The organism is Nocardia aegles, assembly GCF_052545135.1.
This window is the reverse complement of sequence record NZ_JBQWRI010000005.1, coordinates 57672-172351: the sequence shown is the minus strand read 5'-3', so window position 1 is coordinate 172351 and position 114680 is coordinate 57672. Positions and strand designations below refer to the sequence as shown.

The window sequence follows — 114680 nt, the reverse complement described above, 5'->3', positions numbered from 1 at the left end:
GCTGGTTCGCGATGGCCTGCGCGGCTTCCTTGTCACCGGATGAATCGCCGTAGTACACCGTGGTTTTGGCGATGTTCGCGCCCGGGTAGTTGCCCGTTTCCGCGATCGTCCACCCACCGGCCTCGAGCTGGCTCGCCGTTTTCGCGGCGAGTCCGGCCACCATGCTGTTGTTGAGCACGCGCACCGGGACCGAACGCGCCGCCGTGGTGGTGGTCGCCGCGGCGGTGGTGGTCGGCGCCGCGGTGGCCGAGGACACGCCCGAGGTCGGCGCCTTGGGCGCGATCGTGCTCGCCGGGACCTGGGGCGCGGCGCTCGCGCTGGAGGTCGGCGGCGTGCTGGTTCCCGAGGCGTCGGTGCCGGCATCGGAACGCGACAGCGACATTGCGCCGAGACCGGCGAAGACGATGGCCAACGCGATCAGCACCATCGCCAGGGCACGCAACGGTGGCCCACCGGAGGTGGGATTCGGGTAGCTCACGTTCGCGAGCCTAGTCGCACGAGACGGGTCCGGGTCCGCATCGCCGGGTCAGACCTGGAAACCCAGCCGCCGCGCCGCGCGCGCCTTCTGCCTGCTCGCTCGCAGCCTGCGCAGCCGCTTGACCAGCATCGGGTCGGCCGCCAGCGCCTCCGGCCGATCGACCACCGCGTTCAGCACCTGGTAGTACCTGGTCGGCGACATGGCGAACAGCTCACGGATCGCCTCTTCCTTGGCCCCGGCATACTTCCACCACTGCCGCTCGAAGGCCAGGATGTCGAGTTCGCGGCGGCCGAGTCCGGCGCCGTCGGCCCGGGCGTGCTCCGCCGTGCCGTCTTCGCTCGCGGAAGGGCCGTTGTGGGTCGCGGAAAGATTCCGTGCCGCTGCGCCGTCCATCTCGCTCCCTCGCCGAGTGACCACCAGACGAAAATGGTGCTTGTACGTCGCGGAACATTCAACCACGCGCGCGCGGAATCGCCCGGCGCGCGCCGCGGCGTGTTCCCTACCAGCGGGTAGTTCCGGTCCCCGCTGCGGCACCCGAGGAGTTGTGACGTGGCGCCCACGGCAATAATCGGGCCATGGCAATCCTCCCGATCGTGATCGTCGGCGACCCGGTTCTGCACAACCCGACCGAGCGGGTCGACCGATCGCCGGAGGAATTGGCTCCGCTCATCACGGACATGTACGAGACGCTCGACGCGGCGCACGGCGTCGGGCTCGCGGCCAACCAGGTCGGCGTTCCGCTGCGGCTGTTCGTCTACGACTGCCCCGACCTCGGCGCGGACGGAACCGCGACCCGCCGCCGCGGCGTCGTGGTCAATCCGGTGCTGGAGACCTCGGAGATCCCGGACACCATGCCCGATCCGGACGACGACGAGGAGGGCTGCCTGTCGGTGCCCGGCGAGCAGTTCCCCACCGGACGCGCCGAATGGGCGAAGGTGACCGGCACCGACGAGCACGGCGAGCCGGTGGAGCTGGAGGGCAAGGGCTTCTTCGCCCGCATGCTCCAGCACGAGGTCGGGCATCTCGACGGGTTCCTCTACGTGGACGTGCTGATCGGCCGCAACGCACGGGCCGCCAAGAAGGCGATCAAACGCAACGGCTGGGGCACACCGGGTCTGAGCTGGCTGCCCGGCACCGACCCCGACCCGTTCGGGCATGACGACTGACCCCGCCGCCGGCCTGCCCGATATTCCGCTCGGCCGCCGCGTGGTGCTGCGCTATCGACTGCCCGCGGGTTATCCCCAACCGCTGACCGACGTGATCGGCGAACTCGTCTCCCTCGACCCGCCGACCGTGCGCGGCGCGGGCGGGGAGATCGTCTCGGTGACGCCGGAGCGCGTGGTCGCGCTGAAAGCCATCGGTCCGAGGCCGATCCGCGTCCGGGAGATCCGCGCGCTGGAGGCCGCGGCCGCCTACGCCTGGCCGGGCGTCGAGCACGCGTGGATCGACGGCTGGCTGGCGCGCGCGGGCCACGGATACACTGGCCGCGCGAATTCCGCTGTGCCGCTGGGTAATTCCGATGGGCCGGCCATCGTGTCCGCGGAGACGCTGCACCGGATCGGCGCGTGGTACACCGCGCACGGCCTGCCCGTGCAGCTCGCGCTGCCCGATCGGCTGGCCCCGGTGCCGCCCGGCTGGCACAGCTGGCGCGAGACCCTCATGCTGGCTATCGATATCGACAATTTCATACTGCCCCAAGGTCCTTCGATGGTGCGGATCGCACCCGCCCCGGACACCGCCTGGCTGGAGATGCACCGCTACAGCGGCGAAGAGCCGGGCGCGCTGTCGTTTCCCGCACCCGATCCCGAGGTGCTCACCGCGGTCCTCGGCGGCGAACTCGGCTTCGCCTCGCTCGGCCTGCCGCGTCCCATCGCGATCGGCCGCGGCGCGCTCACCACCGCCCCGGACGGACGACGCTGGATCGGCCTGTCCTGCGTGGCCGTCGCCGCCGCGCACCGCAGGCACGGACTCGGCTCGCTGGTCTGCGCCGAACTGATCCGCTGGGGCCGCGACCGCGGCGCGACGCACGCCTGTCTCCAGGTGGAAGCCACCAACGAGCCGGCCCGCGCGATGTACCGCGAACTGGGCTTCATCGAACACCACACCTATCGCTACGCCGCGCCGCGACCGCTCACCGCGCCCGGCGGCCTGCGGTAGAACAGATCTGTCCCCCGCGAAGGAAGGCCGCAGTGCGTCTCGCCACCTGGAACGTCAACTCCATCCGCTCCCGGCTCGACCGGGTCGCGGACTGGCTCGATCGCCAAGACATCGACGTGCTGGCCATCCAGGAGACCAAGTGCCGCGACGACCAGTTCCCGTTCGAGCGCTTCGACGAGTTGGGCTACGAAGTCGCCCACCTGGGGATCAACCAGTGGAACGGGGTGGCGATCGTCTCCCGTGTCGGCCTCCGCGACGTCGAGTTCGCCTTTCCCGGCCAGCCCGGCTTCGACAAGGACGCGGGCGAGTCGCTGATCAGCGCGCCGGTCGTCGAGTCGAGGGCGATCGGCGCCACCTGCGGCGGCGTTCGGGTGTGGAGCCTGTATGTGCCCAACGGCCGCACGCTGGGCGATCCGCACTACGCCTACAAGCTGGAATGGCTCGCCGCGTTGCGCGACAACGGCGTGCGCTGGCTGGCCGAGGACCCGCAGGCCAAGATCGCGCTGGTGGGTGACTGGAACATCGCGCCGACCGACGACGATGTGTGGTCGGTGGAGTACTTCGCCGAGAAGACGCACACCTCGCAGCCGGAGCGCGATGCCTTCCAGGCCGTGGTGGACGCGGGGTTCACGGACGTCATGCGTCCGTTCGCGCCCGGCCCGGGCGTCTACACCTACTGGGATTACACCCAGCTGCGCTTCCCGCGGAAAGAGGGAATGCGCATCGACTTCATCCTCGCCTCCCCCGCGCTCACCGCCACCGCGACCGACGCGATGGTCGATCGCGAGGCGCGAAAAGGCAAGGGTGCCAGCGACCACGCCCCGGTGATCGCCGAGTTCGCCGACGAACCCCGGCCCTCCTGACCCGCCCGGCGCGGCCCCTCCCCGCCGCGGCAGCGGTGACCGGCCCCCGCGAAACGCCTGACGGACGATCGGGCCGCACTACGATGGTGATCAAGTATCCGACCACCGGCTGGCGGAGGAACGGTCATGGCGTTCTATCGGCAAGTGGGTGCGGTACCGCCGAAGCGGCACACCCAGCATCGTGACGAGCAAGGCCGGCTCTACTACGAGGAGCTGATGGGCGAGGAGGGCTTCTCCGGCGACTCCTCCCTGCTCTATCACCGCGGCCTGCCGCCGGCCCTGGTCGATTCGACGGTGTGGGAGCTGCCCGATCAGCGGACCACGCCCAACCATCCGCTGCGTCACCGCCATCTGCGCCTGCACACGCTGTTCCCCGGCGACACCCCGGCGGAGACCGATCCGGTGACCGGCCGCCGCCTGCTGCTCGGCAACGCGGACGTGCGCATCTCCTACGTCGTCGCGAAGGGCGGATCGCCGCTGTACCGCAACGCGATCGGCGACGAACTGGTGTATGTGGAGTCCGGCGCGGCGGTGGTGGAGACCGTGTTCGGCGCACTGTCCGCGCGGCAGGGCGATCAGGTGCTCATTCCGCGTGCCACGACGCACCGTTGGCGGCCCACCGGCCCGGAACCGTTGCGGGCTTATGTGATCGAGGCGACCGGTCACATCACGCCGCCGAAGCGCTATCTGTCGAAGTTCGGCCAGTTGCTCGAGCATGCCCCGTATTGCGAGCGCGACCTGCACGGACCCACCGAGACGATCACCTCGACCGGCACCGAGGTGGAAGTGCTGGTCAAGCACCGCCCCGGCGGTCAGGTCGTCGGGACCCGGATGGTTTACGCCGCCCACCCGTTCGACGTGGTCGGCTGGGACGGCTGCCTGTATCCGTGGACCTTCAATATCAGCGACTTCGAACCGATCACCGGTCGCGTCCATCAACCGCCGCCCGTCCATCAGGCGTTCGAGGGCGGCAACTTCGTGGTCTGCAATTTCGTTCCGCGCAAGGTGGACTACCACCCGCTGTCGATTCCCGTGCCGTACTACCACTCCAACGTCGATTCCGACGAGGTCATGTTCTATTGCGGCGGCAACTACGAAGCGCGTAAGGGCTCCGGGATCACCCAGGGCTCGGTGTCGGTGCACCCCGGCGGCTATGCCCACGGACCACAGCCCGGCGCCTACGAGAACAGCATCGGCATCGAGTACTTCGACGAGCTGGCCGTCATGGTGGACACCTTTCGCCCGCTCGAACTCGGCGAAGGCGCGCTGGCCTGCGACGACCCGGCCTACGCGTGGACCTGGTCGGGGCGGGGCCCCGCGTGAGGACCAGGGTCGAGGTAGCGCCGGAGTCCTTGTTCGGGCCAGACAACCTGCCCTATGGGGTATTCGCGCCGACCGGACAAGACCCTCGCGTGGGGGTGCGGCTCGGCGAGCATGTCATCGATGTGGCGGTGTTGCTCGATGATTCGGTGTTCGCCCAGCCGAGTCTGAACGCCTTCCTGGCGCAGGGACCCGCACGCTGGCGCGCGGTGCGCGAGCGGATTCGTGCGGCGGTCGACGGCGAACTCGACGGCACCGCGGTGCACCGCCTGTCCGAGGTGCAGCTGCGGCTTCCCGTGCACATCGGCGATTATGTGGACTTCTACGCGAGCATCGACCACGCGACGAACCTCGGTCGCCTGTTCCGGCCGGACGGTGAGCCGCTGCTGCCGAACTGGCGCCATCTGCCGGTCGGCTATCACGGGCGGGCGGGCACCGTGGTGGTGTCGGGCACCGCTGTCGCCCGACCGTGCGGGCAGCGCAGAACCGACTCCGGCGCACCGGATTTCGGTCCGTCGCGACGGCTGGACATCGAGGCCGAGCTCGGCTTCGTGATCGGCGTCGGCTCGCCGCTCGGCGTACCGGTCGGGATCGACGAGTTCGCCGACCGCGTCTTCGGCGTCGCGCTGGTCAACGACTGGTCCGCCCGCGATATCCAGGCCTGGGAGTACCAGCCGCTGGGCCCGTTCCTCGGCAAGTCGTTCGCGACGTCGATGTCACCGTGGATCACCCCGCTGGCCGCCTTGGAGTCCGCGCGCATACCGCTGCCCGCGCAGTCGCCCACGCCGCTGCCCTACCTGCTCGGCGCGCAGCACTGGGGCCTGGACATCGAGCTCACCGTGACCTGGAACGGTCAACCGGTCACCTACCCGCCCTACTCCCGGATGTACTGGTCACCGGCGCAGATGCTGGCTCATCTCACCGCGAACGGCGCGTCGACGCGCACGGGAGATCTCTACGCCTCCGGCACCATCTCCGGCCCCGAACCGGACCAGCGCGGTTCGTTCATCGAGCTGTCCTGGGGCGGCAGCCGCCCGGTCTCGGTCGGCGATAGGCAACGCACCTTCCTTGAGGACGGCGACGAAGTGACCATCACGGCATCGGCTCCGGGCCCGGCTACCGTCAGGATCGGATTGGGCGAGGTCACCGGCCGTATCATTCCGGCGCACCCGCGCTGAACACGTTCCCGGTTGCGTCGCACCGGAGGATGCGATTCGGCTTGCTCGTCCAATTCCTTGTCGTACTCGACACCGACCGCCGGCCGCGCGGCGGAGGTGCTGCGAGTCATGGCGTCGGCGACACCCAGGAATGCGGGCTGCTTGAGAACGGCGTTCCCCGGGTACGCCGCCGCTACCGAGCGCCTCGATCTCCGCTGCCCGGCCGGACCGCGCGGAGTTCACGGCCGCACCCATCGTCCGGACAAGGAGCGAGGTCATGACCGATCGCCCGGCCGCTCGTCACCGCCGCCCCGATGGAGTCGACGACGTCACCGTGGCCGCCACCGGCAAACTCTCGGAAGCGCTGGAGATCGTCGAACGCGCCCGCGGCCACCTGTACGCCTTCCACCAGCTGACCGGCGGGGCCGATCTGGCGCTCGACATAGCGGTGGAGCTGTTCCGCGCGGCGGGTCACGCGCACATCGCCGACCGGATCTCAGCGGAATTGATCGGCCACAACGTGTTGGCCGGACGCTGGACATTCCAGATCGTCGAGGAATACGACGACGGCTACTACGACCTGTTCCGCGACATCGAGCGTGCCGCCCGCGACGAACTGCTCGACGGCCGCCGCCACGTCTACGAGGCCGAGATGAAAGAAGCTCGCCGCACCCACGGCGCGCCGGGACATTCGGCCACGCCGGGGACAACGGAAGACGCCTGATCGCGGCCGGCCTTTCCGGCGGGTCGCGGCCCGGTGATCATCTGACGCTGCCCGCGCTGGGCGAGGTCGACACCTTCCAGCGCTGACGCCGCTGCCTGCGAGTTCACTCGATCCCACCGAATCGCCGCACAGGCGTCCGGGCGGTCCGGGTATGGTCGGGCGGGAAAATTCCACAAACCAACGGGGGCTCGCACCAGCGGGCTGAGAGGACGGCTAGCCGCGAGGCGTCAGGGCCGTCGACCGTATGAACCTGACCGGGTAATGCCGGCGTAGGGAGGAAAGATGGCACGCGCCGCTGCGTCCGACGGCCGATCCGCACCCGTCGACAGCGTCACCACCGGCCCGATCGAGGGCAGTGTCAAGCACTATCTCGAGGTCGATGACCTGCGTATTCCGGTGCGCCGGATCAATCTGACCAATGGCGAGCACTTCGACGTCTACGACACCTCGGGCCCGTATACCGACGAGTCGGCGACGATCGATCTCGACGGCGGTCTACCGAAACTGCGCGACACCTGGGCCAAACCCGAGGGGAAGGGCCCGCGCACCCAGCTAGCGTGGGCCCGCGAGGGCATCGTCACGCCGGAGATGCGCTTCATCGCCGCGCGGGAAGGCGTCGCACCGGAGCTGGTGCGCGAGGAGGTCGCCGCGGGCCGCGCGGTGATCCCGGCCAACCACAGGCATCCGGAGCTCGAGCCGACCATCATCGGCAAGAAGTTCCTGGTGAAGATCAACGCGAACATCGGTAACTCGGCGGTGTCGTCCTCGATCGCCGAGGAGGTGGAGAAGATGGTGTGGGCCACCCGCTGGGGCGCGGACACCATCATGGACCTGTCCACCGGCAAGAACATCCACGAGACCCGCGAGTGGATTCTGCGTAACTCCCCCGTGCCGGTCGGCACCGTGCCGATCTACCAGGCGCTGGAGAAGGTGAACGGCGACCCGACCGCGCTGACCTGGGAAATCTATCGCGACACCGTGATCGAGCAGTGCGAGCAGGGCGTGGACTACATGACCGTGCACGCGGGCGTGCTGCTGCGCTACATTCCGCTGACCGCCAAGCGGGTGACCGGCATCGTCTCGCGCGGCGGGTCGATCATGGCGGCCTGGTGTCTGGCGCATCACCGGGAATCGTTCCTGTACACGCACTTCGAGGAACTCTGCGAGATCCTCGCCCGCTACGACGTCACCTTCTCCCTCGGTGACGGCCTGCGGCCCGGTTCCATCGCCGACGCCAACGACGAGGCCCAGTTCGCCGAACTGCGCACCTTGGGCGAACTGACCACGATCGCGAAATCCCACGGCGTGCAGGTGATGATCGAGGGCCCGGGGCACGTGCCGATGCACAAGATCGTGGAGAACGTGCGGCTCGAGGAGGAGCTGTGCGAGGAGGCGCCGTTCTACACCCTCGGCCCGCTCGCCACCGACATCGCCCCCGCCTACGACCACATCACCTCCGCCATCGGCGCCGCCATCATCGCGCAGGCCGGCACCGCGATGCTCTGCTACGTCACGCCGAAAGAACACCTCGGCCTGCCCAACCGCGACGACGTGAAGGTCGGCGTGATCAGCTACAAGATCGCCGCCCACGCCGCCGACCTCGCCAAAGGCCACCCACACGCCCAGCAACGCGACGACGCGCTGTCGCGGGCCCGCTTCGAATTCCGCTGGCGCGACCAGTTCGCGCTGTCCCTCGACCCGGATACCGCCCGCGAATACCACGACGAGACACTGCCCGCCGAACCCGCCAAAACCGCCCACTTCTGCTCCATGTGCGGGCCCAAGTTCTGCTCCATGCGGATCTCGGCAGACGTGCGGGAGTACGCCGAACGTCAGGGTTTGAACGAGGCCGAGGCGCTGGAGGCGGGCATGGCGGAGAAATCCGCCGAGTTCGCCAGCCGGGGCAACGCGGTCTATCTGCCCGTCGTCTCGTAATCACCGCCCGCTGCCCGCCGCGTCCTAAAGATGCGGCGGGCAGCGATTATCCAGCACCGTGTTCGGGAGCCTTCTATGTGTGCCTGCGCCACAACGGCCGGAGACTATTGGCATAACATGCCCGGTGACACCACAGCGATCTGCCGAAACCCTAGGTCATGAACGTTCTCGAGTCAGAAGCGTTGTCCGAATCTCGTTTGCGAGAGCGAGATTTCCGGCGGCGATGAATTTTTGACATCGGTTCATCGCCTCCTTGATGGCGGACAAGGAGCTCAAATCGTAGTCCAGCGGTATCGAAGCGCCGTGCAGATCGATCACGGCGCCTCCGGCGGCGTGGAGTATGTAATGACCAGGCGAAAGATCCCAGACAGCAAAACCTCGGCGGATCGATATGGCGGGCCTGTCATTGAATCTACTCTGCCAGCAGTACTCGGATACCGATCTCGTGAAGCTGCTCGAATCGGGCACCACTCTGCGGTGCCTCTTCCTAGACCCGAGCGGCACGCACATCCGGGCACGGGAGGCCGAGGAGGGTCACGCACCCGGCGTGCTGTCGAGCCTTACCGAACTCAATATGAAGTGCTTGATTCGAGCGCAGAAGAATTACGCTACACAGCACGAAAACATTATCCAGATCCGCACCTACGATGAGACGGTGCGTTTCAATATCACCCTGATCGATTCGGCGGTGTGCGTCATTCAGCCATACCTGCCTCGAGCCCGGGGAGTCGAATCGCCGACGCTCGTCGCTCGAAAGTCGGAGCGAGTGGGGGTTTTCGACACGTTCTCCGAAGTCTTCGAGACGATGTGGTCCAGCGCCAGGGAGGTGTCGCCGTTATGACAGCGAGTCGGGACAAGTTGCTCGAAATCGCCCGTTCCGCTGTAGAGCAGGGGGCCGAACTTCTTCACACCGCCGATCGAGGAACGATCCGCACCAAGGGCGATCGCGACTACGTGACCGGCTTGGATCATCGAATCCAAGACGACATCAGACGGTATCTGGCCGCCGCGACACCCGAGTGCGGGTTTCTCGGTGAAGAACTCGATGGCGGGGCGCTCGATCACGACGCGCGGTACATGTGGGTTCTGGATCCGATCGACGGAACGTCCAACTTCATTCACGGGCTGCCGCTCTGCGCCGTATCGCTGGCTCTGGTGCACAACGGCGAACCGGTGATCGGAGTCATCGGCGCGCCGTTCCTCGGCCTGGAGTACTACGCCGCCGCCGAGGGCGGCGCGTGGAGCAATGACAAGCCGATCCGAGCCAGCGACACGAAAACCCTCAGCCGAGCAGTTGTTTCCATCGGCGACTACGCGGTCGGGCAGGAGGCGGAGCCGAAGAACGAGCGTCGCATCGCTCTCACCGCCGCGCTGGCGGCAACCGTGGAGCGGGTCCGAATGTTCGGATCCGCCGCCCTCGATCTGGTGTGGGTTGCCGAGGGGCGGACCGACGCCTGCGTCATGCTGTCCAACAAGCCTTGGGATACGGCGGCCGGTGTGCTCATCGCCCGCGAGGCGGGTGCTGTCGTCCTCGACTCGAGTTCCCGCCGCCATAGCCTCGATTCCTCCGACACAATTGCCGTCTCACCCGCCATTGCCGACGAACTCATGAGCTTGGTCAACGAATCGATCGGCTGACCCTGTGCCGAGACAGCGAACGATCCCGGCTACCGCCCGGCACAACATGGCGGGCCGCCCAGTCGAACGCGAGCGCGCCGCCACAATCGTGGCCGACCAGCACCACCCGGTCCAACTCCATCGCGTCGAACCAGGCATCCAGGTATCGCGCGTGGTCGGCGAACGCGTAGTCGATCGGGGGCTTGCCCGAGTGCCCCATGCCGAGCAGGTCCGGGGCGAGCAGCCGGCCGGGGCCGGGTGCGGATGCGGTCGAGTGCGGGGTGCCGTCCGAGCGGATCGTGGTGCGCGATCCGCGGCTCGGCCCGGAACGCCTGAACCATCACCGGAAGGCGGCGGCGGAGCGGATGGCCCAGTCGGCGAAGGTGCGCGGGGCACGACCGAGGACATGCGCCACGTCGGGGCTGATGCGTTGTTCGGCGGGCAGCGGGTCGCCGAGGATGGCGAGGGTACCGTCGACGACCGGTTCGGGCATGAATGCGAGCATCTGGGCTCGCGCCTCGTCGCGGGTCTGTTCGACGTAGCGCACCGGGGCACCCAGTGCGGCGCCGATAGCTGCGGCCCGGTCACGCGGGGTTACCAACTCCGGGCCGGTCAGCTCGTACGTCCGGCCGATGTGGCCGTCCTCGCGCAGCGTCACCGCGGCGACCGCCGCGACATCGGCCGGGTCGACGTTCGGCAGCCCGACGTTGCCGAACGGTGCGGCGGCAGTGCGGTCGGCGCGAATGGACTCGGCCCACGCCAACGCGTTGGAGTCGAGACCGCCGGAGCGCAGGATCGTCCAGGCCAACCCGCTGTCGCGCACCGCGGCCTCGAACATCGCCGCGTGCCCGTACGCCGCCGGTCGTGTGCCGACGCCCTGTGACGACATCAGCACAACCCGCCGGACTCCCTTCTCCTTGGCGATGCCGAGAATCGCGTCCGGATCGTCGCCGGCGACGAGCAGGAACAACCCGTCGGCTCCGTCGAACGCGTCCCGCAGGCCGTCCGGATCACCGAGGTCGGCGGCCCGGTGCGCCACGCCGTCCGGCAGTGGCCCGGATCGGCGCGACACCGCGGCCACCTCCTCGCCATCAGCCGTGAGAATTCGGACCAGCTCGCCGCCGACGTTTCCGGTCGCGCCAGTTACCACGATCACTGTTACTCCTCAGAGTCAGTTGGTAGTTAGTTAGTTAGTTAACTGACTTACTAGACGCTAGGCGGCGCGTGCCGACTTGTCTAGACTTAGTCAGGTGACTCACTCAACTGCGCGCGAACCGGGCAAGCGGGAACGTCTCACCGCCGCCGCGGCCACCGTCCTGCACGAGCAGGGGGTCGAGAAGACGACGCTCGCCGACATCGCGCGCGCCGCCGATGTACCCGTCGGGAACGTCTACTACTACTTCAAGACCAAGGACGAGCTGGTCGAGGCCGCCATCGGCGCGCACGGCGACGCGCTGCGCGCGTTGCTCGCCGAGCTCGACGCGCTGCCCACACCACGCCGGCGACTCGACGCCCTCATCCGAGGCTGGGTCGATCAGCGCGATCTCGCCGCGCGGTACGGGTGCCCCACCGGCACATTGGCCTCCGAACTGGACAAGCGCGCCGACGGCCTGGACCAGAAGCTCGCCGAGCACATGCGCAGCCTGGTCGACTGGGCCGAACGGCAGTTCCGCGAGCTGGGACACCAGCGCGACGCACGCGAGTTGGCCGTCGCGCTGATCGCGGCGTACCAGGGGATCTCGGTGCTGACCAACACCTTCCGCGAGCCTGAACTGATGGCGACCGAGGGCCGCCGCCTGCAACGCTGGATCGACTCCCTCTAGCCCGCACGGGCGGGCGGCGGTATCCGGCCTCCGAACGGGTGGGTCCCGGTCGCCCGCCGCGGAGGGACGACCTCGCCGTAGGGTTTGTGTCGTGAAAATGCTGCCGCTGCCCGCCGAGGGGCAGACCCCCGTCCGGGCGCTCACCATTGCCGGTACCGATTCCGGCGGAGGCGCCGGAATCCAAGCCGACACCCGCACCATGGCGCTGTGCGGGGTGCACGCCCTGGTCGCGGTCGCGGCGGTGACCGTGCAGAACACTGTGGGCGTCAGCGGTTTTCATGAGATTCCCGCGCAGGTGGTAGCCGATCAGGTGCGCTCGGTCGCCGGGGATATCGGCGTCGGCGCCGCGAAGACCGGCATGCTGGCCTCCACTGCGATCATCGAGGCGGTCGCGGCGGTGTGCCAGGAGGTCGGCATCGGCCGCGACGGCGAGATTCCGCTGGTCGTCGATCCGGTGGCGGCCTCGATGCACGGCGACGCGTTGCTGCACGCCGAGGCGCTCGACGCGCTGCGCGGCACCCTGATTCCGCTCGCGACCGTGGTGACGCCGAACCTGGACGAGGTCCGCCTGCTCACGGGCATCGACGTCAAGGACGACGATTCGGCGCGGCGCGCGGCGGAGGCGCTGCACAAGCTGGGGCCGCGCTGGGCCATCGTCAAGGGCGGGCATCTGCGTTCCTCCGAGTACAGCGTCGACCTGCTGTTCGACGGCGAGCAATTCCTGGAGTTCACCGCGCCGCGCATCGCGACCGGCAACGACCACGGCGGCGGCGACACGCTGGCCGCCGCGATCACCTGCGCGCTGGCCCACGGCTATCCGGTGCCCGAAGCGGTCGAGTTCGCCAAGGAGTGGACCTATCGCTGCCTGGCCGCGTCCTACGATCTCGGCGCGGGCCACGGGCCGGTGTCCCCGCTGTGGCGGTTGCACCGGAGCTGATCGGCGCCATTTCTTGTCGGTGGGCGCTGCGATACTGAGAACGTCGCGGACACGGATGGCTTCAACGGCGAGGCGATCGGAACAACGACGTTCGGCGTGGACGCGGCACGACCTCGGCGCCCGGCCCGGGGGGCGCTCCGGTCACAACGTGGAAAGAGCGAGGTGCGGCCGCATGGCGACACCGTGCAACCGAGCGCTCGCCGCCACCAGCGCGAAGATGATCTCACTCGGATAGGCCCCGAGGACAGACCGCTGGCGAACTGCTCGATGCCACCTGCATCGAGTGATTTCGATAGCCGGGCCTCCGCCAAGCTTTCCCCATTGGTTCCGAGCTACCAGGAACCTCACAGCTGAGCCCCAGCCCGGTGGCAGTGTGGCCGTCGAGTCTGGTCCGCATGACCGAGACTTCGACCGTCGCGGCGACGGAACGGACCGAGACCACGGGCGCGCCCGTGCTGGACGTGGTGATACCCGTCTACAACGAAGAGACCGACCTCGGCGTGTGCGTTCGCAGGCTGCACGCCTACCTGCGCGACGGGTTCCCTTTCCGGGCGCGCATCACGGTCGCCGACAACGCGAGCACCGACGCCACACTTCAGGTCGCGCGACTGCTCGCCGAGGAACTGGACAACGTGCGCGTCGTGCATCTGTCCGCCAAGGGGCGCGGGCGCGCGCTGCGCGCAGTGTGGGAACACTCGGACGCGCAGGTGGTCGCCTATATGGACGTCGACCTGTCCACCGACCTGAACGCTTTGCTGCCACTGGTCGCCCCGCTGATCACCGGGCATTCCGACCTGGCTATCGGCACCCGGCTCGACGCCGCGTCCCGGGTGGTGCGCGGACCCAAGCGCGAGATCATCTCCCGCTGCTACAACCTGCTGCTGAAGGCCTCGCTGCGCGCGCGCTTCTCCGACGCGCAGTGCGGCTTCAAAGCGATGCGCACCGAGGTGGCGCGCCGCCTGCTGCCGCTGGTGCGCGACGGGGAATGGTTCTTCGACACCGAACTGCTGGTGCTCGCCGAGCGGGCGGGCCTGCGGATCCACGAGGTTCCGGTGGACTGGATCGACGATCCGGACAGCCGCGTCGACATCATCGACACCGCGCGCAAAGACCTGCTCGGCATCTGGCGGCTGGGTCGGGCGCTGGCGACCGGCGCGCTGCCGCTGGAGGAACTGCGCCGCGCGGTGGGCCGGGAACCGCTGGTGCCGGGAGTGCCACTGGGCATGGTGGGGCAGCTGATGCGGTTCGCGATCGTCGGTGTGCTCAGCACACTGGCCTACCTCCTGCTCTACGTGGCACTGCAACCATTGACCGGCGCGCAGGTGGCGAACTTCGCCGCCCTGCTGATTACGGCCGTGGGCAACACGGCGGCCAACCGCGCCTTCACGTTCGGCGTGCGCGGCTCGAACGGGGCCGTCTCGCACCAGTTCCAGGGTCTGGTGATCTTCGGCATCGGGCTGGCGCTCACCAGCGGTTCGTTGTTCGCGCTGCATCGGTGGGCGCCGGACGCCTCGGTGCATCTGGAACTGTTCGTCCTCGTGGTGGCCAACCTCGTGGCGACGCTGTTGCGGTTCGTCGGGCTGCGCTGGGTGTTCCGCGACAGCGGAGGCGATCGGGAGTCGAGCGCATCGGCTTCCGCCGTGGGGGTTCGCCGATGACGGCGACTCTGACCGCGCTACCGGTCGCGGCTGAACCACGACCACGAGCCGAACGGAACTGGGAGTATCCGGCGCTGGCTGCGCTGCTGCTCGGCACGGCGGTGGCCTATCTGTGCAACCTGAGCTCGAACGGATGGGCCAATTCGTTCTACTCGGCCGCGGTACAAGCGGGCTCGGTCTCGTGGAAGGCGTTCTTCTTCGGATCGTCCGACGCGGCGAACTCGATCACCGTGGACAAGCCGCCCGCCTCGCTGTGGTTGATGGAGCTGTCGGTGCGGGCCTTCGGACTCAGCAGCTGGAGCATCCTGGTGCCGGAGGTGCTGCTCGGGGTGGCCGGCGTGGCGTTGCTGTGGGCGACGGTGCGCAGGCCGTTCGGGCCGGCGGCCGGATTGCTCGCCGGATCGGCGCTGGCGGTGACGCCCGTCGCGGCGTTGATGTTCCGGTTCAACAATCCTGACGCGCTGTTGGTGTTCCTGATGATCGCCGCCGCCTGGGCGATGACCCGGGCGGTGGAGGACGGCCGCCTGCGGTGGCTGGTGCTGACCGGAGCGCTGATCGGCTTCGGATTCCTCACCAAGCAATTGCAGGTGCTGCTGGTGGTTCCGGCGCTCGCGCTGACCTACCTGCTCGCGGGCCCGCCGAAGCTCGGCAAGCGCATCCTGCACCTGCTCGCGGCCGCGGCCGCGATGGTGGTGGCCGCGGGCTGGTGGCTGCTGGCAGTGGAGTTGTGGCCCGCCTCGTCGCGTCCGTGGATCGGCGGCTCGCAGGAGAACTCGATCCTGGAACTCACCCTCGGCTACAACGGGCTCGGCCGGCTCAACGGCAACGAGCGCGGCAGCGTCGGACCGCGCGGGGATCTCCCGCCCGGCGGCAACGGCATGTGGGGGCAACCCGGCATCACGCGGATGTTCGAACCGGCGCAGGGCGGTCAGATCGCGTGGTTGATCCCCGCCGCGCTGGTCGCGCTCGTCGTCGGAATCATCTTGTGCGGCAAGGCTTCCCGCACTGATCGGCAGCGCGCTGCGCTCGTCCTCTGGGGCGGCTGGCTGCTGGTGACCGGGCTGGTGTTCAGCTTCATGGCCGGGATCTTCCACCAGTACTACACCGTGGCCCTGGCTCCGGCCATCGCCGCGCTGGTCGGCGCGGGCGCGATACTCGCGTGGCGGGGACGGCATCGGCTGTGGGTGCGACTGGCGACGTCGCTTGCGGTGGGCGTCACCACGGCGACCGCGTGGATGTTGTTGTCCCGCAGCCCGGAATGGCAGCCGTGGCTGCGCTGGACGGTGCTGATCGTCGGCGTGCTCGCGACGCTCGCCGTGCTCTTCCCCGCACCGCGCAAGCTCGCGGTGGCGTCGGCGCTGGCCGTCGCGTTCACTTTCCTGGCCGGACCGGTCGCCTATACCGTCGACACCATCGCGACGTCGCACGCCGGTTCGATCCCCTCCGCCGGACCGAACGTCGCGATGCGCGGCCGGCCACCGTGGGGCGAGGGCATGCCCGAAATGGGCCGCCGCATGTGGGGCGGAGCGGGAACCACGGGCCTCGACGGCGCCGGGCAAACACCGGGCGGTACGCCACCGGGTGGACGTTCGCCGGGGACCGGTCCGCAGGGCACGACAGCGAACGGTCGAATTCCGCAGCCGGGCAACCGACTTCCCGGCACCGCTGCGCAGGGCGACGCACCCGGCGGGCAGGCACCGAATGACGCGATGGTCCCGCAGGGGCAGGGTATGCCCGGCGGCGGCGGTCCCGGCCCCAATGGCGGCGGTGGCATGGGCGGACTGCTCGGGGCGCGCGAACCGAGCGCACAGATCGTCGCCCTGCTCGAGCACAACGGCGGCGACTACACCTGGGTTGCCGCGACCATCGGCTCGAACAGCGCCGCGGGGCTGCAATTGGCCACCGAACTTCCGGTGATGCCGATCGGCGGCTTCAACGGCAGTGACCCCTCACCCACCCTCGAGCAGTTCGAACAGTATGTCGCCGGAAGGAAGATCCACTACTTCGTCGGCGGCGGCCATGGCGGACCGGGTTCGTCCAGTTCCTCCCCCAGTGCGCAGATCTCGCAGTGGGTCGAGGAGAACTTCACCGCCATCCAGGTGGACGGGGTGACCGTGTACGACCTGACCGCCACCCACTGACCACGCGGTGCGGTCCGTCGCCCTGCACTCCCTCGGGACCGTACCGCCTTCGGAGTGTTCAGCGCGTCTCCCCTGCGTCCGCTGAACACCGCATCCGCACCGGCGTCATACCTCGGCGCCGGTGCGGATCGCGTTCGCGCACCGGCGCGGCCGATTCGGCTCCCGCTCTTGGCATCCCGCACAAGTCCAGCGATGATGGTCGGACCTACGACGGCTTCCGGCCGGGAGCCGGACCATCAGGTCCCGTGTCCACCGCGAACATGCAGGAAAACAGTTGAACGCTCGCACGAAGCTGGCCGTGACGGTGGTCAGCGCACTGATCGCAACCGCGCTCACCGTCGGATTCGCCGCCACCGCGTCGGCCGTGCCCGCCGACCGCACCGAACCGATCGCCGCGGCGACCAGCGAACTCCCGCAGGTGACCTACATCAAGGCGTGCCTGCCGCCCGGCGACACGATCGAACTGCGTACGGGCGTCGGCGCGGCGATCGGCGCCGCCATCGGCGCGCTGGTCGGCCTGCCCGTCTTCTTCATCGGCGCGATCCCCGGAGCGATCATCGTCGGCCTCATCGGCGCCGCCGTCGGAGCCTCCTCCTACGCCATCGATTCCGGCCGCCTCGAGCAGCAAGGACTGTGCTGATCGGTCGCGGGTACCAGCACGCCGAGATCCGAAGGCCCGCTCGGTCACCGAACCACGACCGACACTCACCGCGCACGCCCCGGCGGCGGACTCCCGCAGCGCCTTGCGCAGCTGCGTGCCAACCTGGCGCAGCTCGGTGTCAGCGACGACATCGGCGAGCGGATCACCCGCATGGCCACCCGCCGCGAACATCTGCACGTCGCCGCCGTCGACGGCCTGGGCCTGACCTCCATGGAACGCCATCAGCTCGCAGCCGTCCTCGACGACATCGACACCTGCCTCATCCGCAACGACAAGCAGTTGCCCGAGCTGATGTGGGTGGATGAGCGCAGCAAGGCCGAGATCGACCAGACACGCAGCGACCGGCCCGCCGCCACGCTGTCGGCCGCGACCAGGAAGCAGGCGCGGCAGCTGATCGAGGCCAGCGGCAGCGTCGAGCCGAAAAGCCGCGAGGCGCGGGTACTCGACTCCGCGGTGTCCACAATCGGCGACACCCTCTACAGCGTGGCCGGCGGCGCGGTCGACGGTGTCGATTCCGAACGCCAGCAGTTCATCGACAACCGCGCCGCCCTCGGCAAGGCCCTCACGCAGGCCGGTGGCCACCGCTACACCAAAACCGCGGTCCGCGAACTGATCGACGACCGGGCGCGAGAAGCCGGGCAGTACGGCCGAGCCGCCGCCGAGCGCCGCACCCGCTGGAGTGCCCGCGTCGACCAGATCATCGCTCGCCGCGACGACGCGATCGCCCAAACGCCAGGCTGCCGCCGCCGGCCGCAGCCCTCGCCCGGGCCGCAATTGCGCGACCAGGTTCGACCGGACAGCGCAAACCGCTTCACCTGCCCCGGCACGGCGGCGGAACCTGCATACCCCGGAGGTCGGGCGGTGACCGAAATCGTTGATCTGCATGTGATCGCCCGCCTCGACGACCCCGCCGGTGGTGCGGTCGCCGACCTGTACGGGTGCGAACTGTTCTACACGACGACGGCAGCATCCACGGCCGCACCGTCAGCTGCCGCTGGGAATCCATCCCCACCGACCCCGGCAGCCCGGCCAGCCTCGACGCACTCGACCAAGCGCTGGCAGCCGCCGGATACACCCGCACCAGCGAATGGCGGCGCAGGACCACCAGCTCCGGCGCGGTGCGGTACTTCACCGTCGCCACCATCGGAATCGAGGACATCTGACCAACCCAGTACGTAGGGCAGCCCCGGAACACCCAACGTTCCGGGGCTGCCCTACGTACTGGGGGCTACTTCTTCCCGCCACTCTTCCCTCTACCGGACTTCGCCGCGCTCGACTGAGCACGGGAAGCGAAGCCGGACTTCGCCGAACTGCTACCCGGGTTCCTCGCCGCCGCGGACTGGACTCGGGACGCGGCCGCAGCGGTCATCGTGCCGCCGCGGTGGCCCTTCCCACCAGACTTCGACATGAACGCACTCCTTCCGCACTTCGTGCCCCTCCTCCGGGATACGCCTGCCGGGCCCGCCCCGCCCACAATGTTTCGGATGGTCCCCGAGCAAGTTATGGACTTGGACGGTCTAAGTGAGGGACACCCGCGTCGGTGCGCCAAGACCGGAGGCACGCTCTCCCGCTGAGGGAGAGCGCGGCAGCACCTCGAGACCCAACCACCAGGCCCTCATTTTCGTGCGCGAAACCGGACTCTGCCCTGCTCAGGTCGTGCGGTACTTCGCTGTAGCGGGCCTCCGGATCGAAGACATCCAGTCACCACCCCGACACAGCAGAAAGGCCCCGCCATCGGCGGGGCCCGTCGTCGTGTCGGTGGTCAGGCTGAGCGTCGGCGGTCAGGCTGAGCGTCGGCGGTCAGGCTGAGCGTCGGTGCCGGCGGGCGAGCAACGCCAGGATCTCGTCTCGGCTGATGGTGTCGTCGGCGGCGGCCTCGGCGGTCACCCATTCGGAGACCAGCTCGTCGACGCTGGCGTCGGCGGCCTCTGCGCGGGCGGTGAGCCGCTGCTCGATCGACAACGGGATATGCAGTTCCACGGTGCGGGTGACGATCAGCTCGCCGGGCTGCTCCGGACGCTCCGCCTCTACCGGCGCCGCATCCGGGTCGGGCCGGAAGTCGTCGATGCTCCAGTCCTCGCCGAAGGCGTCGACGAGCTCGCGGTACACAGCGTCGCTGGCGCGCTGTTCATCCGTCGTATGGTTCTTCACTGCGCACCTCCCATTCCTCGAACGCGGTCAGGTCGTCGCCGGTCAGTTCGCCCGCCGCGATGACGACCGAGTGGAACCGGGCCACCTCACGGACCGCGACCACCAGAGGCCTTCCCGCGTTGGTGCGGCCTGCTATCAGTGTGACCGGTACCGGGCCTCCAGTCGATAGACGGGGCCAGCGTCGGCGTGCCGTGAGCACCTGGTCCACCTCTTCAGCGGTCACACCCCGCAGCTTCGATTCCGCCCACGGGGGCAGCTCGTACGGCATGGTCGGCCACCCTACGCCCAGCCGCCGACAACAGCGACAGTCTTCTGAACAAGGCACCAAACGCGAAGGCGCGATGGATGTGGCGGAACGCTAACGGGTTTGGAAGCCACAGACGGCCGCCAACGATGCTTGTCCGTGCGAAGTTCGCGCGAATAGGCAACCTCGTTTGGCAACCGCGCACCGTCAATTTGTGAACTTCAAAAGAGCGTTTGTCACCTTACACATAGCTGATGTGCATAACTCTTCAGCTGCAAGGTTCGTGAGACAGCTCACCAACCTGCATATTTTCCATTTTTGAGTTCCAAATTGGATAGCGTTGCTGTGATCTATGTCACAGACAGATAGGACGCGTGTGCGGGGGCGGTGGTGGTGCAGGTGCACCGGGGGAGTTAGTTTGGTACCGCGACAAGCGCGTTAGAAACCAGAGAACCCGGGCGGGATCGCACCCCACACCCCGGCTTCTGGCCACACCGGCGCGGGCGGTTAGGAGAAGAGAGACCAGACCGCACGCACCACCGCAGGCGTCGACTGGGTGACGATCGTTGCCCAGTTGGCGTCGGCTTCCTCCGTGAGGAATCTGCCGAAGTCCAGCCCAAACGTCCCGACCACACTTACCTCGACGACCACGGCCCAGAGACGGACCCACCAGGGTGGCGGCTCGTTCTCCGGATGATCCGACTCGCGGTTTTCCACGCGTGTCCTCCTGTGTACGCATCACCCGAAGGTGATCCAGGCTCGGGGCCTTCCCGATCCTCGAGGTACCGCGGAGGTTCGAGCGCGTACTGGATTCGATTGGCAGAGCCGTCGAATCGGACTTCCGAGAAGCTTAGTGCAGTCTCGCGACACCCCTCCGACCGCACACCTGCGAACCAGCATGATCGCCCACCCACGCGGAACGCGATCATGCAGCCGCGCAACCGAAGTCCCAAGGTCGAGACGCCGAATCGGTTGCACCGTCGGAAATGACGCCCGTGCCTGCGAACAGGTCAACAATCGGATAAATGCTGAGAAGTTCCGCGAGGTTGTCCACTTTCACCACCCTGACGAACCCCAGAACCGCAGCTCAGCTGAGATACAACTCCACCAGGGGCCGTCCGAACGGCCCTGGTGGGGGCACGGACGCGGCATGCAGTTTGTTCGCAAGGTCGTGTATCGACGCCGTTGTCGTAGATGGGGCTCCGAACTGGCAGGGACCCTACTGAGCGACCTCAGCGAGTCCGGCCGTACCTGCGGACCGGTCCCGGCGCCGTTGCCGGTACGCCCGTTGTCGGCAGGCGTTGGTGCAATGCCGCCGCGGACGGCCTATCCGGTCGAGACTGTAAACGCGCCCAGTCCACATCTCGCAAGGGCATGCTGCACAGACCTTGAAGCCCAGCGGCTCGGTGTAGCCGTGCCAGTCGCACCAGGTCAAGTTGATCGACTTCTGTTTGGCGCCAACGCCAAGTCGGATCTGCGCCAGCTTCCGCGCGAGTTCCACTCGCGCGGGCCCTACAGCGCCAGCGTGCTCCACGCGGGCAAACAAGGCCTTGATCCAATCGAGCGCTACCGGCCCCTCAACGAGACCGGTGTGGGCCAGCGCGTCGATTAGGCAGCTCACCTCTTCGACGCTCGGCGGTTCGCGGCCGTCATCCCATTTGATCTCGCGCAACGCCACCGTGATCGTGGCGTGGAACTCGATGAGGTCGATGTTGCCGACAGCCCTTTCCTCGATTCGGTCGCGGCGGACAGGTCGACGAGTCACAGTGCCTCCTCGGGCCGTTCCGTCTCCTGGGCGGGTGCAGTCGTCCGGTCACCGCCACCGTGAAGCTCCGGGCCGCTGGAGGTGCGACGGAACCCGAAAGCTTGGGCGAATGAGGCGAACACCTCAGGGATATCCTGCTTCTCCGCTCGAAGCAGAGCAACAGCGGTTACCCCGACCACGGCGAGGACAAGGATCAGCAACGGTCCTAGCCCCGCCGACAAGAGCGACGAGACGACCGAGACGTGGGTGGACAAAGCGCGCCTCCGCATACGAGAAAAGCCCCCGGCGCGACGCCGAGGGCTTGGTGGGGTGATCTTGATGTGCTGAAACGACAGAAGCCCCGATCAGGTGATCGGGGCTCCGGGGCACAACTGTGCCCAGCGGGACCAATATAGCGCACTGCACGCGCACGCTCCGACAGCGGCCGCAGGAGCGAAACATACTGCGCAACCGGCGTTCGTGCGGGCGCAGAGCTCGTTCAGGGACTTTCGTAACGCCCCTGGTGGCGGGTGACGGGCCACAGCCCTCGGTTCTATGCCGCTCGCCGCGATGACGCGCACCAATTGGGCCGAGTTCGCGTCCACCGGGTGCGGGGACGCCACCCCAGATACGGAAACCCCGGGGAAGACATACCTGGCCTCCCCCGGGGGTCCGCGAACGCTTTGTGCGCCAACTCCAGAGCGCTCTGGAGGGGCGGTCGACGGTGCCATCTCCCGAGGAGATGTTTCAGATGCGGTGTCGACGACGTTGCGGCTTCGACGTTAGAGCAGCAGCAGCGCCCCGCGCAAGAATCGGAACCGAACCTTGAACGCTAGCGTGATGTCTTACCCCCCTGTATCGTGAGGCCGAATGTTATTACTAATCAGAGCGGCGGTCCGTCGAGTTCGGAAGGGGAGCAGGTCATCGTGGGGAAGCCGGTCCGATTGACCGCGGCCAGCGAGGTGGCGTCGCGTCTGCGGGGGCACTACGGTGCGCCTGTGCGCCGGGAGTTCCTGGTCCGTCCGGAGAGCGGCGAGCCGACGCCACTCAACCAGCTCATGAGCAGCCGGACGGCAGCTGGTGGCGGGCGCGGAGGACGGCAGCGCTTGGCGTTGCTGCTGACCGCGCTGTGGGTGTGTTCGCGGGAACCCCACAGCACGAAGCACTCGGCGAGCTGGTGGGCTGAGATGATCGGGCTGCCGGATCCTCGGGGCCAGGCGGCCGGCCGTTCTGTGGTCGCGAATCTTCGAGAACTCGACCGCAGAGGATTCATCGCTCTCGAGGCCGGTCGCGACGGCCTCCTACCGGAGGTGAGCCTGCGCAGCGAGCTCGGCACCGGCGCGCCGTACGTGCGGCCGTATCTGGATCCGTACCCGAGTTTCATCAGAGTTCCCGAAACCTTGTGGACCAGAGGCCTCGTCGGCAAGCTCGACGCGCGGGCGCTGGCGATGTACCTGGTCCTGATCTACTACACCAACCTGGACGCCAGAAACGAGATCTGGTTCTCCAACACCGCGTTCCGCCAGCGCCATGGAATGGCCGAGGCGACCCGTCTCAACGGGCTGAACACGCTGGTGAACCTGGGGGTCGCCACCATGCGCGAGGACTACGTCGACGCAGCGCACGACGTCGGCTACCGCACCACCAAGCGCCGGTTCTACAAGCTGGATCCGCTGTACGTCCCACCAGCAACATCCAAGCCCGACGCCGCACCGGAAACATCCAAGCTCGACACCGACGCCGAGCCGAGGCCTGCGAATCGGCCCGGGGCCGTGAACAACAGCGACCCGTGGGCATCGTCACCGGCGTCTAACCGGCGCAGCGTGACGAAGCACGGCGACGACGAATCGCCCTTCTTCTAGCGCTCGCTCAGTACCAGGGACACCGCACGACTAGTGTCGATCCGCCGCCGAACTCGTCGGCGGGGGTGTTGAGAAACGATCGGTTTCCGAACACTCGGCGATCGGGACGGAAGTCGCAAGACGCTAACCGGTTCGATGTGTCCAAGAAGGGTGCCGGACAGCCGTGCGGGCCGATTACTGAGCGGGTATGGGGACGCGGCCCTCCGACTGTTCGGCGATCATGAGGTTGATGAAGGCCGAGCAGCTGATGAGTACGTACCGTGCGAGGGCTTGGGTGATGAACTCGGCAGGCACGGTTTCGCCTCCGTGTCGGATTCCGTCCTCATCGCTGGTCCATCCGTAGAGCTTCGACCACGCGTTCAGCAGCGCTGGGTGGGCGAAGTTGCTGATCCGCTTCAGTTCCGTCAGCGCCTGTCCGAGAGTGTCTTTGCCAGTGATCGGTGCCAGGAACGCCTCGACAGCGCTGATCGACTCCTTGATCGAGTTCGGGTAGTCCGGCTTTTCGCGGTCCGCCAGCAGGCCCAGTGCGGTCTGCAGATGGTGCTTGACCGCGTCGCTTTCGGTCGCCAGTGCGCCTTCGACCTCGGAGAGCTCGTGGCTGTCCGCGATCGGCACTACCTTGCCGGCCACCAGCCGGTACCCCGCCATGTACTTCTCCAGGACACCGTTGAAGAAGTCGACCACACTTTCGTTGATCGCGACGAGTTCCTCGAGCAAGTCGTATACCTCGTACCAGTCGCGATGTTTGATCCAGTTCTTGATCACATCATGGATCACGCGGCCGGGAAACTGGTCCAGGTCCTGCTCCATCAGATCCATCCAGATCCCGTAGAACTCGGTGAATCCTTCGCCGATCAGGTTCATTTTCCTCTCGAAGTAGAACGCGAAGGTCACGTTCCACAGCTGGGTGCGGAGAGGATCGTCCATGCTCTCGATCTGGACGACGGACCTGACAGGAACAAGTCCACGGCGCTCGGAGAATCGCATCATCAGATGATGCCGGAACGGAGCGACCAGCAACCTCATTCGGCCCCGAGTGACTAACGAGAGATGTTGCCTGATAACTACGGTTATCGAGCAACACTGCCTACGATCAGGCTGCCCGAACTGCCGGAACGCCGGTCGGCGCTACCGGTCCGATTTCCGGTTATCGGGCAACTTCGAGTGCGGGTTGGTGGCTGAGGTGAGTGTGAAGTCGACGCGGTCGGGGCCTACCCACCAGTTGACGCTGTAGCCACCGCAACGCGCAATCTGTTACGCTCAGCGCAGCGATCTTTCGCGCCCAAAATCCGGCCAACGAGCCGGATTTCTTCGTCTCGGCCAGCTTGCAGGTCCTGTCGGCCATGTTGTCACGGCTTCGAGGTGTACCTCAGGTATCGTGCTTGGCACTCCATCTGCAGGTAGCACAACTGTGCCCAGATCCGGGCCTGTGAGCAAGTTTTCCCATGTCAGAGGAGTTCCTCGCCGACACGCCGTCGGCCGTACCGAACTTTGTAGAACCTTCCGGCAAGCTGTTCGTGCAGTAGCACAACTCTGCCCATAGCCCGATCCGCGACGCCGGGTCGGGTTTTTCCATGCCCGCGCACGGGCTCACGAACTCCGTAGCGGAAACCCGTTGCGGTCCACCGGCCTGCCTCATCGGGGTCGGGCCCTACCACCCCCAGAGTGGAGGTGGCGTCTTGGAGAATCTGCTCCCTGCCGCTGTCTCTCTGGCTGAAAACCATGGCACCACCGGCGCCATTCTCCTGACGGTCTACATGGTGATCCCGCGGATCACTGCTGCCGTCGTGGAGATTCTGCCGCTGGTTTCGGAGCGCGCGAACAAACGCGCCATCCGGCTCGCCAAGGTGAACAGCCAGAAGAAGTAGCGCGCGGAAAAAATGCCCACTTCTCTGGGGAGCGGAGCCCCCAATAATATATGCCTAAGTGCGCATATGTATATAAATTCCGTAGTGCCGCAGCTGCTTCCTCTCAAGGCACCAGTAAGAATCGCGCCAGAGGCGCTGAGTACGCGGTTGCCTTCTACCCGGCGTCGGCCCGCAAGTACGCGTAGACGGTTTCGCGGCTGACGCCGAACTCCTTGGCCAGCGCGGCTTTGGATTCACCGCCGGCCGCGCGGTCGCGCAGTTGGGCGGCTTGCTCGGTGGTGAGGGCGGGTTTGCGGCCGGTGTAGGCGCCGCGGGCCTTCGCCGCGGCGATGCCCTCGCGCTGGCGTTCGAGGATGAGGGCGCGTTCGAACTCGGCGAAGGCACCCATCACGCTCAGCAGCAGGTTGGCCATCGGGGAGTCCTCCCCCGTGAAGGTCAGCGACTCCTTCACGAACTCCACCCGCACACCCTTGCCGGTCAGGGTGCGCACCAGCCGCCGCAGGTCGTCGAGGTTGCGGGCGAGGCGGTCCATGGAGTGCACGATCACGGTGTCGCCGTCGCGGACGAATGCGATCAGTTCGTCCAGCTGTGGGCGTGCGGTGTCCTTGCCGGAGGCCTTGTCGGTGAAGGTGCGCTCGACGTCGATCCCGTCGAGCTGCCGGACGGTGTTCTGGTCGACCGTGCTCACCCTGATATAGCCGACGCGCATAACTGACCTCTCCACGACTTGAAATGTCAAGTTGAAGTCTAAGAATCCAGCGGATGAGTGTCAAGAAATATAGAAGTTGACTCTATTTTGACGCTTTTCAGTCCGGTCAAGGCTGTGGTGTTGGGGTGTACCCCAAAACGACAACCCGCTCGACGACCTCATCCAGACAGCACTATCGTCCGCGGTCGCGTTGCAGCGTTTCGATCGCCTTGGCGATCAATGTCGCCCGGTCGGCGGCGGGGTAGCGTCGGCGTTCGTATTCGATCAGGCGCTGGGCGGTGGCGGTATCGCCCCCCACCATGGACAGCAGCAACCGGAAGTTGTCCGGAGGAGGTGCCGCGGCCGGTACCGGTACCGGCCGCGGCGGCTGTGGTGGTGACAGGGACAGACGCAGGGCCAAGGTGGGGTGTAGCAGTGTGGTGGTCAGTCCCACCCCGGGCTCCAGCAATGCGTCGAGCCACCCGCCGAGAAGTATCCCAACCAGGCCTGCGCCGACCACCGAGGCGCCTATCGTGATCAGATGGATGCCGGTCTCGTGGGACTGCTCCTTGACCGCTTCGTCATAGGTGGTTCTGCGGCCGGTCCTCACACCGTTCTCGTATTCCACGCATTCGGTGTCGGGGCTCATCGGCTTTCGGTCGCACATCGGAGCAGCGGCCGGGTCCTTGGACAAGTTGATGACTCCGATCGCGATCGGGACCAAGCCCACCAACAAGCACAGAAGCGCGCCGGCAGTGAGCAAACTGGCCAGAGCCTTGCCGAACCCTCGCACTTGCGCCGCCCTCCCACCCAGGGAGGTTCCCCACCTGCCCCGACCGTCGATACACGACCAGCCCCCACGATGCTGGACTGCCCGGCCGGTATCCGTAGATCAGCCAGGTAGTCCAGAATAGCTGGTGACTGGCACGCTAACCCGAATTCCCCTGTCGCTCGGTTCATTCGGGTGCCGATGACAGCGGATCCACCGCTTCGCGCTGCCGTGTGTGGTCTGCCGCAGCATCCGCCGAAAGACCACCGGATTTGCTGGTCAAACGGCACATTTCGACCTCAGCCAGGGTTGCTGGGCAGGTGACTTTGTTGCGGTTGACGCTCCCCGGGCACCTCACCGACGAGGACGAGAGCGCCCCCGCGGACATCGCCGGCCTCAGTGCTCATCGCGTCCACTCTCGTCGCCCGTCTCCTGGTTGTCGACGGGGTGTAGAACGATCCTCAGCGAGGTGCGTGCAAGGCGGCGTGTAGCGTGGCCGCCCACTGCTCGACTATCCGCTTGCGGCGGGCCGAGTCGTCGGTGAGGACGTCGGCCAAGCCCAGGCCACGGGCCATGTCCAGGGTCGCTTGGACCAGGTGGTGGGTGACGGGATCGGAATCGTCGACGCCGAGGGCCTCGATCGCGCGGCGGTGCGACGCGCGGCCGAAGCGGGCTTCCAGCGGAACGATCCGTTCGCGCAGCACCGGGTCGGCGGCCGCGTGCGTCCACACCTGCAACGCTGCTTTGAACAGCGGACTGGTGTACGACTCGACCAGCCCCGCCACCACCGCTTCGGTGCGGGCGACGCCGTCGCCGAGCTGCGTCAGCGTCGAGGCCTCCTGCACCGCCTGTCCGCTGCGGGTGTCGAACATGTACTCCAGGGCGGCGGTGATCAGATCCTCTCTGGTGGGAAAGTGATGCTGCGCCGCGCCACGCGACACCCCGGCCCGTTCGGCGACGACCGCGACCGTCGCGGCCGCCCAGCCCATTTCGGCCAGACAGTCGATGGTCGCCTCGAGCAGGCGCTGCCGAGTGGCTCGGCTGCGGTCCTGCTTCGGTTCGTGGGGTGTCGCCATGGTCGTCATTCTGCCCAGCTCGGCGGACGACGCTGCACAAAGGCCAGTATGCCCTCGTGCACTTCAGGGGTGCCGAAGAAGCTCGCCGAGCGCCGCGCGAGCTCCTCAGCGGAGGCATCGAACTCGGCGAGGATGCTCGCGTTGACCAACCGCTTGGCCTCGGCCAGCCCCCGCGGGGAGCCCTTGCGCAGCTCCCCGCACAGCCGCGCCACCTCGGCGGCCGGATCCTCGGCGGTCACCGTGACCAGGCCGATCGCCGCGGCGACGGCGGCGTCGAACTTCTCGCCGGTGAGGTAGTACCGTCCGGCCGCCCGCGGGTCGATCCTGGGCAGCAAGGTCAGCGAGATCATGAACGGCGCCAGCCCGATCCGCACTTCGGTGAGCGCGAAACTGCTGCCCGGCCCGGCCACCACGATGTCGCAACCGGCCACGATGCCCATGCCGCCGGCCCGCACGTTGCCGTCGACCCGCGCGATCACCGGCTTCGGGATCTCCACCAGCCTGCGCAGCACGCCGATCATGACCCGGGTGCGCTCGTCGGCGGCCACGGCCGGATCGGCATCGCCCGCCTCGCTCAGATCGGCGCCCGCGCAGAAGGTGTTACCGGTGTGCGCGAGCACGATGACGCGCACCTTCTCGTCGGCAGCCGCGTCGTCGAGTCCGCGCACCAGTTCGGCGACCAGCTTGGACGACAGCGCGTTGCGGTTGTGCGGCGAGTCGAAGGTGAGCGTCGCGACGCCCGCGCTCACCTCGTAGCGGACGAACGGAGCCGTCTCGGTCATACGCGTCCTCTCAGTACGACTTCGGCAGGCCCAGCGAGTACTGGGCGACGAAGTTCAGGACCATTTCCCGGCTCACCGGCGCGATGCGTCCGATGCGAGCGGCCGCGAGCATGGCCGCCAGGCCGACGTCCTTGGTCAGGCCGGAGCCGCCATGGGTCTGGACAGCCTGGTCGAGCGCCTTGATGCCGGCTTCCGCGGCGGCGTATTTCGCCATGTTGGCCGCCTCGGCGGCGCCCATCTCGTCGCCGGCGTCGTACAGGATCGCGGCCTTCTGCATCATCAGCTTCGCCAGCTCCACTTCGATCTTCACCTGCGCCAGCGGATGCGCGATGCCCTGGTGCGCACCGATCGGCGTCTTCCAGACCGTGCGCTGCTTGGCGTACTCCACGGCGCGGTCGATGGCGTAGCGGCCCATGCCGATCGCCATGGCCGCGCCCATGATCCGCTCCGGGTTCAGGCCCGCGAACAGCTGCATCAGCGCCGCGTCCGCCCTGCCGACCAGCGCGGTGGACGGCAGCCGGATGTCGTCGAGGAACAGGGTGTACTGGTGATCGGGCTCGATGATGTCCATCTCCTGCGCCGTCTTGGTGAAGCCTTCGGCGTCGGTCGGCACGATGAACAGCGCGGGCGCGAGTTTGCCGGTCTTGCGGTCAGAGGTCCTGGCCACGATCAGTACGGCCTCGGCCTGGTCGACGCCGGAGATGAAGATCTTGCGGCCGTTGAGGATCCAGTCGTCGCCGTCGCGGCGCGCGGTGGTGGTGATCTGGTGGGTGTTGGAGCCCGCGTCCGGCTCGGTGATGCCGAAGACCATCTTGCCGGAGCCGTCGGCGAGCTTGGGCAACCATTCCCGCTTCTGCTCGTCGGTGCCGTACTTGGCGATGATGGTGCCGCAGATGGCCGGGGACACCACCATCAGCAGCAGGCCCGCGCCCTGCGCGGACAGCTCCTCCAGCACCAGCGACAGCTCGTACATGCCCGCGCCGCCGCCACCGTATTCCTCCGGCAGGTTCACGCCGAGGAAGCCGAGTTCGCCCGCCTCTTGCCACAATTCGTCCAGCGGTTCGTTCTTGCGGGCCTTCGGCAGCACGTAGTCGCGGTAGTTGTACTTCGCGGCCAGCGCGGCGACGGCGGCCCGCAGCGCCTTCTGCTCCTCGGTTTCGATGAACGGGCCACCCGGCACGCCGCTCACCGAATCGCCGCGCGATGCTGTAGTCATAACGTCTCCTGGTTTGCTACGGGTTCGATGACCGCGAGCACGGCGCCGACGTCGACCTGCTGGCCGACGGTGACGTTGACGGCGCTGAGCACGCCCGCGGCGGGCGCGGCGATGGTGTGCTCCATCTTCATCGCCTCCAGCCATAGGATCGGCTGACCCGGTTCGACGTGGCTGCCGACCTCGGCGCCGAGCCGGAGCACACTGCCCGGCATGGGCGCCAGCAGAGAGCCGGTGGCCACCTGGTCGGCCGGGTCGCTGAAGCGCGGCAGCCTGCGCAGCGCCACCGGGCCCAGCGGTGAGTCGACGTAGACCTGGTCGCCGTAGCGGGCGACCTCGAACTGCCTGCGCACCGGGCCGCGTTCGCCCGGGACCGACAGCACGACGCGATCGGCAGCCGACTCGACGAGAGCGAGACCCTCATGACCGTCCACGGTGACGCCGGTCCGGCCGAACCGGTAACCCACCTCATGCGTCCCGGTGGCCCGGCTTTCGTAGGACTTGCGCTGCGACTGCGCGGGCAGGTTGCGCCACCCGCTGGGCAGCCCGCCGCCCACCCGGGCGCTGCGGCGGTTGGCGGCGGCCTCGGCGAGCGCGGCGGCCACGATGGACAGCGCCTCGTCGGACTCCGGCACCAGCGGCGCGGCCAAGGCCTCCAGTCCGTGTGTGGCGAAGAACGCGGTGTCGGTGTCGCCGGCCAGGAAGGCGGGATGACGCAGTACGCGCACCAGCAGGTCCCGGTTGGTCACCAGGCCATGGATCTTCGCGCGGTGCAGTGCCGAAGCCAGCAATCGCGCTGCCTCGGCCCGCGTTTCGGCGTACGCGATGACCTTGGCCAGCATCGGGTCGTAATGCACGCCGACCACCGAGCCGTCCACCACGCCCGTGTCCAGCCGCACGCCCGGGCGGTCCAGCACGTCGAACTCGGTGCGTACCGACGGGATAGCGATCCGGTGCAGGGTTCCGCTCTGCGGCTGCCAGTCGTGCGCCGGGTCCTCGGCGTAGAGCCGGACCTCGATCGCATGTCCGCGCATCGCCGGCGGTTGCGCGGGCAGCGCGCCACCCGCGGCGACGTCCAGTTGCAGCCGGACCAGATCCAGCCCGGTAGTGCATTCGGTGACCGGATGCTCTACTTGCAGACGGGTGTTCATCTCCAGGAAGAAGAACTCGCCCTGCTCGTCGGCGAGGAACTCGACGGTGCCCGCACCGGTGTAGCCGATCGCGCCCGCCGCCAGCCGCGCCGCCTCGAACAGCCGCGCCCGCATGCCCTCGGTGCGCTCCACCAGCGGCGACGGAGCCTCCTCGATCACCTTCTGATGCCGACGCTGGATCGAGCACTCGCGCTCGCCGACGGCCCAGATCGTGCCGTGCGCGTCGGCCATCACCTGGACTTCGATGTGCCTGCCGGTCTCCAGGTAGCGTTCGCAGAAGACCGTCGGATCGCCGAAGGCGGATTCCGCCTCGCGCCGGGCGGCCTCGATCTGCGCGGCCAGATCGGCCGGCTCGCGGACCACGCGCATGCCGCGCCCGCCGCCGCCCGCGGACGCCTTGATCAGCACCGGCAGGTGCGCGGCGGTGACCTCGGCCGGGTCCAGTTCGGCGAGCACCGGCACGCCCGCGGCGTCCATCATCTTCTTCGCGGCGACCTTCGAGCCCATCTGCTCGATCGCCTCGACGGGCGGGCCGATCCAGATCAACCCGGCGTCGAGCACGGCCTTGGCGAATTCGGCGTTCTCCGAGAGGAACCCGTATCCGGGGTGGATGGCGTCGGCGCCTGCGGCGAGCGCGGCCTCGATGATCAGCTCACCGCGCAGGTAGGTCTCCGCAGGTGTGTCGCCGGGCAGGCGCACCGCTGCGTCCGCCTCGGTGACGTGCGGCGCGGCGGCATCCGCGTCGGAGTACACCGCGACGGTGCCCAGACCCGTCCGGCGGCAGGTCGCGAAGACCCGGCGGGCGATTTCGCCACGGTTGGCGACGAGAACGTTCGTGATCAGCGCACCTGTCATGTTCGGCCTCACATTCGGAAGACGCCGAAGCCGTCGGCGCCGTTGATCGGGGCGTTGTGAACGGCCGACAGGGACATTCCCAACACGGTGCGGGTGTCGCGCGGGTCGATGACGCCGTCGTCGTAGAGCCGCCCGGACATGAACATCGCCAGCGATTCGGCCTCGATCTGCGCCTCCACCATGGCGCGCATCCCGGCGTCGGCCTCCTCGTCGAACGGCACGCCCTTGGCCTCGGCGGCGGCCCGGCCCACGATCGAGATGACGCCCGCCAGCTGCGCGCCGCCCATGACGGCGGATTTCGCGCTGGGCCAGGCGAAGAGGAAGCGCGGGTCGTAGGCCCGGCCGCACATGCCGTAGTGACCCGCGCCGTAGGACGCGCCCATCAGCACCGAGATGTGCGGCACCTTCGAGTTGGAGACCGCGTTGATCATCATCGCACCGTGCTTGATGATGCCCTTCTGCTCGTACTCCTTGCCGACCATGTAGCCGGTGGTGTTGTGCAGGAACAGCAGCGGGGTGTTCGTCTTGTTGGCCAGCTGGATGAACTGGGTGGCCTTCTGCGATTCCTCGGAGAACAGCACACCGCGCGCGTTGGCCAGGATGCCGACCGGATATCCGTGCAGCTCAGCCCATCCGGTGACCAGGCTGCTGCCGTAGAGCGGCTTGAACTCGTCGAAGTCCGACCCGTCCACGATGCGCGCGATCACCTCGCGCGGGTCGAACGGAGTCTTCAGATCCGGCGGCACGATGCCGAGCAGATCCTCCGCGTCGTAGAGCGGCTCGAGCACCTGGGCGCGCGGGGCGGGGCCCTGCTTGCGCCAGTTCAGCCGCTTGACAATGGAGCGGCCGATGCGGATGGCGTCCTGCTCGTCCACCGCGAAGTAGTCCGCGAGGCCGGAGACCCGCGCGTGCATGTCCGCGCCGCCGAGCGATTCGTCGTCGGACTCCTCACCGGTGGCCATCTTGACCAGCGGCGGGCCGCCGAGGAACACCTTGGAGCGCTCTTTGACCATCACCACGTGATCGGACATGCCGGGGATGTAGGCGCCGCCCGCGGTGGAGTTGCCGAATACCAGCGCGATGGTCGGGATGCCCGCCGCCGAGGCCTGGGTGAGGTCGCGGAACATCCGGCCGCCCGGGACGAAGACCTCCTTCTGCGTGGGCAGGTCCGCGCCGCCGGACTCCACCAGCGAGATCACCGGCAGCCGGTTCTCCCGCACGATGTCGTTGACGCGCAACGTCTTGCGCAGCGTCCACGGATTCGAGGTGCCGCCGCGCACGGTTGGATCGGGCGCGACGATCATGCACTCGACGCCCTCCACGATGCCGATACCCGCGACTGTGCTGCCGCCGACGTGGAATTCGCTGCCCCAGCCCGCCAGCGGGCACAGCTCCAGGAACGGCGAGTCCTCGTCGACGAGCAGTTCGATGCGTTCGCGGGCGGTCAGCTTGCCGCGTTTGCGATGCCGCGCCAGCTTGTCCGGCCCGCCGCCCGCGATGGCCTTGGCGAACTCCGCCTCGACCTCGGCGACTTTGGCGGTCATGGCCTCCGCCGCCGCCGCGTACTCGGGGGCGGTGGTGTCCAAGGTGCTGCGCAGAATGGTCATGCCTGGTATCCCAATCGTTTCGCCGCCAGTCCGGTCAGTATTTCCGTGGTGCCGCCGCCGATGCCGAGGATGCGCATGTCCCGGTACTGACGCTCGATCTCGGATTCGCGCATGTAACCGAGACCGCCGAACAACTGGACGGCCTGGTTGGCCACCCACTCGCCCGCCGCCACCGCGGTGTTCTTCGCGAAGCACACCTCGGCGATGAGGTCGGTCTCGCCTTCGGCGCTGCGCTGCACCACATTCCGGGTGTAGACGCGGGCGACATCGATGCGCCGCGCCATCTCGGTGACCGTGTTCTGCACCGCCTGCCTGCTGATCAGTGGACGACCGAAGGTTTCGCGGTGGCGCACCCACTCCAAGGTCAGATCCAGGCAGCGCTGCGCGCTGGAATACGCCTGCACCGCGAGGCCGACCCGCTCGCTGACGAACGCGCCCACGATCTGGGAGAATCCGGAATTCTCCGGGCCGACCAGGTTCTGCGTCGGCACCCGGACGTCGACGTAGGACAGCTCGGCGGTGTCGGAGGCCAGCCAGCCCATCTTGTCCAGCTTGCGGCCGACCGTGCAGCCGGGCGTGTCCTTGTCGACGATGAGCAACGAGATGCCGCCGGAGCCGGGTCCGCCGGTGCGCACGGCAGTGACCACGAAGTCGGCGCGGACGCCCGAGGTGATGTAGGTCTTGGCGCCGTTGACGATGTAGTGGTCGCCGTCGCGGCGGGCGGTGGTGGTGAGGTGCCCGACGTCGGAGCCGCCGCCGGGCTCGGTGATCGCGAGCGAACCGATCTTCGCGCCGGCGAGCGTCGGCTTCACCCAGCGCTCGATCTGCTCGGCGTTGCCCGAGGCGATGATGTGCGGCACGGCGATGCCGCAGGTGAACAGCGAGGCGAACAACCCCCCGGACGCACCGGCCTGGTGCATCTCCTCGCAGACAATCATGGCGTCCACGCCGTCGCCGCCGCAACCGCCGGCGGATTCCGGGAACTGCACGCCGAGCAGGCCCAGCTCACCCGCCTTCTGGTGCAGCTCGCGCGGGATCTCGCCGGCGCGCTCCCAGCCGTCCAAGTACGGCAGGATCTCGCGCTGCACGAACCCCCGCACCGTGGAACGCAATTCGCGGCGTTCCGGCGTTTCCCAGAGTTTCGTCATGCGGTGTCCTCTCTCGCATGGCCGGGGCCCCTGCGTGGTGACGCGAGCTGCCGCCTCCGGGCCTGACCGGTCATGCGAAAAGCTCCACTGGAATGTCGAGGTGACGAGACCGCAGCCATTCGCCGAGTCCCTTGGCCTGCGGGTCGAAGCGGGCCTGATACGCCACGCCGAGTCCGAGTAAGCCTTCGATGACGAAGTTCAGCGCCCGCAGATTGGGCAGGACGTGCCGGGTGACGGTCAGCGAAGCCGCCTCGGGGAGTAGTTCTTTGACCCGCTCCACGGTGAGCGTGTGCACCAGCCAGCGCCATTGCTCGTCGGTGCGCACCCACACGCCGACATTCGCGTCACCGCCTTTGTCGCCGCTGCGGGCCAGCGCGATGGTTCCCAGCGGCAGGCGGCGGGTTTCCCCGGCGGGCAGCGGCTCCGGGGCGGGGGGCTCGGCGACGGCGGCGAGTTCGGCGGTCTCCGCCGGCGGTGCGATCTCGACGCGGGCGCCGTCCGGCAGCACCGCCGTGTGCGGCACTTCGGCGGCGTCGACGAAACCGGGGGTGAACACGCCGTAGGGAGAACCGTTGCCCGGCAAGGTGGTGAAACTGCATCCCGGGTAGCTGGCCAGCGCGAGCTCCACCGCGACGTTGGAGAACGAGCGTCCGACCTTGCCGGGGTCCGGGTCGCGCACCACGCAGCGCAGCAGCGCGCTGGCCTGCTCCTCGGTTTCGGCGTCCGGGCGGTCCAGGCGGGCGAGGGTCCAGGTCAGCTCGGCGGGGCGGGTCGGCAGCCAGGACTCCAGCTGACGTCGCGCCAGTTCCGCTTTCGCCTCGATATCCAGACCGGTGAGCACGAATTCCATCTCGTTGCGGAAGCCGCCGAGGGTGTTCAGCGAGACCTTGAGCCGGGGCGGCGGGGCCGCACCGGTGACGCCGCTGATCCGCACCCGGTCCGGGCCGTCCTGGTCGAGCCGGATGGTGTCCAGCCGGGAGGTGACATCCGGCCCGGCGTAGCGCACTCCCTGGACCTCGTACATGAGCTGGGCCTCGACCGTGTCGACGGTGACCGCGCCTCCGGTGCCCGCGTGCTTGGTGATGACGCTGCTGCCGTCGGCGTGGAGCTCCGCGATCGGGAAGCCCGGCCTGCCCAGATCGGCGAGTTCGGTGAAGAAGGCGTAGTTGCCGCCGGTTGCCTGGGTGCCGCACTCGATGACGTGCCCGGCCACCACCGCGCCGGCCAGGCGGTCGTAATCGGTTCGGCCCCAACCGAAGTGCGCGGCAGCCGGGCCGACGACCACGGACGCGTCGGTGACCCGGCCGGTGACCACGATGTCCGCGCCCGCGTTCAGGCATTCGACGATGCCCCATGCGCCGAGGTAGGCGTTGGCGGTCAGCGGCGCGCCGAAGCCGAGGGCGGCGGCGCGCGCGAGCAGGTCGTCGCCCTCGACGTGCGCGACCTTGGCGTCCAGCCCGAGGTCGGCGGCGACCTTGCGCACACGTTCGGCCAGGCCGGCCGGGTTGAGGCCGCCCGCGTTCGCCACGATCCGCACGTTGCGTTCGAGCGCCAGCCCGAGGCAGTCCTCGATCTGCGCGACGAAGGTCTTGGCGTAGCCGAGGTCCGGGTCCTTCAGCCGGTCCCGGCCGAGGATCAGCATGGTGAGTTCGGCGAGATAGTCGCCGGTGAGGACGTCGAGTTGCCCGCCTTCCAGCATCTCGCGCATGGCACCGAGCCGATCACCGTAGAAGCCGGAACAGTTGCCGATCCGGAGCACGTCCGGGTCGGCGGCCAGCATACTCATCAGCGGGAATGCCTCCTGTGCGGCGAACTGTCAGGATGAGCCGCCTGCCGCACCCGTGAAGTCCGCGTTCCGTGACCAGCATCACACCGCGCCCCGAAAAAAGCAAGCATGAGTGATTGTTAATTGCCGCCCCGCCACCCCGGCCGCTGCCCGGCCGAGCAGCCTGGAGCAAGATGTGCAGCGTGTCCAGCGACGTCACCGTGATCGTTCTGTTCGCCCTGTCGGGCTTCCTGCTCGGCGGCGTCTACACCACCTGGAAGACGGCCCGGCCGCTGTCGATCGCACTGGCCGCCTGCGCCGTCCTCGCCGCGGGCGGCGCGCTGGCCTGGTGGCTCGGATGAGCCGAGCGACGGCGAGGCGGCTCAGCCCTTCGACAGCCGGAAGATCCGCAGGTCGTCGGGGACTCCATTGAGCGCAGCGGCGAAGAAGCCGCGCTGATACTGCTTGACCGCCAAACCCAGTTCCGCCGGCGTCTCTCGCCGCAACGCCTGGAGCGTGGCCTCCGACAGCATGGTGTTGCCGTTGCCGCCCGCCTCCATGACCCGGGCCGCGATGGTGACGTCCACCCCGAGCCAATCGCCCCCGATCTCGCGCGGGGAGCCGGTGTGCAAACCGATTCGCATCCGCGGGGTATAGCCGTGCACCCGCACGTCGGACAGGTTGCGTTTGGCGGCCACGGCTGCGCGCACCGCCCGGTCGGCCGTGGGGAACACCGCCATCAAGCCGTCGCCCATGCGCTTGACCACGTGTCCGCCGCGATCGGCGATCGGCGGCTCGATGGCCGTGGCCACCATGCGCAGCAGTTCGAGGGTGGCCTCATCACCGGCCGAGAGCGACCAGCGCGAGAAGGCCACCAGGTCGGTAAACATTACAGTTACTTCTTGGCTACCTTTGCCGCGTCCCATCCGCTCCAGGGCGGCCTGCCAGACCTGCAAAGCGCCGAAGCCGATCTCTCGCGCGGCGCTCGGGGCGTCGCCGACCAGCTTGTCCGCTGCCCGCGCGACCGCTCGCGCGCCACCGGGCCCGGAAACCGACAACGGGTCGCCGAAAGCCGGGTCACCCGGCAACTGCTCCCGCGCCTTGCGCAGCGCGCCGATCAGGCCCATCCGCTGATTCGCCGCGCTCACCAGCGCAGATAGCTGACCACGGCAGGATCCGCCAGAACGGCGGTGAGCATCGGACGGCTCCAATGGAATGACCGCCTCGGGCGGTACGCCGCCATCGGCCTCCGGCCCCGGCTCGGCGCCGCCGGACGGTGCGCCACGCACGCCTAGAGGGTGTCTCAGCCGATCCGTCGTCGACAGGTCACCGATCAACACCATATGCACCTCCGCTGCGAACCTCAGCGAGCACATCTTCGGGCCCGGCAATAGATAACGAGCTGGTTGCTGAACCGAGGCTACTCGGGTGAGAAGGGGTCTCGGAAGCGGCCAGCGGCATAGTTTCCTCGATGTTCATACGTACGATCGGCCCGGCGCGAGCATTCGCACCGGGCCGATCAGAGCACCGTCCGCCGGGCAGTGACGGACGGTGCCGGGAGCGCCGGACCTCCCGACAAGGTCGGCGCCCTGTCAACCCGAGTGGCGAGGGAAGGCGACTCGGGTCGTCAGGTGAACTCGCCTCAAGCGTCGCGCTGGTTCACCACGACCAGGGATGCGCCGAAGACGATCGCGACGAAGACGGTGAAGTACAGCAGGCTGCCCCAGGGTCCCCAGTGCCAGTTGGCCGTGGACGGGGAGGCGCTCATGAAACGGTTCGCGTTCGCGAAAGGCAGGAACGGGGTGACGTTGCGCCCGAAGCTGCCGAACGCGCCGAGCAGCCCCTCGATCACCAGCGGCCACAAAACGATCAGCGAGATCGCCGCCGCGGACTGCCGTACCAGCACGCCGACACCGACCGCGAGCAGCACGCACAGGAATGCGTAGATCGGGATGGCGTAGACCTCGCGCCAGTCGGCCGCGCTGGACAGGGTGAGGGCCGCGCCCGCTTCCGGTCCGCTGATGGCCTTGGCCACCACGTAGGCGAGGAACGACAGGACAATGGTCAGCAGCGCGCCGTACACACTTACCAGGCCGGCCTTGGTGACGATGACTTTGGCCCGATGCGGCGTCGCCTGGAACGTCGTCCGGATGATGCCGAAGCGATATTCGCTGGTCACGGACAAGGTGGCCATGATCATCAGGACCATCACGCCGATGCCGCTGACCCCGACCGCCGCGGTGGCGACGGTCAGGTCGATCGCGCCTTCCGTGCCGTAGGACGCACGCGCCACCGAGGCGAGCAGCGCGGCCATGCCCAGCGCTAGGGCGATGACGATCGCCGAGCACCACCAGGGCGACCTGGTGGAGGTGAGCTTGATTCGTTCCGCTGCCAGCACGCCCATCAGAGCGCACCTCCCATCGCTGTGTAGGAGCCGCCGTCGGTGGGGACCGGCGAATCGAAGCCTTCGCCGTGGTACTGCACCACACCGCCGGTCATCCGCATGAACGCCTCTTCCAGCGACGCGCGCCGCGGGGCCAGTTCGAACAGGGTGATGTTGTTCTCGCCGGCCAGCTTGCCCACCGCGTCACTGGTGACGCCCGCCACCATGAGCGCCGGTCCGTCGGTGCTCGCGCCGTCCTCGCGGACGGTCATGCCATTGGAAGTGAGCACGCTGCGCAGCTGATCGAGCTGCGGGCTGCGCACCCGGACCGACTGCTCGGAGGCGCGTTCGATGAATTCGTGGGTGGTGGAGTCGGAGATGAGCTTGCCGCGTCCGATCACCACCAGGTGCTCGGCGGTCTGTGCCATCTCCGACAGCAGATGACTGGAGACCAGCACCGTGCGGCCCTCGACGGCCAGTCGCTGCATGAACCGGCGGATCCACAGGATGCCCTCCGGATCGAGGCCGTTCACCGGCTCGTCGAACAGCAGCACCTCCGGGTCGCCGAGCAGCGCGCCGGCCAGGCCGAGCCGCTGCGACATGCCGAGCGAGAAACCGCCCGCGGATTTGCCCGCCACCTCCGACAGGCCGACCAGCCGCAGCACCTCCTCCACCCGGGACCTGGCGATGTCGTTGGAGGCCGCCATCCACTCCAGATGGGCCCGCGCCGACCGGTTCGGATGCACCCACTTGGCATCCAGCAACGCCCCGACGGTGCGCAGTGGATGGTCCAGCTCGTGGTAGGGCCTGCCCTTGATCAGGGCCGTGCCCGCGGTGGGTCTGTCCAATCCGAGGATCATGCGCATGGTGGTCGATTTGCCCGCGCCGTTCGGTCCGAGGAACCCCGTCACCTGCCCGGGCCGAACCGTGAAGGTCAGATCCTGCACCGCTACGGTCTGCCCGTAGTGCTTGGTGAGGCCTTTCAGCTCGATCATGCCGCCCAGCATTCCGCACATCGCGGGCGCGCGCGTCGGTAATTGGTGCCGAGTCGCATCATCCTCGAGGATGAGGGATGGCATAGGGCACCCCTAAGGGTCGAGGTCGACGGCTCACCGGCTCTGCAGTTCGGCGACGCCGGGATTCACACCGCGAGCGCGATCACGGCGGCGAGCTCGGCCGCCGCGTCGAGTAGCGCGCGGGAGCGAGCCGTGATGCTCGCGTCCCGGGCCGCCAATGCCGTCTCGACGTCATCGGATCGGTGGCCGCGCGGCAGGTCGGGCATCAAGGTCTTCAGCGTGTCGACGCGGTATCCGGCCCTGCGGAGCTGATGGACGATCCGGGCATCCCGGACCTGGGCGGGAGAGTACCGCCGCGCGCCCTGTACGGTCGCGCGATCCGGGACGACGAGCCCCTCCGCGTCCCAATGCCGCAGTGTCGACGGGCGCACGCCCAGTGCGTCGGCGAGTTCGGCGACGCTCATCGCGTCCGACGGGAGCACGTCGGCGATCGGCTCGGCGGCGATCACCTCAGCCGCCTGCTTGGCGAGTGCCAGATCGGTGCGCTCCCGGTCGAGCCGGGCGTGTGCCGCATCGAGCCGGGCCAGCACCTCGGGAAACGGTTCCTCGTGGACGGCGCGAACGATGCGCTTGGCCTCGACGGGGCCGACGCCCGCCGCCAGCGCCCGATAGGCGAGTGCGGAACGCACATGCACCTCGCCGTATCTGCGATAGCCGGTCGCAGTGCGTACAGCGGTCGGAAGGACGCCGTCGCGTTCGAGGTTGCGGATCTGCTGTACGGAGTACCCGACTTGCCGCGCCACGTCGGCCGTGCGCAACGTGGAGTTGCGACTGATCACGCCATTTGACCTGCATCTCTCACTCAAAGTCGCCACAAGCACCTTAATGAAACGCTGGAACACATGACCATCGACGAGATCATCGGCTTCGTCTGCGCCCTCGACGGAGTTCGCGCACTTCGCCCCGGCCCCGGTGACGGCTCACCGGAGATCAGCTGGGGCGACACGTTCTTCTACTACTCGCCGGACGGCGCCGTACCGAAGGCGACCCAGCCCTTCGCGACGATCGTCACGAAGAACTACCCCGGCGACGAAAGTTCGGGACTGGACCGCCCCGATGCATTTCGCGTCAACATCGCCGCCGGAAAAGAGGCTTTCACCCACTGGACCGGCCACACCCCCCGCGAACCATTCACTCCCGACGATCCGAGCGCGGTGGACACTGTGATCCCCCACCCGGTCTACGCATCGGCCGGTTGGCTGGCAGTGATCAACCCCGGCGCCCGAACCGACGAACCCACCCGCGTCCTCCTCCGCACCGCCTACGAACTCGCCCGCTCCCGCCGCGCAGCTCGGACATAACGGACCGCGAGTGGCACATGGTCGCGGCGAAGCCCGAGAAGACTTTCCACCAGGTGCCACTCGCGGGGACGGTTACGGGTGTTCGATTTCGTCGGGAACCGGGGTGAAGTAGCCGACCGCGGCGCCCAGGAGGGCGCCGAAGATGGCGCCCGGGATGATGCCGATCAGGAGCGGGAGGCCCAGCAGCGCGCCGATGAGGGCGCCGATGCCTGCCGCTTGGCCCGCTCGCTGCAGGCGGTACTGGTCTCCGGCGTAGCTGATGTCCGTGCCGGTCGGCACGGCGGTGTTGGTCAGCTCCAGACGGTGGCCGTCGTCGGCGACGACGGGCACGAGCGTGATCTTCTGTTCCCCGATCTGGTGGGCCAGCGGAATCGTGGCCACCGGCGCGCCGTGCTGGTCGGCGAGGGTGACGGTGTCGCTGGTGAGGGAGAACCGGCCGTCCGCGACCGTGGTCACCAGGCGGGCGTCGCTGCCCAGCACCGACCGGTACTCGATCCCGTGATCAATTCCCTGATCCGTCAGCACCGCCGCGGTGTCCGCGGCGGGGGCCGGCGCGGGCGACCCGTAGGCCGTTCCCGCCGTAACAGCCATGGCACCGATCGCCAGAACGGCCGTCGCGACGTACTTCTTCATATTCACTTCTCATCCCCTAGCTATCCGGTCACTCGACCGGAACAGGACAACATAACCGATCTTGTCCCGACGCCTCACAGCGCCGGGGACGACGCCTGGGCCCAGAACCGTTTGGGGATGCGTCCGGCCAGGCGAGCGGTGTATCCGGCGCGGACCGCGTCCGCCATCGCCGCGGCCATCAGCTCGGGGTGCTTCGCCCTGGTGACGGCCGTGGCCAGCAAGACCGCCGAGCAGCCGAGTTCCATCGCGAGGGCGGCATCGCTCGCGGTGCCGATGCCCGCGTCCAGGATGACCGGGACCTTCGCTTCGGCGACGATCATCTCGATGTTGTGCGGATTGCCGATGCCGAGGCCGGTGCCGATGGGCGCGCCCAGCGGCATCACCGCCACGCAGCCCGCCTCCTCCAGGCGGCGGGCCAGGATCGGGTCGTCGCTGGTGTAGGGCAGCACCACGAACCCGTCGTCGACGAGTTGTTCGGCGGCGGTAAGCAGTTCGACCGGGTCCGGTAGCAGAGTGCGCTCGTCGGCGACCACCTCGAGCTTCACCCAGTTGGTGTCCAGCGCCTCCCGGGCCAGTTGCGCGGTGAGCACGGCCTCGGCCGCGGTGCGGCAACCGGCCGTGTTCGGCAGCGGCGCGATGTCCAGCCGCTTCAGCAGGTCGAGCACGCCGGTACCGCCCGCGGCATCGACGCGCCGCATGGCCACGGTGGTCAACTCGGTGCCAGAGGCGATCAGCGCCTGCTCCAGGACGGCGAGATTCTCCGCGCCGCCGGTGCCCATGATCAGGCGGGAACCGAACTCCCGGTCGGCGATCCGCAGCGGGGCGTCGGACCCGGCGGATGCCGTCGCCGCCTCAGCCACCTTGAACCGCCGTCAGCACCTCGATCTGCCAGCCGCGCCCGACCGGTTCGTCCCAGCGCGATTTGGGGAATACGGCTCCGTCCACCGCGAGCGCGACACCCCGACTTGGTAATTCGAGGCGTTCCAGCAGCTCACGCACGGTGAGCGGCTCGGCGAACTCGTGCTCGTCGCCGTTCACCGTGACACCGATGGGGACGGATGACAGCGTCATCGAATTCCTCCTACAGTCGTCGGAAACCGTTGCGGGTCGGCTACTTCCGCTTCGGGCAGCATCGCCCCGCCGAGCAGGCTCGCCACCGCGTCCACCGTGAGCGGCAGTGTCAGCATGCCGTTGCGGCCGTGCCCGGTGGCCGCGACGATCCGGTCGGTGAGCCGGCCGATCAGCGGGAGGTTGTCCGGGGTGCCCGGCCGGGAACCCGCGCTCGCTTCGGCGAGTTCGTATTCGCCGATGCCGGGGAACACCGCCTCCGCGTCGGCGATCAGGTCACGTACGCCCGCGACGGTGACCGCGGTGTCGAAACCCGCCTCGTACTGCGTTGCGCCCACGACGATCCCGTCGGCGCGCGGCACCAGATACACCGCGCGCCCGTGCACTCTGGCCCGGATCACCCGGCGCGGCGCGGGGGCGACACCGGGCCGGTGGCGCAGGCGCAGGATCTCGCCCTTGACCGGGCGGACCGGCAGCTCCGGCCACAATGCCGCCGACGCGGCTCCCGCCGCGAGCACGACTTGGTCGTGCGGAAGTTCCGTCAGCGCGGCTACCGACTCGGCGCACACCACGACGCCCGCCGCCGCGGCGGCCTGCCGCAGCGCGGCGACCAACTTGCGATTGTCGATGGCGGGTTCGGCCGGTGCGAGCAGCGCGGCCCGCACCGTCCTGGCCAGGCCGGGTTCCCGCTCGCGCACACCCGGGCGGTCGAGCATGCGCAGCTCGTGCCCGCGCGCGCCGACCCAGTCGGCCACGGTCCGCAGGTCGGCCGCGTCGGCCGCGTCCAGCGCGACGGTCATGGTCTCGTCGGCCACGAAGACCGCGACACCGGTCGCGGCATCGAGCCGGGCAGCGAATTCCGGCCAGCGGGCCAGCGACGCGGCGCCGAATTCGAGCACCCGCTCCTCGCCGGGCCAGCCCTCCGACAACGGTGCCAGCATGCCCCCGGCCACCCAGGAGGCCCCGGTGGCGATCGCCGGATCGAACAGGGTCACCGACCAACCGGCCTCCGCGGCCCGCCAGGCCACGGCGAGCCCGACAGCGCCGCCACCGACGACGGCCAGAGTCCGCATCCGATCCACCTGCCTCCTGTTTCGCATCCCCACGGTAGCGCGGCTACGGTCGAGAGCGTGCAACCCTCCCACCCCAATCGACCCGCCTCGCCGCGGGAGCGTCTGGCGAACGCGCGCCTGTACCTGTGCACCGACGCCCGTCGGGAGAAGGGCGATCTGGCCAACTTCGCCGAGGCCGCGTTCGCAGGCGGAGTCGACATCATCCAGCTCAGGGACAAAGGATCAGCGGGCGAGGCCGAATTCGGCCCGCTGGAGGCCAGGGCCGAACTCGGCGCGCTGGCCGAACTGAAGGCCGCCGCGCGCAGGCACGGCGGCCTGGTCGCGGTGAACGATCGCGCCGACATCGCCCTCGCCGCGACCGCCGACGTGCTGCACCTCGGCCAGGGCGACCTGCCGCCCTGGTACGCGCGCCGGATCCTCGGGCCCGACGTGGTGATCGGACGATCCACGCACAATCGCGCGCAGGCCGGGCTCGCCGCGATCGATGAGCACATCGATTACTTCTGCACCGGGCCCATCTGGGCGACCCCGACCAAACCCGGCAGGCAGGCGGCGGGCCCGGAATTGATCCGCTCCACCGCGGACGCCCATCCCACCCGGCCCTGGTTCGCGATCGGCGGGATCAACGCCGAGAACCTCGCGCAAGTGCTGGAAGCCGGAGCCGAGCGAGTCGTCGTGGTGCGTGCGATCACCGAGGCGCGCGATCCGGAAGCCGCGGCGCGCGAGCTGAAAACGGCCCTGCTGGCGAACGCGTGAGCGCCGCGGTCAGGAAAGCACCTGCCCGCGGGTGAACGACAGCGCGGTCTCCACCGCCGTGTTCCCGTTCGACGCGGGTTCCGCGGCCGCCGCGTCCGGCTCGTCGACGATCCTGGCGTAGTCGCCCGGCCCAGCCGGATCCGAATGCAGCCACACGAAACCGAAGTCGGCGAGGTCGAGCGTGCGCGGCAGCGCCGCGGCGACGGCTCGGTCGTCGCCGAGGTCGGCGAGCAGCACCCGCGCCGGTGCGGCACGCAGGACGGGCCAGGAGACGGCGAAGCCGGGGTGCAGTGGACGGGCGTCGACCTCGTCCTCGGGAACCCAGGCCAGCTCGGTGCTCTCGCGATTGCCGGTGGTCGGCAGGGTCATCGCCGCGTCGGCGACGACCGTGGTGTAGGTCCAGCCGCTCAGGGCCGACGCCGTCACCCGCTCGCCACGCACCCGGACGGCGGCGGGATCGATGCCCGCCTCTTCCCACGCCTCGCGGACCGCCGCGCGCACGGGCGTCTCGTGACTGTCCCGCGCACCGCCGGGCAACGCCCAGGTCCCGCCTTGATGACTCCACGGCGCGCGGTGTTGCAGCAGCACCGCGGAACCACCATCGGCCAGCGGAGCGCGCAGGAGAAGCCCGGCGGCGCCGAAGCGCCCCCAGTGCCGCAGCCCGTCCGGGCTATGCGACCAACCATCACCGTCACCACGCATGTCCTACCCATCCTCGTCCAGCCGCGGCAGCGCCCACCCGCCGTCTCCTCCCAATCGAGGGTGTTTCACACGCCGCGGCGCCCGTATGACCACAATAAACTCCGCACCAACACGCACGGATCGATCGGATATCCGATCGATCCGTCGAGAAATCCGCGTACGCGGCCCAAACTGGGGAGGTGGACATGGCCGGCTCCGAACCGACGACGGCCGAACTCCGGCCGTCGTCCGCGCCCGAGCCCGCCGGCCGGGACGACCCGGGCGGCCTGAGCGTCGCGGTGGTGCGCGAACGTCTCGACCTGGCCGATCTGCGGTCGTTCGCCAATTCCTCACCGGGACGGCTGATCGCGCTAGGGCTGCTGCTCATCGGATTGTGCCTGGCCGCGGGCTCGATGACCGCGGCGACGGTCGGTGAACGACAGCAGAGCCTGGATGTGTTGCTGCTGGACACCGAACCGAACGCGCACTCCGCGCTTCGGCTCTACACCTCGTTGTCGATCGCCGACGCCGCGGCGAGCACCGCGTTCATCGCGGGTGGCCTGGAGCCGCGGGCGGTGCGGGACCGCTACACCCAGGCTCTCGGCGAAGCGGCCGCGGAATTGGTGACCCAATCCGACGCGGCGAGCGATCCGGACGCGCGGCTGCGCACCGGCATAGTCACCGGCCTGCCGGTGTACTCCGGTCTGGTGGAAACCGCACGGACGAACAATCGCAGCGGATATCCGGTCGGCGCCGCGTATTTGAGCGAGGCGTCCAACCAGATGCAGACGACGCTGCTACCGATGGCCGAGGAACTGCACAATCATCGCTCGGCGGCGGTGACCGACGCGCAGCGCGACCACGTGCGCCCGCCGTGGTCCGCGATCGGGCTGCTGCTGCTCACCCTCGGCGTGCTCGTCTGGGTCCAGCGTGATCTCGCGCGCCGTTGGCGGCGGGTATTCAATCCGGGCTTGGTGCTCGCGTCGGCGGCCATGCTGATCCTGCTGGCGTGGACGGTGATCGCGGGTTCGGTGTCAGCGGCGGCGATGATCAGCGCCCGCGACGACGGCGCGGTGCCCTCCTCCCGGGTGACCGAGAGCCGAATCCTGGTGCAGCAGGCCCGCGCCGCGGAGACCTTGAAATTGGTGCGCCGCGACGCGACCGGCGACTACGACCGCACTTACGACGCGGACGTCGAACGGCTGGCCGATCTGATCGGCAAGTACCCCGGTTCCGCACCGGCGGCGAACGAAATGCGCAATGCCTTACCGGCGCTGGCGCGCTGGCGGGCGGCGCATCAGCGCATGAACGACGCGCTGGCGAAGGGCGATTTCAACAACGCGGCCGTAGTGGCGACCGGTCCCGGATCAGCGGACGCCACCGTGCAGGTGGAGGCGCTGGACCGTTCGCTCGAGCAAGCGGTCGCCGCGACCAGGGACACGTTGCGCGGCAAGATCTCCCAGGCGGCGCGTATCCTGGACTTCCTGGGCGCGGGCGCGATGGTGCTCGGCATTCTGGCGGCAGGCTTGGTGGGACTGGGCATCTGGCCCCGGCTTCGGGAGTACCGATGAGATCCGCGCGCGGCATTCTGGTGACCGCCCTCGCCGTGCTGACGCTGGCGAGCGGCTGTGCGAGCGATTCCGGCGCGCCGGTGTCGAGCAAGACGCCGAAGTACACCGATCCCCCGTTGCCGGCCAAGGCCGTTGCCGTGCTCACCGATTCCCCCGTCCCACCCGCGGCGGGCGCGTCGCGGTGCGGGGACCCGACCGCAGGCCTGCGTCCGACCGGAGCGGGCGCGGCGGCGCGCGGCGCGGCGATCGACGCGATCCGGGCGCGGGGCAGGCTGCTCGTCGGATTGGACACCGGCAGCAATCTGTTCAGCTACCGCGACCCGATCTCCGGCGCCATCGTCGGTTTCGACGCCGACATCGCCAGGGAGGTGGCCCGCGATCTGCTCGGCAGCCCGGATCTGATCGAATTCCGCAGCCTCGGCTCCGCCGAGCGGGAGACGGCGTTGCAGAACCGCACCGTCGACCTGGTCGCCAAGACCATGACGATCACCTGCGAGCGGCGCGAGAAGGTCACATTCTCCACCGTCTATCTGCGCGCCAACCAACGGGTGCTCGCGGTGAAGAACTCCGGGATCCGCAGCCTCGCCGATCTGGCGGGCCGACGGGTGTGCATCGTGTCCGGCACCACGTCGCTGGAGCACATGCGCCGCGACCAGCCCGCCGCGACCATCCTCACCGTGCCCAGTTGGGCCGACTGCCTGGTGGTGCTGCAACAGCGCCAGGTCGACGCGGTGAGTACCGACGACGCCGTGCTCGCCGGTCTGGCCGCGCAGGACCCGTACACCGAATTGGTCGGCGGCAGCATCAGCGAGGAGCCGTACGGCATCGGCATCACCAAGGGCAATGACGACCTGGTCCGATTCGTCAACGGCACGCTGGAACGCATCCGCAACGACGGCACTTGGGAGGGGCTGTACCAGAAATATCTCACCGCCCTCGGCCCCGTACCCGCTCCGCCCGCACCCACTTATCAGGACTGACGGGTCGATGAGCACACGGCCCGCCCCCGAGCCCGACCCGGACGAGAACGCCACGGGAGGACCCGGCCGGGCCGACGTATTCGAGGCCGGCCCCACCGCGGCGGCCGGGCCGCACCGGAACACGGCGGCGACACCGCCGCGCGCCGGCCATGCGGACCCGCGACAACTGGGGGCTCACGCTGGAGCGGGGCGGCGCGCACGCGCGGATCGGGAAGCGACATCGAGCACGGCGGCATGGACACACGACCCCACCGAACGGCAGGAGACAGCGGGAGCGCACGAAACCCAGGGCATGGCGGCGTACGAGCCGGCGACCGCGGACGAGACCCGGCGCACGGATTCCACGCCCGCGTCGGGTCCGCAGCGCACCTCCGGACGCAGTGTGCGCACCGCGCGGACCCGGCCCGCGGTGCGGCGGCTGGGTGCGGGGCTGGTGCCGATCCCGACGGTGACGCCCGCGGACCCGCGTGACGCCGTCCTCACCGGCGCGGTGGTCTCCGAGGGCAAGCGATTCTGCTGGCGCTGCGGCAAACCGGTGGGCCGGGCGACGGCGACCCGGCCCGCGACCACCGCGGGCACCTGTGCGACCTGCGACGCGCCCTTCGACTTCCGCCCCACGCTGTACCCGGGCGACATGGTGGCGGGGCAGTACGAGATCCAGGGCTGCATCGCGCACGGCGGACTCGGCTGGATCTATCTGGCGATCGACCGCAATGTCAGCGACCGCTGGGTCGTGCTCAAGGGGCTGCTGCACGCCGGTGACGCCGAAGCGCAGGCGGTCGCCGTGGCCGAACGCCAATTCCTCGCCGAGATGGCACATCCCAGCATCGTCAAGATCTACAACTTCGTCGAGCACACCGGCGCGGACGGCGTACCCGTCGGCTACATCGTCATGGAGTACGTGGGCGGCCGGTCGCTGCGCGACATCCTCGACTCCTACGAACGCCCGAAACGCATGCCGGTCACCGAGGCGATCGCCTACCTGCTGGAGATCTTGCCCGCACTGGACTACCTGCACTCGACCGGGCTGACCTACAACGACCTCAAACCCGACAACGTGATGGTCACCGAGGACCAGGTGAAACTGATCGACCTCGGGGCGGTCGCCACCATCGAAGCGTACGGAAACCTCTACGGCACCAGAGGGTTCCAGGCGCCGGAGATCGCGCGTACCGGACCGACCGTGGCCTCCGACATCTACACCGTCGGACGCACGCTCGCGGTGCTCACCCTGAACCTGCCCGCGCAGCACGGACGCTACCTCGACGGCATACCCGACCCCGCCGACGAGCCGGTGCTGGCGCGCTACCGGTGCTTCCACCGCCTGCTGCTGTGCGCGACCGACCCGGACCCGCGACGCCGCTTCCCCTCCGCCCGTGCGATGTCCGCTCAGCTGGCAGGTGTGTTGCGGGAGATCCTCGCGCTGGAGACCGACACCGAGCACCCGCAACTGTCCACCGTCTTCACGCCGCCGCGGGCCGGTTTCGGCACCGAGGAATTGATCAGCCAGATCGACGCCTACACCGACGGCCGCCCGCGCAGCAGCATGCTGGACGCCCTGGATGTGGTGGCCGCGTTGCCTATTCCGCTGCTCGATCCGGCCGACCCGTCGGCGCCCCTGCTCGCGGCCGCCGTGCATCCTGACCCCGTCCACGCGTTGGAGGCGCTGCGGCAGGTCCGGGAACGAGCCGAGGCCGATCCCGGCAACGTCCCGGAGACGCTGGATCTGGAACTCACCCTCGCCGAGGCGAGGATGCGGCTCGACCTGCGCGAGTCCGCCACGGTGCTGGACCTGCTCACCCGGCTGCCCGAACGAGAGTGGCGGGTGAGCTGGTATCGCGGCATGGCCGAATTGCTCGACCGGGAATACGAGCGCGCCTTCACGAACTTCGACGAGGTCTTCCGCGTGCTTCCCGGCGAACTCGCCCCCCAGCTGGCGCTCGCCGCGACCGCCGAACTCGTGCTCCAGCATTGGGATTCGCCGGATCCCGAGCAATGGCGCGGCTACGCCGAGCAGGCTTACGAGACCGTCTGGCGCACCGATCGCACCGTGGTGAGCGCCGCCTTCGGGCTGGCCAGACAACTGGCGGCGGACAAGCGGGTGGACCGGGCGGTACAGGCGCTCGACGCCGTGCCCGCCGCGTCGCGGCATTTCACCACCGCGCGGATGACGGCCGTGCTGCTCATGCTCACGGCCGTGCCGGTGGCCGATCTCGACGAGGCCGCCCTGCACATCTCGGCGTCCCGGGTGCTGAGCCTGCCCGCGGGCGAGAGTCGGGCGGCGCAGATGCGGGTACTGGTGCTCGGCGCGGCTCTGGCGTGGCTGCAGGCGGGCAACACGCCGAAACGCCCCGATGCCACGCTCTTCGGCGCGCCGTTCACCGAACGCGAACTGCGGGCGGGCGCCGAGGCGAGCCTGCGCTCGCTGGCTCGCGCAGCGCCCAACCGCAGGCACCGCTACGCGCTCGTCGACCTGGCCAACTCCATTCGCGCGAAGACCTGGATCTAGCCGTCGACCAGGTGCCGCGCGGCGCGGGCGATGGCCAATTCCTCGTTGGTCGGCACCACGAGCACGGCGACCGGTGCGCCGGGCGGGGAGATACGCCGCGCGGCACGATCGTGCGCGGTGTTGGCCGCCGGATCGACCTCGATGCCGAAGCCGCTGAGACCGGCCAGGGCGTCGGCGCGCACCTGCGGGCTGTTCTCGCCCACTCCGGCGGTGAAGGTGATCGCGTCGACCCCGCCGAGTTCGATCAAGTACGCGCCCAGGTAGCGCCGCAGCCGATGGATGTACACGTCGTAGGCCAGCCGCGCGGCCTCGTCCCCGCTCTCGATGAGGCGGCGCAATTCGCGGAAATCGTTGACGCCGGACAGGCCCTTGAGCCCGGAATCCCGGTTGAGCAGCGTGTCGATCGCATCGATGTCGAGGTGCGCGGACCGCGCCAGGTGCGCCATGATGCCGGGATCGAGATCACCGGACCTGGTGCCCATCACCAGACCTTCCAGCGGCGTGAGGCCCATGCTGGTGTCGATCGGATGCCCCCCGCGGATGGCCGACGCCGACGCTCCGTTGCCGAGGTGGAAGACGATCTGATTCAGCTCACCGGGGTCGCGCCCGAGCAGCTCGGCCACGCGGCCGGACACGTACTCGTGCGAGGTGCCGTGAAAGCCGTATTTCCGGATACCGTGCGCGGCCGCCACTTTAGCGTCGATGGCGTAGGTCTTGGCGGCGGCGGGCAAGCCGTGGAAGAACGCCGTGTCGAACACCGCGACCTGCGCCACCCCGGGCAACAGTGCCCGCGCGCTCTCGATCCCGGCGACGTTGGCCGGATTGTGCAGCGGCGCCAGCGCGGCGAGCTCGGTGATCGCGGCCACCACGTCGTCGTCGATCAGGGTGGGGCGGTAGAACACCTCGCCGCCGTGCACCACCCGGTGCCCGACCGCCCGCACGCCTTCACGTACCAGGTCGTGGCCCGTCGCGGCGAACATGTCGAAGATCAGTCGCAGCCCGGCGGCGTGGTCGGCGATCCGCTCGCGGCGCTCGATGCTCGCGCCGTCGGCGCGATGCTCGATCCCGCCTTCGTCCTCGCCGATCCGCTCGACCGTGCCCGACGCCGCGACCACCCCCGAATCCGGGTCCACCAGCTGGTATTTGATGGACGAGGACCCGGAGTTGATCACCAGCACCATGTCATCGGCCGTCTCGCTCATCATGCCTCCTGTGTCCCGTGCGACCGGCACACTCGCTCGGCGACCACGATGACGACGCGCTCGTTCCTGCACGCGGCGGCGACCGCCCGCATCAGTTGTCCTGCGCCTGGATGGCGGTGATCGCCACGGTGTTGACGATGTCGGCCACCAGCGCGCCGCGGGACAGGTCGTTGACCGGCTTGCGCAGACCTTGCAGCACCGGCCCGATCGCGATCGCACCCGCGCTGCGCTGCACCGCCTTGTAGGTGTTGTTGCCGGTATTGAGGTCGGGAAACACGAACACCGTCGCGCGCCCGGCCACTTCCGAATCGGGCAGCTTGGCGTCGGCGACGGTCGGTTCGATCGCGGCGTCGTATTGGATCGGCCCCTCCACCGGCAATTTCGGTGCGCGCTCACGCGCCAGCTCGGTCGCGACGCGCACCTTGTCCACGTCCGCCCCACTACCCGATTCGCCGGTGGAATACGACAGCATCGCGACCCGGGGCTCGATGCCGAAGCGGTCGGCGGTCGCCGCGGACGAGATCGCGATATCGGCCAGTTGCCGTGCCGTCGGATCCGGCACGACCGCGCAGTCGCCGTACGCGAGCACCCGGTCGGCCAGGCACATGAGGAACACGCTGGAGACGGTGGAGACACCTTCCACCGTTTTGATGATCTCCAGCGCCGGGCGGATGGTGTGCGCCGTGGTGTGCGCCGCGCCGGAGACCATACCGTCGGCGATCCCCTGGTACACCATCATGGTGCCGAAATAGGAGATGTCGGCGACGGTTTCACGTGCCCGCTCCAGCGTCATGCCCTTGTGTTCGCGCAGTGCGGCGTATTCGGCGGCGAACTCCTCCAGGTAGCCGGAGGTGCGTGGGTCGAGCACCTGCGCGGCGGAGATGTCCACCCCGAGTTCGGCGGCGCGGGCGCGCACCGTCGTCTCCTCGCCGAGGATGACCAGATCGGCGATCTTGCGCTGTAGCACCCGTCCGGCCGCGCGCAGGATACGGTCGTCGTCGCCTTCCGGCAGCACGATGCGCTTGCGATCGGCTCGCGCGCGTTCGATGAGCTGGTACTCGAACATCTGGGGCGTGACCACCGCACTGTGCGGAACATCGATGCGCCGCAACAGTTCCGCGGCATCCACGTGTTCCTCCATCAGAGCCAGAGCGGTGTTCACCTTCCGCGGGTTGCCCACGGACATGCGGCCGCGGGTGCGGTAGGCGGCGCCCGCCGTGTCGTAGGTGCCGAGCTCGGTGGTGAGGATCGGCAGCTTGGGCTTCAGGCCGTCCATGAGCCGCGCCACCGCCGGATGCGGCAGCAGGCCGCCGTTCATGACGATGCCGGACAGCGACGGAAAACCCTCCGCCTCATGCGCGTTCACGACGCTGAGCAGCACGTCGGACCGATCGCCCGGCGCGATCACCACCACACCCTCCGACAGCCGCTCCAGGATGTGCTCCGCGGTCATGCCACCGACCATGACCTTCAGCGCCTCGCGGTGCAGCAATTCCGGATCGCCGCTGTACATCTCGCCGTCGATGGCGGCGCACAGCTCGGCCATGGTGGGGGCGATCAGCAGCGGCACCTCGGGCAGGGTCCAGGACGGGACATCGAACCCGGTCAGCGCCGCGGCCACCTCCGCCAACCGCTGTGGGTCACAGCGGTTGGCGATAATGGCGACCAGCCGCGCGTGCTCGTGGGCCAGTTCGGCCGCGCACAGTTCGGCCAGCTGCCGCACCTCGTCCCGGGTGCGCCCCGCACCGCGGAGCACCAGTAACACGGGTGCGCCCAGATTGACCGCGATCCTGGCGTTGAAGCGCAGTTCGCTGGGGCCGGCCACGTCGGTGTAGTCGCTGCCGACCACGACCACCGCGTCGCACAGCTCGGCCACCTGGTGGAAGCGCAGGACGATCTCGCTGATCGCCGCGTCCGGGTCGGCGTGCACCTGCTCGTAGGTGGTGCCGATCGCCTGCGCGTAGTCGATGTCGGCCGTGCTGTGCTCGAGCAGCAGTTCGAGGATGTAGTCGGGCTCGGTGGTCGAGCGTGTGATCGGCCGGAAAACCCCGACTCGCGCGGTCGTCGCGCACAGCGCCTGCAGCACCCCGAGAGCCACCGTCGACTTGCCGGTATCGCCTTCGGGCGAGGCGATGTACACGACGGATGGAGCGTTGTCGGCCATGTCCGAGAGCTTAGTGAACCAGCGGCGACCGGACCCGATCACACCACGGTGGCCTCGGCCGAAAAGACCTCGCCGTGGTGTGCCGATCGCGGACGTCAGACCAGAGCGCGCAGGCGGGGGGCCAGGTCGCGTCGGAAGAGGTCGAGGAAGCGGCGCTGATCGTGGCCGGGGGCGTGGAAGACCAGATGGTTGAAGCCCGCGTCGAGGTACGGCTTGATCTGGGCGACCGCTTCGTCCGGGTCGCCGGCGACGATCCAGCGCTTAGCGATCTGTTCGATCGGCAGCGCGTCGGCGGCGGCCTCCATCTCGATCGGGTCGGTGATGCTGTGCTTCTGCTCCGCGGTGAGCGACAGCGGAGCCCAGAACCGGGTGTTCTCCCTGGCCAGCTCCGGATCGGTGTCGTAGGACAGCTTGATCTCGATCATCCGGTCGATGTCGTCGACGCTGCGCCCGGCCTTCCCCGCACCCTCGGCGACGGCGGGCATCAACTTCTCGGTGTAGAGGTCCATACCCTTGCCCGAGGTGCAGATGAAGCCGTCGCCCGCGCGTCCGGCGTAGCGCGCGACCAGCGGACCGCCCGCGGCGATGTAGATCGGGACACCGCCCTTGGGCACGTCGTAGATGGAGGCGCCGACGGTCTTGTAGTATTCGCCGTCGAAGTCGACGCGGTCACCGGTCCACAGGGCGCGCATCAGGTCGACCGCCTCGCGCAGGCGCGCGAAACGCTCCTTGAATTCGGGCCATTCGCCGGTGTACCCGGTGGCGATCTCGTTGAGCGCCTCACCGGTGCCGACCCCGAGCATGACGCGATCCGGGTACAGGCAACTCATGGTGGCGAACGCCTGCGCGATCACCGCGGGGTTGTAGCGGAACGTCGGAGTGAGCACCGACGTGCCGAGCTGAATGCGCTGGGTGCGCTCGCCGACCGCGGCCAGCCAGGCCAGCGAGAAGGGCGCGTGTCCGCCCTTGTGCCGCCAGGGCTGGAAGTGGTCGCTCACGGTGGCGCTGTCCATGCCGTGTTCTTCGGCCGACACCGCGATCTCGACGAGTTCCCGGGGACCGAACTGCTCCGCCGATGCTTTGTATCCGAGCTTGAGTCCGCTCATCTGCCACGCTCCTCGCGTTTCGTTTCGCCACCATCGCGATCCGTCATCGACAGTAGTCAACACTGCCGCCCGTCGCGCCGACGGGCCGACGCGGATGATCTTCACGGCGGAGAACGCCCGCCGGGGGCGAATCGCTTCCCCGGTGGCCGCCGCGGGTGATAACGGATAATGGCCGCGTGACCGCAGACGACGAGCCGATCCTGTCCTACTTGACCGATATGGACGGCGTGCTGGTGCACGAGGACCACCTCATCCCGGGCGCCGACAAGTTCCTCGCCGAACTGCGCGCCAACGACACGCCCTTCCTGGTGCTGACCAACAATTCGATCCGCACGCCGCGCGATCTGCAGGCTCGGCTGCGGCACACCGGGCTCGACATCCCGGAAGCAGCGATCTGGACCTCCGCGCTGGCCACCGCTACTTTCCTGGACGAACAGCGTCCCAACGGCACCGCTTACGTAGTGGGCGAATCCGGCCTCACCACCGCGTTGCACGAGATCGGCTATGTGCTGACCGACAGCGACCCGGATTACGTCGTCCTCGGCGAGACCCGCACGTACTCCTTCGAGGCGATCACCACCGCGATCCGGCTGGTCGAGCGAGGCGCCCGCTTCATCGCGACCAACCCGGATCCGACCGGCCCGTCCCGTGAGGGCTCGCTGCCCGCCACCGGCTCGGTGGCCGCGCTGATCACCCGCGCCACCGGACGCGACCCGTACTACGTCGGCAAGCCGAACCCGCTGATGATGCGCTCCGCGCTGCGTCGGATCGGCGCCCATTCCCAGTCGACGGTGATGATCGGCGACCGGATGGACACCGACATCATCTCCGGCCTGGAAGCGGGCATGCGCACCATCCTGGTCACCTCGGGTATCTCCACCCGCGCGTCCTACGAGGCCTATCCCTACCGCCCCACGATGGTGGTGGACTCCGTCGCCGATCTGATCGGGAAGACCAAAGCCCCGTTCACGGACTGATCGCCGCGCCCCCGTGGCAGCAGACCCCCTGCCGATCCGCCGCGAACATTACGGTGGACGCATGCGAATCTCGGTGGCGGCGGACGAGCGGGTCGGTGTGGCCGCGGAACTGGTCGACGAACTGGTCGAGCGCGGCCACGAGATCGTGCCGCACGGCGCGCTGTCCGAGGAGGAACGCGACGACTGGGCCTGGGCCAGCGAAGCGGCCGCCCGCGACGTCGCCTCCGGCCGCGCCGACCAGGCCGTCGTCTGCTGCTGGACCGGTACCGGCGCCTCGATCGCGGCCAATAAGGTCGCCGGGGTGCGCGCCGCACTCTGCGCGGACGCCTCGACCGCGGCGGGCGCCCGCACCTGGAACGACGCCAATGTCCTTGCCCTGAGCCTGCGTTCGACCTCCAGCGCCGAACTCCGGGAGATCCTCGACGCCTGGTTCACCACCGAGCCGAGCTCCGCTCCGGACGACCGGGCGAACATCGCCCATCTCGCCGACATCGAACGCGCCGGCGATACCTGAGGAAAGTACGGCCGCCTCGACCTGCGGCGGGGCGTCGACAGCGCCTGAGGCGCGGCTCCCGCTTTCGATATCGACGACTCCCGGCGATACGGTCGAGCCATGTCCGTTCACAGGCCCGGTGGCACGTTCGGGAACTATCGCCTCGAACGCTTGCTGGGCCGTGGCGGCATGGGCGAGGTGTGGCTGGCACATGATCAGCACGGCCGCGCCGTGGCACTCAAGGTGCTGTCGGCGGCGTATACCGCCGATTCGCTCTATCGGCAGCGGTTCGAGCGGGAAGCTCGGTTGGGCGCCACGGCGCGCAGCCCGCACATCGTGCCCGTCCACGCGTTCGGCGAAGTAGACGGCCATCTGTTCTTGGAGATGACCTACATCGACGGTGTCGACCTCGGTACCCGGCTGAAGTCCGGCCCACTGCCGTCGGATCGGGCCGTCGACGTCATCGCCCAGGCCGCCGCGGCGCTGGATGCCGCGCACGCGTCCGGACTGGTGCACCGCGATGTTAAGCCGGGCAACATCCTCCTGCACACCAGCGGTTTCGTGTATCTGATCGACTTCGGTATCGCTCGCGCCGCCGACGGCACCGCCCTCACCGCCACCGGGCTGGTGGTGGGCACGCTGGGGTACATGGCGCCGGAGCGCTTCACCGGAACGGTGGACGCCAGGTCCGATGTCTATTCGCTGGCCTGCGTCCTCTACGAAACCCTCACCGGGCAACCGCCCTTCGGCACGGGCGATCCGGCCCAGCAGATGCGCGCCCACCTGATGGCCGAACCGCCCCGCGCCGCACGGTCCGCCCCCGGCGTCCCGGCCGCGCTCGACGATGTCATCGCCAAGGGGATGGCCAAGGAGCCCGACGCACGCTACGGCAGCGCGGGTGAATTCGCCGCGGCGGCGTCGGCAGTCCTGAACCGTTCCACGCCCGCACGACCGAGCCCGCCGGTCGCTGGTTCCACGGCACCTCGCGGCCGCACGCCGACCCGGGTCATGCATGCCCCCACCTCGGCGCAGCCGACGCCCGAGGTCCGGCCACCCGCCGCGCCCGGGCAGCACGGTCCTCGGCTGAAGCCGCGATGGTTGATCGCCGCCGCGGCGGCGCTCGTCGCCACTCCGGCGCTGTTTCTTCTGGTCGACGGCATCGACATGGGGTCCGCGCCGGTCGCGGGAACGACGACTCGCGCAGCTGCCCCATCGAGCGATTCGCTGCCACCGGCCGGCGGGCAACCCGCGAGTTCCGTACCCGCCGTGCGTGACGGGAACTTCGCTTTCACCGTGACCGACGTGGTTTACGACGCGGCAGCCGCGAGTGGTGCCCGCACGATCGTGACGCTGACCGTCACCAACCTGTCCGACCACGAACAAACCCTCGCCATCGCCGACCAACGGTTGGTCACCACCGGCGGCCACTCGCTGCCGCCCGACCCGGCCGGCACCGCCGAACTGAACCCGCCCGGCGACGACTTCGCGCGCCTGGCTCCCGGCCGCGGCGGCACGATACGGCTGGCCTTCGACCTGCCCGGCAAGAACAAGAACGGCAAGAAGAACGACAAGAAAGACGAGGTCGCGACCCACGTGGTTCTGCACGGCGCGCCGTCGTCACCCGGCGTCACCGTGCCGATCCGCTGACCGCCGCTACACCGTCGCGATCAAGCGAGGGCTTGGTCGAGGTCGCCGAGCAGGTCTTCCACGTCTTCCAGGCCCACCGAGATGCGCACGACGCCATCGGACAGGCCGATGGTGGCCCGGCCTTCGGGGCCCATGGCGCGGTGTGTCGTTGTCGCCGGATGGGTGATCAGGGTCTTGGCATCACCGAGGTTGTTGGAGATGTCGACGATCCGCAACCGGTTGAGCACTTCGAACGCACGCTTCTTCGCCTCGTGCTCGGACGCGTTCAGCTCGAAGGTGACCACGGTGCCGCCGCCGCTCATCTGGCCGGTGGCCAGCGCGTGCTGCGGATGCGATTCCAGGAACGGGTATCGGACCCAGCTGACGGCCGGGTTGCTCTCCAGGAAGCGGGCGATGCGCAAGGCGGACTCCGCCGAATGACGTACCCGCAGCGGCATCGTCTCCAAGCCCTTGAGCAGCGTCCACGCGTTGAACGGGCTCAGCGCCGGACCGGTATGGCGCATCAGCGTTTTCACCGGGCCGTCGATGTAGTCCTCGGCGCCGAGGATCGCGCCGCCGAGCACGCGGCCCTGGCCATCGATGTGCTTGGTGCCCGAATAGACCACCACGTCGGCGCCGAGCTCGAAGCCGCGCTGCAACAGCGGGGTGGCGAACACGTTGTCCAGGACGACTTTCGCGCCCGCCGCGTGCGCCAGCTCGCTCACCCGCCGCACGTCGACCAACGTCTGCATCGGGTTGGCCGGCGTCTCGAAGAAGACCGCCTGGGTGGGCACCGACAACGCCCGTTCCCACTGGTCGAGATCCTCGCCGTCGACGAAGACCGTCTCCACGCCCCAGCGCGGCAGGATCTCGTTGCACACCACGAAACACGAGCCGAACAGGCTACGTGCCGCGACGAGCCGGTCGCCCGCGCCGAGCAGGGCGCCGAGCGCGGTGAACACCGCGGACATGCCGCTGGCGGTCGCGAAGCACGCCTCGGCGCCGTCGAGCAGCCGCATCCGCTCCTCGAACATGGCCACCGTCGGGTTGCCGTAGCGGGAGTAGACGAAGTGTTCGACCTCGCCGGTGAACGCGGCCTCGGCGGCCTCGGCGCTCTCGTAGACGAAGCCGGAGGTGAGGTAGAGCGCCTCCGCGGTCTCCTCGAAACCGGAACGCCGCAGCCCGCCGCGCACGCCGAGCGTCGCGGGGCCGACGCCGTCGGGCAGCGGCTTGTCGAACGCGCCGCCGGTGATCACGACTGCCGCCAGGGCAGTCCGAGGGCGCGCCAGCCGGAGCCGCCGCGATGCCCGAATTCGTCGAGCGGGCCTTCGAAGCCCTCGAGCACGTTGTAGGAGGTGTGGTAGCCGGCCGAGGTGGCGGCGATCGCCGCGCCCACCGAACGCTGACCGGAACGACAGATGAAGACGACGGGCGCCCCCGGGTCGTGACCGTCGAGCGCCTGCTTCAACTGCTCGACGAACGCCTCGTTGCGCGCGCCCGTGGAATCGACCCACTCGACCAGCACGGTCGGCCGTTCGATCGAGCTCGTGTCCGGTACACCGACGAACTTCCATTCCGCTTCCGTCCGCACGTCCACGAGGACGGCTTCGGGATGGTCCCGCAGCAGCTCCCAAGCCTGCTGCGGGGTGATATCACCGGCATAACTCATGTGCACCTCCTGCGAATCCGCACTTGCCGCGCCCGGGACCGAGGCGCCGCCAGGTCGTCACCCGGAGCACCCCACCGCGGAGGAGGGTTGCCGACCAGCAATGCCGGGGCTTGACGCTGGTTCTCATGACCTCCGACTGAGATTGCACTGACCGGGGTCGCCGTGTCAAACGGGGGCGCACCCTACGCGAACGCTCAGGTGCACACCAGCCACTTGTCGCCAGACCTGGTGAGATTCCAGGTCGTCGTCTTCTCCTGCCCGCCCACCTTCGTGGTGACGGTCGCCTTGCCCCGGTCGCCGTCGACCATGGGCTGGTCGATTTTCGTGATTTCGACGGGCTTTCCGGCACCGTCCTGGCCCGCGAGCGGTGAGCGACTCGCGTCGAAGCCCTGGCATGCGGTGCCGGGCGGCGGCACGGCGGCACTGCGATTGGAGCCGTCGACGAAGTCGCGCACGGCCGCTGTGAGGCGATCGGCGTCTGTGACATTTTTCTCAGCGGGCGACAGCACACCGCCGAGCACGACCGCGATCAGCACGATCACCGCGACCACCGCGGCCGCGACGAACGGGACCGCCGAGCGTCTGTCGGTCTGATCGACCCGAATGATCTCGTCCTCGCCCGCGGCGGGCTGCTGTTCGGTCATGGCTCGATGATCCCTGGTCGGCGCCGGTATCGAGCGCTCGACCCCCGGCTGTGAATCGGCACACGGCTGCCCCCTGGCGAGTGGCGACCGTAGACCGCGCGCGAGCGGGTAACCGATGATCGTGACTGTCGATGGCACGCATCGAGTTCACGCACCGACGTGGGGCGGCATCCGCCATCCCGATAGAATCGCTGGACGGCGGCCTGCTGCCACAGCGAACCGGCAGCTCCACGCCGCGGCGGACGGAGCACCGCGCAGCCATGAGCCGGCCACACCGGCGTCCGCGCCGGACGGGTGCGACCGAGCCGGTGCGTCAAGTCAGCCTAAGCTAAGCCATACGTAATTGATTTCGACCATAAAGGTGCGCGTAAAGAGATGACCGAACAGAGTGCAGTAGAGGATGGCGGTGTCCGCGAGCCCTCCGTGGTGACGCAGGCTTCCTCCTCCGGGCCTGACGCGCACACCGCGAAGCCCCGCCCGCTCCGCATCGCGATCGTGGGCGCCGGACCGGCCGGGATCTACGCCGCCGACGCCTTGATGAAGTCCGATGCCGAGGTGTCGATCGACCTCTACGAGCGCATGCCCGCGCCGTTCGGCCTGATCCGCTACGGCGTCGCGCCCGATCATCCCCGGATCAAGGGCATCATCACCGCCCTGCACAAGGTCCTCGACAAGCCGCAGGTGCGCCTGCTCGGCAACATCGACTACGGCACCGACATCACCCTCGACGATCTGCGCGTCTTCTACGACGCGGTGATCTTCTCCACCGGAGCCAACGCCGACCGGGCGCTGCCCATCCCCGGCATCGACCTCGACGGCTCCTACGGCGCCGCCGACTTCGTCTCCTGGTACGACGGCCACCCCGACGTCCCCCGCACCTGGCCGCTGGACGCGGAGAAGGTCGCCGTCCTCGGCGTCGGCAACGTCGCGCTCGACGTCGCCCGGGTGCTGGCCAAGACCGGCGACGAGCTGCTGCCGACGGAGATCCCGCCGAACGTCTACAACGGCCTCAAGGCCAACAAGGCCGTCGAGGTGCACGTCTTCGGCCGCCGTGGTCCCGCGCAGGCCAAGTTCACCCCGCTGGAACTGCGCGAACTCGACCACTCGCCCACCATCGAAGTCATCGTCGATCCCGAGGACATCGACTACGACGAAGGCTCCGAAGCCGCGCGGCGGCACTCCAAGCAGGTCGACATGGTGGCCAACACCCTCGAGCAGTGGGCCATCCGCGATGCGGGCGACCGGCCACACAAGTTGTTCCTGCACTTCTTCGAATCCCCCGCCGAAGTGCTCGGCGAGAACGGCAAGGTCGTCGGCCTGCGCACCGAACGCACCCAGCTCGACGGCACCGGCAACGTCAAGGGCACCGGGGTGTTCAAGGACTGGGACGTGCAGGCGGTGTATCGCGCGGTCGGCTACCTGTCGCAGAACCTGACCAACCTGCCGTTCGACGACCAGGCCGGCACCGTGCCGAACGAAGCGGGCCGGGTGCTCGTCGACGAGAACGCCGACGGCGCGGCGCGCTACCTGCCCGCCACCTACGTCACCGGCTGGATCAAGCGCGGCCCGGTCGGCCTGATCGGCCACACCAAGGGCGACGCCAACGAGACCATCGCCTGCCTGCTGGACGACGCGCCCGGCTTCACCCCGGCCGAGCGGCCCGACCCGGAGGCCGTCATCGAATTCCTCGAAGGCAAGGGCATCCCGTTCACCACCTGGGCCGGGTGGTACCGACTCGACGCGCACGAACGCTCCCTCGGCGAGCCGGAGGGCCGCGAGCGCGTCAAAGTCGTCGAGCGCGAGGACATGCTGCGCGCCAGCGAACCGCACAAGGTCTGAACGCCGCAGTGACCGACTCCGCCGCCGACGCGACGTCCCAGGTGTGGCAGCGGAAAATCCGACCCTGAGGCATTCTGTACAAGTGTTCGATGCCCACCTGCACATTTTCGACCCGCGGTTTCCGCTGGCCGAGAACGAGGGCTACCTGCCCGACCCGTTCACCATCGCCGATTATCGCAAGCGCATGGCGCGATACGACATCAGCGGCGGCGCTGTGGTCAGCGGGTCGTTCCAGGGCACGGACCAGACCTACCTGAAGGCCGCCCTCGCCGAACTCGGCGAGGGCTGGGTCGGTGTCACCCGGCTCGACTTGGATGCCACCGACGAGGAGATCCTCGAACTGGACCGGATCGGCGTGCGCGCACTGCGTTTCAACCTCAAGCGCGCGGCCACCGACATCACCGGGATGACGTTGCAGGCACTGCGTGCCTACGAACTGGCAGGCTGGCACGTCGAGGTCTATATCGACGGCACGATGCTGGCCTCGCTGCAACCGGTCATCTCCAAACTGCCCGCGCTGTCGGTCGACCATCTGGGGATGTCCGCCGAAGGGTTGCCCTTCCTGCTGGACCTGGTCGATCGCGGAGCGAAGGTCAAGGCGACCGGGTTCGGCCGGGTCGCGATGAACGTCGCCGACGCGCTGCGCCGCGTGCACGCGGTGAATCCGGAAGCCCTCATGTTCGGCACCGATCTGCCCGGCACCCGAGCCGGACGCCCGTTCCGGGACTCGGACGTGGATCTGCTCTGCGACGTGGTGGGCACCGACATGTACGCGGTGCTGGAGGACAACGCCCGCGCGTTCTACCGGCTCCCGGCCCGCGAGCGCGTCGTCGACGACGACCCGGCCCCCACCCTGCCGCTGCACCGGCCGGAACCGCCGACCCTCCGGCTGCGCCGCGACGAACTCCCGGGAAGCCGCGCGGGCGACACGATTCCGTTTCCCGCGATCGATCGCTGACGCTCAGATCGCTAAGACACCGGCGAGCCAGACACCGGTGGCCAGCAACGCGCCGAAGAGTTCGATCAGAATGGACAGCCCGACGCCCTTCAACGCGTGCACCGTCGCCTGCCACGCCTGCCGGTTGACGCGCAGCCGCTGGAGTTCCCACAGGTAAACGCCGAGAACGAAACCCACGAACAGGCCGATCACCGGGATCACGAAGAAGCCGACAACGCCGAGTATCGCGCCGAGCAGCACCGCGCGGTTGGACACTCCCGCGTCTTTCATCCTGCGCCCCGGCCAGGTGTATTTGACCACGCCGGAAAGCACCAGCAGCACCGTGCTGACCGCGAAAACCGTCCAGGCCGTGGCGCCCCCGGTGAGGAAGGCCCAGACGGCGATGGCCGCGAAGATCAGGATCACCCCGGGCAGGATCGGCACGACGATCCCCAGCAGACCGACCAGAATCGCGAGACCGGCGAGAAGGTTGTACCACCCCTGATCCGACAGCGTTTCCACACGTGCAGCCTAGAGCCGGGCGTGGGGGCGGGCGAGCCGTAGCCGCAGACCGGCCGCCGTACTCACACACGGGCGCAACGTCCGCGACCGCGGGCCTCGACGATGCGCCATCTTGTGGCGGCGGCCTATTGTCATACTGTCAATACATCCTTCCCGGTCGCCTCCGGGAGGACGCACCGGTCACCGGTGCGCTGCATCGAACGACGAACCGAGGTAGGGCGTGAGCACTCCATCCACCGCCGAGCAGGGCCCGCTCGCGGGCGTCAAGGTCATCGAGCTGGCCGGGATCGGCCCCGGACCGCACGCCGCGCTGCTGCTGGCCGATCTGGGCGCCGACGTGGTGCGGGTGCAGCGCGCAGGCCAGCTACCGGGCGGGTTCGACCGTCCGCAGCTGCGCGGCCGGACCATCGTCGAAGCCGACCTCAAGGACCCCGCCGACCTCGAGAAAGTGCTCGGTCTCGTCGAGAAGGCGGACGTGCTGATCGAGGGCTTCCGCCCCGGCGTCACCGAGCGGCTCGGCATCGGCCCGGACGACGCGCTCGCCCGCAACCCGCGCCTGGTCTACGGGCGGATGACCGGCTGGGGACAGCACGGTCCGCTGGCCGATCGCGCGGGACACGACATCAACTACATCTCCATCACCGGCGTGCTGCACGCCATCGGCCGCAAGGGCGAACGCCCGGTCCCGCCGTTGAACATGGTGGGCGATTTCGGCGGCGGCTCGATGTTCCTGGTGGTCGGCGTCCTCGCCGCGCTGGTCGAGCGGCAGCGGTCCGGTAAGGGACAGGTGATCGACGCGGCCATGGTCGATGGCGCCCTTGCCCTTTCGCACATGATCTGGGGCATGCGCGGCGCGGGCGCCTGGTCCGATGAGCGTGGCGTGAACCTGCTCGACACCGGAATGTCGTTCTACGACACCTACGAAACCTCCGACGGCAAGTACATGGCGGTCGGCGCGATCGAACCGCAGTTCTACGCCCAGCTGCTGGCCGGGCTGGAGATCGAGGCGGACGGCCTGCCTTTCCAGCTCGACCCCGCCGGACAGGAAACGCTGAAAAAGCTCTTCGCCGAACGCTTCCGGACCAAGACCCGGGACGAGTGGACCGAAATCTTCATCGGCGCCGACGCCTGTGTCTCTCCGGTGCTCACCTTCGAGGAGGCGACGCGCAACGAGCACATCGCGGCCCGCGGCTCGTTGCTGGAACTGGAAAACATCACCCAGCACGCTCCCGCGCCGCGATTCTCCCGCACTCCGAACGGGATTCCCACCCCGCCGCCGACCACCGCCACCCCGATCGAGGCGGTCTGGGTCGGCGACCGATAATCGAAACTTTCACATACCAACCGGTTCGACAGTTCCCTGCCGAGCCTGCCATACTGTCCGCGAGCAGGCGGCTTTCGAGAATCGCGAACCTCGTCCGGTCCGCCCCTTGACCGCCGCTCGAGCTGGAGGCCGCCGCGCCGTGCGAGCTTCTGTACACCGCCCGAGCACGACGAGGGCCGGCCCCGAGGGGTGGCCGACCGATCGTGCTCGGCGGTGCTCGCGGAGACATACCGCCCGCGGAGGTCCTCCCCAGCGGCGAAATCGCCTCAGTAGCAGGTCAACGGCGTCAACGGGTCCGCGGCGCGCGGCGTGAGCGCCGCATAGGCGGACGCGATGGACTTGACCGCCAAACGCAATTCGGGTTCCCGGTGCGTGAACGGCAACCGCAGGAACCGTTCGAACGCGCCTTGCACGCCGAATCGAGGCCCGGCCGCGAGCAATACGCCGTGGTTGGGGGCCGTGGCGGCCAGCGCCGTGGAGACCGAGGTCGGCAGCTGCGCCCACACCGACATGCCGCCCGCGCCGACGGTGACGCGCCAATCCGGCAGTTCCTCGGCGAGCGTGTCGAGCAGCGCGGCGCGCTGCGAACGCAACTGGTCACGGCGGCGGGCGAGAATCACCTCCGCGTGCTCGAGCAGGTGCACGGTCGCCAGCTGATCCATCACGGGGGTGCCGAGGTCGACCGTGGAGCGAATGCCGAGCAACTTGGTGATCAGCGCCTGGTTGGTCCGAATCCAGCCGACGCGCAAACCGCCCCAGAACGATTTCGAGGCCGAGCCGATGGTCACGATCTCGGAGCCTCTGGCGAAGGCGGCGACCGGCGGTCGCGGAAGATCGTCATCGAGCCCGAGATCCGCCATGGACTCGTCGATGACGACGGTCATCCTGGTATCCCTGGCGATGGCGGCCAGTTCGGCGCGGCCGTCGGCGTCGAGCAGCAGGCCGGTCGGGTTGTTGTAGTCCGGCACCAGGTAGGCCAGACTGGCCGCGGTCTGCCGCGCGGCACTGCGGATACCGTCGAGATCCCAGCCGCCCGCCGGGTCCTCCGGACGCAGCGGCACCGGCACCGGCCGGGCGCCGACGTCGCGAATCGCCTCGATGGCGTTCGGATAGGTCGGATGGTCGATCAGCACGCGGGCGGCGGGCGCCGTGAGCACGTTCAGCAGCAGGCGCAGGCCGTGCTGGGCGCCGAGGGTGACCAGGATCTGATCGGGCTCGGTCGGCAGCCCGCGCGCGGTGTAGCGGCGGGCGATCGCCTCGCGGAGCGCGAGCACACCGACCGGGTCCATACCGTGCGTGCCGAGGTAGGCCGGGATTCCTTCCAGCGCAGCCGAATACGCGTCCTGCATCTCCAGCGGAGCGTCCATGGCGGCATAGGTCATGTCGACGGTGGGCAGTTCGGGCGAGGCCATCATCGCCAGGATGCCGCGCGCCGGTTTGACGCCGTCGTGCTGCACGTCGCGGGGCAGGGCCACCGTGCTGCGCGAGCCCTGGCGGCTGATCAGGTAACCGTGCTCGCGCAACAGCGCGTAGGTGGAGGTGATGGTGGTGCGACTGACCCCGAGGGTGGCGGCGAGATCCCGCTCGCTGGGCAAGGCGACACCCAGCGGGGCGCGCCCGTCGTGGATCAGCAGCCGGATGCCTTCGGCGAGCGCCAGATAGGCCGGGCGGCTGGAGCGCCGCCCGGCCGAATCCGGATCGCCGTCGTGCGCGTGCCGCCAGTGGCCCAGATCGCGAGCCAGGCTGCCCGCGCCGATCACTCTTGTCGCCATACGGTCCAGTATCGACTGATTGGATATTTATTGGCAAGGCCAGTGCCGCGCACCCCGGTACACCGCTGTCCGACCAGTCCCTTTCGTACTACGACCACCAGCGGCGATACTCCGATCTCGCGGCGATCCACCGCCGTGGCGACGTGCCGGAACCGGACCTGCCCAGCGGCGCGGAATGCGATAGCCCCTTCCACAGTGGATATAAGGCCAGCTCCGAAAAACTGGACTCCCCATCGCGAACTTGTCGGTCCCGCAGTGCAGACTTGACCCATGAGTGACGCCACTCGCCTCGCCACCGACCGCCCGGCGATCGAGGCCACCGAGCCCGCGGGCTCCGGCCGTCCCGCGCCGGTCCGCACGATCGCGGCGACGGTTTTCGACACCGCGATCGGCTCCTGCGCGATCGCGTGGAGCGAGCACGGTGTGATCCGATTCCAGCTGCCCGAGGCGAGCCCGGCCGCCACTCGCGCGCGTATCACGCGCGGCCGCGCCGGACATCCGGGCGAGCAGATCCACGAAGAAGCGCCGACCGAAGCCGTCGCCGCGGCCATCGCGGGCATCCGCGCCCACCTCACGGGCGAACTCGACGATCTGCGCTGGATCGCCGTGGACACCAGCGAAATTCCGGAATTCCACCGCGCCGTCTACGCCGTCACACGCGCCATCGACCCGGGCCACACCCTCAGCTACGGCCAGGTCGCCCACCGGGTGGGCGCGCCCGGCGGCGCGCAGGCGGTCGGACAAGCATTGGGCCGCAACCCGATCCCGCTGATCATTCCGTGCCACCGCGTGCTGGCCGCCGACAACGCCCTGCACGGCTTCTCCGCCCCCGGCGGCATCGACACCAAGCAGCGCCTCCTCACCATCGAACGCACTCCAGGATTCGGCGAACCCACACTGTTCTGAAGCTGATTCCGCGGCCTCGCGCCCAGCAAGCAACCAGCGACCCGAGCTACCAGCGGCGATCCCCAGCCGCCTGACGGTGCAGACCGAACAGCACGATCACGACCGACACGCCCAGCACACCCCAACCCCGTTCTCCGAACAAAGGCCGACCCCAGATCACAACACCGGATGGGCACGGAAGAAGTCGCAGGCTTCTCCGGTGATGTAACCCTCTTCGCAGCCGAAGTAAGTCTGGATGCAGGCGTTGGTCGAGCAGCCGAGTTCGATCAGCTTCTGCCTGATCCGAGCGTTGCGCTCCTGCGGCGTCTCGGTCTTCGGGGCGGTCGCCGAGGGACGCGCCGAACTGGTGACCGGTGGCGGTTGCCCGTCGGAGCACCCGGCGGCCAGTGCCAGTCCGGCCGCCAGCACAGCGATCAGCGTGGTCGGTCGCACGATCATCCTCCGTTCCCGGACTCGCCGCGCATCAACGCGCCGAGGGACTCCCGATCGGTGACGTCCATCTTGATACAGGCCCGGTAGAGATGGCCTTCGACGGTGCGTACCGAGACGGTGAGCCGGTCGGCGATCTGCCGGTTGGACAGGCCCGCGGCGACGAGGTTGGCGATCTCGCGTTCCCGAGCGGTCAAGGGCAAGGGCTGCGCGGCCTGCCGCAGCGCCGGGGTGCTCGCTCCGCCGCAGGCCGCGGCGAGCCGGTTGGCCGTGGCGGCGGACTCCAGCAACTTGCGCCGATCCCCGGCTCGCTCGTGCGCCGACGCTGCCTGCGCCGCGGCGTCGGCGGCCGACAACAACGCGCCGATCCGCTCGAATTCGGCCGCGGCCGCGTCCAGCCCGGGTCCGTCGTGGGCGGCGAGCGCCACCGCGTGTCCCGCCTGTGCCCGGACCAGCCGCCCTTCCACTCGATCGGCCAACTCGGCCAGTCGGCCGGACACGGAATGGTCGCCGAAGCGGGCCGCGGTGTGCAGCGCCATGGCCTCGATGGCGTGCTGATGCGAACGTGCGGCCGCGTCGGCGGCGCCCACCGCGATCCGGATGGCGGGCGTCAGGGTTCCTTCGGCGGCAGCCAGCCAGGCGCGGGCCACCTCCAGTTGCGGTTCGTACACCGCGCTGTGCCTGCCGCCCCGCGCGGTGGCGTGCGCGATCGACTCGGCGGCCTCGGCGGCCCGCCCGAGCGCCGAGTACGCTTCCGCCAACCGAATTCGCGCGGGGAACATCCAAGCGGCCGCGCCCTCGGCGGCCAATGCGGCAAGGGCCTGTTCCAGATTGTCGATGCCGTCCGGGAACCGGCCCTGCGCCACATCGACGGTGCCTTGCAGGATCTTCGACATGCCCCAGGCCAGATACTGACCTGGCGAGGAGTAGCCCACGAACGCACCCGCGCAGCGCCGCGCGGCCTCCAGATCACCGGCGAAGGTCAGGGCGAGCACCTCGGCATGCGTGGACATGAAGCGGTTGAGCCCGTCGATGTGCTCTTCCACCTCGTGCCCGCGGGCCGCGTACTGCCTGGCCGCCTCCCCCTTGCCCGTCAACGCCGACGCCAGGCCGCCGCCGAACGACGCCCACCACACCGCCCACGGCGGTGCGCCGTCGGCGGACATCACCGTCTCCGCTTCGGCGATCGCGTCGTCGACCCGGTTCTCGTTGACCAGGCTCGCGGACGCGAGACCGGTGAAGATGGCCGCGATCTTCGGATGCCGCACCTTCCCGCGCACCAGCTTCAGCACCTCGTCGGCGCGCTCGGCATCACCCATGGCCCATAACAGGTTCGCCACCCTGGTACTGCCCCAGCGCGCCAGCTGCACCTCGTCGAGCTGGTCGGGGTCGAAGCTGGCCAGGGTGCGCTCGGCCTCGATCCGGTGCCCCTGCCACAACAGGGCGCGCGCCAGCAGGTCGGCGGCCTCCACGCCGCCGCGCCGCTCCACCGCGGCGCGGGCGAAGCGCTCGCCCAGCGGCAGATTCGCCAATCCGATCGCGTCGGCCGCGGCCGCCTCGAACAATTCCAGATCCGCGGATTTATCACTGTCCAGCGCCAATTCGGCCAGGCGGATGCGGTCGGCGGCGGAATTTATCTTGCGTTCCCGGAGCGACGAATACAGCCTGCCGCGCAGCCGCCGCGCCGAGGCGATGCCGAGCCTGCGCCGGATCACCTCACCGAACAGCGGGTGGTTGTAGCGCACCATCAGGTCTTGGGAATTCTCCACCACCCGGATCACGCCGCGCGTTTCGGCGGCCTCCACCGCGTCCTCGCCGGCCAATTCGGCGAGGACATCGAGATCGATCGGCTCGCAGAAGGTCAGCAGTTCCAGCACCCGCAACACCGGCTCGGGCAACTGCTCGACCCGGTCTTCGAGCAGTGCGGCCAACTCCGAGGTCACCGCCGCGCGCCCCCGCAGTTGCCACACGCCGTTGACCTGACGCAGCGTGCCCGCCTCCAGCGCTCCCTCCACCAAATGCCGCAGGAACAGCGCGTTTCCAGCGGAGGACTCCCACATCAGATTGGCGGTGAACCCCTCGAGCTGCCCGCCGAGCATCGACTCCACCAGCTCGACGCTCTGGCGCTGGGTGAACGGGCGCAGGTCGACGCGGGTCAGATGGCCGTCTTTCCACAGTGAGGTGACCGCGTCCGGCACCGGGACTCCGCTGCGCACGGTGACCACGATGTGCGCGGCTTTGTCGATGGCCAGTTGCAGCAGCAGCGTGGCGGAGAGCTGATCGAGCAGATGCGCGTCGTCGACGCCGATCACCGTGTCGCCGTCGGCGAGCAACGCCTCACGTGCCGCCGACATGAACGTGACCGGATCGTGCGCCGTATACACGCCGACCATGTGCGCGAACACCCCCAGCGGAATGCTGCGCGCCGACTCGGTGCCCGCCACCCAGCGGACATTGCCGCCGATCGCGGATGTGGCGTGCCGGGCCAGGGTGGTCTTGCCCACCCCAGCGTCGCCGGTCAGTACCACGCCGACGTGCTCCGGACCGGTCAGCGCCGCACGGATCGCCCCGAATTCGCTTTCGCGCTCGATCATCGGCCAGTTCCGAGCCATGCACCAACTGTAGTTCTTCACCGATCATGATCGAAGCCGAGCAACCACGACAGCTATGGCGAATCGCCGGTGATGTTGCCGAAATTCCGCTGGCCCACGCCGAATTCGAACAGGTTCTAGCCGAGTACGTCGTGCCGGACGATGGTCTGATCCCGCCCGGGACCCACGCCGATGCAAGAGATACGGGCGCCGGACAGCTCCTCCAGACGTAACACGTACGCCTGGGCGTTGGCGGGCAGCTCCTCGAAGGCGCGCGCACCGGAAATGTCTTCCCACCAACCGGGCATGTGCTCGAAAACAGGCTTGGCGTGATGGAATTCGGTCTGCGTGGTCGGCATCTGCTCGACCCGTTCGCCGTCGATCTCGTAAGCGACGCAGATCGGCACCGTCGCCAGACTGGACAGCACGTCCAGTTTGGTGAGGAAGTAGTCGGTGATGCCGTTGACCCGGGTGGCGTAGCGCGCGATCACCGCGTCGAACCAGCCGCAGCGGCGGGCGCGCCCGGTAGTGACGCCGACCTCGCCGCCGGTCTTGGCCAGGTAGGCGCCGAACTCGTCGAACAGCTCGGTCGGGAACGGTCCGGAACCGACCCGGGTGGTGTAGCACTTGAGGATGCCGAGCACCGTGTTGATCTTGTTCGGTCCGATGCCCGCGCCGACCGCAGCGCCGCCCGAAGTCGGGTTCGACGACGTGACGTACGGGTAGGTGCCGTGGTCGACGTCGAGCAAAGTGCCCTGCGAGCCCTCCAGCAGCACTGTCTCACCGCGCTCGAGTGCCAGGTTCAGCTTCAGCCTGGTGTCGGCGATCCGATGCTTGAAGCTGTCGGCTTGGGTGAGCACCTCGTCCACCACCTGCTGCGGGTCCAGCGCGCGGCGGTTGTAGATCTTGACCAGCACCTGGTTCTTGAACTCCAGCGCCGCCTCGACCTTCTGGGTGAGGATCTTCTCGTCCAGCACGTCCGCGACGCGCACGCCGACGCGGGCCACCTTGTCCTGATAGCACGGCCCGATGCCGCGTCCGGTGGTGCCGATCTTCTTGTTGCCGAGGAAGCGTTCGGTGACCTTATCGATGGCCACGTGGTACGGCATGATCAGATGCGCGTCGGCCGAGAGCAGCAGTCCCGACGTGTCGACCCCGCGCTGCTCCAGCCCCGCCAGCTCGTCCAGCAGCACGCCGGGATCCACGACGACACCATTGCCGATGACATTCGTCACGCCAGGGGTCAGGATGCCGGAAGGGATCAGGTGCAGGGCGAAGTTGTCGCCGTTGGGCAACACCACGGTGTGACCCGCGTTGTTGCCGCCTTGGTACCGGACCACCCAGTTCACCCGACCACCGAGCAGATCGGTTGCTTTGCCCTTTCCCTCGTCGCCCCACTGGGCGCCGATCAGGACGATTGCCGGCATGGTCGTGTCTCCTACGGTTCGACAGGCAACACCGGTGTGTTGCAGCTACCTGCCGTACTGAGGCGGTGGCCGGAAGCACAGTCTAGTCGACCCGTCCCCGGCGGCATCGCAGCGGATCTCGTCGTAGGCTCGACAACCGTGTGGTCGCGGCCGGGCAGGGCTATGGTTGCACGGCACGCCGAGCGGCAGCGCGGCGCGCACGGGCGAACCGCAGCGGGTTCGCAGGCCAATGGCGATGGGCCCGACGGTGTCGGCTCGAACCGAGGAGGGTGTACGGCAGCTTGAGTACCCATGTTCTCCGCTGCGACGGTGCTCCCGTACCCATCGCGCTCGCGGCGCTGCCGACCACCCAGACGGCCGCCATCCCCGATCTCACCGTGATTGATGAACTGCTTCCCGTGCTGGCCGCCGACAGCCTGCCGCGCCTGATCGTGCTCGGTGAGGACGCCGCGCTGGCCGCGGTGCTCACCCATCTGATGCGCACCGAGCGCCTGCACGTGGAGATCGGGTACGTGCCGGTCGACAAAACCTATGCCTCGCACGCCTATCAGACCGGCACCGGCAACGCCGCCGCGAAGCGCGCCATCGATGGCCGCGCCGTGGAGACGCCGCTGGTTCGCGACGACACCGGCAAGGTGCTCGCGGGCCGGGCGGTGATCACCGGCATCGACGGCGAGCGGCTCGCCGGCGAGGCCTACGTCGACGACACGCTGCTGTTCTCCGGGGAGGTGACGGCCATGCTCGTTTCGCCGTGCCTCGAACCGCCCGGTGTGCAAGCCGCCGTGCGGCGGAGGTTCCGCAAACTACGCTGGGTGGAAGGACGGGCGGCGCAGCTCGGCACACCCGGCGCGATCGTGACCAGGGACGGCGTCCGCACCGATCGCCCGGTGCCGCGCTCGAGTTTCTACCGCCATCACCAACCCTGGCTGCTGGTGCGATGAGATCCCGGATCAACCGCGGATCGCGCGCGGTCCGGCCGAGCCCGGTGTTCCTGCTGGTGGTGGTCGTGACCGCGGTCGGCGGCGCGCTGGCCTGGGACGCCCCGCTGGACTCCACCAGGGCCAAGGCCGGCGTGTTCGTCCTCGTGGTGTTCGGCTGGGTGGTCTCGCTATGCCTGCACGAGTTCGCGCACGCGTACACGGCGTGGCGCGCGGGTGATCGCGAGGTGGAATTGCGCGGCTATCTGACGCTCAACCCGCTGAAGTACAGCCATCCGCTGCTGTCGATCGTGCTGCCGATGGTGTTCATCGCGCTCGGCGGGATCGGCTTGCCCGGCGGCGCGGTGTACGTGCACACACACGATGTCGCGCCGCGCACGCAGCGCGTCATCAGCGGCGCCGGGCCCGCCGTGAACGCGCTGTGCGCCGTGCTGCTGCTGGTGACCGTCCGGATCTGGGGCAGCTCCACCACCCACGCCGCATTCTGGTTCGGCGTGAGTTTCCTTGCCTTCCTGCAGATCACGGCCACGCTGCTGAACCTGGTGCCGCTGCCGGGACTGGACGGCTACGGCATCCTCGAACCGTCGCTGGGCTACCCGACCAGACGCTCGCTCGACCAGTTCAAGCCGTTCGGCATGCTGGTGCTGTTCGCGCTGCTGTTCACACCCGCGATCAACGAGGTCTTCTTCGACGCGGTGTACGCGCTGTTCGAACTGTCCGGCGTTCCGTCGAATTGGTCGCGCTACGGCGGCTACCTGACCCGATTCTGGACCTGATCTCCGGGCCGCCGCGCGCGACGTGGACACGGGGCCGCCCGGGTCGGGTCACCGGGCGGCCCCGCTTCTTCGCCGCTTCCGATCCGCCCTACCTCCCGGCTGCCACACCCCTTGGCCGGGAGGCCCTTTCGTCCACGTGCGAAGTAGTCGACCGCGATACCCCGCGACTCGCGGTCACATCGCAAAGCTACGGCGAGACGGCGCGCGGAACCCGAGTAGCGGACTACCCGAAGATCGAACTTCCGGCGCGTCGCGCCGGGCGCGGGACCACGGTGCCCGACGCGAATGTCCGAATACCGCTGAGTAGTACGGCGTCAGACCTCGGGCCGGACGTAGGGATTCTTGACCGTCGGCGGCAGCAGGGCGATCGCCGAGATACGTTGCACACCACACACCTGCATCAGGTCGACCAGCGTCGAACGCACCTGTGCGAACACGACGTGCGCCGAAAGCCCCGCGCCGGTCACCAATTCCGGGCGCGCGCCCTTCGCGACCGAACGCAGTACGCGGGCCGCCTCGGCGCGGTCGGGCTGCTCGCCAGGGTCGGCCAGCATCATCCGGCGCACCACGTCGACGGCCTGGCCGAGACGCTCCACCTCGTCGATCAGACCGGGGTGCAGGATTTCGTCGTCGCGCACCAGGCTCAGCGAGCGCCGCAACAGCACTCGAGTGTTGCGGATGGCGTTGTCCAGCGGATCCGCCGTGGCTCTGATGCGTTCGAGCCGCGGACGGGAGTTCCAGTACAGCGGCGAGATCCGGCTTATCTCGCGGCCGCCTTCGAGAGTGGCGCGCAGCGAGTCGATCTGCGGCTGGGTGGCGCGCATCGCGGTGAGGGCGCGGTGCAGCTTCTCCGGATCCTGTTCGAGCAGTCCGTCGGCGCATTCGGTGATCGATCTGCCCATCACGGCGAGGATGTCCGCGGCGAGCGTCCGCGCCCTGCGCACGGGATGCAGGGGAATCGCGGCGACCACCACCACGCCGACCAGACCGCCCACCAAAGCGTCGATCATCCGGGAGAGTCCGCCGCCGGCGGAGGGCGGCAACAATGTCGCTACCAGTACGGCGGAACTCGCCGCCTGCACGGTGATGACCGGACCGCCGTCGAGGAACACCGCCGCGGCCATGGCTACCGCGACCACCAGGGCGATCTGCCACACGCCGGTGCCGACGTGAGAGATGAACAGATCGCCGATGCCGATGCCGACCGCGACCCCGACCACCAGTTCCACCGATCGCCGCAGCCGCGCGCCGAAGGAGATGCCCATCGACACCACGGCGGCCGTCGGCGCGAAGAACGGCAGCGCGTGGCCGATGACGTGATGCGCGAGAAACCAGGCCAGCGCGGCGCCGACCGAACACTGGATGATCGGCAGCAGCGACCCGCGCAACCGCGCCGAGGAGGTGCGCAATCTCGCCATGCCGCTCGCGCGGGCCGCGCCGACCCGGGATATCGGGTCGAACGCACCCGTCACCCGGCCGCTACCTCTCATCGAATCGCTACGCGGTGCTCCGATCACTACGACTAGTCGAGGCCGAGCTCCGCGGCCGCCCTGGGGTCGCAGTCTTCCAGCAGATCCAGGCAGCGAGCGTACTCATCGGTCTCGCCGATCAGCTTGGCGGAGCGGGCCAGCGCGCCGACGCTGCGCAGGAACCCGCGATTGGGTTCGTGGCTCCACGGCACGGGACCGAAGCCCTTCCAGCCGTTGCGGCGCAGCAGGTCGAGTCCACGGTGGTAGCCGGTGCGGGCGAACGCGTATGCGGCGACGATGTCGTGATTGACCGCCTCGTCCGCGGCTTCGCCACGAGACAGCGCCGCTTCGGCGAGGTGCGCCCAGGCGATCGAGGCGGCGGGGTACTCGGCCGCGACCAGCACCGGATCGGCGCCGTCGAGGAGCGCGTCCTCGGCGTCGGAGAGTTCTGGTAGCAATACCGGCTGCGGTCCGAGCAGATCACCGAACGAGGTCATGCGGTTCATTGTGCACCGCGCGACGGTGTGCCCGACAAGCGACCGCCTCGCCTCCACGCGCAAGCGCGCAGGTCGAACCAGGAGGTCAGGTGGCGGGTCGGCATTCGTTCGGCTCGACGTGGGCTGATGCCGGACTTCGCCGGGCCGCGCCCATTAGGCTGGCCGTCGAGTTCAACAGTTCCGCTTAGCGAGGGGTGTGCGTGTCCGACCCGAACGACGAGAAGAGCACGGCGCGAGACAGTGCCGGACCGGCCGACGCCGCTGCCGGGGCCGACGCACGCCCCGACGCCGCCACCGAACGTATCCCGGCCTCGGACAAGAGCGGTCGCGCTGCGTCGGCCGCTCCCACCGAGCGCATCGCCAAGGCGCAGCGCCCGGGTGCGACGCCGTCGGGCGATGCCGGCGCGACCACCTCGGACCCTTCGGCGGCAAGATCGAAAGCGGACGCGGGAACCGGTAATCCAGCCCCCGGCTCGTCGCTCGCCGGGCAACCGGAACAGGCGCCCGGCGGTCCGGTTTCCGGGAAAGCCGCGAACGCGGCCACGGCGGGCGCGAAACCGGCCAATGGTCCAGCGGGCGATACGAACTCACCGGCCTCCGCCGCCGCGAATGCGGGCGGCCGCGCGCCCGTGGACAGCGCGGGACCCGGGCCACAGGCTTCGACACGGCCCGGTGGTCCGCAGACCGCGGCCCCCGGCGACCAAGCGAAAGCCACCGAGCGGCCCGCTCCCGCGAAGTCCCAGGCGGCCGGGACCTCGGCCGGATCGAACGCCCCCGGGGGGACCGACGCCAAAGTCCGACCGGCCTCCGGCCCGTCGAGCGCGGCGAATCCTGCCGGGGCGGCGAGGCCCGCGACGAGTTCCGGGGGCAGTAAAGCAGGCGCGTCGAACGCGCCCGGCGCCAAGGGCACAGCGCCTTCCGGACCAGCGGACTCGAAGCCTGGTTCCACTCCGGACCAGTCGCGCACCGTGGTGATCAAACGGGATCAGCTTCCGTCCGGCACCGCCCCCGCTGGCGGCGCCGCTTCGAAAGACACTGCGGCGCAGCCGGATCGACCGGCGAAAGACAAGGCACCCGCGCCCGGCGCGAAGGCGAGACAGGCGGCCACCGGTGCCGCGGCCGCCTCGACGAGCGGGGCGACCACATCCGCCGAGACGAGCCCGGGCGCGCCGCCCGAGTCCGCCGGTGATTCCACTCCGCCCGGCGGCAAGCCCGACTCCGAGGTCGAGACCGCGACGAGCCCCGAGGGCGGCGAATCCGCGACCGTCGTGATGCGCAAGCCGCGGCCGTCGGCCGGACCTGCTCCCGCGCCGGAGCGGACCGGTGCGTCCACCCCGGCCGAGCCGCGGAACCCGCCCGGTTCGGATGACGTGACCATGGCGATGCCGGTGGTCGGCTCGGACGACGCGAAGACCGTCGCGCTGCCCATCCAGCGCCCCGGGGATGGCGGCAGGCCCGGCACCGATCGCGTGGTCACGCCACCGGCGGGTCCGGTTCCGGTCACCAAGCCACCGAGCACGCCGCGGCCGGCTCCCGGTCCCAAACAACCCGGCCCGCACGGACCTGTCGCGCCGCCGCAGCACGGGCCGGGAGTCGACGACACGCGTCCGTCACCACAGCGGCCCGGGGGCAGACCGCGACAAGTGGCGACCGCGCCGTCCCCCGCGGACCTCCAGCAGACCGTGCCCGCGCAACCGATGGCGGGTCCGCGGGCGCCGCAGACCCGGCCCGTCCCGCCGCCGCAGCGGATCCCCCCCGCACCGCAGGGCGCCGGGGCGTCCGCCACCGGTCCCGCTCGGCCCGATCGGCGATTGCTCGTGCTGGGCGCGGCGGCCGTGGCGGTGATCGCGCTCATCGCGGTGATCGTGTCGCTTGTCACGATGTCCGGCGACGACTCCCCCGAGGCTCAGGTGCGCAGCGCCATCACCAGCTACACCGACGCCCTGAAGAGCGGGGACCTCAACGCGCTTCGCTCCAGCACGTGCGGTCCGCTGCACGACTTCTATCAGGGCATTCCGAGCGACCAGTTCGCCGGCGTGCACAAGCTGTCGATGGAACGCAAGAACATCCCGGTCGTGGACAGCATCGACGCCATCCGCATCACCGACGACACCGCGATCGCGCAGGCCACGGTGTACACCGAGGCCGACCCGGCGAAGCGGTCCGCACGCACTTTCGACCTGCAGCGCACTGATCACGGATGGAAGGTCTGCGACCCGCCCACCAGCCAGTAACCGGCCCCGCACTGTGCTCGCCGGCACGCATCGCGATGCCGGTCGTGCACGTCACACACGCCTGGTCAATGGTCCGGTTCGGCAGTAGCATGGCCCGGATCATGGGCAGGGAGCAGACGATGACACGGCCGGATATCGATGTCGTCGCGGTCACGCCGATCGGACAGCGATTCCGGGTGCGTGACCACTACGAGGTCGGCCGCGAGAAGGTCCGGGAATTCGCCCGCGCGGTACAGAACCACCACGCGGCGCACCAGTACGAAACCGACGCACGCGCGCTCGGATATCCCGGGTTGATCGCGCCGCCCACCTTCGCCTCGGTGATCGGGATGACCGGGACCAGGGCGCTGCTCGATTCGGTGCTCACCGAATACGACCTCTCCCAGTTCCTGCAGACCGATCAGGTCTTCGAGATCTACCGGCCGATCCTGGCCGGCGACCGAATGCGCAGCGAGATCGTCATCGAATCGATCCGCCAGTTCGGCGACAACGACTTCATCTCGGTGCGTTTCACGCTGAGCAACCAGCACGGCGAGGTCGCCATCGTCGGGTCGACCACGATCGTCGCGCGCCGCGGCGCCGAGGTCGACGCCACGCTCGACGACGTGGTGGAGAACATCATGATGCACGGCCCCCCGGCCGAAGCCCGCAGCGCCGACCGCGCGAACGACGAAGTGCTGGTGTCGCTCGGCGTCAGCCCACTGGTGGAGCCGGCCGAGCACGAGTCCACGCCGGTGCACACGCTGCCCGCCTTCGACGATCTCGCCGCGGGCGATCAACTGCCCGACGGCGCGTTCCGGCTGACCCGCGGCGACCTGGCCAACTACGCGGGCGTGTCCGGCGATGCCAATCCGATCCACTTCAGCGACCATGCCGCGCAGCTGGCCGGGCTGCCGACGGTGGTCGCGCACGGCATGCTGACCATGGGCTTGGCGGGTGGCTATCTCACCTCCTGGCTGGGCGATCCGACCGCGATCCAGAAGTTGAGCGTGCGGTTCTCGGGCTTCGTTCCGGTCGCCGCCGACACGGCGGGCACGGTGGAGCTCACCGGCCGGATCAAGTCGCTGGACTCCCCCGCGCGTACCGCGACCATCCTGCTCAGCGGCTCCTCCGAGGGGCGCAAGCTGTTCGGCCGCGCGCTGGCCGAGGTCCGGTTGCGCTGACCCGAGCGGATCACTCGCCGACGACCGAGTGCATCAGGTAGACGTTGTAGTCACTCCAGGTCGACATCGTGAAGTAGAGATCCGGGCCCGACGACCACGGGTGGATGAAGCCGCCGTACAGCTCCGGATAACTCAGCGCCGACACCGTCGGCGTGCTCTCCGACCACACGCCCTGTGGTGCGTCCGCCTCGCGGACGACGAGCGCGGCTTTCGTGGTGTCCAGATAGCTCATCTGCCAGACCGCGCGGGTGGCGTCGTAGCGGACCGACAGTTCACCGACGGGACCGTCCACGATCGGCGTGGCCGAGGCTGCGCCCCCCACGGGTGTCCAGGCGCCGTCGCGCCAGTACTGGTAGGCGGTGGTGTTGAGCAGTTGGTCCTGGGGCACCCGGGCCAGGCCGACCGCGCCGAGGCGGGTGTTGGGCGTGCCGAACATATAGACGTAACCTCCGTGCGGCACCATCGCGCTGACCTGGAAATTCGCCAGACCGAAGATGTTGTCCCAGCGGGCGTGCGGATCCTTCGTCCAGGTCTGGCCGTGGTCATCGGAGTAGGCGATGCCGCCGTAGTTGGTGAAGAACGTGCCGGGCAGGCTGTTCCAGGTCCGGATGGACATGTAGCTCAGGTACTGCCGCCCGCCCAGCGCGAAACCCGAGGTGGGGATGGTGGTGACCTCGACGTTGTCCAGCTTGCGGCTGGAGAGCACCTCCGCCGCGTGGCAGCGGTCGTCGGTGACCATGCGGTCGAAGGTCATCCCGTCGGTGAGGTCGCGGTCGGTGCTGAAGGCGAGCACGTTGCTGCGCCAATCCAGACCCATGCCGCCCGGCGGATGGAAGCCGCGCCCGACGGTGTCGCCGAACGCGGTCGCGATCTCACCCGGTGCGCTCTCCCACATGATGCCGAGGTCGGTGCCGTCCACCTGCCAGCGTTTGTCGGTGCGGTTCACCGAGTTAGCGCCGGTCAGCTTCGCCACCTCGCGAGCCGGGCCGAGGCGCGGCGCGGGGCGAGCGGGAGACTGCGCCGCGGGTTCGACCGGCGGCCGCACCGGCGCGGGCGGTGCGGGCACCTGGCCGGGGTCGGGGCCGGGGCCGGGGATCGCGAAATGGAATGGTTTGGGACTGAGCAGGATCTCCGGAATCCCCAGCTGGGCGGCCAGACCCGGCGGCGCGTCGGGCAGATCGGTGAGATCCGGACAGGGATCGGCGCAGGGATCGGGCGGCAGTTCCATCCGCGTTCGCTTCGGCGCGGGTTCAGGAAGCTGCGGCGGGAGCACGGTGACCACCGGATAGGGAATCGGAACCTCCAGCGTTTTCGGCACCAACGGCTCGTGGGTCGCCACCGGATCGGTCGCGCACGGACCCACTCCCGCGAGGGGACCTGCCGCTTCGGGCGCGGCGGCGGCAGGCCCGTCGGTGGAGACGAGCATTCCCGCGCCGACCACGATCGCACCGACCGTGGCGAGCATTCGCATCGCCATAGCAAAACCCCTCGAAATCCATTGCGGATACGGACCTTGCGAATACGAACCAGCGGAACGACCCTACCCCGTTCGACTTTCGAATACGCGCAGACCGACACGCTCAATAAAAAGTATGAATTTGCTTCATTTGGAAGGGGAACCGCCCCGGGTTTGCTAGCGTCCATCTCACGGCAACTCCAGTCGGGGGGAGCCGCCGTCCGGAGCGTAACTCCGGGATAGATCGAACTCGTTGCCGCCGAGCGTGTTCCAGCACGCCCGGCCCCGACCAAGAACGGATCAGATGAAGAACACACTCCTGCGCGCCGTATTCGGTATCGGCTCCGCCGGTGTGCTCGCCGCCGCCGTTGTCACCCTCGGTTCGCCCGTCGCCGCGGCCGATCCACTCACCGACCTGCTGTGCGGCACCGGATCCGCACAGTTCTGTCCACCGCAGGCGGCGCCGCCGCAAACTCCGCCGAAGCCGAGCGATCCACCGGCCCCGAACAACCCGCCGGCGAACAACCCGCCGCCGCAAACGCCCCCGGGCCCCTACTACAAGAACTGCACGGAGGTCCGCAACGCCGGTAAGGCCCCACTGTTGCGTGGACAGCCGGGTTACGCCCCGCACCTGGATCGCGACAACGACGGAATCGCCTGCGAGTAGGTCGTACCGACCGACCCGGGAGCGGCCTCCGCCGTCCCGCCCGCGCCTAGCGCAGTGCCTGGAAGGTCAGGATCGTCGCGCCGATCGTGATCCGATCGCCGTCGGCGAGCAGGACGCCGCTGTCGATCGGATCATCGTTGACGAAGACGCCATTGGCCGAATGCAGGTCCTTGATGAGCAGACCCGAGCGACTCGGCATGATGTGCGCATGGTAGCGGCTGGCCCGCGGATCCTCCAGCACCAAGTCGTTGTCGGTCATCCGGCCGATCCGCAGGCCGCCCTGGGCGATCGCCACCACCCGACCGTCCGGCATCCGTAACTGGCCGCTGCGCACCGCACGCGGCACCTCGGTGACCGTCTCGGTCATCGCCGCGGCCAGACGCTCGACCTGCCGGAGTTCCACCGTGCTCAGCGGCTCCTGCCGCAGCACACGCTGCTCCAGGTCGATCAGCGCCGGTCCCGGGTCGATGCCGAGTTCGTCGGCGAGCACGCCGCGCACCTTCCGGCACGCCTCCAGCGCGTCCGCCTGACGTCCGGACAGATACAGCGCGGTGATCAACTGGCCCCACAGCGGTTCCCGCAACGGGTGCTCATTGGTCATGCCGACCAGCTCGCCGATCACCGAGGACGCGCGCCCGCAAGCGATCTCGGCATCGATCCGGGCCGCAGCCGCCAGCAGCCGCTCCTCGTCCATGGCGGTGGCGAAACCATCGGCGAACTGCGATCCGGCCAGATCGGCCAGCGCCCGGCCGCTCCACTCGCGCAACGCGGAGCCGAACAACTGCGCCGCCCCGGCGTGATCGCCCGCCTCGGCGGCGCGGGTGCCCGCCTCCCGCGCCGCCTCGAAACGTCCCAGGTCACAGGCGGTGTCGTCGATCTCCAGCCGATAGCCCGACGACTCGGTGCGCAGCACCGCCGCCGGGTCCACCCCGGAATTGCGCAGCGCCTTGCGGATATTCGAGACGAAGACCTGCAGACTGGCGGCATAGGCGTCGGGTGGTTCCTCGTTCCACACCAGATCCGCGAGGGCGGCCGACGACACCGCGCGCCGCCGATTCACCGTGAGCGCGGCGAGCAGAGCTCGCGGTTTGGGCCCGCCGACCGCCACCGGCTCACCACCGACGAGCAGCCGCACGGGCCCGAGCACGCGCACATCCAGACTCATGTGCACCAAGCCGGGTGGATCAGGGTCAAGCGCTGATCGAGCGTCCGGCCGAGTGCAGGTCGTTGCACGCCTCCACCACGCGCGCCGCCATCGACGCCTCGGCCTTCTTCAGGTAGCTGCGCGGGTCGTAGGCTTTCTTGTTGCCCACTTCGCCGTCGATCTTCAGCACGCCGTCGTAGTTGGCGAACATGTGCCCGGCAACCGGCCGGGTGAACGCGTACTGGGTGTCGGTATCGACATTCATCTTCACCACGCCGAAGCGCAGCGAGTCCTCGATCTCGGACTTCAGCGAGCCCGAACCGCCGTGGAAGACGAAGTCGAACGGCTGCGCGTCGGCGCCTAGACCGAGCTTGGCCGCGGCGACGCGCTGGCCCTCGGCGAGCACCTCCGGCTTGAGTACCACGTTGCCCGGCTTGTACACGCCGTGCACGTTGCCGAAGGTGGCCGCGAGCAGGTACTTGCCGTTCTCGCCCGCGCCGAGGGCGTCGATGGTCTTCTCGAAGTCCGCCGGCGAGGTGTAGAGCTTCTCGTTGATCTCGGCCTCGACGCCGTCCTCCTCACCGCCGACGACACCGATCTCGACCTCGAGAATGATGTTCGCGGCGTGCGTGGCCTTCAACAGCTCCTTGGCGATCTCGAGGTTCTCATCGATCGGAACCGCGGAACCGTCCCACATGTGCGACTGGAACAGCGGGTTGCGGCCGGCGTTGACCCGCTCCTGGGAGATCGCCAGCAGCGGGCGGACGAACGTGTCCAGCTTGTCCTTCGGGCAGTGGTCGGTGTGCAGCGCGATGGTCACGTCGTACTTGGCCGCGACCACGTGCGCGAACTCGGCCAGCGCCACCGCGCCCGTGACCATGTCCTTCACGCCCTGGCCGGAGCCGAATTCCGCGCCGCCGGTGGAGAACTGGATGATGCCATCGCTGCCCGCGTCCGCGAAGCCCTTGATGGCCGCGTTGATCGTCTCCGACGACGTGCAGTTGATGGCCGGGAAGGCGAAGGAATTGGCTTTGGCCCGACCGAGCATCTCGGCGTAGACCTCCGGAGTCGCGATGGGCACTGTAAGACCTCCGTGTTGTGCGGCAAAGACCTATTTTGTCAGCCTTTACCCTAAGGCAGCGGTGTTTCGCCTGGTACGCAGGGAGGGAGTGCGCGGCTGACGCACCGGTAATTTTGCGCACAGCACGAGCATTCTCCGGCGAAGCCGGTACTGTGGGGCCGGTAATTTGCGCTGGCAGCTTCCGACGCGGTGGCAAGCGATTCAGGCCAGCCGTATCGGGACAGGAGGCCACGTGATTCTGCAGGCAGCGACAGAATCGGTGACGAGCAACCTCGCGCTGACGGAGTTGCTCGACCCGATGCACCTGCTCACGGAGACGTGGCTGAAGGACGCGGTGCTGCCGGCCATCCTGGTCATCGTCTTCATCGAGACCGGCCTGCTGTTCCCGATCCTCCCCGGCGACTCGCTGCTGTTCACCGGCGGCTTGCTCGCCGCACAGCCGAATCCGCCGGTGTCGATCTGGGTGCTGGTGCCCGCCGTCGTCCTGGTCGCCTTCGCGGGAGACCAGTGCGCGTATTGGATCGGCCGGGCGATCGGTCCCGCGCTGTTCCACAAAGAGGACACCCGGTTCTTCAAGAAGCACTACGTGACGCAGACGCACGAGTTCTTCGAAAAGCACGGGCCCAAGACGATCATCCTGGCCCGCTTCGTGCCGATCGTGCGCACCTTCATGCCGGTGCTGGCCGGCGTCTCCAAGATGGACTACCGCAAGTTCGTGGCGTTCGACATCGTCGGCGCGCTGCTGTGGGGCGGCGGTGTCACGGTGCTCGGCTACTTCCTGGGCAACGTCGCGTTCATTCGGGACCACGTCGAGGCGATCTTCCTGCTCATCGTCTTCGTGTCGATCCTGCCCGGCATCACCGCGGTGGCCAAGAAGCTGCTCGGCCGCGATGCCAAGGCGCATGAGCAGACCGAGGCGAAGCTGACCGCTTCCACCAGCGAGTCCACCCGCTGAAGCCGGTGACGACGGAATCGTCGCCCCTAGCCGTGGGCAGTTTCGATCCGCTACTGTCGGCGGGCCCCGCGCTCGTCTGGACGGTGGTGCTGACCTTTGTTTTCCTCGAGTGCGCGGTGATCCTCGGGCTGTTTCTGCCCGGCGACTCCATGCTCATCACCGCGGGCATCGTGATGGCGTCGCACGCGTCGGGCGAGGCGCACGTCTGGGCGCTGTCGCTGGGCGCGATGGTCGCGGCCATCGCGGGCAACCAGGTGGGCTACGCCATCGGGCACCGAACCGGACGACATCTCGTGGCCCGTAAGAACGGCAGATATATCAACGTCCGCAACCTGCAACGCGTCGCGGAACTGCTGCGTCGGCACGGATTCGTCGCGGTCCTGCTCGCCCGGTGGATCCCGTGGGTGCGCACCCTGTGCCCGTCGGTCGCGGGCGCCGCGGGCATGGACCACCGCAAGTTCACCGTCGCCAGCACCATCGGCGCGATCGTCTGGGCGCCGGTGCTGTTGCTCATCGGGTACTACGCGGGCAATTTCCTGCAGCGTGTGCCGTGGCTGATGCCGATCGTCATCGGCACGCTGGTGGTCGGCCTGATCATCGGGACGGTGCTCGGCGTGCGACATTACCGGCAGGAGATGTCCCAGCCCGCCGAGGACTTCGCGCTGGAAGCGGCTCCGGGCACCGTGCTGGAGTCCGAGGGCTGATCCGCGGTCACAGACCGGCGGCGCTGACCTGGTAGGCCGCCTCCATGAGCAGCCAGCCGGACAACTGCACCGACAGGTCGCGTCCCGGCACTTTCGACGGGGTGACCGAGCCGCCGGAGGTGAGGTAACCGGCTCCCGCGCTGCCGCCGGGCAGTCGCGCGGGCTTGCTCCAGTCGTGCCCGAACAGCGGCTCACCCTCGACCTGGAGCCGGTTCGCCCACGCCGCCGTCGCGGACGCGGTGACGATCGCGGCGGCCGCACGGCGGTCGGCGATCTGCTCGGCGTCCTCGCCCGGCAGCATCACCGCGACCAGCGCCAGGTACCGGGCCAGGATGCCGTTGAACAGTCCGCCGTCGCCGCCTCCACCACCGTCGACCACACCGTCGGTGGTCAGGTGTTCCTCGACGGCCGCGAGCAGCCGGTGCACGCGTTGGGTGTGCCTGGGCTCGCCGGTCTGCACGGCCAGTTCGGTCTCCAGGCCGAGCGCCACCCCCTGGCAGTAGGTGAACACGGGGCGCTCGACCTCGCCGGAGGGTAGGTGGATGCCGTCGAGGATCAGCCCGGTCTCCGGATCGCGCAGCGTCGCGTCCAACCAGTCGGCCATGTCCTCGGCGCGTTCGACGCGCCCGAGTCGCAACAGCGCGATCGCGGCGGGACCGTTCGCCGGCGCATTGAAATAGTCCGAGCCGATGCGCCACGGCAGACCGCCGCCGACCTGGGGTTGCCAGCCGTCGTGCAGTTGCTTCTCCAGCGCCGCGAGCGCACTGCGCACGTCGGTGCCCTGGGTGCGCTCGGCGCGTTCCAGCGCGATGGCCAGCCAGGCCATGTCGTCGTAGTAGCGGTTGGTCCAGCCGGTGATGTTGCGGATGCGGAGCGAGCGCGCGAGCGCGGCGATCCGCCTGCGGCGCGGCGGAGTCGGCACCCGGTTCGCGGCGTCGGTGGCGCACTCGATCAGATGCGCCTGCCACCAGTAGTGCCACGCGCCGAAGACCCGCTCGCGCTTGGTCGCGGGCCAGCCGACCACGCCGAGTTCGGTGCCCGGCAGCGCCCACAGCGCGCGCAGGTGCCGGGAGATGATCGCCGATTCGGCCATGTCGGCCCGTTCGGACCACAGGATCGCCGGCGCGACGGCCTCCCGGCCCGCCGATGCCCGGCCGGCCGGCGGACGCGGTACCGCGGAGCCCGTCTCGGCGTGCTCCACGCTCGGCACCTCGATATCGTCGCTCCGCGAGGTCATAGCTCAATGGTGCCAGGCCAGAACGCATTTATGCGCCCGATTTGTTACGAAAGCGATGTGCGATCGTGCCGGTGGCTTTCCGCGGTGGAAGATCGCCTGCTCACACGGCCGAAGCGGCGTCCGGCGGTCGCCATGCCGCGTTCAGATCGGCGTGTTGCCGGATCCAGGCGTGCATCGCGATCCCGGCGGCCACGCCCGCGTTGATGCTGCGGGTCGAGCCGAACTGCGCGATCGACACCGTCAGCGCGGCGGCCCGCTTGGCGTGGTCGGTGACCCCGGGGCCTTCCTGGCCGAACAGCAGCAGGCACGCGCGCGGCAGCGTCACGGTCTCCAGCGGCACCGAACCAGGCACGTTGTCGACGGCGACCACGGTCAGTCCGGCCTGCTCGCTGAATGCCAGCAGTTCGCCGATATCGGCATGGTGACGGATGTGCTGGTAGCGGTCGGTCACCATGGCGCCCCGGCGATTCCAGCGCCGTCTGCCGACGATGTGCACGGCCGCGGCGGCGAAAGCGTTCGCCGTGCGAACCACCGTCCCGATGTTCGCGTCGTGCCCGAAATTCTCGATCGCGACGTGGAACGGGTGCCTGCGCCGGTCGATGTCGGCCACGATCGCCTCGCGGCTCCAGTACCGGTACGCGTCGACCACGTTGCGGCGGTCGCCACCGGCCAGCAGTTCGGGGTCCAGGCGCGGGTCATCCGGCGGCGGCTCGGCGTGCTCGCTCGCCCACGGACCGACACCGTTGGGGTGCTCGCCCCACTCAGTCGGGCCGGGTAGGTCCTGCTCCGCCGCGTCCGGTGCTGGGTGACTCATCCCCACGATGCTAATTCCGGGCACTGGGCCCGCGACGTGCGGCTCAGTAGCCGGACGAGCTGCCCACGAACGGTCCAATGAATTGGCACAGCATTGGCACAGCACAAACCCGAGGGCCGACGACGCTGTCGTTGTCGGCATGGTGTGCCAGACTGGCCGCAACGCGGTATCCGTGCGGGGAGGGGAGGAAGCGATGACCGTCGACGTGAACTGGCCTGATCATCTGCTGACCCTGGAGGACTGGATCGCGCTGCCGGAGGACAGCAGCCGTGATAACGAGCTTGTCGAGGGGGTTCTGGTCGTGTCACCGAAGCTGGTGTCGCAACATCAGCGCGCTATCTTGCGGCTGGGCTCGCAGTTGGAACCGCAACTACCGGGCACCCACGGCGTGCTGGCCGATACCGAAGTGGTGGTCGACGCAGGTTCGCTGCCGACCATCCGAGTTCCGGACATTCTCGTGGTCCCAGAGGCCGGTATCGAGGCCGATCTCCCGCGCTATGACGCGGCCGACGTGCTGCTCGCAGTGGAGATTCTGTCACCCGGTTCACGACGTACCGACCGGGTGACGAAATTCTTCGAGTACGCCGAGGCAGGTATCGAGTATTACTGGCTGATCGACCTCGACAAGCCCACAAGCCTTGCCGCCTATCACCTCATCGGCCGCGACTACGAACTCGTCGCCGAACGACCCGGCACCCTGACACTCGACATTGCCGGGACCCCGATCACGATCGACCTGCCCGCGCTGACCAGCAGCCGAGCGGGCCGATAGCGCCTTCCACCGGGTGTTTCAGGCCTATCCTGGAAGTCTGGCACTCGCGGTGGAGGCTGGGATGGATCACGAGCGGATACTGCGCACGGTGCTCGGAGTGACCGCCGGGTATCTGATCCTGCTGGCGCTGTGGCTGGGGTGGGTGGTGCACCGGACGCCGCCGGGAACCGTGCCTTATCAGATCGTGGCGTTGGTCGGGTTGTTCGGCTCGTGCGTCGGCATCGGGATGATGCTTGCCGGGCGGCCGTCCAAGGCGGATCGCCAATTGTGGCGGCACGGCTTGGAAGGGTGGGCGACCGTCGAGGGCGTGCACCCGCTGGAACACACCGATCATCACACCGAACTCACCGAACTGGATCTGGAGCTGACCGTACCGGGCTCCGAGAGTTACCGGGGCACTGTGGTTTTCGACGCAGCCCCGGCCGACAAACCGCGGCTCGCGGTGGGTGAGATCCTCTCGATTCGCGTCGACCCGGCGAACCGGGATCGCATCATTCTGGTGCTGTGAGCACCGGCTTGACGTGTGCTTTCGGATCGGCGAGCAGATACTGCGCGGCCGCGTAGGTCGCCAGGATCACCCCTTCGGTCACCCGGCGGGCTCGCTGACCGCGTGCGAACAACCGCCGCACCACGATGAACCCGTCCGAAACGGTGAACAGCAGGGCCCCGAGCCCGAGTCGGCTGCGCGGATCGGCGCCGGGACGGTTGATGCCGGCAACGGTTTTCGGGGCGGGCGCCAGCGCCGGGTCCGATGCCAGCACGGCCGCGGCGCCCAAGGTGACGCCATAGGCGGTCAGTGGTGCGGCCACCGAGGAGGCCCGCTTCCGCAGCAACCCGGCCGCCCCCAGCCAGGCAGCCACTCGTGGTAGGACCGCCCGGGCGGTGGGTCGGCCACCCATCCGCCACCACAGCGTGGCGTATCCGGCCTGCATCACCGCGAACGACGACGCGCCCGCGATCAGTCTGCGGTCGTCATCCGGATCGATGAGCAGGATGTCGCCGACCGTGGCCGCACCGAGCGAGCCGATCAACACCGTGCGCTCCGTGGACCGCAGTTCGGTCCCTGCGGTGGCCACGTCCGCCGCGAGCAGCGGCATCAGCAGCGGCTTCGCGATCCACTGCACCCTCTCCCGCCCGGTGACAGCGCCGTAGACGGTGAGCGCCGCCGCCGCGAGATACCCGGCTCGGAACGGCCGCATGGTCAGAAGCTCGCCTCGGCGGGCGCGGGCGGCAGCGTGACGACCTGGCCCGCGTAGCTCAGGCCCGCGCCGAAGCCGAGCAGCAACGCCGTCTGCCCGCCCTTGGCCTTGCCGGTGACCAGCATCTCCTCCATCGCGAGCGGAATCGACGCGGCCGAGGTGTTGCCGGTGTTCTCGATGTCGTTGGCCATCGGGATCTCGTCGGCCAGCCCGAGGTTCTTCTTCATCAACTCGTTGATCCGGGCGTTGGCCTGGTGCGGAACGAAGACCTCGATGTCCTCTTTGGCCACGCCGGAGACCTCGAGCGCGGTGGAAAGCGCGCGCGGCAGGGTGACCGCGGCCCAGCGGAAGACTCGCGGGCCCTCCATCCGCAGCGACATCCGGCCGACCGGATCCACGGCCGGGTCGAGCCCCTGCATGGCCTGAGCGCGCCGCATGTACTCCAGGAAATCGATGTCCTGGCTGATCGCGGCGGCGTTCTCACCGTCGCTGCCCCACACGGTCGGCGAGATGCCGTTCTCGTCGCTCGGGCCGACCACGACCGCGCCCGCGCCGTCACCGAAGATCATCGCCGTGCCGCGGTCGGTGGGGTCCAGCCCGACGGTCATCGTCTCGGCGCCGATGAGCAGGACGTACTCGGCCGAGCCGGACCGGATCATGTCGGCGGCCACGCCGAGTCCGTATCCGAAGCCGCCGCAGCCGGAGGTCAGGTCGAAGGCGGGGACACCGTTCATGCCGATGTCGTAAGCCACCTGCGGCGCGCCGTGCGGGGTGAGGGTCAGCCAGCTGGAGGTGGCCAGGATCACAGCGCCGATCTTCGATCGGTCCACCCCGCTGTTGACGATCGCACGTTCGCCCGCCGCCGCGGCGATCGACCGGAGCGTCTCGTCACCGCTGATCCAGCGCCGATTGCGGACACCGGTGCGCTCGTAGATCCACTCGTCGGTGGAATCCAGGACCTCGCAGACCTCGGCGTTGCTGACCAGGCGTTGGGGTCGGTAAGCGCCGATTCCGAGCATCGCGACGTTCTCGCGGCTCCTGTTGACTGCAATGCTCACCACTGGTGACTCACACGACCCTTCACCTTCGAAGAATTAGACCATCGTCCAGGCTATCCCAGGGCGAGATCCGTCAAGCCGAGGATCGAACGGTACTCCAGTCCTTCCGCGGCAATCACCTGGTCGGCGCCGGTTTCGCGGTCGACGACGGTGGCGACGCCGACCACGGTAGCGCCCGCCGCCCGCAGTGCGCGCACCGCGGTCAGGGGTGAGTTGCCGGTGGTGGTGGTGTCCTCGACGACCAGCACGCGCTTGCCCACGACATCCGGGCCTTCGATCTGGCGCTGCATGCCGTGCGACTTCGCGGCCTTGCGCACCACGAAGGCGTCGATCGGGCGGCCGGGCGCGTGCATGATGGCCAGTGCCACCGGGTCGGCACCCATGGTCAGGCCGCCGACGGCGTCGAAGTCCCAGTCCGCGACGAGCTCGCGCAGCAGCTTGCCGATCAGCGGGCCCGCGCCGTGGTGCAGGGTCGCGCGGCGCAGGTCGACGTAGTAGTCGGCCTCCTTGCCCGAGGACAGGGTCACCCGGCCGTGCACGACGGCGAGCTCCCGTACCAGCGCGGCCAGCCGGTCCCTGTCGTTGGTAATCACGTCGATCATGTCAAGTCCTTCCGCGTGCGTCGAACAGCCCGCGATTGAGCCGGGCCCCCAGGGTTCGCGGGATCATTCCGGCGACGGTCGTGAACGTTTTGTACTGCATACCGGGCACGCTGAGCACCCGGCCCTTCTCCAGATCACGCAGTGAGCCGGCGACTACCTGCTCGACGCTCAGCCACAACGCTTTCGGCAGCGAGGACATCTCGATGCCCGCTCGCTGGTGGAATTCCGTGCGGACGAATCCTGGGCACAGGGCTTGGACCCGGACTCCGGTTCCGGCCAATCCGCCCGCCAACCCTTCCGTGAAGGATACGACGTACGCCTTGGACGCCGAGTACGTCGACCCTCGTCCGGGAATCAGGCCCGCCACGCCTGCCACATTGACGACGCGGCCGTTGGCCGCCGCGATCATCGGCGGCAAGGCGGCCCTGGTGAGCCGCACCACCGAGGTGACGTTGACGTCCAATTGCGCCTGCACCTGCTCGGGCGGCAAGGTCCAGAACTCGCCGGAGTGCACGAAACCCGCGTTGTTGATCAGGAACTCGACGCCCTCGGCCAGCCGGGCGGCGACCCGCTCGCGGTTCTCGGCCCTGGCCAGGTCGGCGGGGATCAGCTCCGAGCGGGTGCCGAAGCGGCGCCGCACCTCGGCCGCGAGGGCGGTGAGACGCTGCTCGTCCCGGGCGACCAGCACCAGGTCGTAGCCGAGCGAGGCCAGACGGGTCGCGTAACCACGGCCGATACCCGAGGTCGGTCCGGTGATCAGAGCCACCGGGCGGGTGGCGCCGGGCAGCCGGGGATGCTCGGTCATGACGGCGCGATCGATCGCAGTCGCTCGGGTCCGACCGCGGTGAGCGCGCGGCCGGTCACTTCGGCACGGGTCCCTGGTAGGGGCGGAAGCCGGGGTGGAACGGTCCGCCGGGCGGGTCGGCGGGCCGCTGCCGCGAGTCGGGCTCGGGCCGGCTGTCGGCGGCACGCTCGTCGCTCTGCTCACGCGGCCGGGGCGGCTCGTCCGCGCGCGCACGGGCGCGGGTGTTCGGCACGACCGCGAGCGACGGGCGGCGCGCCGCTTCCGATCCCCGCTCCTCGGATCGCTCGCCGGCGTGCGAGTCGTCCTCGGACCGTTCACCGCCCTCGTCCTCAGGGCGCGGACGGTCGCCCGCGTCGTCCTCGGCGTCCCGGACGCTCTCGCCCCGCTGACGCTCGCGGGGGCGGGGGCGGCCCGGTTCGGGTCCGCCTTCGTCGAAGCGCGGCTCGCTGACCGGTGGCAGCACGTGCAGCAGACCGGACAGGCGCAGCACCGCGTCGATCGCGCCTTCCCAGTCCTTCGGGGTGGTGCCGACCAGCAGCATGCCCAGCGTCCAGTTGCCCTCGCTCCAGAGCATCTGCACGCTGTCCGGAAGGTTCTCGATGAAGGCGACCATGCGCTGATCGATGGCGTGCCTGGCGATTTCGGGATTGGTCGCGAACACCACGCGATCACCGATGGCGCCGAGCAGTTCCAAGTCGTGGTCCTTGGGCGGGGCGGCCGTCTTCAGCCGCATGTCCACGTCGATATCCGAACCGATCTGGCGGCGGACGGCGACCAGCGTCGCGGAGTCCTCCAGGTCGAACAGCACGAACTTCTCGCCCTTGCGCATGCCCGAGACCACGTCGACCGCGGAGAGATAGCCCAGTTTGGTCAGCGCGCCTCGCCGCCAGGTGGACGGTAGCGCGGGTTCCACGGACACGTAGGTATAGCCCTGCGACTTCGCCCAGACCTGTCGCGCATGACCGGTCCGCTGGCGCTGGAGCCGATCGAAATACAGCAGCACGATCGCGCCCACGAGCGCGATCGCCGCCAACCCGAACCACATTGCCGTCATCGACGCCTAGCCTAATGGTCCCGGCCGGACATGGTCCGTCATTACCCCCGGCGCTTCGCGCGGGCCGTGCCCGGCGCGGCTCATCGTCCGCCGCCGGGCAGCGCGGTACCGAGGATGACTTTGGCCTGGATCGATCCGTCCGCGGCCTTGTCGCCCTGGATCAGCACCAGCTCACCAGTGGCCAGATCGGATACCTTCGTGCCCGACAACGCGATCACCTGGGTGTTCGCGTCCGTGCGCACCGTGATGGTGTTGCCCATCACCGAATTCAGTGTCAGGGTGCCCCCGTCATTGGCGGTGATGGTGCCCATGGTCGCGCCGAGTCCGTCGGCGTCGCCGAGGCCGGGCACGCTGGGCAGCCCGCTCGGTGGGGTCGGGTGCGCGTTCCTGGTCCCGGGAGCGGGCCTCGTGGTGACGCGCGTGGTCGAGGCCGCCGCGGTGTCGGTCGAAGCGGAATCGCCCGCGCCCAGCAGCACGCCGGCGACGACCCCGATCGCACCGATCAGCAACACCACGCCGAGACCGAGAGCGATCCACAGGCCGGTGTTGCGCCGCGGCGGCTGCGGTGTTCCCGGCGGCGGTCCACCACCGGGCGGCAGCGCGCCGCCGGGCGGACCGGCCGCGCCCGCAGCGGTGTCCGGATAGGCGGCCCACTGCGAGTCGTAGGCCGGGAACTCGCGGGTCGCGTTCGTTCCAGGCGGGCCCCAGGCTCCGTACCGCTCCGTCGGGGGATACACCGACGGGGCGCCGGCGCCGTACGCGTCGGGGTACTCCATGGTGTGCTCGGGCCCCACGTACCCGGACTTGCCCGGCAGGCCCAGGTGTTCGGTCGGTGCATCCTCCGGCCGCTGCCCCCAGGGATCGTTCGGGTTGGTCATGTCGTCCAGCGTAGGCTTTGTTCGGTCGCACGCACCCGCACCGGATGGACCGGTGCGCCTCCGGCCGAACCGCGTCCGTACGGCAATACCTTCCGGCAATCGTTTCCGCGTCGCTGAAACGGGTTGGCGCGCACGAGTTACCGCGGGACGGGTAAGCGGCCCCGCACGCGCGAGGCCGCTTGTTCGCTCGTCACCGTCCGACGATCAGGCCGTCCCCGTCGGGGCTGACGGTCACCTTGACGCTGTCGCCGTCGGTGACCTCGCCCGCGAGCAGTTCCTTGGCGAGGGAGTCGCCGATGGCTTGCTGGATCAGCCTGCGCAACGGGCGCGCGCCGTAGCTGGGATCGTAGCCGCGCACCGCGAGCCAGAACCGCGCCGAATCGCTGACCTCCAGCTTCAGCCTGCGCTGCGCCAGCCGCTTCTGCAGCTGCTCGAGCTGGATGTCGACGATCTGCTCCAATTGCTCCTCGTCGAGCGCGTGGAACATGACCACGTCGTCGAGGCGGTTGAGGAACTCCGGCTTGAAGGCCGAACGCACCGCGTTCATGACGAACTCCCGGTCACCGCCCGCACCCAGGTTCGAGGTCAGGATGAGGATGGTGTTGCGGAAGTCCACCGTGCGGCCTTGGCCGTCGGTGAGCCTGCCCTCGTCGAGCACCTGGAGCAGGATGTCGAACACGTCCGGGTGCGCCTTCTCGATCTCGTCGAACAGCACCACCGTGTAGGGCCTGCGCCGCACCGCCTCGGTGAGCTGACCGCCCTGGTCGTAACCGACGTAGCCGGGCGGGGCGCCGACCAGCCTGGCCACCGAATGCTTCTCGCTGTACTCGCTCATGTCGATGCGGACCATGGCGCGCTCGTCGTCGAACAGGAAGTCCGCCAACGCTTTCGCCAGTTCGGTCTTGCCGACGCCGGTCGGGCCGACGAACATGAACGAGCCGGTCGGGCGGTTCGGATCGGCGACACCCGCGCGCGCCCGGCGCACCGCGTCGGACACCGCCTGCACCGCCTCGGTCTGACCGACCACGCGGCGACCCAGCTCATCCTCCATGCGCAGCAGCTTCTGGGTCTCGCCTTCCAGCATCCGGCCCACCGGGATGCCAGTCCAGGACGACACCACCTCGGCGATGTCGTCCGGGCCGACCTCTTCCTTGAGCATGACCTCGCCGTCGCCCGCCGTCGCCGACGACTGCTCGGCCTGGGCGAGCTGCTTCTCCAGCGCGGGGATCCGGCCGTAGCGCAGTTCGGCCGCCTTGCCCAGGTCGCCGTCCCGCTCGGCGCGTTCGGATTCGCCACGCAGCGCTTCCAGTTCCTCCTTGAGCGTGCGCACCTGGTCGATCGCGTTCTTCTCGTTCTGCCACCGGGTGGTCAGCTGATTGAGCTTCTCCCGGTCGTCGGCGAGTTCGGCGCGCAGTTTCTCCAGCCGCTGCTTGGAGGCCTCGTCGGTCTCCTTGGCGAGGGCGACCTCCTCGATCTCCAGGCGGCGCACCGCGCGCTCCACCTCGTCGATCTCCACCGGGCGGGAGTCGATCTCCATGCGCAACCGCGAGGCCGACTCGTCGACCAGGTCGATCGCCTTGTCCGGCAGGAACCGGGAGGTGATGTAGCGGTCCGACAGCGTGGCCGCGGCGACCAGCGCGGAGTCGGTGATGCGCACGCCGTGGTGCACCTCGTAGCGCTCCTTGATGCCGCGCAGGATGCCGATGGTGTCCTCCACCGACGGCTCGCCGACCAGCACCTGCTGGAAGCGCCGCTCCAAGGCCGCGTCCTTCTCGATGTGCTGGCGGTACTCATCCAGCGTGGTCGCGCCGACCAGGCGCAGCTCGCCGCGAGCCAGCATCGGCTTGATCATGTTGCCCGCGTCCATCGCCGACTCACCGGTGGCGCCCGCGCCGACGATGGTGTGCAACTCGTCGATGAAGGTGATGATCTGGCCCGCGCTGTTCTTGATGTCCTCGAGCACGGCCTTGAGCCGTTCCTCGAATTCACCGCGGTACTTCGCGCCCGCGACCATCGCGCCGAGATCCAGCGCCACGACGGACTTCCCGCGCAGCGACTCCGGGACGTCGCCCGCCACGATGCGCTGGGCGAGTCCCTCGACGATGGCCGTCTTGCCGACACCCGGCTCGCCGATCAGCACCGGGTTGTTCTTGGTACGACGGCTCAACACCTGCACCACCCGGCGGATCTCGGTGTCGCGGCCGATGACCGGGTCGAGCTTGCCGTGGCGGGCGGCGTCGGTGAGGTCGGTGGAGTACTTCTCCAGCGCCTGGTAGGTGCCCTCCGGATCGGGACTGGTCACCCGGGCGCTGCCGCGTACCGCGGTGAACGCCGCACGCAGCGCGTCGGCGGTGGCGCCGTACTTGGTGAGCAGCATCGTCACGTCGGAGTCACCTTCGGCGAGACCGACCATCACGTGCTCGGTGGAGACGTACTCGTCACCGAGCTCGGTGGCCAGGCGCTGCGCCGCGGTGATCGCGGCGAGCGCTTCGCGGCCCAGCTGTGGCGTGGTGGTGGCGCCGGTCGCCCGCGGCAGCCGGTCCACGATGTCCTGTGCCTCGCGTCGCACGGCCGCCGGATCGGTTCCGACGGCCTTCAGCAGGGGCGCGGCGATGCCGTCGGTCTGATCCAGCAACGCCACCAGCAAGTGCGCCGGACGAATCTCCGGGTTGCCCGCGGCGGAGGCCGCCTGGAGGGCGGCGGTCAGTGCCGCCTGGGTCTTGGTGGTGGGATTGAACGAGTCCACGAGTCACCTTCCTACTAGTCGAGTCGATTCGCACGGCGCCGAGCGTGATCGCTCGACCGAAGCCCTCGCCTCGTCCCGCTCCGCCTTCGGCCCGGCGCCGTTCTTATCCGTCCAACGTCCAAAAGGTTGAGTCTGTTCCGCTCAAGTTCAGAAATTTCACGCGCCGCCGTGATGCCGCCGGATCGTGTCGAACGCTACGCCCCGACACCGGCGAACGCGACGCTCCGTGACACCGCCGATGCGATGATTCCGCACGTCGACGGGCTTGGGATGCCTACGATGACCTCGGCCATCAGTTGTTGCAGCACTCTTCACCCCGACTCGAGGAGCGAATGGATGCGCGCGATCGTGGTACAGAAGTTCGGAGCGACGCCGGAACTAGCCGAGATGCCGATGCCCGAGCCCGGGCCCGGATCCGTGCGGGTCCAGCTCCAGGCGGCGGGGGTGAATCCCTTCGACCGGAAGGTGGCGTCCGGAATCCTGGACGGCAAACTGCCGCATGATTTTCCGATGATCCTCGGGGTGGACGGAGCGGGCACGGTCGCCACGGTCGGCGCGGGCGTCAGCCGCTTCGCCGTCGGCGATCGGGTGGTCGGCAAGTTCCTCACACCGCCGGTGGGTCACGGCAGCTTCGCCGAGTACGCGGTGCTCCCGGAGGACGGCACGCTGGTGCCGATCCCCCCCGGCGTGCCCACGGTCGCGGCCGCCGCGCTGCCGACGGCCGGGGTGACCGCGCAGGACCTCGTGGACGCCACCCATATCCAGCCGGGCCAGACCGTGCTGATCGTGGGCGCGACCGGCGGCGTCGGCTCCTTCCTTGTCCAACTGGCGAACATCGCGGGCGCGCATGTCATCGCCACGGCGCGCGGTGACTCCGCCGATCAGATGACCCGGCTGGGCGCGGCCGAGACGGTGGACTACACCGCGGGACCGGTGCGCGACCAGGTCGCCGCCGCGCATCCGGACGGCATCGACGTCCTGTTCGACCTGGTGAGCCCGCCCGAGGCGCTGGCCGAACTGACCACGCTGGTCCGCGACGGCGGCACGGTCTACTCCACCACCTTCGCCGCCGACGAGGACGCGTTGCGCGCGCGATCGCTCCGCGGCGGCAACATCGAATCCACGGGCCGGGCACCCGAACTGGCCCGTCTGATCCAGCGCGTCGCCGCCGGTGACGTGGTCGTACCGATCGACGCGACCGTCCCACTCGCGGAGGGACCCGCGGTCATCGGAGCGCCCGGCGCACGCGGCAAGACCGTACTGGCCATCTGAGCGGTACCTGGTCGGCGTCCCCGCATACTCCGGCCGGACCGGACGACGCGCCGCCGGCGGCTGGGTGCGGTCCGCCGCATGGGCGCCGCCGGGGTTCCTCGACGAAGCGGGCCGCGGGTTCCGGTCACGGTGGCGCGGGTGTCGAACGTGTCGGGGACCAGCACCGCCGACGGGCCGGTCGCGGCGTCCTGGAGGGCCCGCCCGAGCGCTGGGGTCGACGACCTGCCGGGCCTGCACCGTGGCCGGCGGATCGACGGATTCGTCTTCTGCCCGACCGAGGGGAACTGGACGAGCAGATCCGTCGTTACACCGAGCAGGTCGTGCCTGCGGTGCGTACCGGCACAGGTTGACCAGCCGGAAGCCGCATCCGCCCATACCGCATCGACGCGGAAACCCGGCCTGGTCCTCCTCCGGCGCCGGTAGCCGACGGGTCAGCGGCATCCGCCGTTTGCCCACCGATTACCGTTTGCCCGGGTCTTGGGCCTGATACCCACACGACCACGGCATTTTCGGGGATACTTGTCGGCGGGAGACCGCCGGTAACGGGTATGTCCCCGGGCAGAACTGAGGGAAAGGAAGCTCCACGTCGTGGATGCGCGTTCGGCTGCGCTGGTCCGCGCCAATTTTCGTTCGGTGATCGAGTCGCCGAATGGACCCGAGCGGTTGGTCAGTGCGTTCTACGGACATCTGTTCGCCGAGAACCCACGGCTGCGCGAGTTGTTCCCGCCCGCCATGGAGATGCAGGGCAAGCGGATCGCCACGGCCATCCAGTACGTCCTCGATCACCTGGAGGACTGGGACCGGGCACAGAAGTTCCTGGAGCAACTCGCCCGCGACCATCGCAAATACGGCGTGGAGGCCGCGCACTACGACATGGCGGGCCGCGCTCTGCTGGCGGCTTTCCGCGTCTACCACGGCGCGGCCTGGAATCGGAGCCTGGAGGAGGGCTGGCGCGACATCACCATCCTGATCTCCGCGTCCATGGCCATCGGCGCCAACTCCGACAAGTCGCAGCCGGTGTGGGAGGCCACTGTGGTCGGCCATCGTCGCGTACTGGAGGACTTGGCCATCGTGCGGCTGCAATCCGACGGGCCGGTGCCCTACCAGGCCGGGCAGTACGTGCCGGTCACCATTCCGCAGCGGCCCAAGATGTGGCGCTACTTCTCCCCGGCCATCCCGTCGAACCCGTACGGCGAGATCGAGTTCCACGTGCGCAAGATCCGCGGCGGCTGGGTGAGCTCCGCGATCGTCAACGAGACCAGGGTGGGCGACCGATGGCAGATCGCGGGCCCGCTCGGCGGACTGCACGTCGACCGGGACAGCGGCCGCGACGTGCTCATGATCGGCGCGGGCACCGGCATCGCACCGCTGCGCGCCCAGCTGATCGAGATGGGCCAGCGCGGCATCAACCCGCGGGTGCACTTCTTCATCGGCGGCCGCTACCCGTGCGACCTGTACGACGTGGAGAACATGTGGCAGCTCTCGCAGAGCAACCCGTGGCTGACCATCGTTCCGGTATGTGAGCAGAAGACCAATCCGTGGTGGTACCCGCATCCGCCGCAGGACGCACCGTACGGCATGCACCGGCGCCTGATCGGTAACCTTGGCGCGGTGGTCGCCAGCTTCGGCGCGTGGGAAGACCGGCAGATCCAGATCGCCGGCTCGGCCCGGATGATCGCCGACACCCGGCGCGCGCTCATCGCGGTCGGCACGCCGGAGCAGAACATCAGCTGCGACCCTGTGTAGGAGAAGGAGGCCCCGTTGGGGGATCCGAGCATGCTCGGCAATGGTCATCAGGCACCGGAGTGGACGTCGACTGTGGTCGGCCATCACCGCCTGCGACACGATCTCGCGGTGATCCGTCTGATCGGGGAGTTCGTGCCGTTCGCCGCCGGACAGTCGGTCGAGGTGCGGGTGCCGCAGCATCCCGGCGTACGCCGCAGGCTGTCCCCCGCGCTGCCGCCGTCACTGGACGGCAAACTGGAGTTCCATGTGCGGACCGTGCCGGGCGGCTGGTGCAGCGGCGCGATCGTCGCCGACACCCAGCCCGGCGACGAGTGGCGGATCGGCGCTCCGGCCGGCGGGTTATGGGTCGACCCCGACGGCGACGAGGTGGTGATGATCGCGGGCGGAACGGGATTGGCGCCCATGCGCGCGCAGATCCTCGAGCTGGCACGCAAGCCATCGCCGCCACGCACCTACCTCTTCGTCGGCGGGCGGTCTCCCCGCGACCTGTACGCCTCGGACATGCTCTGCCTGCTGGCCGCCGAATTGCCCTGGCTCACTGTGGTTCCGGTGGTAGAACGCCTCGACGACCCGGACTGGGTCGACGAGTGGTACGAGCAGTCCCGCGTCGACATCGGCTTCGCACCCGACGACCTGTTGCAGGGCACCCTCGCCGACGTCCTGGGCTCCCACGGCGCATTCCTCGAACACCAGGTCCTCGTCTGCGGCTCCCCCGCCATGGTCCAAACCACCGTAGACCGCCTCCTCGAAACCGGAACTCCCGCAGAGCGAATCCGATTCGAGGGCCTCTGACCGACTCGCGGCCCGGAAACCCGGGAGTTCAAACCGGAAACCGCCTACGGTCCAGGTCGATTCGCTCGCGATCGTTCTCCGCAGCGACGGCTGCGCCGATCTCAACCGCCGTAGCGAACAGCGATGATGCCGTGACACTAGTTAGTATCGTGTGCCGATCTTTCTTCGCGAAAGCGCGTCCAACTTTGGGTCAGGTATTCCCTCCATCGTTGCTTCGGCCCTTCGATGCCGGGAGTGCCACCGTCGGGTACTGGCATGAATGCGACGAATGGCTCCATTTCATCGGGGTAGTCGAAGTCCACGTACAGCATTTCGATGGCCCTGAGCGGATCAGCGAAGTCGGACTGGTGCTCGTATACCCAGGCCAAGGCCAGATACACCCATACGGCCCTGTCGTCGGGGGTGAGCTGGCAGAGCAGTTCGGGAACTTTCTCGAGCTCGTCGGACAACAGCAACGACAGCGCATCGACGATTTCCATCGAACGCCTGTCCGGCATGACGCTGCCGTTGAGCGACAGTTGTACGACGTCGGCAGCAGTCAGCCAATGGTTGGCAAAGCCATAGCGCAACTCTGTCGCGGTCAGCCGAGCCTGTGCGTCGACGAATGAGGAAGGGATTCTGAACTGCAGCAACTTATCTGTCACGGTTTGATCAGCTTTCCGTTGACTGTGCCGTTGGTAGGCCGTAAATTGGTAATCTACACGACGATTGCTGAGGCCTGTCTGCGGTATTCATCGACCTACTAACGCCAGCCCCCGATTTAGCTAAAAGTTGCGCCTCGACAATGCCCGAGAAGCCGCAGCGACAACATCCGCCACGCCGACCGTCGTCAGATATTCGCCGAAGGATCGGCTTTGTGGTGTCACTCCGTGCGAGACGATCGCCGCGAGACGGATGAGAGTACCCGTGGAGTGATCGACTCGGGCCAGCGCAGAGCATAATTCAACAGCCAATGCCTCGTCCACAGAAATCATCGAAACCGCCAGATCCGCCAGTTGGGGACCGAGCTCGAAACTTGGTCGCTCATTCTTCATGGCCAACACAGAAATACCACGCCGCACAGTGGCAGCTACATCGTCACAGACAGTGCCCACGGTACTTTCATCTATTGCACCTGCAAGGGTCCAGTCGAAATAGTATCGATCGGCGATACCGATCAGCGCACGTAAGGCGGCCGAGCGATCCGCTTGCGTTGATTTCTCCTGCACGAAGTCCTTGCTGACCCAAACCGCGTGCGCAAGCTGGGAAAAGGTCTCATCCGTGGAAAACAGCCGATGAGGCAGAGCGCCGAACCAGACCGCTTCATCTCCCGCCGAGGCGGCCGCGATCACCGCACGGTAGCCGACCGGTTCAGCCCACGCGGTCAATGCACAGCAAGCGAGGAAACGGTCGAACGCCGGAGCTGTCGCATCCTGAAGGAATCGCGCGAGCGGGGCGATCCGTTGCTTATAGCGGGGATCGTCCAGGGCTTCGAGAATGACATCGTCTGGATCATCGACGGCGACCCCATCGAAATCAATGTAGAGCAGGCTCCTAATCAACCCGTTCACCATGCCGACTCCCATCACGCAATGCCACCTATCACTTAAGGATTTGCAACGAAAGGCCCCCTACCAGACATAGTCATGTAAAGCACGCCCGCTGAGATGATTTTCGACAAAACGCACCCAGGTAGAGTCCGGCTCATCGAAGACCTGGCGGTTCAAGTTCTGTAAATCTCTAACCAGAATCCGGAACGTTATTATATCCCCCCCGAACCCACTTGTCAGAATTATTCTTTTCAACTCGGGCAAGTTCGATACTAGACGCTTTGAGCCAAATGAGGATATCGGCCTGCTCAGCCTCGTCAATAGTATCGAAAACTTCGCAGGCGCACGAACGTGCTACGGGCGAGTCCGCCCTTAGGAGCTCATTTATCACAGCCCACGTGGCAGAAGCCCAATGGAAGACTCGTTCTTCTCTGAGAAGGGGAAGCTTCGCCAGCTCCGCCGCAGTTCGTGCCGCAGTGTCGTCATACGCGGCCCGGTCTGTGAGCTCATATACCGCAGCAATCCAGTGTGGCCCTCTATGCCGAGCTTGAGCGTCCAGTTCAACGATACTCAACGCCCGAAAATCTGGTTTGGGAACGCGTTCATGGCCCTCCGGAGAGACGACAGCCTTTCTATCGTCGATACTCATCGCTTCAAATTCAGCATCACTCATTTCCAAGAACTCGATTACTTCCTGCATCACAAGATCGTCATCATTCATCTCGGAAGCCTTTCAATGCTCTTCGAACCTTTTTCATATCCCCCATGTAGATCTTTTTCAACTCTTCCTTAAGGTTGAGATAAAGTAGCACCATCGAATGCTTGTCGTCGATAGATTGGGCATATTTTATCTCTTCACGGTAGGCTCGACTCTCCATACGTGCCCGGTAGTCAAGTTCCAGGGAACGTCCCATTGCGGGCCACCCCGCTGCAGCATCGTCTCGCATATGCTTGAATTCGTGAAGCCACGCGCCGAATGAAGCGTCCGGATCCATCGTGATGGTACCCGGGTTACCAGGGGTTCCAGCGGGTCCATACGCCATACCATTACCATAGTTGATCTCGACTTCTAGACGCTTGGCTTCCAGCTTTAACTCCTGGACCTGCTCCGGATGTGTCTCCGCGGCTGGACCATGCCGCCGCAGGGGATCGGCATCGGGGTCCAGGAAATGGGTATCGCGAGGCGGTCTCACCGCAGGGTCGAGGTCCGAGTGCTTGCTGCGCAACCAGCGCGGGACCTGAAAGACATCGGATGGCAGTTCATACGCCCGCCGCGGAGCTGACAGCAGCCCACCGAATAGGTGGCCACCTGTCGTCGATACATCGGAAAGCTTTGGTGCCAGGGGGATTTGTCGGGCGCCAGGCGCACCTGAACGTTCGAGCGGCGCGGAATCTGTAGATATTGTGGAACCGGATTCGACCTGTACTGCTGCGTCGGCGTACGCTGTCCCATCGGAGTATGAGGATGGCTTCGCCGCGTCGGCGGCTTGTGTCGGTGCCGCAGTGTTGCCAGCCCGTCCGCCGCTCCTGTTTCCTGCCCCACCGGCCTTATCTGGGGTGTGGCCGAATTGGCGGGGGATGGTGGGGGTGAAGGTTGTTGCTGCGCGTGCTGTGAGTTGACTGGTGATGAGGTCGATCTGGGTTGGGGTGGCTGCGCGGGCGGTGAGTTGGCATGCGATCAGGCGTGTTCCGATCCAGCGGCCGATGGTCCATGCGTCGCCCACTCCGGTGACGAGGAAGGCGGTGTCGAAGACCAGCGCGGCGTCGTCGGTGACGCGGCCGGCGTCGAGGCGGTGTTGTGTGGTGGGCAAGGTGATGCCGTCGACGGTTCGGTATTCGGTGATCGTGATGCCGGTGTAGTCGGCGTTTTCCAGCCGCGCCACGTTGCGGTTGGTGTCGAAATGGACTGTGACGGAGTATTCTTCACCGCCACGCGGGTGGTAGAACCATTCTTGTGTGCTGGTGCCGTCGGGTGCGGTGGTGAGCGGGCCGCGGCGGGTGACCAGGTCGGTTCTCCAGGTGCCGGTGAAGGGGTCGAACTGGTTGCCGTAGCCGGGGCCGGCGATCGCGTTGTTGTAGCGGTCGATCGGCACGCTGGTGCCGTCGGGTTGCAGGACGCTGCGGCTGCCGTCGGATTGGGTGAGGATGCTGAACGGTGCACCGTTGGCGTTCCCGGGCACGGTCACGACCTGGATGTGGGTGTTATCGGGGTTGGTGATGTCGGTGACCGGTGTGCCGAGGACGCCGGGTCTGAAGCTGGCCTCGGTGATGGTGTTATCGAGGTTGTATTCGATGACGTGACCGCTGCGTCCGTCACGTGACAACTGCACGACCTCGGCGGGGGTGCTCGAGCCGGGTGCGGGTTCTTTGACGATCAGCCCGTCGGGGTAACGCACCGAGTGCGATCCGTCCGGGTTCGCGGTCCAGGTGGTGATGTTGCCGTATCCGTCGTCGACCGAGCGGGCGTAGGTGGTGTGGCCTGCCGCGTCGGTGATGGTGGTGTCGCGGCTCAACCCGCCTGTGCCGGGCACGATCTCGGATTCGGCGGTCGCGACCACGGCGCCGTGGGCGTTGGTCACCGTGGTGCTGATGCCACCGGTGGCCGGGTTGGGGATACCGACTGTGGTGGTGCCGTCGTCGCTGTGGGTGACGGTGGCGTCGCTGGGCAACAGGAGCGTCTCGACGAGCTGTTTGTCGCCGTTGGGCGGGTTCGACCCGGCGGGTGGGTTGTCGAGCCCCAGGATCACGCGCATCGTGGGAGAGACGCCGGTCGTGTCTGCTGACTGAGGGCTGGTCGAAGGGGTTTGGTTCGGTGACTGTGCGGGCGTGGATGGTGTGGGGTTGCCTCGTTGATCGGTGGTAGGAGCCGGTGGCGTCGAGGGTTTCGACGGTGTCTGCGGTGTCGGGTTTTTCGAGGGAAACGGACCAGTATCCCCGCGCGGGCCGAGCCTTTCTTCTCCCTCCAGGCTCGGAAGTGGTGTGCGGTTGGGAGGCGGATTACCGTTCGCTCCCGGTGCGTCGGGCCTGGTCGGCAAACCGATCGGGGTCAGCTTCGGAGCTGGTGCCTGTACGGGAGTCGTGGCTGCGGATGTCTCGGCTTGCGCTGGAGTGCTGGTCTCGACGGGTACGGCGACAGTGGTTTCACTGTAGGAGGCCACCAGTTCCCGGCGGCGGAAGACCCGGTCGAGGGCGCGGGCGGCCGAGTCCGGGGTCATGCCGTGGAAGGTGTGGACCCGCCCACCTCTGCCGGACTCCGGTTCGGTGGTGAGGTCGGGATCGACCGCCGGGGTGATCGATCGAAACCAGGCGGCACGTTCTGCGACCCAGGAGTAGTCAGGCCGCGGCGGAAGAAGGTCGGGGGATGCCATGGAACACCTCGCGGAAAATCGGTATGTGGTTGTGACGGCGCGACGCCGACGCCCGCACGCAGCACGGGGCACGCGGCACGCGGCACGCGGCACGCGGCACGCGGCACGCGGCACGCGGCACGCGGCACGCGGCACGCGGCACGCGGCACGCGGCACGCGGCACGCGGCACGCGGCACGCGGCACGCGGCACGCGGATACGACAAGCGGCCCGCACTCGGTGCGGGCCGCTCGTCTGATGTCGCGGATTTCGGATGGTTGTCGTTGTCCACCCCGGCCCAGGGCGTAGCAGCCGCTGGGATGGTCGGGTTCGGCATGGTCGGCGAAGTCGCCGAACATCCTGAACCGCATGGTCATGGAGTCGCTGGTCTTCACCGCCGTGTCGACCGTGCAGGTGTGCGGCTCACCACGGCCAGGCGGGGCACGTGGCAGCACCGGTTCAACACCAACGACGGATGACCACGTAGGCCCGCTGCGCCGGGGTTCGAACAGGGATGTGCCGGGCCGGAATCGACCGGACAGATACGGTTCGGGAAGGCAAAAAGCCCCGATCCGAACACGGAATCAGGGCTTCGAAAAAGTGGTACACCGGAAAGCTTGAAAGGGAGAAGATTCCGGCATATCCGGGAAGAGAACACAGTTGTGCCCGCTGCGAAGATGGTGGCCTACCGCGCCCAAGTTGTCAACAGCCGCTTAGCCGAAGGGTGAAAGCCGCTGGTAGACAGCGACGATCGCCCATCATATGAAGCCGCGACTGACGAGCACACCGGACTCGCATGATCGCGCGTAACACCTCGCGATCGAAGAAGCCGGCCAACTAACATGCCAGAAGGCGCGATCTTTCTCCGCGATCCCCACGATGGACCACGGCGATCCCGACCGAACGGGTGGCAGTCGCAAGGGGACTGTCTGAGATCTTGTGGGCGGGCCGGTGATCGGAGAGGCTGAGGCGGCCTGTCCCAGCGGAAGGCGCCCCGGCCACTCTGGCTGTAACAGTCTCAGTTCCTCAGTTTTCGGCAGGCGGAGCTTCGGTGTGCCGAGTGAGCCACTCTTGGGCGGCGAGTTTGCGGGGGCATGCCGGTATGCACACCGCATGGAGTTTCAGTAGGCCGTGGGCGTGTTTGTGGTCGGCGGGCGGGTTGGTGTCGTTGCAGTAGTCCATGATCCAGCTCATCGTGTGGTCCTTCGTGGCGGGTGGGTGGACTCAGGATTGGCGGGGTATTCGCGTGTAGGTGGCGGGTGGGTTGCAGGTCAACAGGACGCAGAGTCGTCGGATGCGGCGGGTTTCGCGTGCGATGTGCGCGAGGGTGGGGGTGATGATGGCGGTGATGTCGGCGCGGGCGATGCGTTCGAGGGTGTCTTCCAGCACGTCCGGGCGGTCGGCGGGTGCGATCACGACACCCACCACGGTGAGGCCGTGGCAGGAGGCGATGTCGCGGGCCGCTACCTCCAGTTCGACGGCCAGGCGGGACATGCGGCCTCGGTCCATGAAGATGATCGCGGTCTTGGGAATCGTCATATCCAAACCTCTTCGGCAGTGCGGGTGACGACCAGCGGGATATAGGGTCGGAGCGCGGAATATGTTGCGGCAGTCGGTTATGCCGGGATCGGTTCGCTAGCCAGCAACGCGTCGAGCGGTTCGGTGCGGTCGCACATTCGCTCGATGGCTGAGGTATCGAAGTGGGCAAACGCTGGCTGCGGCGGAAGGGATTTCAGACCGCCTCGCCCGGTCCGGCACGAGCAGTGCGGGGCCTGGTCAGGTAGTCCTTCGCGGTCGACGCACCGTTCCAGCACGGTTGTACCCACGAGGTAGCACGTCATGATCCATGCGGTGACAGCGGCGGCGAGCAACACGATCATCGGCTCATCCCCAATCCCGACGCCGCCGCACCATGATTGATGGACCGCTGTTGCGCTGCGATCGGCGTCACGCGGTCATCGAAAACCCGCACACCTCTCGCTTCGCACACGCCATCGCTATGAGCGTGCATGTCGCCGGCGACCGCGGCCGTGACCGCGCACCTCGGGCAGACAACCATCGCCAACATGGCATCGCCCGCGCGGAACACCGCTCCAGCGCAGTCCGACACCGGCACGGTCGCGGGTGCTCGACCCTCGTCATCGGTCATGGTTCACCGGCTTGTCATCACGCCATACCCGCAGCGCGGTCAGCACGTCTCGGCCCGAAGGCCGGAAAGCGTTGCGCGGTGGAACAATCCATCGCCGTATCGCGCCGCCCGGCGACGGTGACGGCAGCGCGATCGTCGAGCCGGTATCGGCGATCGACACATCCAGCCGGAACAGCCTCGCGTACTGGTCCATATCATCCGCACGGATATCCGGGTCGACCAAGAACGTCCACCGACCCGACCGTGGATGCGCGATGATCGGACCGAGTCGATCTCCGCAACTCTGCAAATGAGCTTTCACCCGCTGCCCCAGCGGCACCGGCATAGTGACGCCCCAGACGCTGCCCGCGCGCAGGATGATCCGGCCCAGCTCAGGCGGATCGATCACCGCAGGTAGGCCGCACTCGCGCCGATAGAACTGACACCGGGACACCGGTGTATCACCCAGCGCTGTTTCATCCACCAGTAGACCTCGATTCACATCGAATGACGGTTTGTGGTTCGCCCGGCAAGCGACGTGAAATCGCGTCACCCCCGTACCGGGTACCGGTCCCGACCGTAAGCCGCCGTTTGCGCCGTTGACCGGCGCAAATAGCCGAAGCTTCTGGAAAATAACTGGAACCGTATAAAGTGCTTCGTGGGGGCGAAAAGCATTGCTGGGCAACGCATCCCCTGATATCTGAACGTTCTTGCAAATGCACTTTCGTGAAGGAGAGCGGAGACAACGGGATGCACATGAAGACGGGCGAGGTCATCCGCCGCATCCGCAAGTCGCTGGGCATGACCCAGGCGGAACTGGGAGCCATTCTCGGGTATACCCAGCCCGCCATTTCTCAGCTTGAACATGGGGGTGCCGCAGTGCACGATGTGCGGGTACTACGCCGAGTAGCGAAGGCGCTCCACGTTCCACTTGCCATACTGGTAGTGGAGTCTGACGAGGAGGCGGATGTGAACCGTCGCAACTTCCTACGAACTGGCGCCATCGGTGCTGGTGCGGCCATAACTGCGGGGGCAAGCACCCCATCAGCAGCAGGCAGTGTCCGAATCGGTGCCAGCGACGTCGCCGAGATCAACGCGACAGTGAACCAGATTCACGAACTGGACCTGCTGGTGGGCGGCGACCGGCTGTGCCGGGTAGCGGCAAACGAAGTGCGCTACGTCGGGCAGTTGCTGGACAGCGGAACCTACACTGACGAGGTAGGCGGGGCCTTGACCAGTGCTGCGGCTGAAATGATGACGGCCGCAGGTTGGGTGCACTACGACGCCGGACGGCTGGATGACGCGCGTCGCTACTATGCCGATGCGGCTCAAGCCGCCACCGCAGCCGGTGATGGCATCGCCGTGGCGCATGCCCTGGGCAACGCGAGTTCCTTGCTGACTGAATGGAATGGCGGCACCCCGGCAGGCACGCGGCAAGCGGTGCAATACGCCCAAGCGGCTTCGCGTGCGGCAATGAGCCATGGCGGTCCAAAGCTGCGCTCACTCATGGCAATTCGCGAGGCGGATGCGCTGGGAATGCAAGATCCGAGTGGCAACAAAGCGGCGGTCACCGATGCACTCAGCCGGGCGTACCGGGCGTATGAATCCAGTCGCGGGTTCGACCCGGAATGGGTCTATCTTCCAGACGCCTTGCTGAGCGGTATGACCGGAATCATGCATATGTACCTCGGCGAACATACGGCTGCGTCGGAACAGATCCGGGCGGCGATCGACGGATCGGCGGCTTGGCCGCGGGAACAGGCGGAGTGGCAGGTGCAGCTCGGCCGCAACCTGGTGCAGGCCGGAGACATCGCAGGGGGTTGCCAGGTGTTGACCGACCATTACGACGCGATCAGTCAGATCGGGTCGACACGGGTTCATCAGAAGCTCGACACTGTCGCCACAGCGGTTCGGCCGCATGCCCGTGTGCCGGAGGTACGGGAGTTCCTGGGGATGTTGGCGGCGCGCTGAGGCGGTGATTACGGTTCGCCACTGGCGGATCGTGGTTGCCACCGCCCCATTGCACGACCGATCACGGCCGGGTGAATATCCGACCGACGGGAATTTCCCACACCGCATCGCGACAGGGCAGGGTCGGCATCCCTGACAGCAAGAACCCGACCGGACCGTGGTATCCGTTCCCGGCGAGTGGGACGCCTTCACCACAGCTGTGAACAACGGCGAGTTCAACCGCCGATAGGCGCGTCGACCACCACGGGCTGAGCACATTCACGACGAACTCCGGCGAGTGCCGGGTTTGACCACCACTTGGCATGAATCGCACACGCGACCAGCCTGGTATGGGTTCACGATTCGCTACGACGATGGATTCTTCGATGACGTGCCGGTCGAGCGCTTCCACGCCGCCTCGCGTCCGCTGTTCCCGGCCTTCACTGGCAAGCTGGCATATGCCCCCGGTGACTACCCGCGCCGAAGCGCTGCACCACGCCACGCTCAAGCTCCCCGTCTGGCATCGAGACGAGGACCTCCCGCTCGTCGACCGCTACATCGAAGCACTGCACAAAGTGATCACCCACCACACCGACCTGAAAGGATAGGGCTCGATGATCGAGACCACACTGCTGGAGAAGTTGACACGGGAAGCCGACCAGGACGAGGTACAACAACGCGTCGTCGGTGCCGTCGTCCAGCACGGCGGCAAAGTCCTCCTACTGCAACGCCCCGCCGACGACTTCATGGGTGGAATCTGGGAACTCCCCAGCGGCAAAGTCGATCCCGGCGAAGCCATCGATCAAGCCCTCATTCGGGAAGTCAAGGAAGAGACCGGCCTCGACGTCACCGCCATCACGAACTACCTCGGCGAGTTCGACTACCAATCCGGCAGCGGCAAGAAAAGCCGACAGTTCAACTTCACCGTCGAGGTCGGCGAGACCGAGCCCGTGGAACTGACCGAACACGACGCATACACCTGGACCAGCCTGGTCGAAGAGCCACCGGTCACGGACGCCGTAAAGCAGGTTCTGGCACGGTACCGCGAGAGCTGACCGCACAGTCAAATCGGCCGCGCCGACGGGTAACAAACCGAAGTCTCCGCAACGCCCAGTAGCGCGCTCCTGAAACGGAGCGGGCTACGTTGACTGCGGGTGAACACCCGACCGTCGGGAATTTCCCGCACCGCATCTCGACGGAGGCAGGTCGGCGTTCGTGACAGCAAGAACCCCACATAGCTGCGTCGACCACCACGGCCCGCCCGCTGACCTCGAATGGTCAAGGAGCCGGGCCGCTGCGTTTCGATCAATACAACGGATCGTGGCGGATGTTCTTCGCGAGGGTCCCCGCTGCCATGAGGCGGAACTTGGTGGTCTGCACCATCGAGGGGGAACCGGCGATCTGTACGTCGCGGTCGGACCAGGCGCCGAAACTGGCGACGACCTTGCCGATCTGACCGGTCACCCGAGGTTCCAGGCCGGGCCAGGCGGCGCGTGGCTCCTCCGGTTCGGTGTACCACCAGGGGTTTTCGTCGTGCTCGCTCACCGGCGTGACCGTGAGCCAGCGGTTGGCCATCGCCAAATCGTTCAACGTCGCCAAGTCGTAGAGGTCGCACGGGTGGTGGCCGCCGACGAACAGATGCACCTTCGGATTGATCCGCCGCATCGCCATCGACATCAGCTGCGCGCGCAGCGGCGCGATGCCGGTGCCGCAGCCGACCATCAGCATCTTGCGTTTGGCGCTGCGCGGAACGCCGAGGCCGCCGAGCGGCGAGCCGAGCAGCCACTGGTCGCCGATGGCGGTCTGGCCGACGATGGCCGAACTGACCCAGCCGCCCAGCACGCTGCGGACGTGGAACTCGATCTCACCATCGGCGTTCGCGGGTACGGCCGGCGAGAGATAACGCCACATGCGCGGCCGCGACGGGACCTGCACGCTGAGGTATTGACCAGCGGCGTAGCGCATCGGCTGGTCCAGTTGCAGCCGGACGACGACCAGATTGGGCAGCACCTCCCGGCGCTCGATCACCGTTCCGGTCCACACCGACGGCGTGGTCTCCTTCTCCGCCGCCCCGATCATGGTGTCGGAGATGATCTCCAGGCCCTCGTCCCAGGCCCGGTCCACCTCGTCGGTCCACATCTCGGTGCCCGCGAAAATCTGCACCGCGGTCTTCAGCGCGGTGGCGACGGCGGCGTAGTGCTCGGGCTGCACGCCGTACTTGCGGTGGTCCCTGCCGAGTTGGGCCAGGAAGGGCAGCAGCTTGTCCGGCTCCTCCAATCGGTCCAGCGCATAGGAGATCGCCTTGACCAGGCGGTCGCGCTGGGCGTCCATCGCGGCGGGAAAGAAATCGCGGACGTGCGGGTAATCGGTGAACAAGATCGCGTAGAACGATCTCGCCAGTTTCTCCGTCCCCCCATCCTCCGCAGCAACCGCCTTGAATGTAGTCCTGATCAAAGCGACAGTGCGTGAATCCATTGGTCTCACAACCCCATTTCGCCCTCGTTCACGAACCATGCCGGCGAGTGAGGTGCTGCGGGGCCACTCGACAGCAGCCGATGGAAAGGAGTGTAGGCGAGGTTTGCCAGCTACGGAATCTTTCGAAGGAACATACCGCGCGCTATTTCACCGAAACGAGGGGTATCCAACGCGAAACGCCGGAGAAACCGACTGCGAGACCGCAGATTCGGCCCGAATTCAGTCGTGCGCACACCGAATTACCAAGGCCCGCCCGAGGAATTACGTCCCGATTGGTCTGTTCTAGCGACTTCGGGGCAACACTCCGAGCGCCCGCGGGAGATCGAATCGGACAATCCGAACAGGTTGCGTAAACAGATCTACGTCAGAAATTTACAGTTGATCGAAAACGAAATGCACATGGCCGCACCAAATTCCGCCGAAAACGTACTGGTTTACCTTCAGCAAATATCTATGACAACGGCCGGTAACGACGACGGCCCCGGCGCCGGATCGCGATGTGCGACCGAGGCCGGGGCCGACGTCGTGCCGGTTATCGTCTGCGCTGCCCGTCCTCGCGACGGTGCCGCGGCTGCCAGACGACGAGTGCGGTACTGCGCTGCTGCGGAGCGAGATCCGGACGGTACGCCGCCCGCGTCCGCTCCAGCTCGGCCGACAGTTCCGCGACCTGCTGGCGCAGCTCCTCCACCTGGTTGGTCAGTTCGATGATGCGCTTGATGCCCGCCAGGTTGACGCCCTCGTCCTGGGACAGCCGCTGCACCTCGCGCAGCAGCTCCACGTCCCGGGCCGAGTAGCGCCGACCACCGCCCGAAGTACGTTGCGGCGTGACCAGTCCCAGACGGTCATACGTGCGCAGCGTCTGCGCGTGCATGCCGGCCAGCTGGGCCGCCACCGAGATCATGAAGAACTCGGCCCGCGACCCGCCGGACGCGCTCTTCGGTTCCGAGGACATCACGCACCTGCCCATCCCGCACGTGGATCGAAGCCGCCTGCCCGCTCGGCCTCTTGATAGCGCTTCAGCGCCTCGACGGCGTTGTCGTCCAGCTTCTGCGGCACCGCGACCTTCACCGTCACCAGCAGGTCACCCGCGCCGCCGCCGCGCTTGGGCACGCCGCGGCCGCGTACCCGCAGGGTACGGCCGTCGGCGGTGCCGGGAGGCACCTTGACGCCGACCCGGCCCTCCAGCGTGGGCACCGAAACGGTAGTGCCGAGGACCAATTCACTGTAACTGACCGGCAGCACCAGGGTCAGGTCATCGCCGTTGCGGCCGAAGACCTTGTCCTGGCTGACGTGGACGGTGACATACAGGTCACCCGAGGGCGCCCCGCGCAGTCCCGCCTCACCCTGACCGGCCAGCCGGATCCGTTGCCCGTCACCGACTCCAGGAGGAATCCGCACCGTGATGGTGCGCGTGCGGTTCTGGATGCCGCTGCCATGGCAGTCGAGGCACGGGTCGTCGATGATCGACCCGCTGCCCCGGCACTCGTCGCACGGCTCGCTGAAGCCGAACGCGCCCTGGTTGCGGCTGACGATGCCGGTTCCGTTGCAGATCGGGCAGACTCGCGGACTCGTGCCCGGTTTGGCGCCGCTGCCGTGACACGTGGTGCACGGCGACGGGCTGGTCATCCGCAGCGGAACCGTGACACCCTGGGCCGCCTCCCGGAAGCCGAGCGTGGTCTCGGTCTCCACGTCGGCGCCGCGCCGGGGGCGGCTCGACGTCCGCGCGCCGCCCCGGTTGAACAGACCGCCGAGCAGGTCGCCGAGGCCACCGTCGGCGGCACCGGCGGCGCCGCCGAAGATGTCCCCGAGGTTGAACTCCTGCGAGAAGCCGCCGCCCGCACCGGCGCCGAAGCCACCGCGACCGTAGCCCCCACCCGCGAAGAGCTTGCGGGTGTCGTCGTACTCCTTGCGTTTGTCCGGATCCGACAGCACGGCGTGCGCCTCGCTGACGGCCTTGAACCGCTCCTCGGCTCTGGTGTCACCGGGGTTGGCGTCCGGATGCAAGTCGCGGGCGAGCTTGCGATAGGCCTTCTTGATCTCGTCCTGCGAGGCGCCGGAGGAAACACCCAGCTCCTTGTAGAAGTCCTTTTCGATCCACTCCCGCTGGCTCACCGAGCATCTCCTCCTCTCGCGTCCTTATTGATCGTTCGCGCCGGCATCAACATCCGATGCCTCTTCGGTCGGTTGAACAGCGTTTTCCGTCAAATCGGCTACGCCGTCGGTTACCCCGACGAGCGCGTGCCGAAGCACCCTATCGCCGAAGCGATAGCCTTTGCGCATCACAATGCCGATCACCGGGTCATGGCCGGAGCCCTCGTGCTGCACGGCCTCGTGCAGGGTCGGGTCGAAAGGCTCGCCCTCCGAACCGAACTCCTCGAGGCCCTGCTTGAGCAGCGCGGCCGACAGCTTGTCGGCCACCGACCGCAGCGGACCGGACTCCAGGTCACCGTGCGCCCGCGCACGGTCGAGATCGTCGAGCACGCCGAGCAACTCGGTGACCACCGACGCCTTGGCGTTGTCGATGACGGCCTTGCGGTCGCGTTCGACCCTGCGCCGGTAGTTGGCGTACTCGGCGGTCAGCCGCTGCAGGTCGGCGGTGCGCTCGGCGAGCTCGCCGCTGATGGTGTCGGCGAGGGCGTCGTCGTTGTCGATATCCACGCCCTCGTCCACCTGCGGGGCCTGCGCGGCCGCGGCGCCATTGTCCGCGGCCGGCTGCCTGACCTCACCGGTCTCCGGATCGATCTTCCGGTTGTCGACGAAGGTGATCGGCTCCTTCTCGGAGTTGCCCTCGGTCACTTCTTCTCCGTGTCGACCGGCTCGTCCACGACCTCGGCGTCCACGACCTGGTCATCCGACGCGGCGCTCGACGCGCCGTCGCCCTGCGCGGCGGCGCCCGCCGCGGAGGCCTCGTAGATGGCCTGGCCGAGGGCCTGCGACTCGGTCGCCAGCTTCTCGACGGCTGCCTTGACCGCCGCGATGTCGGTGCCCTTCAGCGCCTCGTTCGCCTCGGCGATGGCCGCCTCGACCTTGGTCTTGACGTCCGCGGGGACCTTGTCCTCGTTCTCCTTGATGAACTTCTCGGTCTGATGGACCAGCGACTCGGCCTGGTTGCGGGTCTCCGCCTCCTCGCGACGCGCCTT

At 68.2% G+C, this 114680-nt stretch carries 109 protein-coding genes, 1 pseudogene and 1 riboswitch (2 of these 111 cut by a window edge); of the genes and pseudogenes, 45 read left to right on the top strand and 65 right to left on the bottom strand.

Annotated elements, in window-relative coordinates:
• On the bottom strand, window positions 1-478 hold the 5' portion of the coding sequence (locus tag ACT89H_RS16485; protein WP_445109498.1) for a LytR C-terminal domain-containing protein. Its footprint begins 80 nt before the window's first position; the window shows 478 of its 558 coding nt (coding positions 1-478); the start codon lies at window positions 476-478; its stop codon lies beyond the left edge, outside the window.
• Window positions 479-526: 48 nt separating this feature from the next.
• The gene (gene napA, locus ACT89H_RS16480) at window positions 527-871 is read right to left on the bottom strand and encodes a nucleoid-associated protein NapA (protein WP_445109497.1); all 345 of its coding nucleotides are present in this window, start codon (window positions 869-871) and stop codon (window positions 527-529) included.
• A 182-nt stretch (window positions 872-1053) separates the two neighbouring features.
• On the opposite strand from napA, the gene ACT89H_RS16475 reads away from it, so the two are divergent.
• The 9 genes from ACT89H_RS16475 (at window position 1054) to ACT89H_RS16435 (ending at window position 10272) form a co-directional block, all read left to right on the top strand.
• Entirely contained in the window at window positions 1054-1644 is a 591-nt protein-coding gene (locus ACT89H_RS16475) for a peptide deformylase (protein ID WP_445109496.1), read from the top strand.
• Window positions 1634-2635, top strand: a complete 1002-nt coding sequence (locus ACT89H_RS16470; protein ID WP_445109495.1) for an N-acetylglutamate synthase, CG3035 family — start codon at window positions 1634-1636, stop codon at window positions 2633-2635. Before ACT89H_RS16475 ends, ACT89H_RS16470 begins: the two co-directional genes overlap by 11 nt.
• Before the next feature lie 32 nt (window positions 2636-2667).
• Window positions 2668-3498: an exodeoxyribonuclease III gene (locus tag ACT89H_RS16465; protein WP_445109494.1), complete on the top strand. Its 831-nt coding sequence runs from the start codon at window positions 2668-2670 to the stop codon at window positions 3496-3498.
• A gap of 126 nt (window positions 3499-3624) precedes the next feature.
• Window positions 3625-4821 (top strand): homogentisate 1,2-dioxygenase, encoded by a 1197-nt coding sequence (locus ACT89H_RS16460; protein WP_445109493.1) that lies wholly within the window; start codon window positions 3625-3627, stop codon window positions 4819-4821.
• On the top strand, window positions 4818-5996 hold the full coding sequence (gene fahA, locus ACT89H_RS16455; RefSeq protein ID WP_445109492.1) for a fumarylacetoacetase: 1179 nt from the start codon (window positions 4818-4820) through the stop codon (window positions 5994-5996). Before ACT89H_RS16460 ends, fahA begins: the two co-directional genes overlap by 4 nt.
• Before the next feature lie 256 nt (window positions 5997-6252).
• Window positions 6253-6699, top strand: coding sequence for a hypothetical protein (locus ACT89H_RS16450; RefSeq protein ID WP_445109491.1), 447 nt, complete (start codon window positions 6253-6255; stop codon window positions 6697-6699).
• 282 nt (window positions 6700-6981) lie between these two features.
• Window positions 6982-8634 carry a phosphomethylpyrimidine synthase ThiC gene (thiC, locus tag ACT89H_RS16445; RefSeq protein WP_445109490.1) on the top strand — a complete coding sequence of 551 codons (1653 nt, stop codon included), beginning with the start codon at window positions 6982-6984 and terminating at the stop codon, window positions 8632-8634.
• Window positions 8635-9019: 385 nt separating this feature from the next.
• Window positions 9020-9475, top strand: coding sequence for a DUF5919 domain-containing protein (locus ACT89H_RS16440; protein ID WP_498049536.1), 456 nt, complete (start codon window positions 9020-9022; stop codon window positions 9473-9475).
• On the top strand, window positions 9472-10272 hold the full coding sequence (locus ACT89H_RS16435; RefSeq protein WP_445109488.1) for an inositol monophosphatase family protein: 801 nt from the start codon (window positions 9472-9474) through the stop codon (window positions 10270-10272). The genes ACT89H_RS16440 and ACT89H_RS16435 overlap by 4 nt, the downstream gene beginning before the upstream one ends.
• 46 nt (window positions 10273-10318) lie before the next feature.
• Here ACT89H_RS16435 and ACT89H_RS16430 read toward each other — a convergent pair.
• A pseudogene (locus ACT89H_RS16430) lies at window positions 10319-10501 on the bottom strand (alpha/beta fold hydrolase); the annotation flags it as partial.
• Window positions 10502-10591: 90 nt separating this feature from the next.
• The gene (locus tag ACT89H_RS16425) at window positions 10592-11407 is read right to left on the bottom strand and encodes an NAD(P)H-binding protein (protein ID WP_445109487.1); all 816 of its coding nucleotides are present in this window, start codon (window positions 11405-11407) and stop codon (window positions 10592-10594) included.
• A 94-nt stretch (window positions 11408-11501) separates the two neighbouring features.
• Here ACT89H_RS16425 and ACT89H_RS16420 point away from each other — a divergent pair, with 94 nt between their 5' ends.
• The 6 genes from ACT89H_RS16420 (at window position 11502) to ACT89H_RS16395 (ending at window position 18650) form a co-directional block, all read left to right on the top strand.
• On the top strand, window positions 11502-12074 hold the full coding sequence (locus ACT89H_RS16420) for a TetR/AcrR family transcriptional regulator (RefSeq protein WP_445109486.1): 573 nt from the start codon (window positions 11502-11504) through the stop codon (window positions 12072-12074).
• A gap of 91 nt (window positions 12075-12165) precedes the next feature.
• The gene (thiD, locus tag ACT89H_RS16415) at window positions 12166-13011 is read left to right on the top strand and encodes a bifunctional hydroxymethylpyrimidine kinase/phosphomethylpyrimidine kinase (RefSeq protein WP_445109485.1); all 846 of its coding nucleotides are present in this window, start codon (window positions 12166-12168) and stop codon (window positions 13009-13011) included.
• Window positions 13012-13406: 395 nt separating this feature from the next.
• Complete coding sequence (locus ACT89H_RS16410) at window positions 13407-14669, top strand: bifunctional glycosyltransferase family 2/GtrA family protein (RefSeq protein WP_445109484.1); 1263 nt, start codon at window positions 13407-13409, stop codon at window positions 14667-14669.
• Entirely contained in the window at window positions 14666-16810 is a 2145-nt protein-coding gene (locus tag ACT89H_RS16405) for a glycosyltransferase family 39 protein (RefSeq protein WP_445109483.1), read from the top strand. Before ACT89H_RS16410 ends, ACT89H_RS16405 begins: the two co-directional genes overlap by 4 nt.
• 274 nt (window positions 16811-17084) lie before the next feature.
• On the top strand, window positions 17085-17450 hold the full coding sequence (locus ACT89H_RS16400; RefSeq protein WP_445109482.1) for a hypothetical protein: 366 nt from the start codon (window positions 17085-17087) through the stop codon (window positions 17448-17450).
• A 171-nt stretch (window positions 17451-17621) separates the two neighbouring features.
• Window positions 17622-18650 carry a hypothetical protein gene (locus ACT89H_RS16395; RefSeq protein ID WP_445109481.1) on the top strand — a complete coding sequence of 343 codons (1029 nt, stop codon included), beginning with the start codon at window positions 17622-17624 and terminating at the stop codon, window positions 18648-18650.
• 621 nt (window positions 18651-19271) lie between these two features.
• On the opposite strand, the gene ACT89H_RS16390 is transcribed toward ACT89H_RS16395, so the two are convergent.
• The 4 genes from ACT89H_RS16390 to ACT89H_RS16375 form a co-directional block, all read right to left on the bottom strand.
• Window positions 19272-19622, bottom strand: a complete 351-nt coding sequence (locus ACT89H_RS16390) for a hypothetical protein (protein ID WP_445109480.1) — start codon at window positions 19620-19622, stop codon at window positions 19272-19274.
• Window positions 19600-19890 (bottom strand): hypothetical protein, encoded by a 291-nt coding sequence (locus tag ACT89H_RS16385; protein ID WP_445109479.1) that lies wholly within the window; start codon window positions 19888-19890, stop codon window positions 19600-19602. Before ACT89H_RS16385 ends, ACT89H_RS16390 begins: the two co-directional genes overlap by 23 nt.
• 483 nt (window positions 19891-20373) lie before the next feature.
• Window positions 20374-20583, bottom strand: coding sequence for a hypothetical protein (locus ACT89H_RS16380; protein WP_445109478.1), 210 nt, complete (start codon window positions 20581-20583; stop codon window positions 20374-20376).
• Window positions 20584-21085: 502 nt separating this feature from the next.
• Window positions 21086-21631, bottom strand: coding sequence for a hypothetical protein (locus ACT89H_RS16375; protein WP_445109477.1), 546 nt, complete (start codon window positions 21629-21631; stop codon window positions 21086-21088).
• A 905-nt stretch (window positions 21632-22536) separates the two neighbouring features.
• Between ACT89H_RS16375 and ACT89H_RS16370 the strand changes: the two genes are divergently transcribed.
• Window positions 22537-23472: a hypothetical protein gene (locus ACT89H_RS16370; RefSeq protein ID WP_445109476.1), complete on the top strand. Its 936-nt coding sequence runs from the start codon at window positions 22537-22539 to the stop codon at window positions 23470-23472.
• Window positions 23473-23646: 174 nt separating this feature from the next.
• Here ACT89H_RS16370 and ACT89H_RS16365 read toward each other — a convergent pair whose 3' ends face one another.
• The gene (locus ACT89H_RS16365; RefSeq protein WP_445109475.1) at window positions 23647-24459 is read right to left on the bottom strand and encodes an AbiJ-NTD4 domain-containing protein; all 813 of its coding nucleotides are present in this window, start codon (window positions 24457-24459) and stop codon (window positions 23647-23649) included.
• Window positions 24460-25151: 692 nt separating this feature from the next.
• Between ACT89H_RS16365 and ACT89H_RS16360 the strand changes: the two genes are divergently transcribed.
• Entirely contained in the window at window positions 25152-25340 is a 189-nt protein-coding gene (locus tag ACT89H_RS16360; RefSeq protein WP_445109474.1) for a hypothetical protein, read from the top strand.
• 154 nt (window positions 25341-25494) lie between these two features.
• Here ACT89H_RS16360 and ACT89H_RS16355 read toward each other — a convergent pair whose 3' ends face one another.
• The 9 genes from ACT89H_RS16355 to ACT89H_RS16315 form a co-directional block, all read right to left on the bottom strand.
• The gene (locus tag ACT89H_RS16355; protein ID WP_445109768.1) at window positions 25495-26049 is read right to left on the bottom strand and encodes a recombinase family protein; all 555 of its coding nucleotides are present in this window, start codon (window positions 26047-26049) and stop codon (window positions 25495-25497) included.
• A 172-nt stretch (window positions 26050-26221) separates the two neighbouring features.
• On the bottom strand, window positions 26222-26677 hold the full coding sequence (locus ACT89H_RS16350; protein ID WP_445109473.1) for a hypothetical protein: 456 nt from the start codon (window positions 26675-26677) through the stop codon (window positions 26222-26224).
• Between the two features lie 581 nt (window positions 26678-27258).
• Window positions 27259-27873: a TetR/AcrR family transcriptional regulator gene (locus ACT89H_RS16345; RefSeq protein WP_445109472.1), complete on the bottom strand. Its 615-nt coding sequence runs from the start codon at window positions 27871-27873 to the stop codon at window positions 27259-27261.
• Between the two features lie 5 nt (window positions 27874-27878).
• On the bottom strand, window positions 27879-28655 hold the full coding sequence (locus ACT89H_RS16340; RefSeq protein WP_445109471.1) for an enoyl-CoA hydratase family protein: 777 nt from the start codon (window positions 28653-28655) through the stop codon (window positions 27879-27881).
• 10 nt (window positions 28656-28665) lie between these two features.
• Complete coding sequence (locus ACT89H_RS16335) at window positions 28666-29871, bottom strand: acyl-CoA dehydrogenase family protein (RefSeq protein WP_445109470.1); 1206 nt, start codon at window positions 29869-29871, stop codon at window positions 28666-28668.
• Window positions 29868-31874 carry an acetyl/propionyl/methylcrotonyl-CoA carboxylase subunit alpha gene (locus ACT89H_RS16330; RefSeq protein ID WP_445109469.1) on the bottom strand — a complete coding sequence of 669 codons (2007 nt, stop codon included), beginning with the start codon at window positions 31872-31874 and terminating at the stop codon, window positions 29868-29870. The genes ACT89H_RS16335 and ACT89H_RS16330 overlap by 4 nt, the downstream gene beginning before the upstream one ends.
• An 8-nt stretch (window positions 31875-31882) precedes the next feature.
• Window positions 31883-33481, bottom strand: a complete 1599-nt coding sequence (locus ACT89H_RS16325) for an acyl-CoA carboxylase subunit beta (protein WP_445109468.1) — start codon at window positions 33479-33481, stop codon at window positions 31883-31885.
• On the bottom strand, window positions 33478-34629 hold the full coding sequence (locus ACT89H_RS16320; RefSeq protein WP_445109467.1) for an acyl-CoA dehydrogenase family protein: 1152 nt from the start codon (window positions 34627-34629) through the stop codon (window positions 33478-33480). The genes ACT89H_RS16325 and ACT89H_RS16320 overlap by 4 nt, the downstream gene beginning before the upstream one ends.
• Window positions 34630-34699: 70 nt before the next feature.
• Complete coding sequence (locus ACT89H_RS16315) at window positions 34700-36415, bottom strand: acyclic terpene utilization AtuA family protein (protein ID WP_445109466.1); 1716 nt, start codon at window positions 36413-36415, stop codon at window positions 34700-34702.
• 173 nt (window positions 36416-36588) lie between these two features.
• Between ACT89H_RS16315 and ACT89H_RS16310 the strand changes: the two genes are divergently transcribed.
• Complete coding sequence (locus ACT89H_RS16310; protein WP_498049535.1) at window positions 36589-36756, top strand: CG2302 family histidine operon protein; 168 nt, start codon at window positions 36589-36591, stop codon at window positions 36754-36756.
• A gap of 21 nt (window positions 36757-36777) precedes the next feature.
• Here the strand turns inward: ACT89H_RS16310 and ACT89H_RS16305 are convergent, their stop codons facing one another.
• The 4 genes from ACT89H_RS16305 to ACT89H_RS16290 form a co-directional block, all read right to left on the bottom strand.
• Complete coding sequence (locus ACT89H_RS16305) at window positions 36778-37521, bottom strand: adenylate/guanylate cyclase domain-containing protein (protein ID WP_445109767.1); 744 nt, start codon at window positions 37519-37521, stop codon at window positions 36778-36780.
• Window positions 37522-38036: 515 nt separating this feature from the next.
• Complete coding sequence (locus tag ACT89H_RS16300; protein ID WP_445109465.1) at window positions 38037-38798, bottom strand: ABC transporter permease; 762 nt, start codon at window positions 38796-38798, stop codon at window positions 38037-38039.
• A complete protein-coding gene (locus tag ACT89H_RS16295; protein WP_445109464.1) occupies window positions 38798-39772 on the bottom strand; it encodes an ABC transporter ATP-binding protein in 975 nt (324 codons plus the stop codon). The genes ACT89H_RS16300 and ACT89H_RS16295 overlap by 1 nt, the downstream gene beginning before the upstream one ends.
• A gap of 146 nt (window positions 39773-39918) precedes the next feature.
• Window positions 39919-40632 (bottom strand): MerR family transcriptional regulator, encoded by a 714-nt coding sequence (locus tag ACT89H_RS16290; RefSeq protein WP_445109463.1) that lies wholly within the window; start codon window positions 40630-40632, stop codon window positions 39919-39921.
• Between the two features lie 63 nt (window positions 40633-40695).
• On the opposite strand from ACT89H_RS16290, the gene ACT89H_RS16285 reads away from it, so the two are divergent.
• Window positions 40696-41154 carry a DUF6194 family protein gene (locus ACT89H_RS16285; protein WP_445109462.1) on the top strand — a complete coding sequence of 153 codons (459 nt, stop codon included), beginning with the start codon at window positions 40696-40698 and terminating at the stop codon, window positions 41152-41154.
• A gap of 72 nt (window positions 41155-41226) precedes the next feature.
• On the opposite strand, the gene ACT89H_RS16280 is transcribed toward ACT89H_RS16285, so the two are convergent.
• From ACT89H_RS16280 to thiO, 4 genes are all read right to left on the bottom strand, one after another.
• On the bottom strand, window positions 41227-41787 hold the full coding sequence (locus ACT89H_RS16280; RefSeq protein ID WP_445109461.1) for a DUF8020 domain-containing protein: 561 nt from the start codon (window positions 41785-41787) through the stop codon (window positions 41227-41229).
• Between the two features lie 74 nt (window positions 41788-41861).
• Window positions 41862-42647 carry a thiazole synthase gene (locus tag ACT89H_RS16275; protein WP_445109460.1) on the bottom strand — a complete coding sequence of 262 codons (786 nt, stop codon included), beginning with the start codon at window positions 42645-42647 and terminating at the stop codon, window positions 41862-41864.
• Complete coding sequence (gene thiS / locus ACT89H_RS16270) at window positions 42640-42858, bottom strand: sulfur carrier protein ThiS (RefSeq protein ID WP_039802606.1); 219 nt, start codon at window positions 42856-42858, stop codon at window positions 42640-42642. The genes ACT89H_RS16275 and thiS overlap by 8 nt, the downstream gene beginning before the upstream one ends.
• Window positions 42855-43928, bottom strand: coding sequence for a glycine oxidase ThiO (gene thiO, locus ACT89H_RS16265; RefSeq protein ID WP_445109459.1), 1074 nt, complete (start codon window positions 43926-43928; stop codon window positions 42855-42857). The genes thiS and thiO overlap by 4 nt, the downstream gene beginning before the upstream one ends.
• A 57-nt stretch (window positions 43929-43985) precedes the next feature.
• Here thiO and thiE point away from each other — a divergent pair, with 57 nt between their 5' ends.
• Entirely contained in the window at window positions 43986-44684 is a 699-nt protein-coding gene (gene thiE / locus ACT89H_RS16260; protein WP_445109458.1) for a thiamine phosphate synthase, read from the top strand.
• A 9-nt stretch (window positions 44685-44693) separates the two neighbouring features.
• Here the strand turns inward: thiE and ACT89H_RS16255 are convergent, their stop codons facing one another.
• Window positions 44694-45386: an NUDIX hydrolase gene (locus tag ACT89H_RS16255; protein ID WP_445109457.1), complete on the bottom strand. Its 693-nt coding sequence runs from the start codon at window positions 45384-45386 to the stop codon at window positions 44694-44696.
• Between the two features lie 185 nt (window positions 45387-45571).
• Between ACT89H_RS16255 and ACT89H_RS16250 the strand changes: the two genes are divergently transcribed.
• Genes ACT89H_RS16250 through ACT89H_RS16240 form a run of 3 tightly spaced genes read left to right on the top strand, consistent with a single transcriptional unit; the run spans window position 45572 to window position 50425 of the window.
• Complete coding sequence (locus ACT89H_RS16250; protein WP_445109456.1) at window positions 45572-46936, top strand: GlnX family signal transduction membrane protein; 1365 nt, start codon at window positions 45572-45574, stop codon at window positions 46934-46936.
• Window positions 46933-47916 carry a glutamate ABC transporter substrate-binding protein gene (locus ACT89H_RS16245; protein WP_445109455.1) on the top strand — a complete coding sequence of 328 codons (984 nt, stop codon included), beginning with the start codon at window positions 46933-46935 and terminating at the stop codon, window positions 47914-47916. Before ACT89H_RS16250 ends, ACT89H_RS16245 begins: the two co-directional genes overlap by 4 nt.
• 7 nt (window positions 47917-47923) lie before the next feature.
• The gene (locus tag ACT89H_RS16240; RefSeq protein WP_445109454.1) at window positions 47924-50425 is read left to right on the top strand and encodes a serine/threonine-protein kinase; all 2502 of its coding nucleotides are present in this window, start codon (window positions 47924-47926) and stop codon (window positions 50423-50425) included.
• Here the strand turns inward: ACT89H_RS16240 and ACT89H_RS16235 are convergent.
• The 3 genes from ACT89H_RS16235 to fgd all read right to left on the bottom strand — a co-directional run bounded on the left by ACT89H_RS16235 (window position 50422) and on the right by fgd (window position 54897).
• Window positions 50422-51627, bottom strand: a complete 1206-nt coding sequence (locus tag ACT89H_RS16235; RefSeq protein WP_445109453.1) for an acetate kinase — start codon at window positions 51625-51627, stop codon at window positions 50422-50424. The genes ACT89H_RS16240 and ACT89H_RS16235 overlap by 4 nt on opposite strands.
• Window positions 51628-51718: 91 nt before the next feature.
• Entirely contained in the window at window positions 51719-53791 is a 2073-nt protein-coding gene (gene pta / locus ACT89H_RS16230; RefSeq protein WP_445109452.1) for a phosphate acetyltransferase, read from the bottom strand.
• A gap of 95 nt (window positions 53792-53886) precedes the next feature.
• Complete coding sequence (fgd, locus tag ACT89H_RS16225) at window positions 53887-54897, bottom strand: glucose-6-phosphate dehydrogenase (coenzyme-F420) (RefSeq protein ID WP_445109451.1); 1011 nt, start codon at window positions 54895-54897, stop codon at window positions 53887-53889.
• A gap of 218 nt (window positions 54898-55115) precedes the next feature.
• Between fgd and ACT89H_RS16220 the strand changes: the two genes are divergently transcribed.
• The 3 genes from ACT89H_RS16220 (at window position 55116) to ACT89H_RS16210 (ending at window position 58014) form a co-directional block, all read left to right on the top strand.
• Entirely contained in the window at window positions 55116-55874 is a 759-nt protein-coding gene (locus ACT89H_RS16220) for an HAD-IIA family hydrolase (protein ID WP_445109766.1), read from the top strand.
• Between the two features lie 61 nt (window positions 55875-55935).
• Window positions 55936-56388, top strand: coding sequence for an RpiB/LacA/LacB family sugar-phosphate isomerase (locus ACT89H_RS16215; RefSeq protein WP_445109450.1), 453 nt, complete (start codon window positions 55936-55938; stop codon window positions 56386-56388).
• 99 nt (window positions 56389-56487) lie between these two features.
• On the top strand, window positions 56488-58014 hold the full coding sequence (locus ACT89H_RS16210; RefSeq protein WP_445109449.1) for a serine/threonine-protein kinase: 1527 nt from the start codon (window positions 56488-56490) through the stop codon (window positions 58012-58014).
• A gap of 20 nt (window positions 58015-58034) precedes the next feature.
• Here the strand turns inward: ACT89H_RS16210 and ACT89H_RS16205 are convergent, their stop codons facing one another.
• The 3 genes from ACT89H_RS16205 to ACT89H_RS16195 all read right to left on the bottom strand — a co-directional run bounded on the left by ACT89H_RS16205 (window position 58035) and on the right by ACT89H_RS16195 (window position 60306).
• Complete coding sequence (locus ACT89H_RS16205; RefSeq protein ID WP_445109448.1) at window positions 58035-59249, bottom strand: O-succinylhomoserine sulfhydrylase; 1215 nt, start codon at window positions 59247-59249, stop codon at window positions 58035-58037.
• Window positions 59246-59662: a rhodanese-like domain-containing protein gene (locus tag ACT89H_RS16200; protein ID WP_445109447.1), complete on the bottom strand. Its 417-nt coding sequence runs from the start codon at window positions 59660-59662 to the stop codon at window positions 59246-59248. The genes ACT89H_RS16205 and ACT89H_RS16200 overlap by 4 nt, the downstream gene beginning before the upstream one ends.
• Window positions 59663-59676: 14 nt before the next feature.
• Window positions 59677-59793, bottom strand: a riboswitch (SAM riboswitch).
• A 63-nt stretch (window positions 59794-59856) separates the two neighbouring features.
• Complete coding sequence (locus ACT89H_RS16195; protein ID WP_445109446.1) at window positions 59857-60306, bottom strand: Rv0361 family membrane protein; 450 nt, start codon at window positions 60304-60306, stop codon at window positions 59857-59859.
• 375 nt (window positions 60307-60681) lie between these two features.
• Between ACT89H_RS16195 and ACT89H_RS16190 the strand changes: the two genes are divergently transcribed.
• The gene (locus ACT89H_RS16190) at window positions 60682-62145 is read left to right on the top strand and encodes an FAD-dependent oxidoreductase (protein ID WP_445109445.1); all 1464 of its coding nucleotides are present in this window, start codon (window positions 60682-60684) and stop codon (window positions 62143-62145) included.
• An 82-nt stretch (window positions 62146-62227) separates the two neighbouring features.
• Window positions 62228-63103 carry an amidohydrolase family protein gene (locus tag ACT89H_RS16185; protein WP_445109444.1) on the top strand — a complete coding sequence of 292 codons (876 nt, stop codon included), beginning with the start codon at window positions 62228-62230 and terminating at the stop codon, window positions 63101-63103.
• A 3-nt stretch (window positions 63104-63106) separates the two neighbouring features.
• Here ACT89H_RS16185 and ACT89H_RS16180 read toward each other — a convergent pair whose 3' ends face one another.
• Window positions 63107-63604, bottom strand: coding sequence for a DUF456 domain-containing protein (locus tag ACT89H_RS16180; protein ID WP_445109443.1), 498 nt, complete (start codon window positions 63602-63604; stop codon window positions 63107-63109).
• Window positions 63605-63824: 220 nt separating this feature from the next.
• Here ACT89H_RS16180 and ACT89H_RS16175 point away from each other — a divergent pair, with 220 nt between their 5' ends.
• Window positions 63825-64928: a CaiB/BaiF CoA transferase family protein gene (locus tag ACT89H_RS16175; protein ID WP_445109442.1), complete on the top strand. Its 1104-nt coding sequence runs from the start codon at window positions 63825-63827 to the stop codon at window positions 64926-64928.
• 266 nt (window positions 64929-65194) lie between these two features.
• On the opposite strand, the gene yczR is transcribed toward ACT89H_RS16175, so the two are convergent.
• On the bottom strand, window positions 65195-66700 hold the full coding sequence (gene yczR / locus ACT89H_RS16170; protein WP_445109441.1) for a MocR-like transcription factor YczR: 1506 nt from the start codon (window positions 66698-66700) through the stop codon (window positions 65195-65197).
• A gap of 270 nt (window positions 66701-66970) precedes the next feature.
• Between yczR and ACT89H_RS16165 the strand changes: the two genes are divergently transcribed.
• Window positions 66971-67606: a methylated-DNA--[protein]-cysteine S-methyltransferase gene (locus ACT89H_RS16165; RefSeq protein ID WP_445109440.1), complete on the top strand. Its 636-nt coding sequence runs from the start codon at window positions 66971-66973 to the stop codon at window positions 67604-67606.
• Window positions 67607-67762: 156 nt separating this feature from the next.
• Here ACT89H_RS16165 and ACT89H_RS16160 read toward each other — a convergent pair whose 3' ends face one another.
• The 3 genes from ACT89H_RS16160 to ACT89H_RS16150 all read right to left on the bottom strand — a co-directional run bounded on the left by ACT89H_RS16160 (window position 67763) and on the right by ACT89H_RS16150 (window position 72053).
• Window positions 67763-68044 (bottom strand): hypothetical protein, encoded by a 282-nt coding sequence (locus ACT89H_RS16160; protein WP_445109439.1) that lies wholly within the window; start codon window positions 68042-68044, stop codon window positions 67763-67765.
• Window positions 68041-70647 (bottom strand): helix-turn-helix transcriptional regulator, encoded by a 2607-nt coding sequence (locus tag ACT89H_RS16155; RefSeq protein WP_445109438.1) that lies wholly within the window; start codon window positions 70645-70647, stop codon window positions 68041-68043. The genes ACT89H_RS16160 and ACT89H_RS16155 overlap by 4 nt, the downstream gene beginning before the upstream one ends.
• A 116-nt stretch (window positions 70648-70763) precedes the next feature.
• Entirely contained in the window at window positions 70764-72053 is a 1290-nt protein-coding gene (locus ACT89H_RS16150) for an adenylosuccinate synthase (RefSeq protein ID WP_445109437.1), read from the bottom strand.
• Between the two features lie 281 nt (window positions 72054-72334).
• On the opposite strand from ACT89H_RS16150, the gene ACT89H_RS16145 reads away from it, so the two are divergent.
• Window positions 72335-72994: a hypothetical protein gene (locus tag ACT89H_RS16145; protein ID WP_445109436.1), complete on the top strand. Its 660-nt coding sequence runs from the start codon at window positions 72335-72337 to the stop codon at window positions 72992-72994.
• Window positions 72991-73767 (top strand): site-2 protease family protein, encoded by a 777-nt coding sequence (locus ACT89H_RS16140; RefSeq protein ID WP_445109435.1) that lies wholly within the window; start codon window positions 72991-72993, stop codon window positions 73765-73767. The genes ACT89H_RS16145 and ACT89H_RS16140 overlap by 4 nt, the downstream gene beginning before the upstream one ends.
• A gap of 314 nt (window positions 73768-74081) precedes the next feature.
• Here the strand turns inward: ACT89H_RS16140 and ACT89H_RS16135 are convergent, their stop codons facing one another.
• Complete coding sequence (locus ACT89H_RS16135; protein WP_445109765.1) at window positions 74082-75185, bottom strand: FUSC family protein; 1104 nt, start codon at window positions 75183-75185, stop codon at window positions 74082-74084.
• A gap of 104 nt (window positions 75186-75289) precedes the next feature.
• Window positions 75290-75733, bottom strand: coding sequence for a DUF3151 domain-containing protein (locus ACT89H_RS16130; RefSeq protein ID WP_445109434.1), 444 nt, complete (start codon window positions 75731-75733; stop codon window positions 75290-75292).
• 200 nt (window positions 75734-75933) lie between these two features.
• On the opposite strand from ACT89H_RS16130, the gene ACT89H_RS16125 reads away from it, so the two are divergent.
• Both ACT89H_RS16125 and ACT89H_RS16120 read left to right on the top strand, forming a co-directional pair.
• Window positions 75934-77967, top strand: coding sequence for an Rv0361 family membrane protein (locus ACT89H_RS16125; RefSeq protein WP_445109433.1), 2034 nt, complete (start codon window positions 75934-75936; stop codon window positions 77965-77967).
• 119 nt (window positions 77968-78086) lie between these two features.
• Window positions 78087-79130 carry a fused (3R)-hydroxyacyl-ACP dehydratase subunits HadA/HadB gene (locus ACT89H_RS16120; RefSeq protein ID WP_445109432.1) on the top strand — a complete coding sequence of 348 codons (1044 nt, stop codon included), beginning with the start codon at window positions 78087-78089 and terminating at the stop codon, window positions 79128-79130.
• 10 nt (window positions 79131-79140) lie between these two features.
• On the opposite strand, the gene ACT89H_RS16115 is transcribed toward ACT89H_RS16120, so the two are convergent.
• Window positions 79141-80607 carry a glycoside hydrolase family 183 protein gene (locus tag ACT89H_RS16115; RefSeq protein WP_445109431.1) on the bottom strand — a complete coding sequence of 489 codons (1467 nt, stop codon included), beginning with the start codon at window positions 80605-80607 and terminating at the stop codon, window positions 79141-79143.
• A 283-nt stretch (window positions 80608-80890) separates the two neighbouring features.
• Between ACT89H_RS16115 and ACT89H_RS16110 the strand changes: the two genes are divergently transcribed.
• Entirely contained in the window at window positions 80891-81253 is a 363-nt protein-coding gene (locus ACT89H_RS16110) for an excalibur calcium-binding domain-containing protein (protein ID WP_445109430.1), read from the top strand.
• 46 nt (window positions 81254-81299) lie between these two features.
• Here ACT89H_RS16110 and ACT89H_RS16105 read toward each other — a convergent pair whose 3' ends face one another.
• Together ACT89H_RS16105 and fbaA are read right to left on the bottom strand one after the other, a co-directional pair.
• Window positions 81300-82418 carry a BTAD domain-containing putative transcriptional regulator gene (locus ACT89H_RS16105; RefSeq protein ID WP_445109429.1) on the bottom strand — a complete coding sequence of 373 codons (1119 nt, stop codon included), beginning with the start codon at window positions 82416-82418 and terminating at the stop codon, window positions 81300-81302.
• Window positions 82419-82443: 25 nt separating this feature from the next.
• Entirely contained in the window at window positions 82444-83478 is a 1035-nt protein-coding gene (fbaA, locus tag ACT89H_RS16100) for a class II fructose-bisphosphate aldolase (RefSeq protein WP_445109428.1), read from the bottom strand.
• A 298-nt stretch (window positions 83479-83776) separates the two neighbouring features.
• On the opposite strand from fbaA, the gene ACT89H_RS16095 reads away from it, so the two are divergent.
• Both ACT89H_RS16095 and ACT89H_RS16090 read left to right on the top strand, forming a co-directional pair.
• Entirely contained in the window at window positions 83777-84433 is a 657-nt protein-coding gene (locus ACT89H_RS16095; protein WP_445109764.1) for a DedA family protein, read from the top strand.
• A 5-nt stretch (window positions 84434-84438) separates the two neighbouring features.
• Window positions 84439-85137, top strand: a complete 699-nt coding sequence (locus ACT89H_RS16090) for a DedA family protein (RefSeq protein ID WP_445109427.1) — start codon at window positions 84439-84441, stop codon at window positions 85135-85137.
• A 7-nt stretch (window positions 85138-85144) separates the two neighbouring features.
• On the opposite strand, the gene ACT89H_RS16085 is transcribed toward ACT89H_RS16090, so the two are convergent.
• On the bottom strand, window positions 85145-86230 hold the full coding sequence (locus tag ACT89H_RS16085) for a glycoside hydrolase family 76 protein (RefSeq protein ID WP_445109763.1): 1086 nt from the start codon (window positions 86228-86230) through the stop codon (window positions 85145-85147).
• A 244-nt stretch (window positions 86231-86474) separates the two neighbouring features.
• Window positions 86475-87188: a TrmH family RNA methyltransferase gene (locus tag ACT89H_RS16080; RefSeq protein WP_445109426.1), complete on the bottom strand. Its 714-nt coding sequence runs from the start codon at window positions 87186-87188 to the stop codon at window positions 86475-86477.
• Window positions 87189-87381: 193 nt separating this feature from the next.
• Between ACT89H_RS16080 and ACT89H_RS16075 the strand changes: the two genes are divergently transcribed.
• Window positions 87382-87960, top strand: coding sequence for a Uma2 family endonuclease (locus ACT89H_RS16075; protein WP_445109425.1), 579 nt, complete (start codon window positions 87382-87384; stop codon window positions 87958-87960).
• Window positions 87961-88021: 61 nt separating this feature from the next.
• The gene (locus tag ACT89H_RS16070; protein WP_445109424.1) at window positions 88022-88468 is read left to right on the top strand and encodes a hypothetical protein; all 447 of its coding nucleotides are present in this window, start codon (window positions 88022-88024) and stop codon (window positions 88466-88468) included.
• Here ACT89H_RS16070 and ACT89H_RS16065 read toward each other — a convergent pair.
• The 7 genes from ACT89H_RS16065 to clpB form a co-directional block, all read right to left on the bottom strand.
• On the bottom strand, window positions 88452-89159 hold the full coding sequence (locus ACT89H_RS16065; RefSeq protein WP_445109423.1) for a lysoplasmalogenase family protein: 708 nt from the start codon (window positions 89157-89159) through the stop codon (window positions 88452-88454). The two genes, ACT89H_RS16070 and ACT89H_RS16065, sit on opposite strands and share 17 nt — an antisense overlap.
• Window positions 89160-89161: 2 nt before the next feature.
• The gene (locus ACT89H_RS16060; protein ID WP_445109422.1) at window positions 89162-90220 is read right to left on the bottom strand and encodes a beta-ketoacyl-ACP synthase 3; all 1059 of its coding nucleotides are present in this window, start codon (window positions 90218-90220) and stop codon (window positions 89162-89164) included.
• A 50-nt stretch (window positions 90221-90270) separates the two neighbouring features.
• On the bottom strand, window positions 90271-90819 hold the full coding sequence (gene pyrE / locus ACT89H_RS16055; RefSeq protein ID WP_445109421.1) for an orotate phosphoribosyltransferase: 549 nt from the start codon (window positions 90817-90819) through the stop codon (window positions 90271-90273).
• A gap of 1 nt (window position 90820) precedes the next feature.
• Complete coding sequence (locus tag ACT89H_RS16050) at window positions 90821-91624, bottom strand: SDR family NAD(P)-dependent oxidoreductase (RefSeq protein WP_445109420.1); 804 nt, start codon at window positions 91622-91624, stop codon at window positions 90821-90823.
• Between the two features lie 55 nt (window positions 91625-91679).
• Window positions 91680-92669: a TtfA family protein gene (locus tag ACT89H_RS16045; protein WP_445109762.1), complete on the bottom strand. Its 990-nt coding sequence runs from the start codon at window positions 92667-92669 to the stop codon at window positions 91680-91682.
• 89 nt (window positions 92670-92758) lie between these two features.
• Window positions 92759-93556: a DUF5666 domain-containing protein gene (locus tag ACT89H_RS16040; RefSeq protein ID WP_445109419.1), complete on the bottom strand. Its 798-nt coding sequence runs from the start codon at window positions 93554-93556 to the stop codon at window positions 92759-92761.
• Window positions 93557-93746: 190 nt separating this feature from the next.
• Entirely contained in the window at window positions 93747-96302 is a 2556-nt protein-coding gene (gene clpB, locus ACT89H_RS16035; RefSeq protein WP_445109418.1) for an ATP-dependent chaperone ClpB, read from the bottom strand.
• 336 nt (window positions 96303-96638) lie between these two features.
• On the opposite strand from clpB, the gene ACT89H_RS16030 reads away from it, so the two are divergent.
• From ACT89H_RS16030 to ACT89H_RS16020, 3 genes are all read left to right on the top strand, one after another.
• Complete coding sequence (locus ACT89H_RS16030; RefSeq protein ID WP_445109417.1) at window positions 96639-97574, top strand: NADP-dependent oxidoreductase; 936 nt, start codon at window positions 96639-96641, stop codon at window positions 97572-97574.
• A gap of 588 nt (window positions 97575-98162) precedes the next feature.
• Window positions 98163-99320, top strand: a complete 1158-nt coding sequence (locus ACT89H_RS16025) for an FAD-binding oxidoreductase (protein ID WP_445109416.1) — start codon at window positions 98163-98165, stop codon at window positions 99318-99320.
• A gap of 30 nt (window positions 99321-99350) precedes the next feature.
• Window positions 99351-100112, top strand: coding sequence for an FAD-binding oxidoreductase (locus tag ACT89H_RS16020; protein ID WP_445109761.1), 762 nt, complete (start codon window positions 99351-99353; stop codon window positions 100110-100112).
• Between the two features lie 137 nt (window positions 100113-100249).
• Here ACT89H_RS16020 and ACT89H_RS16015 read toward each other — a convergent pair whose 3' ends face one another.
• The 8 genes from ACT89H_RS16015 to ACT89H_RS15980 form a co-directional block, all read right to left on the bottom strand.
• A complete protein-coding gene (locus tag ACT89H_RS16015; protein ID WP_445109415.1) occupies window positions 100250-100756 on the bottom strand; it encodes a DUF2247 family protein in 507 nt (168 codons plus the stop codon).
• Between the two features lie 120 nt (window positions 100757-100876).
• Entirely contained in the window at window positions 100877-101665 is a 789-nt protein-coding gene (locus ACT89H_RS16010) for a hypothetical protein (protein ID WP_445109414.1), read from the bottom strand.
• Window positions 101666-101831: 166 nt separating this feature from the next.
• Window positions 101832-102362 (bottom strand): hypothetical protein, encoded by a 531-nt coding sequence (locus ACT89H_RS16005; protein ID WP_445109413.1) that lies wholly within the window; start codon window positions 102360-102362, stop codon window positions 101832-101834.
• Entirely contained in the window at window positions 102355-104394 is a 2040-nt protein-coding gene (locus ACT89H_RS16000) for a hypothetical protein (protein WP_445109412.1), read from the bottom strand. Before ACT89H_RS16000 ends, ACT89H_RS16005 begins: the two co-directional genes overlap by 8 nt.
• 1619 nt (window positions 104395-106013) lie before the next feature.
• A complete protein-coding gene (locus ACT89H_RS15995; RefSeq protein WP_445109411.1) occupies window positions 106014-106181 on the bottom strand; it encodes a hypothetical protein in 168 nt (55 codons plus the stop codon).
• Window positions 106182-106211: 30 nt separating this feature from the next.
• The gene (locus tag ACT89H_RS15990) at window positions 106212-106526 is read right to left on the bottom strand and encodes a hypothetical protein (protein ID WP_445109410.1); all 315 of its coding nucleotides are present in this window, start codon (window positions 106524-106526) and stop codon (window positions 106212-106214) included.
• Between the two features lie 77 nt (window positions 106527-106603).
• Window positions 106604-106867, bottom strand: coding sequence for a hypothetical protein (locus ACT89H_RS15985; RefSeq protein ID WP_445109409.1), 264 nt, complete (start codon window positions 106865-106867; stop codon window positions 106604-106606).
• 258 nt (window positions 106868-107125) lie between these two features.
• On the bottom strand, window positions 107126-107800 hold the full coding sequence (locus ACT89H_RS15980) for a hypothetical protein (protein WP_445109408.1): 675 nt from the start codon (window positions 107798-107800) through the stop codon (window positions 107126-107128).
• Between the two features lie 65 nt (window positions 107801-107865).
• Between ACT89H_RS15980 and ACT89H_RS15975 the strand changes: the two genes are divergently transcribed.
• From ACT89H_RS15975 to ACT89H_RS15965, 3 genes are all read left to right on the top strand, one after another.
• Window positions 107866-109086: a helix-turn-helix domain-containing protein gene (locus tag ACT89H_RS15975; RefSeq protein ID WP_445109407.1), complete on the top strand. Its 1221-nt coding sequence runs from the start codon at window positions 107866-107868 to the stop codon at window positions 109084-109086.
• A gap of 437 nt (window positions 109087-109523) precedes the next feature.
• Window positions 109524-109673, top strand: coding sequence for a hypothetical protein (locus tag ACT89H_RS15970; protein WP_445109406.1), 150 nt, complete (start codon window positions 109524-109526; stop codon window positions 109671-109673).
• A gap of 6 nt (window positions 109674-109679) precedes the next feature.
• A complete protein-coding gene (locus ACT89H_RS15965) occupies window positions 109680-110120 on the top strand; it encodes an NUDIX hydrolase (protein ID WP_445109405.1) in 441 nt (146 codons plus the stop codon).
• 250 nt (window positions 110121-110370) lie between these two features.
• On the opposite strand, the gene ACT89H_RS15960 is transcribed toward ACT89H_RS15965, so the two are convergent.
• The 5 genes from ACT89H_RS15960 to dnaK all read right to left on the bottom strand — a co-directional run.
• Window positions 110371-111540, bottom strand: a complete 1170-nt coding sequence (locus ACT89H_RS15960; RefSeq protein WP_445109404.1) for a globin domain-containing protein — start codon at window positions 111538-111540, stop codon at window positions 110371-110373.
• 532 nt (window positions 111541-112072) lie between these two features.
• Complete coding sequence (locus ACT89H_RS15955) at window positions 112073-112492, bottom strand: heat shock protein transcriptional repressor HspR (protein ID WP_445109403.1); 420 nt, start codon at window positions 112490-112492, stop codon at window positions 112073-112075.
• Window positions 112492-113652, bottom strand: coding sequence for a molecular chaperone DnaJ (gene dnaJ / locus ACT89H_RS15950; protein ID WP_445109402.1), 1161 nt, complete (start codon window positions 113650-113652; stop codon window positions 112492-112494). The genes ACT89H_RS15955 and dnaJ overlap by 1 nt, the downstream gene beginning before the upstream one ends.
• A gap of 24 nt (window positions 113653-113676) precedes the next feature.
• Window positions 113677-114336 (bottom strand): nucleotide exchange factor GrpE, encoded by a 660-nt coding sequence (gene grpE / locus ACT89H_RS15945; RefSeq protein ID WP_445109401.1) that lies wholly within the window; start codon window positions 114334-114336, stop codon window positions 113677-113679.
• A protein-coding gene (gene dnaK / locus ACT89H_RS15940; protein WP_445109400.1) for a molecular chaperone DnaK crosses the window boundary here: on the bottom strand, window positions 114333-114680 show its end. It continues 1500 nt past the right edge of the window; only the last 348 of its 1848 coding nucleotides appear in the window; the start codon falls outside the window, past its right edge; the stop codon is at window positions 114333-114335. The genes grpE and dnaK overlap by 4 nt, the downstream gene beginning before the upstream one ends.

Coding starts and splice junctions, on each gene's coding strand:
- ACT89H_RS16135 (WP_445109765.1), bottom strand. CDS start 75,185: ATGGCGAGATTGCGCACCTCCTCGGCGCGGTTGCGCGGGTCGCTGCTG.
- ACT89H_RS16045 (WP_445109762.1), bottom strand. CDS start 92,669: ATGTGGTTCGGGTTGGCGGCGATCGCGCTCGTGGGCGCGATCGTGCTG.
- ACT89H_RS16240 (WP_445109454.1), top strand. CDS start 47,924: ATGAGCACACGGCCCGCCCCCGAGCCCGACCCGGACGAGAACGCCACG.
- ACT89H_RS16285 (WP_445109462.1), top strand. CDS start 40,696: ATGACCATCGACGAGATCATCGGCTTCGTCTGCGCCCTCGACGGAGTT.
- ACT89H_RS16110 (WP_445109430.1), top strand. CDS start 80,891: ATGAAGAACACACTCCTGCGCGCCGTATTCGGTATCGGCTCCGCCGGT.
- ACT89H_RS16030 (WP_445109417.1), top strand. CDS start 96,639: ATGCGCGCGATCGTGGTACAGAAGTTCGGAGCGACGCCGGAACTAGCC.
- ACT89H_RS16215 (WP_445109450.1), top strand. CDS start 55,936: ATGCGAATCTCGGTGGCGGCGGACGAGCGGGTCGGTGTGGCCGCGGAA.
- ACT89H_RS16450 (WP_445109491.1), top strand. CDS start 6,253: ATGACCGATCGCCCGGCCGCTCGTCACCGCCGCCCCGATGGAGTCGAC.
- ACT89H_RS16020 (WP_445109761.1), top strand. CDS start 99,351: ATGCTCGGCAATGGTCATCAGGCACCGGAGTGGACGTCGACTGTGGTC.
- ACT89H_RS16245 (WP_445109455.1), top strand. CDS start 46,933: ATGAGATCCGCGCGCGGCATTCTGGTGACCGCCCTCGCCGTGCTGACG.
- ACT89H_RS16350 (WP_445109473.1), bottom strand. CDS start 26,677: ATGAGCCCCGACACCGAATGCGTGGAATACGAGAACGGTGTGAGGACC.
- ACT89H_RS15970 (WP_445109406.1), top strand. CDS start 109,524: ATGCCCCCGGTGACTACCCGCGCCGAAGCGCTGCACCACGCCACGCTC.
- ACT89H_RS16365 (WP_445109475.1), bottom strand. CDS start 24,459: ATGCGATTCTCCGAGCGCCGTGGACTTGTTCCTGTCAGGTCCGTCGTC.
- thiC (WP_445109490.1), top strand. CDS start 6,982: ATGGCACGCGCCGCTGCGTCCGACGGCCGATCCGCACCCGTCGACAGC.
- ACT89H_RS16095 (WP_445109764.1), top strand. CDS start 83,777: ATGCACCTGCTCACGGAGACGTGGCTGAAGGACGCGGTGCTGCCGGCC.
- ACT89H_RS16385 (WP_445109479.1), bottom strand. CDS start 19,890: ATGCCGTACGAGCTGCCCCCGTGGGCGGAATCGAAGCTGCGGGGTGTG.
- ACT89H_RS16300 (WP_445109465.1), bottom strand. CDS start 38,798: ATGGGCGTGCTGGCAGCGGAACGAATCAAGCTCACCTCCACCAGGTCG.
- ACT89H_RS16075 (WP_445109425.1), top strand. CDS start 87,382: ATGACCGTCGACGTGAACTGGCCTGATCATCTGCTGACCCTGGAGGAC.
- ACT89H_RS16195 (WP_445109446.1), bottom strand. CDS start 60,306: ATGACCGAACAGCAGCCCGCCGCGGGCGAGGACGAGATCATTCGGGTC.
- ACT89H_RS16475 (WP_445109496.1), top strand. CDS start 1,054: ATGGCAATCCTCCCGATCGTGATCGTCGGCGACCCGGTTCTGCACAAC.
- ACT89H_RS16325 (WP_445109468.1), bottom strand. CDS start 33,481: ATGACCATTCTGCGCAGCACCTTGGACACCACCGCCCCCGAGTACGCG.
- ACT89H_RS16295 (WP_445109464.1), bottom strand. CDS start 39,772: ATGATCGAGCTGAAAGGCCTCACCAAGCACTACGGGCAGACCGTAGCG.
- ACT89H_RS16155 (WP_445109438.1), bottom strand. CDS start 70,647: ATGGCTCGGAACTGGCCGATGATCGAGCGCGAAAGCGAATTCGGGGCG.
- ACT89H_RS16410 (WP_445109484.1), top strand. CDS start 13,407: ATGACCGAGACTTCGACCGTCGCGGCGACGGAACGGACCGAGACCACG.
- ACT89H_RS16355 (WP_445109768.1), bottom strand. CDS start 26,049: ATGCGCGTCGGCTATATCAGGGTGAGCACGGTCGACCAGAACACCGTC.
- ACT89H_RS16010 (WP_445109414.1), bottom strand. CDS start 101,665: ATGGTGAACGGGTTGATTAGGAGCCTGCTCTACATTGATTTCGATGGG.
- ACT89H_RS16460 (WP_445109493.1), top strand. CDS start 3,625: ATGGCGTTCTATCGGCAAGTGGGTGCGGTACCGCCGAAGCGGCACACC.
- ACT89H_RS16040 (WP_445109419.1), bottom strand. CDS start 93,556: ATGACCAACCCGAACGATCCCTGGGGGCAGCGGCCGGAGGATGCACCG.
- ACT89H_RS16250 (WP_445109456.1), top strand. CDS start 45,572: ATGGCCGGCTCCGAACCGACGACGGCCGAACTCCGGCCGTCGTCCGCG.
- ACT89H_RS16190 (WP_445109445.1), top strand. CDS start 60,682: ATGACCGAACAGAGTGCAGTAGAGGATGGCGGTGTCCGCGAGCCCTCC.
- ACT89H_RS16000 (WP_445109412.1), bottom strand. CDS start 104,394: ATGCGCGTGATCCTGGGGCTCGACAACCCACCCGCCGGGTCGAACCCG.
- ACT89H_RS16200 (WP_445109447.1), bottom strand. CDS start 59,662: ATGAGTTATGCCGGTGATATCACCCCGCAGCAGGCTTGGGAGCTGCTG.
- ACT89H_RS16220 (WP_445109766.1), top strand. CDS start 55,116: ATGGACGGCGTGCTGGTGCACGAGGACCACCTCATCCCGGGCGCCGAC.
- ACT89H_RS16160 (WP_445109439.1), bottom strand. CDS start 68,044: ATGATCGTGCGACCGACCACGCTGATCGCTGTGCTGGCGGCCGGACTG.
- pyrE (WP_445109421.1), bottom strand. CDS start 90,819: ATGATCGACGTGATTACCAACGACAGGGACCGGCTGGCCGCGCTGGTA.
- ACT89H_RS16005 (WP_445109413.1), bottom strand. CDS start 102,362: ATGAATGATGACGATCTTGTGATGCAGGAAGTAATCGAGTTCTTGGAA.
- ACT89H_RS16330 (WP_445109469.1), bottom strand. CDS start 31,874: ATGACAGGTGCGCTGATCACGAACGTTCTCGTCGCCAACCGTGGCGAA.
- ACT89H_RS16280 (WP_445109461.1), bottom strand. CDS start 41,787: ATGAAGAAGTACGTCGCGACGGCCGTTCTGGCGATCGGTGCCATGGCT.
- ACT89H_RS16165 (WP_445109440.1), top strand. CDS start 66,971: ATGAGTGACGCCACTCGCCTCGCCACCGACCGCCCGGCGATCGAGGCC.
- thiO (WP_445109459.1), bottom strand. CDS start 43,928: ATGCGGACTCTGGCCGTCGTCGGTGGCGGCGCTGTCGGGCTCGCCGTG.
- ACT89H_RS16435 (WP_445109488.1), top strand. CDS start 9,472: ATGACAGCGAGTCGGGACAAGTTGCTCGAAATCGCCCGTTCCGCTGTA.
- ACT89H_RS16305 (WP_445109767.1), bottom strand. CDS start 37,521: ATGGGCCTGATCGGCGCGCTGCGCAAGGCGCGGGAGCAGTTGCCGGGT.
- ACT89H_RS16150 (WP_445109437.1), bottom strand. CDS start 72,053: ATGCCGGCAATCGTCCTGATCGGCGCCCAGTGGGGCGACGAGGGAAAG.
- ACT89H_RS15990 (WP_445109410.1), bottom strand. CDS start 106,526: ATGACGATTCCCAAGACCGCGATCATCTTCATGGACCGAGGCCGCATG.
- ACT89H_RS16120 (WP_445109432.1), top strand. CDS start 78,087: ATGACACGGCCGGATATCGATGTCGTCGCGGTCACGCCGATCGGACAG.
- ACT89H_RS16255 (WP_445109457.1), bottom strand. CDS start 45,386: ATGCGTGGTGACGGTGATGGTTGGTCGCATAGCCCGGACGGGCTGCGG.
- napA (WP_445109497.1), bottom strand. CDS start 871: ATGGACGGCGCAGCGGCACGGAATCTTTCCGCGACCCACAACGGCCCT.
- ACT89H_RS15965 (WP_445109405.1), top strand. CDS start 109,680: ATGATCGAGACCACACTGCTGGAGAAGTTGACACGGGAAGCCGACCAG.
- yczR (WP_445109441.1), bottom strand. CDS start 66,700: ATGGCGACAAGAGTGATCGGCGCGGGCAGCCTGGCTCGCGATCTGGGC.
- ACT89H_RS16315 (WP_445109466.1), bottom strand. CDS start 36,415: ATGAGTATGCTGGCCGCCGACCCGGACGTGCTCCGGATCGGCAACTGT.
- ACT89H_RS16210 (WP_445109449.1), top strand. CDS start 56,488: ATGTCCGTTCACAGGCCCGGTGGCACGTTCGGGAACTATCGCCTCGAA.
- ACT89H_RS16085 (WP_445109763.1), bottom strand. CDS start 86,230: ATGGCCGAATCGGCGATCATCTCCCGGCACCTGCGCGCGCTGTGGGCG.
- ACT89H_RS16080 (WP_445109426.1), bottom strand. CDS start 87,188: ATGAGTCACCCAGCACCGGACGCGGCGGAGCAGGACCTACCCGGCCCG.
- ACT89H_RS16235 (WP_445109453.1), bottom strand. CDS start 51,627: ATGAGCGAGACGGCCGATGACATGGTGCTGGTGATCAACTCCGGGTCC.
- ACT89H_RS15995 (WP_445109411.1), bottom strand. CDS start 106,181: ATGAGCTGGATCATGGACTACTGCAACGACACCAACCCGCCCGCCGAC.
- thiS (WP_039802606.1), bottom strand. CDS start 42,858: ATGACGCTGTCATCCGTCCCCATCGGTGTCACGGTGAACGGCGACGAG.
- ACT89H_RS16335 (WP_445109470.1), bottom strand. CDS start 29,871: ATGACTACAGCATCGCGCGGCGATTCGGTGAGCGGCGTGCCGGGTGGC.
- ACT89H_RS15955 (WP_445109403.1), bottom strand. CDS start 112,492: ATGTCCTCGGAACCGAAGAGCGCGTCCGGCGGGTCGCGGGCCGAGTTC.
- ACT89H_RS16065 (WP_445109423.1), bottom strand. CDS start 89,159: ATGCGGCCGTTCCGAGCCGGGTATCTCGCGGCGGCGGCGCTCACCGTC.
- fgd (WP_445109451.1), bottom strand. CDS start 54,897: ATGAGCGGACTCAAGCTCGGATACAAAGCATCGGCGGAGCAGTTCGGT.
- ACT89H_RS16070 (WP_445109424.1), top strand. CDS start 88,022: ATGGATCACGAGCGGATACTGCGCACGGTGCTCGGAGTGACCGCCGGG.
- ACT89H_RS16115 (WP_445109431.1), bottom strand. CDS start 80,607: ATGGCGATGCGAATGCTCGCCACGGTCGGTGCGATCGTGGTCGGCGCG.
- ACT89H_RS16140 (WP_445109435.1), top strand. CDS start 72,991: ATGAGATCCCGGATCAACCGCGGATCGCGCGCGGTCCGGCCGAGCCCG.
- ACT89H_RS15985 (WP_445109409.1), bottom strand. CDS start 106,867: ATGATCGTGTTGCTCGCCGCCGCTGTCACCGCATGGATCATGACGTGC.
- ACT89H_RS16340 (WP_445109471.1), bottom strand. CDS start 28,655: ATGACCGAGACGGCTCCGTTCGTCCGCTACGAGGTGAGCGCGGGCGTC.
- ACT89H_RS16470 (WP_445109495.1), top strand. CDS start 1,634: ATGACGACTGACCCCGCCGCCGGCCTGCCCGATATTCCGCTCGGCCGC.
- ACT89H_RS16395 (WP_445109481.1), top strand. CDS start 17,622: ATGGCCACCCGCCGCGAACATCTGCACGTCGCCGCCGTCGACGGCCTG.
- ACT89H_RS15960 (WP_445109404.1), bottom strand. CDS start 111,540: ATGGATTCACGCACTGTCGCTTTGATCAGGACTACATTCAAGGCGGTT.
- pta (WP_445109452.1), bottom strand. CDS start 53,791: ATGGCCGACAACGCTCCATCCGTCGTGTACATCGCCTCGCCCGAAGGC.
- ACT89H_RS16320 (WP_445109467.1), bottom strand. CDS start 34,629: ATGACGAAACTCTGGGAAACGCCGGAACGCCGCGAATTGCGTTCCACG.
- ACT89H_RS16405 (WP_445109483.1), top strand. CDS start 14,666: ATGACGGCGACTCTGACCGCGCTACCGGTCGCGGCTGAACCACGACCA.
- ACT89H_RS16105 (WP_445109429.1), bottom strand. CDS start 82,418: ATGAGTCTGGATGTGCGCGTGCTCGGGCCCGTGCGGCTGCTCGTCGGT.
- ACT89H_RS16310 (WP_498049535.1), top strand. CDS start 36,589: ATGTGCAGCGTGTCCAGCGACGTCACCGTGATCGTTCTGTTCGCCCTG.
- ACT89H_RS15975 (WP_445109407.1), top strand. CDS start 107,866: ATGCACATGAAGACGGGCGAGGTCATCCGCCGCATCCGCAAGTCGCTG.
- ACT89H_RS16130 (WP_445109434.1), bottom strand. CDS start 75,733: ATGACCTCGTTCGGTGATCTGCTCGGACCGCAGCCGGTATTGCTACCA.
- ACT89H_RS16345 (WP_445109472.1), bottom strand. CDS start 27,873: ATGGCGACACCCCACGAACCGAAGCAGGACCGCAGCCGAGCCACTCGG.
- ACT89H_RS16050 (WP_445109420.1), bottom strand. CDS start 91,624: ATGACCGAGCATCCCCGGCTGCCCGGCGCCACCCGCCCGGTGGCTCTG.